This is a genomic window from Micromonospora aurantiaca ATCC 27029 (genome assembly GCF_000145235.1).
Lineage (GTDB): Bacteria > Actinomycetota > Actinomycetes > Mycobacteriales > Micromonosporaceae > Micromonospora > Micromonospora aurantiaca.
Window position 1 is genome coordinate 505556 of record NC_014391.1, and the last position, 109874, is coordinate 615429.

At 73.0% G+C, this 109874-nt stretch carries 119 protein-coding genes, 1 pseudogene and 1 riboswitch (2 of these 121 running past the window's edge); of the genes and pseudogenes, 73 read left to right on the forward strand and 47 right to left on the reverse strand.

Translation table 11 applies throughout. The features are described from left to right. Together MICAU_RS02485 and MICAU_RS02490 are read left to right on the forward strand one after the other, a co-directional pair. Nucleotides 1-692 carry the 3' portion of a L,D-transpeptidase family protein gene (locus tag MICAU_RS02485; RefSeq protein ID WP_013283701.1) on the forward strand. It extends 184 nt beyond the left edge of the window, so the window shows 692 of its 876 coding nt (coding positions 185-876); its start codon lies off the left edge, out of view; its stop codon occupies nucleotides 690-692. 121 nt (nucleotides 693-813) lie between these two features. After that, nucleotides 814-1050, forward strand: coding sequence for a hypothetical protein (locus tag MICAU_RS02490; protein WP_013283702.1), 237 nt, complete (start codon nucleotides 814-816; stop codon nucleotides 1048-1050). 1 nt (nucleotide 1051) lies between these two features. Here MICAU_RS02490 and MICAU_RS02495 read toward each other — a convergent pair whose 3' ends face one another. Continuing rightward, entirely contained in the window at nucleotides 1052-3514 is a 2463-nt protein-coding gene (locus MICAU_RS02495) for a helicase-associated domain-containing protein (protein WP_013283703.1), read from the reverse strand. 37 nt (nucleotides 3515-3551) lie between these two features. Here MICAU_RS02495 and MICAU_RS02500 point away from each other — a divergent pair, with 37 nt between their 5' ends. Both MICAU_RS02500 and MICAU_RS02505 read left to right on the forward strand, forming a co-directional pair. Continuing rightward, a complete protein-coding gene (locus tag MICAU_RS02500; RefSeq protein ID WP_013283704.1) occupies nucleotides 3552-4175 on the forward strand; it encodes an HAD family hydrolase in 624 nt (207 codons plus the stop codon). Nucleotides 4176-4203: 28 nt separating this feature from the next. Further along, nucleotides 4204-4590: a cold-shock protein gene (locus tag MICAU_RS02505; RefSeq protein ID WP_026267952.1), complete on the forward strand. Its 387-nt coding sequence runs from the start codon at nucleotides 4204-4206 to the stop codon at nucleotides 4588-4590. Here the strand turns inward: MICAU_RS02505 and MICAU_RS02510 are convergent. Together MICAU_RS02510 and MICAU_RS02515 are read right to left on the reverse strand one after the other, a co-directional pair. Next, nucleotides 4551-5381 carry a 1,4-dihydroxy-6-naphtoate synthase gene (locus tag MICAU_RS02510; protein WP_013283706.1) on the reverse strand — a complete coding sequence of 277 codons (831 nt, stop codon included), beginning with the start codon at nucleotides 5379-5381 and terminating at the stop codon, nucleotides 4551-4553. The genes MICAU_RS02505 and MICAU_RS02510 overlap by 40 nt on opposite strands. Before the next feature lie 34 nt (nucleotides 5382-5415). Next, the gene (locus MICAU_RS02515; RefSeq protein ID WP_013283707.1) at nucleotides 5416-6126 is read right to left on the reverse strand and encodes a TetR/AcrR family transcriptional regulator; all 711 of its coding nucleotides are present in this window, start codon (nucleotides 6124-6126) and stop codon (nucleotides 5416-5418) included. A gap of 117 nt (nucleotides 6127-6243) precedes the next feature. Here MICAU_RS02515 and MICAU_RS02520 point away from each other — a divergent pair, with 117 nt between their 5' ends. Next, nucleotides 6244-7227: an NAD(P)-dependent alcohol dehydrogenase gene (locus MICAU_RS02520; RefSeq protein ID WP_013283708.1), complete on the forward strand. Its 984-nt coding sequence runs from the start codon at nucleotides 6244-6246 to the stop codon at nucleotides 7225-7227. 55 nt (nucleotides 7228-7282) lie between these two features. On the opposite strand, the gene MICAU_RS02525 is transcribed toward MICAU_RS02520, so the two are convergent. Both MICAU_RS02525 and MICAU_RS02530 read right to left on the reverse strand, forming a co-directional pair. Further along, nucleotides 7283-7996 carry a futalosine hydrolase gene (locus MICAU_RS02525; RefSeq protein ID WP_013283709.1) on the reverse strand — a complete coding sequence of 238 codons (714 nt, stop codon included), beginning with the start codon at nucleotides 7994-7996 and terminating at the stop codon, nucleotides 7283-7285. Next, nucleotides 7993-9609 carry an MFS transporter gene (locus MICAU_RS02530; RefSeq protein WP_013283710.1) on the reverse strand — a complete coding sequence of 539 codons (1617 nt, stop codon included), beginning with the start codon at nucleotides 9607-9609 and terminating at the stop codon, nucleotides 7993-7995. Before MICAU_RS02530 ends, MICAU_RS02525 begins: the two co-directional genes overlap by 4 nt. Before the next feature lie 87 nt (nucleotides 9610-9696). Between MICAU_RS02530 and MICAU_RS02535 the strand changes: the two genes are divergently transcribed. Beyond that, the gene (locus tag MICAU_RS02535) at nucleotides 9697-10536 is read left to right on the forward strand and encodes a DUF3027 domain-containing protein (RefSeq protein ID WP_013283711.1); all 840 of its coding nucleotides are present in this window, start codon (nucleotides 9697-9699) and stop codon (nucleotides 10534-10536) included. A gap of 4 nt (nucleotides 10537-10540) precedes the next feature. On the opposite strand, the gene MICAU_RS02540 is transcribed toward MICAU_RS02535, so the two are convergent. Further along, nucleotides 10541-10804 carry a DUF2530 domain-containing protein gene (locus MICAU_RS02540; protein WP_013283712.1) on the reverse strand — a complete coding sequence of 88 codons (264 nt, stop codon included), beginning with the start codon at nucleotides 10802-10804 and terminating at the stop codon, nucleotides 10541-10543. Between the two features lie 92 nt (nucleotides 10805-10896). On the opposite strand from MICAU_RS02540, the gene MICAU_RS02545 reads away from it, so the two are divergent. From MICAU_RS02545 to thpR, 5 genes are all read left to right on the forward strand, one after another. Further along, nucleotides 10897-12378, forward strand: coding sequence for an NCS2 family permease (locus MICAU_RS02545; protein WP_013283713.1), 1482 nt, complete (start codon nucleotides 10897-10899; stop codon nucleotides 12376-12378). A gap of 61 nt (nucleotides 12379-12439) precedes the next feature. Beyond that, nucleotides 12440-12889 carry a MarR family winged helix-turn-helix transcriptional regulator gene (locus tag MICAU_RS02550; protein ID WP_030274920.1) on the forward strand — a complete coding sequence of 150 codons (450 nt, stop codon included), beginning with the start codon at nucleotides 12440-12442 and terminating at the stop codon, nucleotides 12887-12889. A gap of 68 nt (nucleotides 12890-12957) precedes the next feature. After that, nucleotides 12958-14244, forward strand: a complete 1287-nt coding sequence (locus MICAU_RS02555) for an MFS transporter (RefSeq protein ID WP_013283715.1) — start codon at nucleotides 12958-12960, stop codon at nucleotides 14242-14244. A 75-nt stretch (nucleotides 14245-14319) separates the two neighbouring features. Next, on the forward strand, nucleotides 14320-14829 hold the full coding sequence (locus tag MICAU_RS02560) for a hypothetical protein (protein ID WP_013283716.1): 510 nt from the start codon (nucleotides 14320-14322) through the stop codon (nucleotides 14827-14829). Nucleotides 14830-14833: 4 nt separating this feature from the next. Further along, complete coding sequence (gene thpR / locus MICAU_RS02565) at nucleotides 14834-15397, forward strand: RNA 2',3'-cyclic phosphodiesterase (RefSeq protein WP_013283717.1); 564 nt, start codon at nucleotides 14834-14836, stop codon at nucleotides 15395-15397. Between the two features lie 68 nt (nucleotides 15398-15465). On the opposite strand, the gene MICAU_RS02570 is transcribed toward thpR, so the two are convergent. The 4 genes from MICAU_RS02570 to MICAU_RS02585 all read right to left on the reverse strand — a co-directional run bounded on the left by MICAU_RS02570 (nucleotide 15466) and on the right by MICAU_RS02585 (nucleotide 20312). Then, entirely contained in the window at nucleotides 15466-16452 is a 987-nt protein-coding gene (locus MICAU_RS02570; RefSeq protein WP_013283718.1) for an aldo/keto reductase, read from the reverse strand. A gap of 63 nt (nucleotides 16453-16515) precedes the next feature. Beyond that, on the reverse strand, nucleotides 16516-17604 hold the full coding sequence (gene sepH, locus MICAU_RS02575; protein ID WP_013283719.1) for a septation protein SepH: 1089 nt from the start codon (nucleotides 17602-17604) through the stop codon (nucleotides 16516-16518). 191 nt (nucleotides 17605-17795) lie between these two features. Beyond that, nucleotides 17796-18923, reverse strand: a complete 1128-nt coding sequence (gene serC, locus MICAU_RS02580; protein ID WP_013283720.1) for a phosphoserine transaminase — start codon at nucleotides 18921-18923, stop codon at nucleotides 17796-17798. Between the two features lie 282 nt (nucleotides 18924-19205). Beyond that, complete coding sequence (locus MICAU_RS02585) at nucleotides 19206-20312, reverse strand: citrate synthase 2 (protein WP_013283721.1); 1107 nt, start codon at nucleotides 20310-20312, stop codon at nucleotides 19206-19208. 273 nt (nucleotides 20313-20585) lie between these two features. Between MICAU_RS02585 and pdxH the strand changes: the two genes are divergently transcribed. The 7 genes from pdxH (at nucleotide 20586) to MICAU_RS02620 (ending at nucleotide 26513) form a co-directional block, all read left to right on the forward strand. After that, nucleotides 20586-21215, forward strand: a complete 630-nt coding sequence (pdxH, locus tag MICAU_RS02590; RefSeq protein ID WP_049794801.1) for a pyridoxamine 5'-phosphate oxidase — start codon at nucleotides 20586-20588, stop codon at nucleotides 21213-21215. Further along, the gene (locus tag MICAU_RS02595; RefSeq protein WP_013283723.1) at nucleotides 21212-22504 is read left to right on the forward strand and encodes an MFS transporter; all 1293 of its coding nucleotides are present in this window, start codon (nucleotides 21212-21214) and stop codon (nucleotides 22502-22504) included. The genes pdxH and MICAU_RS02595 overlap by 4 nt, the downstream gene beginning before the upstream one ends. Before the next feature lie 16 nt (nucleotides 22505-22520). Then, nucleotides 22521-23447 (forward strand): aldose 1-epimerase family protein, encoded by a 927-nt coding sequence (locus tag MICAU_RS02600; RefSeq protein WP_013283724.1) that lies wholly within the window; start codon nucleotides 22521-22523, stop codon nucleotides 23445-23447. Between the two features lie 2 nt (nucleotides 23448-23449). Then, nucleotides 23450-24052, forward strand: coding sequence for a nitroreductase family protein (locus tag MICAU_RS02605; RefSeq protein ID WP_013283725.1), 603 nt, complete (start codon nucleotides 23450-23452; stop codon nucleotides 24050-24052). 53 nt (nucleotides 24053-24105) lie between these two features. After that, nucleotides 24106-24411 (forward strand): type II toxin-antitoxin system VapB family antitoxin, encoded by a 306-nt coding sequence (locus MICAU_RS02610; RefSeq protein ID WP_013283726.1) that lies wholly within the window; start codon nucleotides 24106-24108, stop codon nucleotides 24409-24411. A gap of 31 nt (nucleotides 24412-24442) precedes the next feature. Beyond that, a complete protein-coding gene (locus MICAU_RS02615; protein ID WP_013283727.1) occupies nucleotides 24443-25603 on the forward strand; it encodes an acyl-CoA dehydrogenase family protein in 1161 nt (386 codons plus the stop codon). A gap of 133 nt (nucleotides 25604-25736) precedes the next feature. Continuing rightward, nucleotides 25737-26513: a DUF4230 domain-containing protein gene (locus MICAU_RS02620; protein WP_013283728.1), complete on the forward strand. Its 777-nt coding sequence runs from the start codon at nucleotides 25737-25739 to the stop codon at nucleotides 26511-26513. A gap of 81 nt (nucleotides 26514-26594) precedes the next feature. Here MICAU_RS02620 and MICAU_RS02625 read toward each other — a convergent pair whose 3' ends face one another. Beyond that, nucleotides 26595-26798 (reverse strand): PspC domain-containing protein, encoded by a 204-nt coding sequence (locus tag MICAU_RS02625; RefSeq protein WP_013283729.1) that lies wholly within the window; start codon nucleotides 26796-26798, stop codon nucleotides 26595-26597. Nucleotides 26799-27628: 830 nt separating this feature from the next. Between MICAU_RS02625 and MICAU_RS02630 the strand changes: the two genes are divergently transcribed. The 6 genes from MICAU_RS02630 to MICAU_RS02655 all read left to right on the forward strand — a co-directional run bounded on the left by MICAU_RS02630 (nucleotide 27629) and on the right by MICAU_RS02655 (nucleotide 36206). Beyond that, complete coding sequence (locus tag MICAU_RS02630; protein ID WP_013283730.1) at nucleotides 27629-28999, forward strand: L-serine ammonia-lyase; 1371 nt, start codon at nucleotides 27629-27631, stop codon at nucleotides 28997-28999. A gap of 66 nt (nucleotides 29000-29065) precedes the next feature. After that, entirely contained in the window at nucleotides 29066-29893 is an 828-nt protein-coding gene (locus tag MICAU_RS02635) for an ABC transporter permease (RefSeq protein WP_013283731.1), read from the forward strand. Continuing rightward, nucleotides 29894-30637, forward strand: a complete 744-nt coding sequence (locus MICAU_RS02640; RefSeq protein WP_013283732.1) for an ABC transporter ATP-binding protein — start codon at nucleotides 29894-29896, stop codon at nucleotides 30635-30637. It begins immediately after the preceding gene. After that, complete coding sequence (locus MICAU_RS02645; RefSeq protein ID WP_013283733.1) at nucleotides 30634-32535, forward strand: DUF5941 domain-containing protein; 1902 nt, start codon at nucleotides 30634-30636, stop codon at nucleotides 32533-32535. The genes MICAU_RS02640 and MICAU_RS02645 overlap by 4 nt, the downstream gene beginning before the upstream one ends. 16 nt (nucleotides 32536-32551) lie before the next feature. Further along, on the forward strand, nucleotides 32552-34735 hold the full coding sequence (locus tag MICAU_RS02650; RefSeq protein ID WP_013283734.1) for a bifunctional glycosyltransferase/CDP-glycerol:glycerophosphate glycerophosphotransferase: 2184 nt from the start codon (nucleotides 32552-32554) through the stop codon (nucleotides 34733-34735). Nucleotides 34736-34892: 157 nt separating this feature from the next. Next, the gene (locus MICAU_RS02655) at nucleotides 34893-36206 is read left to right on the forward strand and encodes an ABC transporter ATP-binding protein (protein WP_013283735.1); all 1314 of its coding nucleotides are present in this window, start codon (nucleotides 34893-34895) and stop codon (nucleotides 36204-36206) included. A gap of 47 nt (nucleotides 36207-36253) precedes the next feature. Here MICAU_RS02655 and MICAU_RS02660 read toward each other — a convergent pair whose 3' ends face one another. Together MICAU_RS02660 and MICAU_RS02665 are read right to left on the reverse strand one after the other, a co-directional pair. Then, nucleotides 36254-36601, reverse strand: a complete 348-nt coding sequence (locus tag MICAU_RS02660) for a hypothetical protein (protein ID WP_013283736.1) — start codon at nucleotides 36599-36601, stop codon at nucleotides 36254-36256. Next, nucleotides 36598-36867: a hypothetical protein gene (locus tag MICAU_RS02665; protein WP_013283737.1), complete on the reverse strand. Its 270-nt coding sequence runs from the start codon at nucleotides 36865-36867 to the stop codon at nucleotides 36598-36600. Before MICAU_RS02665 ends, MICAU_RS02660 begins: the two co-directional genes overlap by 4 nt. A gap of 157 nt (nucleotides 36868-37024) precedes the next feature. Here MICAU_RS02665 and MICAU_RS02670 point away from each other — a divergent pair, with 157 nt between their 5' ends. The 3 genes from MICAU_RS02670 to MICAU_RS02680 are packed head-to-tail and all read left to right on the forward strand — an operon-like array spanning nucleotide 37025 to nucleotide 38912. Next, nucleotides 37025-37825, forward strand: coding sequence for a helix-turn-helix domain-containing protein (locus tag MICAU_RS02670; protein ID WP_013283738.1), 801 nt, complete (start codon nucleotides 37025-37027; stop codon nucleotides 37823-37825). Then, entirely contained in the window at nucleotides 37816-38004 is a 189-nt protein-coding gene (locus MICAU_RS02675) for a DUF397 domain-containing protein (protein WP_013283739.1), read from the forward strand. The genes MICAU_RS02670 and MICAU_RS02675 overlap by 10 nt, the downstream gene beginning before the upstream one ends. Further along, entirely contained in the window at nucleotides 38001-38912 is a 912-nt protein-coding gene (locus MICAU_RS02680) for an aminoglycoside phosphotransferase family protein (protein WP_041798769.1), read from the forward strand. Before MICAU_RS02675 ends, MICAU_RS02680 begins: the two co-directional genes overlap by 4 nt. A 12-nt stretch (nucleotides 38913-38924) precedes the next feature. On the opposite strand, the gene MICAU_RS32605 is transcribed toward MICAU_RS02680, so the two are convergent. Next, nucleotides 38925-39308 carry a YybH family protein gene (locus MICAU_RS32605; RefSeq protein WP_167545753.1) on the reverse strand — a complete coding sequence of 128 codons (384 nt, stop codon included), beginning with the start codon at nucleotides 39306-39308 and terminating at the stop codon, nucleotides 38925-38927. Nucleotides 39309-39335: 27 nt separating this feature from the next. Beyond that, a pseudogene (locus MICAU_RS32610) lies at nucleotides 39336-40040 on the reverse strand (nucleoside/nucleotide kinase family protein); the annotation flags it as partial. On the opposite strand from MICAU_RS32610, the gene MICAU_RS02690 reads away from it, so the two are divergent. After that, nucleotides 40039-40995 (forward strand): sulfotransferase family protein, encoded by a 957-nt coding sequence (locus MICAU_RS02690; protein WP_083791300.1) that lies wholly within the window; start codon nucleotides 40039-40041, stop codon nucleotides 40993-40995. The pseudogene MICAU_RS32610 and the gene MICAU_RS02690 overlap by 2 nt on opposite strands. An 84-nt stretch (nucleotides 40996-41079) precedes the next feature. Here the strand turns inward: MICAU_RS02690 and MICAU_RS02695 are convergent, their stop codons facing one another. Beyond that, nucleotides 41080-41604, reverse strand: coding sequence for a hypothetical protein (locus tag MICAU_RS02695; protein ID WP_013283743.1), 525 nt, complete (start codon nucleotides 41602-41604; stop codon nucleotides 41080-41082). Nucleotides 41605-41713: 109 nt separating this feature from the next. Between MICAU_RS02695 and MICAU_RS02700 the strand changes: the two genes are divergently transcribed. From MICAU_RS02700 to MICAU_RS02725, 6 genes are read left to right on the forward strand one after another with little or no spacing between them, the layout of a single operon-like run. Beyond that, nucleotides 41714-42127, forward strand: coding sequence for a GntR family transcriptional regulator (locus MICAU_RS02700; protein WP_013283744.1), 414 nt, complete (start codon nucleotides 41714-41716; stop codon nucleotides 42125-42127). Then, nucleotides 42124-43032: an ABC transporter ATP-binding protein gene (locus MICAU_RS02705; RefSeq protein ID WP_013283745.1), complete on the forward strand. Its 909-nt coding sequence runs from the start codon at nucleotides 42124-42126 to the stop codon at nucleotides 43030-43032. The genes MICAU_RS02700 and MICAU_RS02705 overlap by 4 nt, the downstream gene beginning before the upstream one ends. Beyond that, on the forward strand, nucleotides 43029-44093 hold the full coding sequence (locus MICAU_RS02710; protein WP_013283746.1) for an ABC-2 membrane transporter-related protein: 1065 nt from the start codon (nucleotides 43029-43031) through the stop codon (nucleotides 44091-44093). Before MICAU_RS02705 ends, MICAU_RS02710 begins: the two co-directional genes overlap by 4 nt. Before the next feature lie 48 nt (nucleotides 44094-44141). Beyond that, nucleotides 44142-44609, forward strand: coding sequence for a DUF4442 domain-containing protein (locus MICAU_RS02715; RefSeq protein WP_013283747.1), 468 nt, complete (start codon nucleotides 44142-44144; stop codon nucleotides 44607-44609). A gap of 47 nt (nucleotides 44610-44656) precedes the next feature. Beyond that, nucleotides 44657-45409: a beta-phosphoglucomutase family hydrolase gene (locus MICAU_RS02720; protein ID WP_013283748.1), complete on the forward strand. Its 753-nt coding sequence runs from the start codon at nucleotides 44657-44659 to the stop codon at nucleotides 45407-45409. Then, the gene (locus MICAU_RS02725; protein ID WP_013283749.1) at nucleotides 45406-47778 is read left to right on the forward strand and encodes a glycoside hydrolase family 65 protein; all 2373 of its coding nucleotides are present in this window, start codon (nucleotides 45406-45408) and stop codon (nucleotides 47776-47778) included. The genes MICAU_RS02720 and MICAU_RS02725 overlap by 4 nt, the downstream gene beginning before the upstream one ends. Nucleotides 47779-47820: 42 nt before the next feature. On the opposite strand, the gene MICAU_RS02730 is transcribed toward MICAU_RS02725, so the two are convergent. The 3 genes from MICAU_RS02730 to MICAU_RS02740 all read right to left on the reverse strand — a co-directional run bounded on the left by MICAU_RS02730 (nucleotide 47821) and on the right by MICAU_RS02740 (nucleotide 48811). Next, nucleotides 47821-48000: a hypothetical protein gene (locus MICAU_RS02730; RefSeq protein ID WP_013283750.1), complete on the reverse strand. Its 180-nt coding sequence runs from the start codon at nucleotides 47998-48000 to the stop codon at nucleotides 47821-47823. Between the two features lie 101 nt (nucleotides 48001-48101). Further along, nucleotides 48102-48449 carry a thioredoxin gene (gene trxA, locus MICAU_RS02735; protein ID WP_013283751.1) on the reverse strand — a complete coding sequence of 116 codons (348 nt, stop codon included), beginning with the start codon at nucleotides 48447-48449 and terminating at the stop codon, nucleotides 48102-48104. Beyond that, complete coding sequence (locus tag MICAU_RS02740) at nucleotides 48419-48811, reverse strand: MerR family transcriptional regulator (RefSeq protein WP_013283752.1); 393 nt, start codon at nucleotides 48809-48811, stop codon at nucleotides 48419-48421. Before MICAU_RS02740 ends, trxA begins: the two co-directional genes overlap by 31 nt. A 409-nt stretch (nucleotides 48812-49220) precedes the next feature. On the opposite strand from MICAU_RS02740, the gene MICAU_RS02745 reads away from it, so the two are divergent. After that, the gene (locus MICAU_RS02745) at nucleotides 49221-49874 is read left to right on the forward strand and encodes a dienelactone hydrolase family protein (protein WP_041798772.1); all 654 of its coding nucleotides are present in this window, start codon (nucleotides 49221-49223) and stop codon (nucleotides 49872-49874) included. Nucleotides 49875-49886: 12 nt separating this feature from the next. Here the strand turns inward: MICAU_RS02745 and MICAU_RS02750 are convergent, their stop codons facing one another. Then, nucleotides 49887-51038, reverse strand: a complete 1152-nt coding sequence (locus MICAU_RS02750) for an AI-2E family transporter (RefSeq protein ID WP_013283755.1) — start codon at nucleotides 51036-51038, stop codon at nucleotides 49887-49889. A gap of 130 nt (nucleotides 51039-51168) precedes the next feature. Here MICAU_RS02750 and MICAU_RS02755 point away from each other — a divergent pair, with 130 nt between their 5' ends. After that, a complete protein-coding gene (locus MICAU_RS02755; protein WP_013283756.1) occupies nucleotides 51169-51351 on the forward strand; it encodes an antitoxin in 183 nt (60 codons plus the stop codon). Between the two features lie 99 nt (nucleotides 51352-51450). Here the strand turns inward: MICAU_RS02755 and MICAU_RS02760 are convergent, their stop codons facing one another. From MICAU_RS02760 to eccB, 8 genes are all read right to left on the reverse strand, one after another. After that, nucleotides 51451-52062, reverse strand: coding sequence for a C39 family peptidase (locus MICAU_RS02760; RefSeq protein ID WP_013283757.1), 612 nt, complete (start codon nucleotides 52060-52062; stop codon nucleotides 51451-51453). A 146-nt stretch (nucleotides 52063-52208) separates the two neighbouring features. Then, nucleotides 52209-52622 (reverse strand): pyridoxamine 5'-phosphate oxidase family protein, encoded by a 414-nt coding sequence (locus tag MICAU_RS02765; protein ID WP_013283758.1) that lies wholly within the window; start codon nucleotides 52620-52622, stop codon nucleotides 52209-52211. 29 nt (nucleotides 52623-52651) lie between these two features. Then, complete coding sequence (locus MICAU_RS02770) at nucleotides 52652-52987, reverse strand: YkvA family protein (protein ID WP_013283759.1); 336 nt, start codon at nucleotides 52985-52987, stop codon at nucleotides 52652-52654. A 119-nt stretch (nucleotides 52988-53106) separates the two neighbouring features. Then, a complete protein-coding gene (locus tag MICAU_RS02775) occupies nucleotides 53107-53940 on the reverse strand; it encodes a hypothetical protein (RefSeq protein WP_013283760.1) in 834 nt (277 codons plus the stop codon). Between the two features lie 158 nt (nucleotides 53941-54098). Continuing rightward, a complete protein-coding gene (locus MICAU_RS02780) occupies nucleotides 54099-54506 on the reverse strand; it encodes a hypothetical protein (RefSeq protein WP_013283761.1) in 408 nt (135 codons plus the stop codon). 159 nt (nucleotides 54507-54665) lie between these two features. Beyond that, nucleotides 54666-55952 (reverse strand): WXG100 family type VII secretion target, encoded by a 1287-nt coding sequence (locus tag MICAU_RS02785; protein ID WP_013283762.1) that lies wholly within the window; start codon nucleotides 55950-55952, stop codon nucleotides 54666-54668. Beyond that, nucleotides 55945-56316 carry a DUF2563 family protein gene (locus MICAU_RS02790; protein WP_013283763.1) on the reverse strand — a complete coding sequence of 124 codons (372 nt, stop codon included), beginning with the start codon at nucleotides 56314-56316 and terminating at the stop codon, nucleotides 55945-55947. Before MICAU_RS02790 ends, MICAU_RS02785 begins: the two co-directional genes overlap by 8 nt. 116 nt (nucleotides 56317-56432) lie before the next feature. After that, a complete protein-coding gene (gene eccB, locus MICAU_RS02795; RefSeq protein WP_013283764.1) occupies nucleotides 56433-57902 on the reverse strand; it encodes a type VII secretion protein EccB in 1470 nt (489 codons plus the stop codon). A gap of 162 nt (nucleotides 57903-58064) precedes the next feature. Here eccB and MICAU_RS02800 point away from each other — a divergent pair, with 162 nt between their 5' ends. Continuing rightward, nucleotides 58065-59237: a type VII secretion protein EccE gene (locus tag MICAU_RS02800; RefSeq protein ID WP_013283765.1), complete on the forward strand. Its 1173-nt coding sequence runs from the start codon at nucleotides 58065-58067 to the stop codon at nucleotides 59235-59237. Here MICAU_RS02800 and eccD read toward each other — a convergent pair. Then, entirely contained in the window at nucleotides 59221-60618 is a 1398-nt protein-coding gene (gene eccD / locus MICAU_RS02805; RefSeq protein WP_013283766.1) for a type VII secretion integral membrane protein EccD, read from the reverse strand. The genes MICAU_RS02800 and eccD overlap by 17 nt on opposite strands. A gap of 169 nt (nucleotides 60619-60787) precedes the next feature. On the opposite strand from eccD, the gene MICAU_RS02810 reads away from it, so the two are divergent. The 7 genes from MICAU_RS02810 to MICAU_RS02840 all read left to right on the forward strand — a co-directional run bounded on the left by MICAU_RS02810 (nucleotide 60788) and on the right by MICAU_RS02840 (nucleotide 67425). Beyond that, nucleotides 60788-64753, forward strand: coding sequence for a type VII secretion protein EccC (locus MICAU_RS02810; RefSeq protein ID WP_013283767.1), 3966 nt, complete (start codon nucleotides 60788-60790; stop codon nucleotides 64751-64753). 74 nt (nucleotides 64754-64827) lie between these two features. Further along, complete coding sequence (locus MICAU_RS02815; protein WP_013283768.1) at nucleotides 64828-65238, forward strand: YbaB/EbfC family nucleoid-associated protein; 411 nt, start codon at nucleotides 64828-64830, stop codon at nucleotides 65236-65238. 18 nt (nucleotides 65239-65256) lie between these two features. Beyond that, nucleotides 65257-65550 carry a hypothetical protein gene (locus MICAU_RS02820; protein ID WP_013283769.1) on the forward strand — a complete coding sequence of 98 codons (294 nt, stop codon included), beginning with the start codon at nucleotides 65257-65259 and terminating at the stop codon, nucleotides 65548-65550. Nucleotides 65551-65581: 31 nt separating this feature from the next. Beyond that, a complete protein-coding gene (locus tag MICAU_RS02825) occupies nucleotides 65582-66310 on the forward strand; it encodes a hypothetical protein (RefSeq protein ID WP_013283770.1) in 729 nt (242 codons plus the stop codon). Between the two features lie 12 nt (nucleotides 66311-66322). After that, nucleotides 66323-66592 (forward strand): hypothetical protein, encoded by a 270-nt coding sequence (locus tag MICAU_RS02830; protein ID WP_013283771.1) that lies wholly within the window; start codon nucleotides 66323-66325, stop codon nucleotides 66590-66592. Between the two features lie 214 nt (nucleotides 66593-66806). Then, entirely contained in the window at nucleotides 66807-67115 is a 309-nt protein-coding gene (locus tag MICAU_RS02835; RefSeq protein WP_013283772.1) for a WXG100 family type VII secretion target, read from the forward strand. Nucleotides 67116-67143: 28 nt separating this feature from the next. Continuing rightward, complete coding sequence (locus MICAU_RS02840; protein ID WP_013283773.1) at nucleotides 67144-67425, forward strand: WXG100 family type VII secretion target; 282 nt, start codon at nucleotides 67144-67146, stop codon at nucleotides 67423-67425. Nucleotides 67426-67486: 61 nt separating this feature from the next. On the opposite strand, the gene mycP is transcribed toward MICAU_RS02840, so the two are convergent. Next, the gene (gene mycP / locus MICAU_RS02845) at nucleotides 67487-68725 is read right to left on the reverse strand and encodes a type VII secretion-associated serine protease mycosin (protein ID WP_235437571.1); all 1239 of its coding nucleotides are present in this window, start codon (nucleotides 68723-68725) and stop codon (nucleotides 67487-67489) included. 56 nt (nucleotides 68726-68781) lie between these two features. Continuing rightward, nucleotides 68782-69123, reverse strand: a complete 342-nt coding sequence (locus MICAU_RS02850; protein ID WP_013283775.1) for a helix-turn-helix transcriptional regulator — start codon at nucleotides 69121-69123, stop codon at nucleotides 68782-68784. Between the two features lie 167 nt (nucleotides 69124-69290). Between MICAU_RS02850 and MICAU_RS02855 the strand changes: the two genes are divergently transcribed. Continuing rightward, nucleotides 69291-69944 carry a carbonic anhydrase gene (locus MICAU_RS02855; RefSeq protein ID WP_013283776.1) on the forward strand — a complete coding sequence of 218 codons (654 nt, stop codon included), beginning with the start codon at nucleotides 69291-69293 and terminating at the stop codon, nucleotides 69942-69944. 59 nt (nucleotides 69945-70003) lie between these two features. On the opposite strand, the gene MICAU_RS02860 is transcribed toward MICAU_RS02855, so the two are convergent. The 4 genes from MICAU_RS02860 to MICAU_RS02875 all read right to left on the reverse strand — a co-directional run bounded on the left by MICAU_RS02860 (nucleotide 70004) and on the right by MICAU_RS02875 (nucleotide 73394). Then, a complete protein-coding gene (locus MICAU_RS02860) occupies nucleotides 70004-71032 on the reverse strand; it encodes a coiled-coil domain-containing protein (protein WP_013283777.1) in 1029 nt (342 codons plus the stop codon). Nucleotides 71033-71036: 4 nt separating this feature from the next. Continuing rightward, nucleotides 71037-71167, reverse strand: a riboswitch (cyclic di-AMP (ydaO/yuaA leader). 154 nt (nucleotides 71168-71321) lie between these two features. Beyond that, nucleotides 71322-72596 carry a YibE/F family protein gene (locus MICAU_RS02865; protein ID WP_013283778.1) on the reverse strand — a complete coding sequence of 425 codons (1275 nt, stop codon included), beginning with the start codon at nucleotides 72594-72596 and terminating at the stop codon, nucleotides 71322-71324. Nucleotides 72597-72758: 162 nt separating this feature from the next. After that, entirely contained in the window at nucleotides 72759-72968 is a 210-nt protein-coding gene (locus MICAU_RS02870) for an SHOCT domain-containing protein (protein WP_013283779.1), read from the reverse strand. Nucleotides 72969-73094: 126 nt separating this feature from the next. After that, entirely contained in the window at nucleotides 73095-73394 is a 300-nt protein-coding gene (locus tag MICAU_RS02875) for a metal-sensitive transcriptional regulator (RefSeq protein WP_013283780.1), read from the reverse strand. An 80-nt stretch (nucleotides 73395-73474) separates the two neighbouring features. On the opposite strand from MICAU_RS02875, the gene MICAU_RS02880 reads away from it, so the two are divergent. The 9 genes from MICAU_RS02880 to MICAU_RS02920 all read left to right on the forward strand — a co-directional run bounded on the left by MICAU_RS02880 (nucleotide 73475) and on the right by MICAU_RS02920 (nucleotide 79599). Next, nucleotides 73475-73681 carry a heavy-metal-associated domain-containing protein gene (locus tag MICAU_RS02880; protein WP_013283781.1) on the forward strand — a complete coding sequence of 69 codons (207 nt, stop codon included), beginning with the start codon at nucleotides 73475-73477 and terminating at the stop codon, nucleotides 73679-73681. Nucleotides 73682-73717: 36 nt separating this feature from the next. After that, nucleotides 73718-74698, forward strand: coding sequence for a DUF8832 domain-containing protein (locus tag MICAU_RS02885; protein ID WP_013283782.1), 981 nt, complete (start codon nucleotides 73718-73720; stop codon nucleotides 74696-74698). Nucleotides 74699-74715: 17 nt separating this feature from the next. Beyond that, complete coding sequence (locus MICAU_RS02890; RefSeq protein ID WP_013283783.1) at nucleotides 74716-76971, forward strand: heavy metal translocating P-type ATPase; 2256 nt, start codon at nucleotides 74716-74718, stop codon at nucleotides 76969-76971. Between the two features lie 67 nt (nucleotides 76972-77038). Then, a complete protein-coding gene (locus MICAU_RS02895) occupies nucleotides 77039-77212 on the forward strand; it encodes a CsbD family protein (protein WP_013283784.1) in 174 nt (57 codons plus the stop codon). A gap of 175 nt (nucleotides 77213-77387) precedes the next feature. Beyond that, the gene (locus MICAU_RS02900; RefSeq protein ID WP_013283785.1) at nucleotides 77388-77804 is read left to right on the forward strand and encodes a YbaB/EbfC family nucleoid-associated protein; all 417 of its coding nucleotides are present in this window, start codon (nucleotides 77388-77390) and stop codon (nucleotides 77802-77804) included. Next, nucleotides 77804-78127 (forward strand): hypothetical protein, encoded by a 324-nt coding sequence (locus MICAU_RS02905; protein WP_013283786.1) that lies wholly within the window; start codon nucleotides 77804-77806, stop codon nucleotides 78125-78127. The genes MICAU_RS02900 and MICAU_RS02905 overlap by 1 nt, the downstream gene beginning before the upstream one ends. Before the next feature lie 2 nt (nucleotides 78128-78129). Further along, entirely contained in the window at nucleotides 78130-78624 is a 495-nt protein-coding gene (locus tag MICAU_RS02910; RefSeq protein ID WP_013283787.1) for a WXG100-like domain-containing protein, read from the forward strand. Between the two features lie 36 nt (nucleotides 78625-78660). Continuing rightward, nucleotides 78661-79140, forward strand: coding sequence for an EndoU domain-containing protein (locus MICAU_RS02915; RefSeq protein ID WP_013283788.1), 480 nt, complete (start codon nucleotides 78661-78663; stop codon nucleotides 79138-79140). 15 nt (nucleotides 79141-79155) lie between these two features. Beyond that, nucleotides 79156-79599, forward strand: a complete 444-nt coding sequence (locus MICAU_RS02920; protein ID WP_013283789.1) for a hypothetical protein — start codon at nucleotides 79156-79158, stop codon at nucleotides 79597-79599. Nucleotides 79600-79609: 10 nt separating this feature from the next. On the opposite strand, the gene MICAU_RS02925 is transcribed toward MICAU_RS02920, so the two are convergent. The 3 genes from MICAU_RS02925 to MICAU_RS02935 form a co-directional block, all read right to left on the reverse strand. Then, entirely contained in the window at nucleotides 79610-80869 is a 1260-nt protein-coding gene (locus tag MICAU_RS02925) for an RNA polymerase sigma factor (RefSeq protein ID WP_013283790.1), read from the reverse strand. Next, nucleotides 80866-81228 carry a YciI family protein gene (locus tag MICAU_RS02930; RefSeq protein ID WP_221489463.1) on the reverse strand — a complete coding sequence of 121 codons (363 nt, stop codon included), beginning with the start codon at nucleotides 81226-81228 and terminating at the stop codon, nucleotides 80866-80868. The genes MICAU_RS02925 and MICAU_RS02930 overlap by 4 nt, the downstream gene beginning before the upstream one ends. A 101-nt stretch (nucleotides 81229-81329) precedes the next feature. Beyond that, on the reverse strand, nucleotides 81330-82520 hold the full coding sequence (locus MICAU_RS02935; protein ID WP_013283792.1) for a DUF2786 domain-containing protein: 1191 nt from the start codon (nucleotides 82518-82520) through the stop codon (nucleotides 81330-81332). Nucleotides 82521-82722: 202 nt separating this feature from the next. On the opposite strand from MICAU_RS02935, the gene MICAU_RS02940 reads away from it, so the two are divergent. Continuing rightward, nucleotides 82723-83493, forward strand: a complete 771-nt coding sequence (locus tag MICAU_RS02940; RefSeq protein WP_013283793.1) for a DUF3152 domain-containing protein — start codon at nucleotides 82723-82725, stop codon at nucleotides 83491-83493. 20 nt (nucleotides 83494-83513) lie between these two features. On the opposite strand, the gene MICAU_RS02945 is transcribed toward MICAU_RS02940, so the two are convergent. Next, nucleotides 83514-83939, reverse strand: a complete 426-nt coding sequence (locus MICAU_RS02945) for an ATP-binding protein (protein WP_013283794.1) — start codon at nucleotides 83937-83939, stop codon at nucleotides 83514-83516. A gap of 38 nt (nucleotides 83940-83977) precedes the next feature. Further along, complete coding sequence (locus MICAU_RS02950; RefSeq protein WP_013283795.1) at nucleotides 83978-84733, reverse strand: SAM-dependent methyltransferase; 756 nt, start codon at nucleotides 84731-84733, stop codon at nucleotides 83978-83980. 84 nt (nucleotides 84734-84817) lie between these two features. Here MICAU_RS02950 and MICAU_RS02955 point away from each other — a divergent pair, with 84 nt between their 5' ends. After that, the gene (locus tag MICAU_RS02955) at nucleotides 84818-85036 is read left to right on the forward strand and encodes a hypothetical protein (protein ID WP_013283796.1); all 219 of its coding nucleotides are present in this window, start codon (nucleotides 84818-84820) and stop codon (nucleotides 85034-85036) included. Nucleotides 85037-85044: 8 nt separating this feature from the next. Here the strand turns inward: MICAU_RS02955 and MICAU_RS02960 are convergent, their stop codons facing one another. Together MICAU_RS02960 and MICAU_RS02965 are read right to left on the reverse strand one after the other, a co-directional pair. Further along, nucleotides 85045-85755, reverse strand: a complete 711-nt coding sequence (locus tag MICAU_RS02960) for a GAF and ANTAR domain-containing protein (RefSeq protein ID WP_013283797.1) — start codon at nucleotides 85753-85755, stop codon at nucleotides 85045-85047. A gap of 179 nt (nucleotides 85756-85934) precedes the next feature. Next, the gene (locus tag MICAU_RS02965) at nucleotides 85935-86384 is read right to left on the reverse strand and encodes an STAS domain-containing protein (RefSeq protein WP_013283798.1); all 450 of its coding nucleotides are present in this window, start codon (nucleotides 86382-86384) and stop codon (nucleotides 85935-85937) included. A 197-nt stretch (nucleotides 86385-86581) separates the two neighbouring features. On the opposite strand from MICAU_RS02965, the gene MICAU_RS02970 reads away from it, so the two are divergent. From MICAU_RS02970 to MICAU_RS03020, 11 genes are all read left to right on the forward strand, one after another. Beyond that, nucleotides 86582-87286, forward strand: a complete 705-nt coding sequence (locus MICAU_RS02970; protein ID WP_013283799.1) for a GAF and ANTAR domain-containing protein — start codon at nucleotides 86582-86584, stop codon at nucleotides 87284-87286. Between the two features lie 22 nt (nucleotides 87287-87308). Beyond that, nucleotides 87309-87566 carry a hypothetical protein gene (locus tag MICAU_RS02975; RefSeq protein ID WP_013283800.1) on the forward strand — a complete coding sequence of 86 codons (258 nt, stop codon included), beginning with the start codon at nucleotides 87309-87311 and terminating at the stop codon, nucleotides 87564-87566. A gap of 184 nt (nucleotides 87567-87750) precedes the next feature. Beyond that, on the forward strand, nucleotides 87751-87840 hold the full coding sequence (gene kdpF / locus MICAU_RS02980) for a K(+)-transporting ATPase subunit F (protein WP_018785775.1): 90 nt from the start codon (nucleotides 87751-87753) through the stop codon (nucleotides 87838-87840). After that, the gene (gene kdpA, locus MICAU_RS02985; protein WP_013283801.1) at nucleotides 87840-89495 is read left to right on the forward strand and encodes a potassium-transporting ATPase subunit KdpA; all 1656 of its coding nucleotides are present in this window, start codon (nucleotides 87840-87842) and stop codon (nucleotides 89493-89495) included. Before kdpF ends, kdpA begins: the two co-directional genes overlap by 1 nt. Before the next feature lie 20 nt (nucleotides 89496-89515). After that, nucleotides 89516-91690 carry a potassium-transporting ATPase subunit KdpB gene (kdpB, locus tag MICAU_RS02990; protein ID WP_013283802.1) on the forward strand — a complete coding sequence of 725 codons (2175 nt, stop codon included), beginning with the start codon at nucleotides 89516-89518 and terminating at the stop codon, nucleotides 91688-91690. After that, nucleotides 91690-92571 carry a potassium-transporting ATPase subunit C gene (locus MICAU_RS02995; RefSeq protein ID WP_013283803.1) on the forward strand — a complete coding sequence of 294 codons (882 nt, stop codon included), beginning with the start codon at nucleotides 91690-91692 and terminating at the stop codon, nucleotides 92569-92571. The genes kdpB and MICAU_RS02995 overlap by 1 nt, the downstream gene beginning before the upstream one ends. Nucleotides 92572-92651: 80 nt before the next feature. Further along, on the forward strand, nucleotides 92652-95198 hold the full coding sequence (locus tag MICAU_RS03000; RefSeq protein ID WP_013283804.1) for a sensor histidine kinase: 2547 nt from the start codon (nucleotides 92652-92654) through the stop codon (nucleotides 95196-95198). Then, entirely contained in the window at nucleotides 95195-95875 is a 681-nt protein-coding gene (locus MICAU_RS03005) for a response regulator (protein ID WP_013283805.1), read from the forward strand. The genes MICAU_RS03000 and MICAU_RS03005 overlap by 4 nt, the downstream gene beginning before the upstream one ends. Before the next feature lie 58 nt (nucleotides 95876-95933). After that, complete coding sequence (locus MICAU_RS03010) at nucleotides 95934-97040, forward strand: magnesium and cobalt transport protein CorA (RefSeq protein WP_013283806.1); 1107 nt, start codon at nucleotides 95934-95936, stop codon at nucleotides 97038-97040. A 90-nt stretch (nucleotides 97041-97130) separates the two neighbouring features. Then, nucleotides 97131-98090, forward strand: a complete 960-nt coding sequence (locus MICAU_RS03015; protein WP_013283807.1) for an ion transporter — start codon at nucleotides 97131-97133, stop codon at nucleotides 98088-98090. A gap of 111 nt (nucleotides 98091-98201) precedes the next feature. Beyond that, entirely contained in the window at nucleotides 98202-98471 is a 270-nt protein-coding gene (locus MICAU_RS03020) for a GlsB/YeaQ/YmgE family stress response membrane protein (RefSeq protein WP_013283808.1), read from the forward strand. A 69-nt stretch (nucleotides 98472-98540) separates the two neighbouring features. Here MICAU_RS03020 and MICAU_RS03025 read toward each other — a convergent pair whose 3' ends face one another. Beyond that, nucleotides 98541-100124: a DUF4139 domain-containing protein gene (locus MICAU_RS03025; RefSeq protein ID WP_013283809.1), complete on the reverse strand. Its 1584-nt coding sequence runs from the start codon at nucleotides 100122-100124 to the stop codon at nucleotides 98541-98543. Between the two features lie 201 nt (nucleotides 100125-100325). Here MICAU_RS03025 and MICAU_RS03030 point away from each other — a divergent pair, with 201 nt between their 5' ends. Next, entirely contained in the window at nucleotides 100326-100667 is a 342-nt protein-coding gene (locus tag MICAU_RS03030) for an STAS domain-containing protein (RefSeq protein WP_230651205.1), read from the forward strand. On the opposite strand, the gene MICAU_RS03035 is transcribed toward MICAU_RS03030, so the two are convergent. Next, nucleotides 100647-101915, reverse strand: coding sequence for a PP2C family protein-serine/threonine phosphatase (locus MICAU_RS03035; RefSeq protein WP_013283811.1), 1269 nt, complete (start codon nucleotides 101913-101915; stop codon nucleotides 100647-100649). The two genes, MICAU_RS03030 and MICAU_RS03035, sit on opposite strands and share 21 nt — an antisense overlap. A gap of 200 nt (nucleotides 101916-102115) precedes the next feature. Here MICAU_RS03035 and MICAU_RS03040 point away from each other — a divergent pair, with 200 nt between their 5' ends. From MICAU_RS03040 to MICAU_RS03060, 5 genes are read left to right on the forward strand one after another with little or no spacing between them, the layout of a single operon-like run. After that, a complete protein-coding gene (locus MICAU_RS03040) occupies nucleotides 102116-103714 on the forward strand; it encodes an ABC transporter substrate-binding protein (protein WP_013283812.1) in 1599 nt (532 codons plus the stop codon). Continuing rightward, on the forward strand, nucleotides 103711-104715 hold the full coding sequence (locus MICAU_RS03045) for an ABC transporter permease (protein ID WP_013283813.1): 1005 nt from the start codon (nucleotides 103711-103713) through the stop codon (nucleotides 104713-104715). Before MICAU_RS03040 ends, MICAU_RS03045 begins: the two co-directional genes overlap by 4 nt. Further along, nucleotides 104708-105574, forward strand: coding sequence for an ABC transporter permease (locus MICAU_RS03050; RefSeq protein WP_013283814.1), 867 nt, complete (start codon nucleotides 104708-104710; stop codon nucleotides 105572-105574). The genes MICAU_RS03045 and MICAU_RS03050 overlap by 8 nt, the downstream gene beginning before the upstream one ends. Then, entirely contained in the window at nucleotides 105571-106539 is a 969-nt protein-coding gene (locus MICAU_RS03055; protein WP_013283815.1) for an ABC transporter ATP-binding protein, read from the forward strand. Before MICAU_RS03050 ends, MICAU_RS03055 begins: the two co-directional genes overlap by 4 nt. Further along, the gene (locus MICAU_RS03060; protein WP_013283816.1) at nucleotides 106536-107246 is read left to right on the forward strand and encodes an ABC transporter ATP-binding protein; all 711 of its coding nucleotides are present in this window, start codon (nucleotides 106536-106538) and stop codon (nucleotides 107244-107246) included. Before MICAU_RS03055 ends, MICAU_RS03060 begins: the two co-directional genes overlap by 4 nt. Nucleotides 107247-107253: 7 nt before the next feature. Here the strand turns inward: MICAU_RS03060 and MICAU_RS03065 are convergent, their stop codons facing one another. The 3 genes from MICAU_RS03065 to MICAU_RS03075 all read right to left on the reverse strand — a co-directional run. Beyond that, a complete protein-coding gene (locus MICAU_RS03065) occupies nucleotides 107254-107694 on the reverse strand; it encodes a hypothetical protein (protein WP_013283817.1) in 441 nt (146 codons plus the stop codon). A gap of 122 nt (nucleotides 107695-107816) precedes the next feature. Continuing rightward, nucleotides 107817-108614, reverse strand: coding sequence for a S1 family peptidase (locus tag MICAU_RS03070; RefSeq protein WP_013283818.1), 798 nt, complete (start codon nucleotides 108612-108614; stop codon nucleotides 107817-107819). Nucleotides 108615-108789: 175 nt separating this feature from the next. Further along, nucleotides 108790-109874, reverse strand: the 3' portion of a protein-coding gene (locus tag MICAU_RS03075) for a peptidoglycan DD-metalloendopeptidase family protein (protein WP_013283819.1). It continues 73 nt past the right edge of the window; only the last 1085 of its 1158 coding nucleotides appear in the window; its start codon lies beyond the right edge, outside the window — the gene reads right to left on this strand; it ends in the stop codon at nucleotides 108790-108792.

Sequence of the window (109874 nt, forward strand, 5' to 3'; positions counted from 1 at the left end):
CCCCGTCGGCGCAGCCGAGCCGGACGGCCTCGCCGAAACCCTCCCGGTCGCCCGGGGCGACGAAGACGACGAAGCCCGAGCCGAAGCCGAGCGCGTCCGCCGGGTGCCCGCAGGGGGAGCACCAGCGGGCCGTGGAGACCTACCTGACCCGGCTGGGCGGCTTCGGGACGCTGACCGTGGACGGCGAGCAGTCCGCCGCCGACTGCGCCGCGATCAAGAAGTTCCAGATCCGGTACGGGATCAGCCCGTCCTCCGGCCGCGCCGGCCCCACCACGTACGACGTGGCGAAGCGGCTCGCCGCCACCGACACCGCAAGGTGCAAGGCGGGTTCCCGGCTCACCTTCTGCGTCGACCTGACCCGGCAGACGGTCTGGGCGATGCGCGGCGGGAAGGTGGTGATGGGACCGACAGTCACCCGCACCGGCATGTCCGGCTACGCCACCCCCGCCGGCACGTACTCGGTGGGCCGGAAGAACCCGCGCGAGTGGTCCAACCCGTACGAGGTGTGGCTGCCGTACTGGCAGCAGTTCAACGGCGGGATCGGCTTCCACGAGACCACCACCTACCTGCACAACGGCGCGATCGGTTCGCACGGCTGCGTGAACCTGCTGCACCGTGACGCGGTACGCCTGTGGGAGCTGGGCTCGGTCGGCACCCGCGTGGTCGTGATCGGCCGCCGCCCCGGCACCTGAGCCCCGGAACCCGTTCCACCCGTGACCGGAGCGCCCGGATCAGGGTTTTAACCCCTGTCCGCGCGCTCCGGTTGGTGTAACCCTGGAAGCCGGGTCCATGCCGGGACGGGGAGGGACTGTCATGACCGTTGACCAGGACGTGCTTCCCGAGGACGAGCGGACGCGGCAGCAGGAGGTGCCCACGGCGGTCGTGCTCGCCTACGCGGCCGCCGCGGCGGGGGTGTTCGGCTGGTTCCTGTTCGGGCTGCTGGTGCAGCAGCAGGGCTTCGTCGACTCGGTGGGCGAGTCGGCCGGTGCGGCGTTCGCGTTGCTGCTGGCCGTGTCGGTGATCGGCACGCTGCGCCGCAACGGGGAGTAGCTCACTCCTCCAGCACCGCCGCAGTGATCCGGTGCAGCGCGAACGTGTGCAGCATCTCCGTCCGGTCGTCCTCGGCGCGCAGGTAGCCGGCGCCGATCGACACCGGCCGGACCAGCCGGGACGCGGTCGCCCCGTGCGCGTCGACGTAGCCGACCCAGACCAGCGCCTTGTCCCGTACCGCCTGCTGGAGCACCGCCAGCGCGTCGCCGTGCCCGGACACGGGCGCGGGACCGCCGGCCGCCGGGGCGCCGCGGACCACCGCCGGGGCCCGCCGCGCCGCCCGGGCCGCCGCCTCGCCCCGGCGGATCTGCTCCACCACGCCGAGCAGGCGGGGCATCGGCAGCTTCGGCGTGGCGAGCGGGTCGACCGCACGGCCGATCGCGGTACGCGCCGGCGCCCGCCGGGTCTTCGGCCGCGCCAGCACAGTCGCTCCGCTGGCGTCCTCCGGCACCGGGGCGTACCCGGCGTCGCGCAGCGCGGTGAGCATCCGGTTGACCTGGTACGGGGTGACCAGCACCGTGGGCGCGAGCCGGCGGAACGCCAGCGGCTCCAGTCGCCGGTCCGCCTGCACCTCGCTGAGCAGCGTCTCGTCGTCGCTGCGCACGTACGCGCCGGCCGACCCGACGCGCAGCCCGCCGTGCTTGCGGGCCGCGTCGTCGACCAGATAGGTCAGGCCCTGCGGCACCGGGGTACGCGAGCGGCGGCGGAACAGCGCGTGCAGGTCGTCGGCGGTGTAGCCGGCGTCGAGCGCCCGCCTGATGCTCGCCGTGGTGACCCGGTGCACGCTGGCTCCGCCCGCCGACTCGTGCTCGGCCACCACGTCCAGTTCGGCGGCGAGCGCCGGGTCGGGCGGGCCGGGCACCACCACTGTCAGGTCGGCCTGCACCAGCACGTGGTCGACCGGGGCGGGCAGCAGCCCGTCCAGCGCCCGTACTGTCGTCGACGCGTCGCCCGACTCGGCGTCGGAGCGCAGCCCGAGCGGGTCGTCACCGCGCTCGTCGGCCTCGGTCAGCTCGGCGAGCAGCAGCCGCCCGTACGAGGTGAGCGCATTGAGCCCGGTCACGCCCAGCGTGGCGGCCTCGGCGAGCACCTCCCGGTGCGCCGTCTCCCGCCCCCGGGCCCGCCGCGGCGCGCGCCAGTCCAGCAGTTCCAGCACCTCGTCGGTGGTCGGGGCGGTGCCGGGTGGCAGGTCGGCCAGCACGGCGAGCACCGCACGCCGGGCGGCCGGCGCCCCTGCTCGTTCCGCCTCGGCGGAGAGCACCGAGATGGGCCGGTCCCGGTCGTCGCGCTGCCCGATCAGGCCGGCCTGGCGGGGCATCGACATCCAGGCGCGGGCGAGCTGCTCCCAGCGCTGGGCCAGCGACACCGCGCGCCACACCTCGTATCCGCCGGTGGGCAGGATCTGCTGGTCGCCGCCGTACCGGGTGGTGGCCGCGCCGGTCAGCTCCATCTCGCCGGTCAGTCCGGCCGCGTACGCCACCTCGAACAGCAGCGCGGTGGTCGGCTCGTCCAGCCCGAGGCCACGGGCGAGCCGCCGCAGGTCCCGTACGCCGACGCCGCCGGAGCGCAGGACCGGTGCCGGTTCGGCGGTCAGCGCCTCCAGCATCGCCTCGGTGTGCCGGACCACCTCCATGGTCTGCCCGGCGCCGGCCGAGTCGACGGACTTCACCTCGCGCGGCGGGCCGGACACCACCGGCGGGCTGGTGCGCAGCGGGCCGAGCGGACCGGCGTCGCGGCGCAGCACCAGCCCCACCTCGCGGGGCAGCTCGACGGTGCCGTTGCGGCCGCCGGACATCCGGACCAGGAGCCGGTGCTCGACCAGCCAGCGGATCGGCGAGCCGGTCGGCGCGCCGCCGTTCACCAGGTCGGGCGGGAGCACGTCCTCGGCGCCGGTGGCGGGGGCCTCCAGCGCGCCGGGGGCCACGGTCCCGACCGGCGGCCCGGCGGCGAGCCGGTCCAGGACCGCGCGGGCCGAGGGCGGCGCGGACAGCAGCGTCCGCCGCAGTCTCGCCGGGTCCGCGCAGAGCGCCGCCGCGCGCGGGTCCAGCTCCGCCGCCGGCCGGCCCAGCCCCGCCGGGTACGGGGACACCTCGTCGATGCCGCCGGCCACGCACAGGTCGTGCTCGGGGCCGTACAGCAGGAACCGGGCCCGGAGCCGGTCGACGGCGGCGCGGACCGCTGTCGGGGCGGGCGGCTGCGGCCCGGCGGTGGCCATGGCGAGGATCTGGTCGGTGGAGGTGGCGCCCTCGGGACCGCGGGTGAGCCGGGCGGCGTCGAGGATCTGGAGGGTGAACTGGTCCAGCCCGTCGAGCGCCCGGGCCACGGAGACCCGGGACTGGGCGCGCAGGGCGAGGGCGGACACGTCGGCCGGCACCGGCACGACGAGGTCCGGCCGCAGCTGGAGCAGGGCGGCAAGCGACTCGTCGGGGAGGGCCCGCAGGTGGTCGGCGAGTGAGGTGGTCATCGTCGTACCACGCTAGCCCGCTGGGTAGGTTCTCGGCATGTCTCCGCTGATGGTCGGCTTCGACCTCGACATGACCCTGGTCGACTCCCGGCCCGGGATCGCCGCCGCGTTCCGGGCGCTTACCGCGCGCACGGGCGTGCACGTGGACGGGGAACTGGCCGTCTCCCGGCTGGGCCCGCCGCTGCGTACCGAGCTGGCGCACTGGTTCCCGCCGGAGCGCGTCGAGGAGGCGGTGACGCTCTACCGGGAGCTGTATCCGGCGTACGCGATCACGCCGACCGTGCCGATGCCGGGTGCGGAGGCCGCGCTGCGCGCGGTGCAGGCGCGCGGCGGGCGGACGATGGTGGTGACCGCGAAGATGGGCCGGCTGGCGAAGCTGCACCTGGACCACCTCGGGCTACCGGTGGACGAGCTGGCCGGGGACGTGTTCGCCGAGCAGAAGGCGGTCGCGTTGCGCGAGCACGGCGCGACGCTCTACGTGGGCGACCACGTGGCCGACATGGCCGCCGCGCGAGCCGCGGGAATCCCGGGCGTGGCAGTGGCGACCGGCCCGTGCTCGGCCGACGAACTGACCGAGGCCGGGGCGTACCTGGTGCTTGATGATCTCGTCGAATTCCCGAGGGCGCTGGACCGGATCATCGGGCTAGCCTTGGAGGGGTAGACGGTTCGAGTGGAGCGGGGTTCAACAGGTGCCGACGGGTCGAGTGAAGTGGTACGACGCCGCCAAGGGGTACGGGTTCGTCACCAGTGACGAGGGTGGCGACGTGTTCCTGCCGAAGGGCGCGCTACCGGCGGGTGTCGCCGACCTGAAGGGTGGCCAGCGGGTCGATTTCAGCGTGGTCGACAGCCGGCGGGGCGCCCAGGCGATGGGGGTCAAGCTGCTGGAGGCGCCGCCGTCCGTGGCGGAGCTGCGCCGCCGGCCGGCCGAGGAACTCCACGGCCTGGTCGAAGACATGATCAAGGTGCTGGAGGCGAAGGTCCAGCCGGACCTGCGCCGGGGTCGCTTCCCGGATCGGAAGACCGCGCAGAAGATCGCTCAGCTGGTCCACGCGGTGGCGCGCGAGCTGGAGGTCTGAGGGACGAGCCCGGCGTCGGCGGCCCGGCCCAGCAGCGCCTCCACGGCGGCGAAGCCGGCCTCTCCCAGGTCGGCGGTGAACTCGTTGACGTAGAGGCCGATGTGCCGGTCCACCACGTCGGGCTCCATCTCCTGAGCGTGCGTAAGGACGTACTCGCGGCTGGCCTCCGGGTCGGCCCACGCCTGGCGTACCGACTCGCGGATCCATGCGGCGGCGTCGACCGGGTCGACGGCGCCCCGGCGGGCCAGGATCGCGCCGAGCGGGATCGGCAGCCCGGTGTCGCCCTCCCACCACTCGCCCAGGTCGACCAGGGCGGTCAGCCCGTGCCGCGGGTAGGTGAAGCGCGCCTCGTGGATGACCAGGCCCGCGTCGTACCGGCCGGCGGCCACGCCCGGCATGATCTCGTGGAACGGCACCACCTCGATCCGCGCCGGTGCCTGGTCGGCCGCCCAGAGGCGGAACAGCAGGTACGCGGTGGTCCGCTCGCCGGGCACCGCCACCGTCGCGCCGGACAGGTCGGTCCGGTCGCCACGGGTCAGCACCAGCGGCCCGCAGCCCCGGCCCAGCGCGCCGCCGCAGGGCAGCAGGTGGTAGTCGTCGAGCAGCCAGGGCAGCGCCGCGTAGCTGACCTTCACCAGGTCGAACGCGCCCCGCTCGGCGGCGGTGTTCGTGACGTCGACGTCCGCGTAGGTCACCTCGACCGCCGGCGCGCCCGGCACCCGGCCGTGCACGAGGGCGTCGAAGACGAACGTGTCGTTGGGGCAGGGGGAGATCGCCAGGGAGAGCGCCACGGTCCCACCGTAACCCCGGCGGCCGGGCGGCCCGTCACCCCGTCCGGTGTGACGTCCAGCCGTTCCGGTGCAGCCGCTCGATGCCGTCGAGCAGCAGGTCCAGCGCGAATTCGAACTCGAACTGGTCGTCGCAGCCCGGGCCGACCACCGAGTCGTCGTCGTGGGACGCGGCGGTGGCGATGGCCGCGAGGTGCGGGAACCGGGCGGCCGCCTCCGGCGGCAGGTCCGCCGGCGGGTCGGCGCTCGTCGCGCCGGACCGGCCCGCCTGCCGGGAGGTGTCGAACAGCTCCTGGCTGAAGCCCAGCACGCGGCTGCCCAGCGCGTGCATGACGTGGTGGGCCAGGTCGGTGGAGAACCCGCCCGCCCGCAGCGCGCCCACTGTCGAGTCGAGGTACGCGAGGACGGCCGGCGTGGGCGTGGTCCGGGACTCGATCGCCAGCGACGCCCACGGGTGGCGGAGCAGCATCTGCCGCGCCGACAGGATGCGCCGGCGGATCGACTGCTTCCAGTCGCCGGCCGCCGGCGGGTCGATCTCCGCGACGACGATGTCGATCATGCCGTCGAGCAGTTCGTCCTTGTTCGCCACGTGCTTGTAGAGGGCCATCGGCACGACGCCCAGGTCCTGCGCGAGGTTGCGCATGCTCAGCGACTCGATGCCGGTCCGGTCGGCGAGCACGACTGCGGTACGCAGGACGCGATCCCTGGTCAGGGGTGTCCGGCGCACCGTCTCCGTCTGCTCCGCCATGTCGTCCCCAGTCCTCCCGAAGGCCGTTGACACAGTAACCGTCTTGACTGGTGTACGGCGTACACCTAGCCTTGTCCCATGATGGTGTACGCCGTACACCTGGGAGGGAGTGGCGACATGAAGGCGATCGTCCAGGAGCGGTACGGCCCCCCGGAGACACTCGTGCTCGCCGACGTCGAGACGCCCGCGCCCGGCCCCGGCGACGTCCTCGTCCGGGTCGAGGCCGCCGCGTTGAACGCGTACGACTGGCACGTCATGCGCGGCGACCCCCGGCTGTCGCGGCTGGCGCTCGGCCTCGCGCGGCCCCGCGCCCGCATCCGTGGCCGGGACTTCGCCGGCCGGGTCGAGGCCGTCGGCGCCCAGGTGCGGCAGGTACGCCCCGGCGACACCGTCTTCGGTGACCTCGGCGAGGCCGACGGCGCGTTCGCCGAGTACGTGTGCGTGCCCGAGCACCTGGTCGCGCCGCGGCCGGCGAACCTGACGGCGGCGCAGGCGGCAGCACTGCCGCTGGCGGGGGTCACCGCGCTCCAGGGCCTGCGCGACGCCGGGCAGGTCCGGCCCGGCCACCGCGTCCTGATCAACGGGGCCTCCGGCGGCGTCGGCACGCTCGCCGTCCAGTTGGCGAAGGCACTCGGCGCGACTGTGACAGGCGTGTGCCGCACCCGCAACGTCGCGCTGGTCCGTTCCCTGGGCGCCGACCACGTGGTCGACTACACCCGCGACGACTTCACCCGCGACGGGCGCCGCCACGACGTGGTGTTCGACCTGGTCGGCAACCGCCCCCTGACCGCGTTGCGGCGGGCGCTCACGCCGGACGGGACGCTCGTGCTCTCCGGTGGCGGCGTCTACCGGGGCGGCAGCCTGCTCGGCCCGATCGGGCTGCTGGCGCGCGGACGGCTGCTCGCGCCGGTCGTCAGGCAGCGCGTCGTCGTCCTCGCCACGTCACCCGGCCGGGCCCACCTCGACGTGCTGCGCGAGCACGCCGAGGCGGGCCGGCTCACGCCTGTGGTCGACCGGACGCATCCGCTGCGCGAGGTGCCCGAGGCCGTCCGCTACCTCGAAACCGAGCACGCGCGAGCCAAGGTCGTCATCACGATCTGAGCCCGCCGTCCCCAGCCCGGCGACTTATCCACAGGGTTGTCCACAGGTGGATGGATCACTGAAGGGCGGCCGCCGCGGCGGTGAGCGCGGCGAACGCCTCCCGCATCCGCCACGCGCTCCGGTCACGCGGTCCGATCGGGTTGGAGACGGTGCGCAGCTCGGCGAAGGGCACACCGGCCTGGGCGGCGGCGACCGCCACGCCGTACCCCTCCATCGCCTCGGCCACCGCGTCCGGGTGCCGTTCGGCGAGGGCCGCCGTGCTCGCGGCGGTGCCGGTCACCGTGCTGACGGTGAGCACGGTGCCGACGGTGGCTGCGGGCAGCGCGGCGCGCAGACGGGCCAGCAGGCCCGGATCGGCGAGCACGATCCGGCCGCCGCCGAGTAGTTCGGGAGGCATGCCCAGGTCCTCGACCGGGATGAACCCGGCCGGTGACTCGGCACCGAGGTCGGCGGCGACGCTGCGGTCGGCGAGCACAGTGCCGCCCACCGCGACCCGGCCGACGAACCCTCCGGCGATGCCGGCGCTGACCACCGCCCGGTACGGCCGCCCGGCCGCCTCGGCCAGCGCCAGCAGCCGTGCCGTGGCGGCCCCGGCGACGGCCGGGCCGACCCCGACCGGCAGCACCGTCACGTCCGGCGGTGCAGTCCCGTCCGGCGATGCAGTCCCGTCCGGCGGCGTCGTCCCGTTCGGCGCTGCCGGTGCGGTGAGGCCGGCACGGATCGCCTCGGCCTCGGCCGGTACGGCCGTGACCACGAGCAGACCGGTCACGCCACCGGCCCCCGGGGGTCGCGCCGCTCGGTGTCCTCGACGCCGCCCGGCCCGCCCACCGAGGAGGACGGCCGGTAGATGTGGAAGCCGGGCGGGGCCAGCCCGTCGTCGTCCGGCGGCGGGCCGGAACGCTGGGGCGCCGGTGACGTGGGCGCCGGGTCGTCGAACGAGGTCGTGGCCGGTTTCTCGGCGCGGGTCGCCTGCTCCGCCGCCAGTTCCTCGTCGCCGAGCGGCCGGCCGGCCAGGTGCTCACCGCGCAGCTTGCCGGCGACCAGCACGCCGCGTACGGCCACCAGCGCGGCCACCGCGGCGGCGACGGTCACCCCGATCAGGCCGGTGAACGGCACCAGCCCGAGCCCGCCCCCGGCCACGAACGCCAGCATCAGCGCGGTCTCCGAGTGCGCGAACGAGCTGGCGCGCAGCCGCTCCGGGATGCGTTCCTGGATCGAGGCGTCCACCGCCAGCTTGGCGATCCCGCTCATCATCGCCGCGACCAGGCACAGCAGCGCCACCATCGGCAGCGAGAACTTCAGCGCGGCGAGCACCGCCACACCGGCCACCACGATCGTGCCGCTGGACTGGAGCGCTGTCGGCCGGTGGATGCGCAGACGGGTGCCGAGCGCGGTGGCCAGGAACGTGCCGACCGCCAGTGCGCCGCCGACCAGACCCAGCGCGCCCTGGGCGCCGAGGTCGCGGCCGAAGAAGTCGGTGGTCAGGTCACCGGCCTTGATCGCGAAGGCCAGGAACAGCAGCAGGAAGCCGTAGAGCCCGCGTAGCGCCGCCGCGCCGATCAGCGTGGCGATCACCAGCCGGCCACTGGGACGACCCCGGCCCAGCGGGCGCTCGCCGTCGCGGCGGCGCAGCGCGCGCAGCGGGTGCGGCATCCGCTCCGGCGGCTCGGAGTCGGCCTTCGGCGGCAGCCGGAGCGAGATCACCATGCCGATCAGGAAGATCACCGAGGCGACCCGCAGCGGCCACTGCGGCCCGAACCAGAACGCGGCCAGGCCGATCGGTGCGACGAGTGCGCCGGCCACCGTGCCGTAGACGCTCGCGCGCGCCCCGACCTGGGACAGCCCCAGCCCTTCCGGGAGAAGCCGGGGGACCGCCGCCGAGCGGGCCACCCCGTACGCCCGGGAGAGCGCGAGCACGCCGAACGCCGCCGGGTAGAGCCCGAAGCCGCCGATGTAGTCGGAGATCAACCAGGCCAGGAACGCCCGGCCCAGCATGGTGGTGGCCAGCGCGTACCGCCGGCCGTGGCGGAAGTGGTCGAGCAGCGGGCCGACCACCGGGGCGAGCATGGCGAACGGGACCATCGTCACCAGCAGGTAGAGGGCCACCTTGTTGCGCGCCTCGCCCAGCGGCACGTCGAAGAAGATCGTCCCGGCCAGGCCGATCGCGATGAGCGTGTCACCGGCGCAGGAGAGCGCGTGCAGGTCGAACAGGCGGACCATGCCCACCTCGTTGCCGGCGCTGCGGGCCCGGGCCGTGCCGGCACGCCGGGTCATCCAGCGCCCGCCGTGCAGCGAGCCCCGCAGCAGCAGCCGGGTGGCGCGGATGCCGGTGCCGACGGTCCGCCCGAGAAAGGAGCGGCCGGAGCGGGAGGACAGCGCCATGCGTCCCATCCTCGCCCATTCTCTCCGCGTGTGCCGCATCACCCGGAGAGAATGACTCCGGGGAGTGCCTGTCGCCCGTGGACGGGCATGGGGAACAATGGTCAGGTGACCAGGCCCGCCTCCGCCCGCGCTCCCCGGCTCGACCAGGTCTGCGCCGCCGCCGTCGAGGTGGCCCGCGACGCGATCACCGAGGTGGAGCCCACCGACATCGGCGATCATCTCCAGGCGGTCGCCGAGGGCGACCGGGTCGTCACCCACTACTTCGAATGCCGGATGGCCGGTTACCGCGGCTGGCGCTGGGCCGTCACTGTGACCCGGGTGCCGCGCAGCCGGCACGTCACCATCTGCGAGACGGTGCTGCTGCCCGGCCCGGACGCGCTTCTCGCTCCGGGCTGGCTGCCCTGGCAGGAGCGGCTCAAGCCGGGCGACCTGGGTCCGGGCGACCTGCTGCCCACCCCGGCCGACGACGAGCGGCTCGCCCCCGGCTACCTGCTCTCCGACGACCCCGCAGTGGAGGAGACCGCCTGGGAGCTGGGCCTGGGCCGGGCCCGGGTGCTGTCCCGGGAGGGCCGCGCCGAGGCCGCCCAGCGGTGGTACGACGGGGACCACGGCCCGGACGCCGCGATCTCGGCCGCCGCGCCGGCCGCCGCACGCTGCGGCACCTGCGGTTTCTACCTGCCGCTCGCCGGTTCGCTGCGCCTGGCGTTCGGTGCCTGCGGCAATTTCTACGCCCCTGACGACGGCCGGGTGGTGAGCGCCGACCACGGTTGCGGCGCGCACTCGGAGACGATGATCGAAGCGGCCGAGACGTCCGTGGACGAGCTGCCCACCGTCTACGACGACAGCGCGGTCGAGGCCATGACCGTCAGCCGGGCCCCGGGCTCGGTGGAGGCGGCCGAACCGGCGGAGCCGTACGGCCACCCCTGACGGGTCAGCGCGCTCGCTGCGCTTCGGCAGCGCGTCGGCGACGCCGGTTGGCGTCGTGCCGCATCATCACCGCCAAGCCGGGAAAGCCCCACAGGAAACCGGCCAGACAGGTCCAGAGCCAGTTCTGACGCCCGGATTCGGTGAGCCAGTCCCGGAAGAAGATCAGCAGCACCAGGCCGGCCACCGCCCAGGCGATCAGCCCGGCGACGGCGAACGGCACCATCGGCGGGTCGAGCGGCTCCGGCCGCGGCTGTTGCTCCTGTGACACCGGCCCAGCCTACGTGATCGTTCTTCCCTGCCTGCCAGGTGATCTGGGACGATGCGCGCGACAAAACCCGGCCGATGACCAGATGAGGAACCATGTCCATTGCCCCGCCGCCGGATCACGGCACACCGCCCGATCCCGCGCATCCACGAAACGCCTTCGACCGCTTCTTCCTGATCTCGGCGCGCGGGTCGACGCTGAGCCGGGAGTTGCGAGGCGGCTTCGCCACGTTCTTCACGATGGCGTACATCGTGGTGTTGAACCCGCTGATCCTGGGCAGCGGTAAGGACGGCGACGGCCGTTCGCTGGCCATCCCGGCGCTCGCCGCGGCGACCGCGCTGGTCGCCGGCCTGATGACCATCCTGATGGGCGTGGTGGCCCGGTTCCCGATCGCGCTCGCGGCCGGTCTGGGCGTGAACGCGCTCGTCGCCTATGAGATCGCGCCCCAGATGACCTGGGCGGATGCGATGGGCCTGGTGGTCATCGAGGGTGTGCTGATCGGCATCCTGGTGCTCACCGGACTGCGTACCGCGGTGTTCCGCTCGGTGCCCACGCAGCTCAAGACCGCGATCGGCGTCGGCATCGGTCTGTTCCTGACCATCATCGGCCTGGTCGACGCCGGTTTCGTCAGGCGCGTGCCGGACGCCGCGAACTCCACGGTGCCGGTCGGGCTGGGCATCAACGGCAAGATCGTCAGCTGGCCGATGCTCGTCTTCGTGGTCGGCCTGCTGATCACGCTGGTCCTGGTGGTACGCCGGGTCCGCGGCGCGATCCTGATCGGCATCCTGGCCTCCACCGTGCTGGCCATCGTGGTCGAGGCGATCGCCAACGTCGGCCCGTCCTTCGTCGACGGCAAGCCGAACCCGAAGGGCTGGGCGCTGAACGTGCCCGAGCTGCCCAAACAGATCGTGGACCTGCCCGACCTGTCGCTGCTGGGCCAGTTCAACGTGCTGAACTCGTGGAGCCGGGTCGGCTGGCTGGTGCCGCTGATGTTCATCTTCACGCTGCTGATCACGGACTTCTTCGACACCATGGGCACGATGGTCGCGATCGGCCAGGAAGGGGACATGCTCGACGAGACGGGCACCCCGCCGAAGGCCAAGGAGATCCTGCTGGTCGACTCGATCGCCGCCGCCGCGGGTGGCGCGGCCTCGGTGTCCAGCAACACGTCGTACATCGAGAGCGCCGCAGGCGTTGCGGAGGGTGCGCGGACCGGCGTGGCCAACCTGGTCACCGGCGCGTTGTTCCTGCTCGCCATGTTCCTGGCACCGCTGTCGCTGATCGTGCCGTTCGAGGCCGCGTCGACGGCGCTGGTGGTGGTCGGCTTCCTGATGATGACGGCGGTCCGCACGATCGACTGGACCGACTACGAGATCGCCATCCCGGCGTTCCTCACCATCGCGCTGATGCCGTTCACCTATTCGATCTCGAACGGCATCGGGGCCGGCGTGATCAGCTTCGTACTGCTGAAGGTGGCGAAGGGTAAGGCCCGGGAGGTCCACCCGCTCCTGTACGGGGTCGCCGTGCTGTTCATCGTGTACTTCCTGCGCGGGCCGGTCGAGTCCGTGTTGCTCTGACGCTGGTGAGCCTGGTCATAACGCATGTCGTTAGCCAGGCTCATTAGTTAGGCTAACTAGTGTGACGGAGCGGACGGTGACGGCGAAACGCGTGCCACCGGCGCAGCTGGCTCCTCAGCTGCGAGATGCGATCACCCGGCTCAACCGGCGGGTACGACAAGCCCGGCCGGTCGGCGACCTCACGGTCACCCAGCTGTCGGCGCTCACCAGCCTCAATCTGGCGGGCGCCCTCACGCCACGGGAACTGGCTGATGTCGAACGGGTGCAGCCGCCCACGATGACGAAGATCGTCGCGAAGTTGGAGGAGCGCGGCCTCGTGCAGCGCACCCCCCATCCGACCGACGGACGGCAGGTCATCCTGGCGGCGACCGAAGGGGGAAGGGCCGTACTCGACCAGTTCGAGCGGGCCCGCAACGAGTGGCTGGCCACCCGGCTGGCCGCGCTGACCGAGGACGAACGCGAGACGCTACGGCGAGCAGCGGACATCCTCCAGGGCATCGCTCGCGCCTGACACCGCCGCCCGCGGTTCGCTTCGTCAGCTGTGGATGAAGCGTACCGACGCGAGGAGGCGCACCTAGAGTGCAGGCCAAGCTGAGCACGATGTTCCAGTCCCTACGAGTCCGCAACTATCGACTCTTCGCCACCGGGCAGCTGATCAAACTGATCGGCGTCTGGATGATGTTCATCGCCCAGGACTGGCTCGTCCTCGAGCTCAGCGACAACTCCGCGACCGCGCTCGGCGTGGTCACCGCGTTGCAGTTCACCCCCGTACTCCTGCTCACGCTGCTGTCCGGCCGGCTCGCCGACCGCTACGACAAGCGGATGCTGCTCTTCGTCGCCAACGCCTTCTGGACCGTGCTGTCGCTCGCCATGAGCATCCTGGTCCTCACCGGCCTGGTGCAGCTCTGGCACGTCTTCACGTTCGCCGCCCTGCTCGGCGTCGCCAACGCGGTCGAGACGCCGGTCCGCCAGGCGTTCGTCTCCGAGCTGGTCGGCATGCCGCTGCTGCCGAACGCGCTCTCGCTCAACGCGGCAGTGTTCAACTCCGCCCGGATCGTCGGCCCGGCCGTCGCCGGCCTGGCCATCGCCGTCGTCGACGTCGGCCCGGTCTTCCTGGTCACCGCGCTCAGCTCGATCGCCCCGCTGGTCAACGTGGTCCGGATGCGTACCGACGAGCTGCACCGCAAGGACCTGCCGCCGGTCGGCGAGCGGGACCAGGCCCGGGTGGTCGACGGCCTCCGGTACGTGGCACGCCGCCCGGACATCCTGCTGCCGATGGTCCTCATGTCGGTGATCGGGATGAGCCTGTTCAACTTCCAGCTCACCCTCGCCGCGCTCGCGAAGACCGTATTCAACACCGGTGCCGCCTCGTTCGGCCTGTTCAGCACCGCCCTCGCGGCCGGCGCGCTGGTCGGGGCGCTGGCCGGCACCGGACGGCGCAGCCGGCCCTCGGTCTGGCTCGTGCTCGGCGCCGCGATCGGCTGCGCGATCTTCGGCACGCTCGTCGGGCTCGCCCCGGCGTACTGGATGGTCGTGACGCTGCTGCTGCCCGCCGGGTTCTTCATGATCTACTTTGCCCAGGCCGCCAACCAGCGCGTACAGCTCGGTGTCGACGCGTCCTTCCGGGGACGGGTGATGGCGCTGTGGGTGCTGGTGTTCCTGGGCACCAACCCGGTCGGCGCGCCGCTGATCGGCTGGGTCGCCGAGACGTACGGCGCGGGCGCGAGCATCTGGGCCGGCGGTCTGATCTCGCTCACCGCCGCGCTGCTGGCGCTCACCTGGCAGCTGCGCCGCTCCGGCGCCCGGCTGCGGATGCGGGTGCTGCCGATGCCCCGCTTCTACGTGGTTTCGCCCGGCGCCAAGTAGCCCTGATAGCCGGTCGTACCGGCCCGATTACCCAAACGGGTGGCGGGCCGGTGCGGCAGGGCTTAGCGTCGATGTGTGGAAGTGGGGCAGGGACTGCTGCTGGCGCTGGCGATCCTCGCCGTCTGCTGCCTGCCTGCCCTGTTCGCGCTGCTGTTCTGCGCCGACGAGATCATCGATCGGGTCGCCTGCGGATGGGCCGAGTGGCGGGAGCAGCGCCGGGAACGCCGTACCATCGCGCGGCTCGACCGGGCCATCGAGGCCGAGGCGCTGACCCGCGACATCGACCTCACCGAGTTCGACAAGGACGGCCGCCGTCCGCTGGAACAACTCGCCACCGACCTGCGCCGGCTCGGCGGCCACCGGCTCGCCGCCGCCGACCGCAGCGTGGTGTGGCACGGCGCGGTCATCGAGGCGTACGACGAACGGCTGCGCGCCGCCTGCCACGCGCTCGGCATCGCCGAACACCTGGCCGAGCTGGACGGCGTCGACCGGGAGATCGAACGGGTACGCGTCGAAGGGCTGCTGCACGCCGCCGGGCTGACCCTGCCGGCCGCGCGCGCCGCGCACCACCAGCGGCACCGCTGACCGGGTGCGTCTCTTCGCGGCGATCTACCCACCTGCCGTGGTCGTCGCGGACCTGACCGCCCGGATGAAGGGCCTGCGGGTCGCGGCCGCCCGCCACGCCCGCCTCGCCGACCCGGCGAACCTGCACCTCACGCTCGCCTTCCTCGGCGAGGTGCCGGACGACCGGCTGCCCGATGTGAAGCACGCGCTCGCCTCGGCCGCCCGGACGGCTCGTTCCCCGCGGCTGTGCCTGGCGGGTGGCGGCTGCTTCGGTGAGGGCCGGTCCACAGTGCTCTGGGTCGACGTGCGCGGCGACGTCGAGGCGCTCGACGCGCTCGCCTTGTCGATCCGCGACGGGCTGCGCGAGGCCGGGCTGCCGTGTGACGACAAGCCGTTCCGGGCGCATCTGACCATCGCCCGCCCCGGCGACCGGGTGCCCGAGGCCGACGTCCGCTCGGACGTCCACACGCTGCACGACTACGCCGGGCCGCAGTGGACGGCCGGCGAGGTGCTCCTGATTCGCAGCCACCTGGGCCGTACGCCGCGCTACACCCCCGTCGCCGCGTGGGCGCTGGCGGCGGGCGCTTAATTCGGGTGGGGCGTTAAGAAGGGGCCCCTCCTCTACCGGAGGCGTTAAGAAGGGGCCCTTCCTTACACCTACCAGGCCCAGGCTTCGGGGCCGGGACCGCCGTTGCCGACCGGCGGGAACAGCTCGTCGAGGCGGGTCAGCGTCGACTCGTCCAGCCGGACGTCGAGGGCGCCCAGGTTACGGTCGAGCTGGTCCATGGTGCGCGGGCCGACGATCGGGGCGGTCACCCCCGGCCGGGACAGCAGCCACGCCAGCGCCACATCCGCCGGGTCGTGACCCAGGTCGGCACAGAGCTTCTCGTACGCCTCGATGGTGTTCCGGTGCTCGGCCAGCGCGTCGGCCGAGCGGCCGGTGGTGCCGCGCGCCGCGCTGCCCTCGGCCATCTTGCGGATGATGCCGGAGAGCAGCCCGCCGTGCAGCGGCGACCAGGGGATGATGCCCAGCCCGTAGTGCTGCGCGGCCGGGACGACCTCCAGTTCGACGTACCGGGTCAGCAGGTTGTAGATGCACTGCTCGGAGACGAGCCCGAGGAAGTTGCGCTTGCCGGCCGCGGCCTGCGCCTGCGCGATGTGCCAGCCGGCGAAGTTGGACGATCCGACGTAGAGCACCTTGCCCTGGGCGACGAGCGTCTCCATCGCCTGCCAGATCTCCTCCCACGGCGTGGTCCGGGAGATGTGGTGCATCTGGTAGAGGTCGATCGTGTCGGTCTGGAGCCGGCGCAGCGAGTCCTCGCAGGCCCGGATGATGTGCCGGGCGCTCAGGCCCTGCTCGTTGGGCCACTCGCCCATCTTGCCGTACACCTTGGTGGCGAGGACGACCTTGTCGCGGCGCCCGCCGCCCTGCGCGAACCAGCGGCCGACGATCTGCTCGGTGACGCCCTCACCGAGCTTCCAGCCGTAGACGTTCGCGGTGTCGAAGAAGTTGATCCCGTGTTCGAGCGCCCGGTCCATGATGGCGAAACTGTCCGGCTCGTCGGTCTGCGGACCGAAGTTCATCGTGCCGAGGCAGAGTCGGCTCACGGACAGACCGGTGCGTCCCAGGTTCGTGTACTCCATGACTCCACCCTGGCACGCCGGCACTTAGAGTGCCCTCTCAACGAGCCAGGGTGGAGCGATGGATCAGGATGATTCGCGGGCCGCCGGGCCGGTGCCGAACAGCACGTCGTCCCAGCTCGGCAACCGCTTGCGCGGCTTGCCGCCGGCATCGGTGGACTCGGCTGCCGCGCCGCCGGTCGCCGCCGCGGGGCCGGTGCGGCGGGGCCGCAGCACGGCCAGCGAGGGTACGGCCGGGATCTCCTTCGGCGCGTCCGAGTCGTCGTCGAAGGCCGAACCCTGCCCACCACCGAGCAGCGCGGCGGCACCACCGGCGACAGCCCGCTGACGGGGCGCCTCCTGCCCGGCCAGCGCAGCCGGGGAGCGGGTGTCGAGACCACGCCCGGACGTGCCGCCGAGCGGCCGGTCCAGCGAGGCGAGCAGCGCGTCCCGGCCGGCGCGGATCGGGTCACGCCCCGGACGGGCGTGCTCGGAGGCAGCCGGAAGGCCGTGCCCACCCCGGCTCGGCTCGCCGCGCGACGGGCCGGGCAGCGCGTGACCGCCCCGCTCGGGCGCCGGCTCCTGGCCGAGGATCGGCGTGGGCCGCTCGGCGCACAGGTATTGCGCCATGTCGTCGTGCGGCGCGACGTTCTGCCGGGTCTTGTCCAGGTCCCACACCGCCTGGGCGGTGGCCTTGCCGGACGGCCAGGTCGCGATGATCCGCCAGGTGCCGTCGTCGCGGCGGTAGGCGTCCCACGAGATCTTCTCGGTGTCGATGCCGTGCTGGGCCAGCCGGCCGTTGACGACCTCGGCCAGCGGGGTCGGCTTCTCCGCGCCCTTGAGCCGGGTGCGGCGGGCGTGCTGGGCGAGCATGGCCCGCTCCTGGAGCACCGGACCGGCGTAACGCAGCACCCGGTCGACTGGTACGCCGGCGATGCGGGCGACGTCCTCCGCGGACTCGCCGGACCGGATCCGGGCCTGGATGTCGCGTGGGGACAGCGACGGCGTCGGGTCGGTGGCGCTCGGCACCACAGCGAGCGGCGGGGCGCCCGGCTCGGCGTGCAGCGCCGACGCGATCCGCTCGTCGATGGGCAGCGCCAGCAGGCGCCCCACCTCGTCGGCGAGCACCAGGGCCTGGCCGTCCTCGGAGAGGGCGACGAAGCGTACTGGGCGCATGGGCTTGCCTCCGTCCCGCTTCGCTGGCCGTCACGCCACGGGAGCCGGCCACCCGGGCGTCTCGCACCACCGTACGCTCATCTACCCGCCGATGGGGACTGCGACACCCCGGCATGTCGTGACTGAGCTGCGGTAACGATCACGGTGGGTGGCCGCCGGAGCCCCGACGGCCACGCACCGTGACGACGTGATCAGAGTCGCTCTACCACGTAGTCGATGGACGCGGTGAGCGCCTCGACGTCGGCCGGCTCGACGGCCGGGAACAGCGCCACCCGCAGCTGGTTGCGGCCCAGCTTGCGGTACGGCTCGGTGTCGACGATGCCGTTGGCGCGCAGCGCCTTGGCGATCGCCGTGGCGTCCACCTCGTCGGCGAAGTCGATGGTGGCGACCACGTTGGACCGCAGCGCCGGGTCCGACACGAACGGCGTGGCGAACGACGAGCGCTCGGCCCAGCCGTACACGATGCCGGCGCTCTCGGCGGTGCGCTTGGCCGCCCAGGCCAGCCCGCCCTGGGAGTTCATCCAGTCGGTCTGCTCCGCGGCCAGGAAGATGGTCGCCAGCGCCGGGGTGTTGTACGTCTGCTCCAGCCGCGAGTTGTCGATCGCGGTGACCAGGTCGAGGAAGGCCGGGATGTACCGGCCGGACTCCTTGACCTCGGTGGCCCGGGCCAGCGCGGCCGGCGACATCAGGGCCAGCCAGAGCCCGCCGTCGGAGCCGAAGCACTTCTGCGGGGCGAAGTAGTAGACGTCGGTCTGGGCGACGTCCACGTCCAGCCCGCCCGCGCCGGAGGTGGCGTCGACCAGCAGCAGCGAGCCCTCGTCGGCGCCCGCGACCCGGCTGATCGGCACCGCGACGCCGGTGGAGGTCTCGTTGTGCGGGGTGGCGTAGACGTCCACGCCGGCCTCGGCCACGAGCGACGGGGCGCTGCCCGCGTCGGACTTGCGCACGGTCGGCTCACCGAGGAACGGTGCGTCCTTGACCGACTTGGCGAACTTGGCGCCGAACTCGCCGAAGCTGGCGAACTGGGCCCGGTCGCGGATCAGGCCGAACGTGGCGACCTCCCAGAACGCGGTGGTGCCGCCGTTGCCGAGCACCACCTCGTACCCCTCGGGCAGGGAGAAGAACTCGGCCAGGCCGCGGCGCAGCCGGGACACCTGGTCGCGGACCGTCTTCTGCCGGTGCGACGTGCCCAGGTAGCTGGTGGCGACGTCGGAGAGGGCGGAGACCGCGGCCGGACGGACCTTGGACGGGCCGCAGCCGAATCGTCCGTCGGCGGGCCTGATCTCGTCGGGAATCCGGATGGTCGGTGCGTCAGCCACGGTTGTCTTGATCCTTCCGCGTGGGCGGGACGGGCCCTTGGTGCGGGCGCGGACCGATGGCCGGGCGTGCGCCGGGCGCACGAGGCGGCCGGGGTCCGAACCCGGCCGGCAGCGCTGCCGGCCTTCATCCTCCCACCCGGGCGGCCCGGACCGGCGGCTGGTCCCACTGTCGGCGCTGAGTCGTGCGCCACAGCGGCGCAGCGCCTCGTGGGCACGGAGGCGGGCGTTAAGAAGGGGCCCCGCCTCTACCGGAGGCGTTAAGCGGGGCCCCTTCCTTACACGTCAGACGCCGTGCGGGATGGCGTCCCAGCCCTCGACCTGCTGCGGCTTGCGCGGGCCGTGGCCGACGTACGTGGCCGACGGCCGGACCAGCCGCTGGAGCTTCTTCTGCTCCAGGATGTGCGCCGACCAGCCGCCCATCCGGGCGCAGGTGAACATCGAGGTGAACATGTGCGCCGGCACCTCGGCGAAGTCCAGCACCACCGCGGACCAGAACTCGACGTTTGTGGCGAGGACGCGGTCCGGGCGGCGGGCCTGCAGCTCGGCCAGCGCGGCCTTCTCCAGCGCCTCGGCGACCTCGAAGCGGGGCGCGCCCAGCTCCTTGGCGGTACGCCGCAGCACGCGGGCGCGCGGGTCCTCGGCCCGGTAGACCCGGTGGCCGAAGCCCATCAGGCGCTCGCCCCGGTCCAGGACGCCCTTGACGTACCCGTCGGCGTCGCCACTGCGCTCGACCGCCTCCAGCATGCTGAGCACCCGGGACGGGGCGCCGCCGTGCAGCGGGCCGGAGAGCGCGCCGATGCCGGAGGAGATGCAGGCCGCGGCGTCCGCGCCGGTGGAGGCGACGATCCGGGCGGTGAAGGTGGAGGCGTTCAGGCCGTGCTCGGCGGCCGAGATGAAGTACGCGTCGACGGCCTTGACGTGCCGCGGGTCGGGCTCACCGCGCCAGCGCTTCATGAACCGCTCGACGATGGTCTCCGCCTTGTCGATCTCCTTCTGCGGCACGGCCGGCAGGCCCAGGCCGCGCGCCGACTGGGCGACGAATGACAGCGCGGTGACCGACACCCGGGCCAGGTCCTCGCGGGCCTGCTCGTCGGAGATGTCGAGAAGCTGGTTGAGCCCCCAGTACGGGGCCAGCATGGCGACCGCGGACTGCACGTCGACGCGGATGTCACCGGAGTGAACCGGCACCGGGAACGGCTCGGCCGGAGGCAGGCCCGGGCCGAACCGGCCGTCCACCAGCAGTGCCCAGACGTTGCCGAACGAGACCTGGCCGATCAGGTCCTCGATGTCCACGCCCCGGTAGCGCAGTGATCCCCCCGCGCGGTCGGGTTCGGCGATCTCGGTCTCGAAGGCTACGACGCCTTCCAGGCCCGGCTTGAAATCGGACATGTCGTCTCCTGGCTTCGGCTCGGCGCGCCCGGGCGGGCTGATCGAGCCCCGCAGCTCAGGCGACCCTTCAGGGATGTGGTTCGTGACATCTTGCCCGGTGGGTAACGCGCTGCGCGACCCACAGCCACTGTGCGCCACGCGACATCCCCGCCGGTGGACGCCCGTTCGGGGAGGAGAAGACTGGGTACCGGGGCCTGGCCAGCGTCGGGGGACGCCGGCACGCCCGGGAGAGGGACTACCACAGTGACAGGCGACACACCCGCCCCGGCCGGCATGCGTAACGAGTACGCGGCCGACCTGGGCCTGACCGAGACGGACCTGGCGCCGGACTGGCACACCCAGTTCGCCCGCTGGTTCGCCGACGCGGTGGCCCATCAGCTGCCCGAGCCGAACGCGATGGTGCTCGGCACGGCCGACGACCGGGGCCGGCCCAGCGGGCGCACCGTGCTGCTCAAGGGATACGGCCCGGAGGGCTTCGTCTTCTACACCAACCACGGCTCGCGTAAGGGCGCCGAGGTGATCGGGAACCCGTGGGCCAGCCTGGTGTTCCCCTGGTTCCCGATGCAGCGGCAGGTGATCGTGACCGGCCGGGTCGAGCAGGTGGACCGGGCCGAGACCGAGGCGTACTTCGCCACTCGGCCGCGCGGCTCGCAGCTCGGGGCGTGGGCCAGCGCCCAGTCGGCGGTGGTGCCGGACCGGACCGCGCTCGACGCGGCGTACCGGGCGGCGGCCGAGCGGTTCGCCGACGTGGACCCGATCCCCGCGCCGCCGTACTGGGGCGGGTTCCGGGTCCGTCCGGAGACTGTCGAGTTCTGGCAGGGCCGGGCCAGCCGGCTGCACGACCGGCTGCGCTTCCGGCGTACCGGGGACGGGTTCTTCGTCGTCGAGCGGCTCGCGCCGTGACCGACGTCACGCAGACCCGGCGGCGGGGCGCGCGCCGCTGGGCGATCGACCTGCGTCCGCTGCGCGTGCCCGCGTACCGGCGGGTCTGGACCGGCAACGCGATCGCCATGTTCGGGTTCCAGTTCACCGCCGTGGCGGTGCCGGTGGAGATGTTCGACCTGACCGGCGGCTCACTCTGGGTCGGTCTGCTCGGCATCGCGGGCTTCGTACCGCTGCTGATCTTCGGGCTGTGGGGCGGCGCGGTCGCCGACGCCCGGGACCGCCGCCGCGTGCTGCTCGTCGGCGGCTGCGTGCTCTGGGTCTCGACGCTCGGGCTTCTGGTGCAGTCGCTGGCCGGTGCGCGCAGCCCGCTGCTGCTCCTGCTGCTCGTCGGCCTCCAGTCGACGGCCTTCGCGATCACCTCGCCGGCCCGCAGCGCGATCCTGCCCCGGCTGGTGCCCGCGGAGCTGGTCCCGGCGGCCACCACGCTGAACTTCACCACGTTCACCGCCGCCGCCGTCTTCGGCCCGCTCGCCGCCGGCCTGATCTTCGCCGCCTGGCAGGTCGGGGTGGCGCTGCCCATCGCGTACGCGGCGGACGCGCTGCTGTTCACCGCGTCGCTCTGGGCCACGCTGCGGCTGCCCGCGATGCCGCCCGCGCCGGACCCGGACGGCGGTGTCCGCAAGGCCGGGTTCGCCAGCATCGTCGACGGCTTCCGCTACCTGGCGACCACGCGGGTGCTGCTGCTCTCCTTCGCCATCGACCTGATCGCGATGATCCTGGCCATGCCGCGGGCGCTGTTCCCGGAGCTGGCGCAGGAACGCTTCGGCGGTGCCTCGGCGGTGGGCTGGCTCTACAGCTCCATCGCCATCGGCGCGATGCTGGGCGGCCTGACCTCGGGGTGGATCGGCCGGGTACGACGGCAGGGCCTCGCGCTCACAGTGGCGGTGGTCGGCTGGGGCGTGGCCATCGCGCTCGCCGGGCTGGCCGGGCAGCTGTGGGTGGCGGTGGTGCTGCTGGGCGTCGCCGGCGCCGCCGACCTGGTCAGCGCCACGCTGCGCCAGTCGATGCTGCTGGTCTACGCGCCGGACCGGATGCGTGGCCGCCTCCAGGGCGTGAACACGGTCGTGGTGGCCGGTGGCCCGCGTCTGGGCGACCTGCGGGCCGGTGCGATGGCCGCCGGTTTCGGCACCGGCTTCGCCATGGTCGGTGGCGGCCTGGCCGCCGCCGTACTCGCGGTGCTGCTGGTGGTGGCGTTCCCGGCGCTGCTGCGCTATCGCTCGACCACTCCCGCCGAGGACCGGCACTGACGGTAGGGTCGCCGACATGGGGATCGACGTGCAGCCTCCGTCCGGTACACAGTGGACCATCGCGGCCGACGGCCACGAGGCCGTCGTGGTCGAGGTGGGCGGCGGCCTGCGGGCCTACCGCTACGACGGCGTGGATCACCTCGACGGGTACGCCGAGGACGAGGTCTGCCCCGGCTCGGCCGGGCAGGTGCTGGCGCCGTGGCCGAACCGCGTCCGGGACGGCGTCTACACGGTCGGGGAACGGTCGTTTCAGCTCGACCTCACCGAACCGGAGCGGCGCAACGCCCTGCACGGCCTGGTGAACTGGGTGCGGTGGCAGCCGATCGAGCAGTCGGCGGACAGCGTGACCGTCGGCTACGACCTGCCGCCGAGCCCCGGCTACCCGTGGGCACTGCGGCTGCGGGCCCGGTGGAGCGTCGGCCCGGACGGCCTGCGGGCCGAGCACGAGGCGACGAACGTCTCCGACGAGCCCGCGCCGTTCGGCTTCTCCGTGCACCCCTACCTGCAACTGCCGAAGGTCGGCGTGGACGAGTTGCGGTTGCACGTACCGGCCCGGCGGCGGGTGCTGGTGGACAGCCGCCTGCTGCCGGTCGCCGCCGCCGAGGTGGCCGGCTCCGAGTTCGACTTCACCAGCCCGCGCCCGATCGGCGACCTGGTGCTCGACACCGCGTTCGGTGACGTCGAGCGGGACGCCGACGGCGGCTCGGCGGTGGTGCTCAGCGCGCCGGACGGCTCGTCCGGGCTGCGGATCTGGGCGGACCGCGAGTTCGGCTGGTGGCAGGTGTTCACCGGCGACACGCTCGGCGGGGAACGGCACCGCCGGTCCGTGGCGGTGGAGCCGATGACCTGCCCGCCCGACGCGTTCCGCTCCGGCAAGGACCTGATCATGCTGGAGCCGGGGCAGACCTGGCGGGGCGCCTGGGGCGTCCGCCCGGAGGTCTGAGCGTGGAGTTCGCCGACGTCGTCCGGCGCCGCCGGATGGTGCGCAACTACGACCCCGACAGGCCGGTGCCGCCGGAGGTGGTGGACCGGCTGCTCGATCACGCCGTCCGGGCCCCGTCGGCCGGGTTCTCGCAGGGCTGGGGCTTCCTGGTGCTGGAGGAACCCGAGGACCGGGAACGGTTCTGGGCCGCGACCACGCCTGGTGGCGGCGGCCGGGAACGCTGGCTGGCCGGGATGCGCCGGGCTCCGCTGATCGTGGTGCCGCACGCCAACCGCGACGCCTACCTGGACCGCTACGCCGAGGCGGACAAGGGCTGGTCGGACCGCGCCGAGGACCGCTGGCCGGTGCCCTACTGGTACGTGGACACCGGCTTCGCGGCGCTGCTGATGCTGCTCACCGCCGTGGACGAAGGGCTGGGCGCCTGCTTCTTCGGCATCCCGCCGCAGCGCATCGGGGCGTACCGGGAGGCGTTCGGGGTACCGCCGGAACTGCACCCGATCGGTGCGATCACAGTAGGTTACCGAGCTGTCGACCACCGGTCACCGTCGCTGCGCCGAGGGCGGCGTCCGGTGCAGGATGTGGTGCGGCGGGGACGGTGGACCTGAGCGGTTAGGCTGACATCCACATTGTCAGCCTGGCCTGGGGAGGAGAGCACGCCGTGATCTTCAGGGCGGTCCGGGACGGGCGTCCCTACCCGGAGCACAACCTCACGCTGAAGCAGTGGGCCGAGATTCCGCCGCGCCCGCTGCGGCTTGACCAGCTCATCACCACCAAGCGCGAACTCGCGCTGGACAAGCTGCTCGCGGAGGACTCCACCTTCTACGGCGACCTCTTCCCGCACGTCGTCCAGTGGAACGGCGGCCTCTACCTGGAGGACGGCCTGCACCGGGCGCTGCGCGCGGCGCTCCAGCAGCGCAACCAGATCCACGCGCGGGTGCTCGTGCTCGGTGACCAGGGCGAGTGACGCCTCCCTGAGTCTTGGTTAAGGTGACGCCATGACTCCTCTCGACCTGCTCGACATCGATGCGTCGCTCAGCGACGAGGAGCGGCAGATCCGCACCGTCGTGCGCCGGCTCGTGACCGACCGGGTACGCCCGCACATCGCCGGATGGTACGAGGACGGCCAGGTTCCGGCCCGCGAACTGGCCCGCGAGTTCGGCAAACTCGGCCTGCTCGGCATGCACCTGACCGGCTACGGCTGCGCCGGCGCGTCAGCGGTCGCGTACGGGCTCGCCTGCCTGGAACTGGAGGCCGGCGACTCCGGCGTCCGCTCGCTGGTGTCGGTGCAGGGATCGCTCGCCATGTACGCCATCTGGCGCTACGGCAGCGAGGAGCAGAAGCAGCGCTGGCTGCCCGCCATGGCGGCCGGTGAGGCGATCGGCTGCTTCGGGCTCACCGAACCCGACCACGGCTCCGACCCCGCCTCGATGGCCACCCGCGCCCGCCGCGACGGCGACGACTGGATCCTCAACGGCAGCAAACTGTGGATCACCAACGCGCCGATCGCGGACGTGGGCGTGATCTGGGCGCGTACCGACGACGGGGTGCGCGGCTTCGCCGTACCCATGGACACGCCGGGGGTGACGGCGCGCGAGATCCGGCACAAGATGTCGCTGCGCGCGTCCCTGACCGGCGAGATCGCCCTCGACGACGTCCGGCTGCCGGCCGACGCGCGACTGCCCGAGGCGATCGGGCTCAAAGCGCCGCTGGGATGCTTGACCGAGGCCCGGCACGGCATCGTCTGGGGCGCGCTCGGCGCGGCCCGCGACTGCCTGGAGACCGCCCTGGAGTACGCGACCACGCGCACCCAGTTCGGCCGCCCGCTCGCCGGTTTCCAGCTCACCCAGGCCAAGCTCGCCGACATGGCGGTGGAGTGGAACAAGGGCATGCTGCTCGCGCTGCACCTGGGCCGCCTCGCCGACGCGGGCACGCTGCGGCCCGACCAGGTGAGCGTGGGCAAGCTGAACAACGTCCGCGAGGCGCTCGCCATCGCCCGGCAGTGCCGCACGATCCTCGGCGCCAACGGCGTCTCGGGGGAGTACCCGGTGATGCGGCACGCCAACAACCTGGAGAGCGTGCTCACCTACGAGGGCACCTCCGAGATCCACCAGCTCGTCATCGGCCAGCGGCTCACCGGCCTGTCCGCGTTCGCCTGACCTGCGGTTTCACCCGATCGGGGCGCTCGGCGAGCGACTGTCGCACGGTGGCCGTACCGTCATTGTCAGTCGATGTGTCGGCTGAGGATCGATGTGTCGGACGAGGAAGTGTCGGACGAGGACGGTGAGGGCGATGGCCCGCGACGGTGACATCAACGAGCCCACCCGGGAGTTCCCGGACTACCCCACCAGCGAGTCCCTTCGAGACCGGGCGGAGGGCTCGCCCGACCACGACCGCGAGTACGCCCCCGGTGCCCCGGCGTCGGGCGGCGGCCCGGCGCGCGGCCTGCTCTGGGTGCTCGGCGCGGCGGCGCTGGCGGTCGTGGTGCTGCTCGGCGTGCAGGCCACCGGTCTGCTGCCCGACTTCCGCAACCCGTTCGCCAAGGAGCAGACCGACCGCAGCCAGCCGCCGCTGCTCAAGTCGATCCGTGACCTGAGCCGCTACGTCGCCGCCGAGGGCAACTTCCAGGTCGTGGTGGACGTGCAGAACGACAGGCGCAACGTGCCCGACTTCCTGCTCAACGAGCGCACGCTGTTCGTCGGGGCGGGCCGGGTCGAGGCGTACGTCGACTTCGGGAAGATCGCCGACGGTGCCGTGGTGGTCTCCGAGGACGGCAAGTCCGCCGAGATCAAGCTGCCCGCGCCGCAGCTCGGCGAGACCGATCTGGACATGGACAAGAGCTACGTGTTCGCCGAGCAGCGCGGCCTGATCAACCGGCTCAACGACCTGGTCGCGGGCGACCCGAACCGGCAGCAGCAGGTCTACAAGCTCGCCGAGGACCGGATCACCGCTGCCGCCCGGGACAGCGGGCTCACCGCCCGGGCCCAGGAGAACACCCGCAAGATGCTCGAAGGGCTGCTGCGCTCCCTCGGGTACGAGAAGGTGACGGTCACGTACACCGCTCCCTGACCGCTCTGACGCCGCGCGCCCGCCCCGATGGTTCCGGGGCGGGCGCGTCGCGTGTGTGCCGGCGTCCCGGCTCGTGTCGCGTCAGCGGGTGGCGAGGTAGCGGTCCTCGTTCGGCATCAGGATCCACAGGATCAGGTAGACGATCACCTGCGTGCCGGGCAGCAGCAGCGACAGCAGGAACAGCAGCCGGACCATGCCGGCCGACATGCCGAACCGCTGCCCCAGGCCGGCGCAGACACCGGCGATCATGCGCCCCTGGCGGGGCCGGACCAGTTTGCGACTCATCGTCGTCTCCCACTTCTGCGGCGATCCGCCGCGCTGATTCCACGGTAGAAAGGGGTACGCGCCGCGCCCTCAGCCCCGAGGAGGATCGGCGACCCGGGCACCCGTAGGTGCTTACCCCGGCGCTTCCTCACCAACGCCCCCGCTCCTCGCCTCACCCTCGCGCCGCCCTCGCGCTGCCCCGTGCCGCCGTCGCGCCGCCCCGCGCAGCCCTCGCGATCTTGCAGTTGCGGCCCCCGTTGTGCCCGATTCGCGCAGTTGTTCAGGGCCGCAACTGCAAGATCGCGGGAGTGGTGGGGGTGGCGTCGGGCGGGAGCCCTGCTCGGCGAGGGGTGCTGCGTCGAGCGCTTTCCGCCTCGCGGGACTGGCGTTCCGCTGACTGGGGCAGTGGAGATCTTGGTAGGAAAGTGCCCCTATGGGGGCCATTCGGTACCAAGATCTCCCCGGGGGCAGGCCACGGCGCGTCGATCTTGGAGTTGTGGCACCTCGCGAATGGCGTTAATCGGGCATCCTGGGCGCCATAACTCCAAGATCGACGGGGAGGGGCGGGGCGGGAGTCGGCGGCAGTAGCGCGAGGGCGGGCGGGGCGGGCGCGGGCCTGAGCGGGCGGGATGGAGCGGGTGGGCGACGGCGGGAGTGGAACGGGCAGGGGGCGGACGCGTGCGCCGGGGCGGGTATGTGGCGGAGTGGGGGCGGGTATTCACGGGGGCGAGGTAGGCTCGCCGGTCGGGCGCCCCCACCCCGGGCGCCGGCCGTCTACCCGCCCGGCGGGCGCGGCACCCACGCACCGGCTCGGATCCGCACAACGGGGACGACGGCGAGGAAAGCAGCAAATGATCAGTGTTTTCGATCTTTTCAGCGTCGGTATCGGGCCGTCCAGCTCGCACACCGTCGGGCCGATGCGGGCCGCCCGTACGTTCGTGGCGGGTCTGAAGGCCGACGGGATGCTCGCCGATGTGGCGCGGGTACGGGCGGAGCTGTTCGGCTCGCTCGGCGCGACCGGCCACGGGCACGGCAGTGACCGGGCGGTGCTGCTGGGGCTGGAGGGTGAGGTCCCGGAGACCGTCGACACGGACTCGGTCGGGCCGCGGGTGGAGCGGATCCGTACGCAGCGGCGGCTCGACCTGTTCGGCAGTCAGGGGGTCGACTTCGATCCGGACACGGATCTGGTGCTGCATCGTCGGCGCTCGTTGCCGTATCACCCGAACGGGATGACGTTCGCGGCGTACGACGCGGCCGGGGGCGAGGTGCGGACGCGCACGTACTACTCGGTCGGTGGCGGGTTCGTGGTGGACGAGGCGGCGGCCGGGGCGGACCGGATCAAGGCGGACAGCACCCGGGTACGGCACCCGTTCCTGACCGGCGCGGAGCTGCTGACCGTCACCTCGGAGACCGGGCTGTCGATCAGTGAGGTGATGCTCGCCAACGAGGTGTCCTGGCGCAGCGAGGCGGACGTGCGCGCCGGGCTGCTGGAGATCTGGCGGGTGATGCGCGAGTGCGTGGAGAACGGCTGCACCCGTGACGGCGTACTCCCGGGTGGGTTGAAGGTCCGGCGGCGCGCGGCGGAGATGCGGCGCAGCCTGGAGGCGGAGACCGGCAGCCAGGATCCGCTGCGCGCGATGGACTGGGTGACGTTGTTCGCGCTGGCGGTCAACGAGGAGAACGCGGCCGGCGGGCGGGTGGTCACCGCGCCGACGAATGGTGCCGCCGGGATCATCCCGGCTGTACTGCACTACTACACCCGGTTCGTGCCGGGTGCCTCCGAGGAGGGCGTGGTCCGGTTTCTGCTGGCGGCGGGCGCGATCGGTGTGTTGTTCAAGGAGAACGCGTCGATCTCCGGGGCCGAGGTGGGCTGTCAGGGTGAGGTGGGTTCGGCGTGCTCGATGGCGGCGGCCGGGCTGGCCGAGGCGCTGGGCGGTACGCCGGAGCAGGTGGAGAACGCCGCCGAGATCGGCATGGAGCACAACCTGGGGCTGACCTGCGATCCGGTGGGTGGCCTGGTGCAGATTCCGTGCATCGAGCGCAACGCGGTGGCGAGCATCAAGGCGATCACCGCGGCCCGGCTGGCGTTGCGCGGCGACGGGGTGCACCACGTGTCGCTGGACAAGGTCATCAAGACCATGCGGGAGACCGGCGCGGACATGAAGGTCAAGTACAAGGAGACCGCGCGGGGCGGGCTCGCCGTCAACGTGATCGAGTGCTGACCTCGTTGGGGTGACCCCGGCCCGCACCCGGCCCGGGAGCGCGACTGACAAAGCGACCATGATGCGGTGACGTCAGGCGTCGCGGCGCTCTGGTCCGCCCGCACCTCGCTGCGCATCCTGGTCCGCCGGGATCTCGCGGTGAAGTACCAGCAGTCGGTGCTGGGCTACTTCTGGTCGCTGATCGAGCCGCTCGGCATGGGCCTGATCTACTGGTTCGTCTTCGGCGTGCTCTATTCCGGCGCGACCCGGCGGCACCTCGGCGAGGCGGCCGGGTCGTACCCGCTGTTCCTGATCACCGGGATCTTCGCCTGGATGTGGGCGAGTTCGGCGCTGACCGAGGCCGCGAACGCGCTCACCGGGCAGTCCCGGCTGATCACCACGATGAACCTGCCCCGGCCGATCTTCCCGATCGGGCGGGTCGCCGGACGGTTCGCCGAGTACCTGGCCGGGTTGCCGATCCTGGCCGCCGTCGCGGCGATCTACGCGAGCCAGGGGAAGATCCGCCCCGGCTGGAGCCTGCTCGCCCTGCCGCTGGCGGTGGCGGTGCAGTTCGTGCTGCTGGTGGGCCTGGCGCTGCTGCTGTCGGCGGGCAACGTGCTGATGCGCGACATCGAACGCACGATGCGGCTGGTCATCCGGCTGCTGTTCTACGCGACGCCGATCATCTACCCGCTCGACCTGGTGCGGGAATCGGGCATGCCCGCCTGGCTCAAGATCGGGTACGAGCTGAACCCGCTGGTCGGGATCTTCCAGCTGCACCACGCGGTCTGGTATCCGGACGAGTTCCCTGATGCCCGGCTGCTCACCATCACGGTGACCGGCAGTGTGCTGGTGCTGGCGCTCGGCTGGTGGGCGTTCCACCGCCTCGAACCGGCAGTGCTGAAGGAACTCTGAATGGCCCCGATCATCGAGGCGGACGGGCTCGGCATCCGGTTCGTCCGCAACCGGCGCCGTCAGCTACGGCTGCGGGAGCTGATCGTGCACCGGGGCGCCCGCGACCCGGACGCGGGCCGGTTCTGGCCGCTGCGTGACCTGTCGTTCCGGGTCGAGCCGGGCGAGACGGTGGGCGTGGTGGGCCGCAACGGCACCGGCAAGAGCACACTGCTGCGGCTGATCGCCGGCGTGCTCATCCCGGACGAGGGCTCGATCCGCGTGCACGGCCGGGTGGCGCCGCTGCTCGAACTGTCCGCCGGGTTCTCCGGCGACCTGACCGGCCGGGAGAACCTCTACCTGGTGGGCGGGCTGCACGGGCTGTCGTCGGCGTACCTGCGGGAGCACTTCGACGAGATCGTCTCGTTCGCCGGTGAGCAGGTGGAACGCGCCATCGACACGTCGGTGCGGCACTACTCGTCGGGGATGAAGGTGCGGCTGGGGTTCGCGGTGATCGCGCACCTGCCGCACCCGGTGCTGCTTGTGGACGAGGTGACAGCGGTCGGGGACGCGGAGTTCCGCGCGAAGTGCTATGCGACCATCGAGCGACTTCTCGCGGAAGGGCGCACGCTGGTGCTGGTGTCACACAACGACAAGGACCTCACCCGGTTCTGCCGTCGGGGGCTCTACCTCGACGCCGGACGGCTGATCGTCGACGGGACGATTGACGAGGCGCTGGCCGCCTACGCCGACGCGGCGAAGCGGTGACGCTCGCGATCGTGCTCGCCGCCGACCCGGCGGCGGGCCACCTCACCGAACGCCTGGCCGCGCAGTGGCGGCGGGCCGGGGCGGACGACGTTCGCATCGCCGCCGACCTGACCGAGCTGGCCGATCTGGTGGCCGCCGCGTCCGGCCCGGTGCTGGTCAGCGGCGCTGACCTGGTGGCGCACACCGCCGTACTCAAGCATCTCGCGACCAGCCCGGTGGGGCCGACGGTGGCGCTGGTGCTCACCGATCCGCCCGCTCCTGGGCAGGCCACCGTGCGTGAGGAGCGTGGGCAGGTGGTCGAGGTCGGCGCCGCCGAGGCGAGCGGCGTGTTCGGCGGCGCGCTGCGGGTGGGCGCGGCGGACCTGCCGGCGCTCGCCGAGGCCGCCCGCCGCGCCGCGGGCGGCGGGCCGCTGGGCGCGGTGGACCGGCTCGTGGCCGACCTCGCCGCCGGGGGCACACTGATCTTCGCCCATCGGGTACGTCTGCTCGTGGCGCACCGGGTCGGCGACGAGGCGCAGCGGGTGGCGGCCGAGTCGGCGGTGGCCGCCGTCGACGAGGACCGCGCCGAGTTGAAGCTGTCGGTGAAGGAGCGGGACGACTTCTTCACCACGTTCTTCGTCAGCACCTGGTCCCCGTACGTCACGAAGGCGGCGGCCCGGATCGGGATCGGCCCGACCGGGGTCACCATGGTCTCGGTGGCGTTCGCGGTGGCCGCGGCGGTGCTGTTCGGCGCCGGTGGACGGCCCGCGCTGGTGGCCGGCGCGGTCCTGCTCTACCTGGGTTTCGTGCTCGACTGCGTGGACGGGCAGCTCGCCCGCTACACCCGGCACTTCAGCGCCTGGGGCGGCTGGCTGGACACGATGGCCGACCGGTTCAAGGAGTACGTGGTCTACGCCGGTCTCGGCTTCGGCGCCACGCACGCCGGGTTCCGGTACGGCTGGGCGCTGGCGCTCGCCGCGATGACGTTGCAGACAGTGCGGCACATGACGGACACGTGGTACGGCGCGCTGCACGACGAGGCGGCCCGGCGGCCGAAGGTGGTGAGCGCCGACGCGGGCGGCATCGGCGGGAAGCTGAACGCCGCGTCGACGCGGGTGCAGGCGGACACGGGCTCGGTGTCGTACTGGCTGAAGCGCACAGTGGTGTTCCCGATCGGTGAGCGGTGGGCGCTGATCGCGATCGCCGCCGCGCTGTTCGGGCCGCTGGTGGCGCTGGTCGCGGTGCTGGTCTGGGGGACGCTGGCGTTCGCGTACACCGGGGGGTTGCGGACCTTGCGGGCGCGGTGGATGCGGGTGCCGGTGCTGACCACTGTGGACGCGGGTCTGCACCGTGACGACGGCCTGCTGGTGCGGACGCTGCCGACCGCGCGACGGCCGCTGCTGCTGGCGGTGCTCGGCGCGCTCGGCGCGGCGGGGACGCTGGTGTGGGCGCTGCTGGCGGTGCACGGCGGCGGGGACCTGCCGGTCTTCGTGCCGGTGCTCGCGCTGGTGCTGCTGCTGGGGGCCGCGCAGGCGTCGCGGGCGCCGCACGACGGGTCGCTGGACTGGCTGGTGCCGGCCGCGTTGCGGGCCGCCGAGTACCTGTTCGCCATCGCGGTCGGGGTGGCGGGCCGGGCCCCGGCCTGGCTGATCTTCGGGTACGTCCTGGTGCTCACGCTGCTGCACTACGACCTGACCGCGCGGCTGGAGAAGCGGCAGTCGGCGCCGCCGCTGCACGCGGCCACGCTGGGCTGGCCGGGGCGTTCGCTGCTGCTGGCAATCGGGCTGATCGCCGGATATGCGAGTATCGCTCTAGCTACAATCGGTGCGTACCTTCTCGTGGTTTTTGTCGCGAGCGTGGTCCTCGCCTGGGTGGTCCTGCCGGCCCGCGCCCGTGGGGGTGTGCGCTCGCCGGGCTGACGGAGGGCGGGCCGGGGTGACCTTGATCAGCTTCGTCGTGCCGGCCTTCAAGGTGCAGGGCTACCTGCGGGAATGTCTCGACTCGATCCTCGGCCAGCCGTTCGGCGACATCGAGGTGATCGGTGTCGACGACGCCTCGCCGGACGACAGCGGCGAGATCCTGGCCGAGTACGCGCTGCGCGACCCCCGGGTCCGCCCGGTACGCCTCGCCGAGAACGTCGGGCTCGGTCCGGCCCGCAACATCGGGCTGGACCGGGCCGTCGGCGAGTACGTGTGGTTCGTCGACGGGGACGACTGGCTGGTGCCCGGCTGCCTGCCGCACGTCGCGGACCGGCTCCGCGACACCGCGCCGGACGTGCTGATCGTCGATCACGTCCGGGCGCACTGGAACAACATCGGCACCCGCAGCGCGATGCGTGACGTGTTCCCCGACCCGCCCGGCGCGACGACGTTCACGCTGCGGGACCGGCCGGAGACGCTGAAGCTGCTGCACACCGCGTGGAACCGGGTGGTGCGCCGGGAGTTCCTGCTCGAACGCGGGCTGCGTTTCGAGCCGGGCTGGTACGAGGACGTCTCGTTCAGCTATCCGGCGCTGATGGCGGCCGGGCGGATCGGCGTACTCGACCGGATCTGCCTGAACTACCGGCAGCGCCGCACCGGCGCGATCACGAAGACCCGGGGGGACCGGCACTTCGAGGTCTTCGCCCAGTGGCACCGCGTGTTCGGGCTGATGGACCGCTGGCACGTGACCGGGCTGCGACCGGCCGTCTTCGAGCGGATGATCTGGCACTACCTCACGGTGCTCGGCAACGGCGCCCGGATCGCGCCCGAGCTGCGGGCACCGTTCTTCGCCCAGATGCACGCCGACTACGTGCGGTTCCTGCCGCCCGAGGGCTACCCGGTCCCGCCCGGCCCGGAAGGGCTCAAGCACCGGCTGGTGGCGGCCGGGCGCTGGCGGACGTTCAGCGCGTTGCGCGAGGCGCACCAGGCGGGGGAGACGGCCCGGCGTACCGCGCGGCGGGCGCGGCGGCGAGTGACGCCGGTGGTGCGGCGTACCGCCCGGCGGGCCCGTGACCTGGCACTGGGCGAGTACTACCGGGCCGAGCTGCACCGGCCGATCGACCCGACGCTCGCGGTGTACGCGGCCTACTGGTACCGGGGCTACTCGTGCAACCCGGCGGCGATCTACGAGGCGGCCCGACGGCTCGCGCCGCAGGTGCGCGGCGTGTGGATCGTCCGCCGCGACCGGGTGGCCACGTTGCCGCCGGGCGTCGAGTACGTGGTGGCCGGCAGCCGCGAGTACCACCGCGTGCTGGCCCGCGCCCGCTGGCTCGTCAACAACGTCAACTTCCCGGACTTCGTCCGCAAGCGCCCCGGCTCGGTGCACGTGCAGACCCACCACGGCACGCCCGTGAAGGTGATGGGCCTGGACCAGCAGCGCTACCCGGTGGGCGCGATGGGGATGAACTTCGCCGGCCTGCTGCGCCGCGTCGACCGCTGGGACTACAGCATCACCTCGAACAGCTTCTCCACCCAGATGTGGGAGCGGGCGTACCCGGCGGACTACACCACGCTGGAGGTCGGCTACCCACGAAACGACCGGCTGGCGCTGGCCACCGCCGAGGACCGCGGCCAGGTCCGCGCCGCGCTGGGCATCGCACCCGACGAGTACGTGGTGCTCTACGCGCCGACGCACCGGGAGCACCTGCCCGGGTGGCGGCCGCCGTTCGACCCGGACCGGATGCTCGACGTGCTCGGGCCCCGGGGCCGGCTGCTGATGCGCAGCCACTACTTCCACGACCGGGAGCGGCACCCCCGGGGACCGGCCGCGGACGGCGTGCTGGACGTGAGCGCGTACGACCGGGTGGAGGACCTCTACCTGGCGGCGGACGTGCTGGTCACCGACTATTCCTCGGCGATGTTCGACTACGCGGTGCTGGACCGGCCGATAGTGGTCTACGCGCCGGACTGGGACGCCTACCGGGTCGCCCGGGGCGTCTACTTCGACCTCCTGGCCGAGCCGCCGGGGCCCGTCGCGCTGGACTTCCCCGGCCTGCTCGACGTGTTCCGTTCCGGCGCGGTCGACGACGAGGCGGCCGAGCGGGCCCGGACGGCGTTCCGGTCGCGGTTCTGCGCGCTCGACGACGGGCACGCCGCCGAGCGCGTGGTGCGCCGCGTGTTCCTCGGCGAAACGCCGTAAAAGTGGTTACCGGCAGGTCACTTAACTGCGGAGCCCGGCGAATACCGGTTAATAGGACTGTCACGAGCTGAACATGGCACGTTTACCCGATGTGCGAATCAGATGATCCTGGTCACAGTCATTCCCGGGTTTGGGGCGAGTAGCTGGGGAGGTGGCGGTGGCGACCGTCGCGCTCAAGGATGTCACCAAGGTGTTCCCGGACGGAACAGTCGCGGTCGACACCATCAATCTGGACGTCAACGACGGCGAGTTCATGGTGCTGCTCGGCCCGTCGGGCTGCGGGAAATCGACAGTGCTGCGCATGGTGGCCGGACTGGAGGATCCGTCCTCCGGCGCCATCATGCTCGGTGGTGAGCTGGCGAACGACCTGCCACCGCGGGACCGGAAGATCGCCATGGTCTTCCAGGACTTCGCGCTCTATCCGCACATGACGGTCGGCGACAACATCGGCTTCCCGCTGCGCCTGAGCGGCGTCGAGCCCGGCCCGCGCGGTGAGCGGATCCAGGACGTGGCGAGCGCGCTCGGCATCGGCGACGTGCTCGGGCGCAAGCCCAGCCAGCTCTCCGGTGGCCAGCGGCAGCGGGTCGCCATGGGGCGGGCGATAGTGCGCCGGCCCGGCCTGTTCCTCATGGACGAGCCACTTTCCAACCTGGACAGCGGGTTGCGCGCCGAGCTGCGGGCGGAGATCTCCGGCCTCACCCGCGAGCTGGGCGTCACCACCATCTACGTCACCCACGACCAGGCCGAGGCGCTCACCATGGCCGACCGCGTCGCCATCATGCGCAAGGGCGTGCTCCAGGACGTGGGCACCCCCACCCAGGTGTACGGCCGTCCCGCGACGCTCTACGTCGCCGCGTTCCTGGGCAGCCCCCGGATGAACCTGCTGGAGGCGTCGGTCTACGTCCACCTCGACCGGTACGTCGCGCTGAACCTCGGCGAGCAGTCGCTCTACCTGCCCTGGGACGACATCCGCAGCCGTGCGGTGGCGCACTACCACGGTGAGCGGATCGTGGTCGGCATGCGCGCCGAGGCGCTCACCCCGGTCGCCCCGGACACCGCCGGTGACGTGCTGCACGGGCGTATCCGCTACCTGGAGCACCACGGTCACGAGTCGCTCGCGTTCCTCGACATCGGCGCCACCGCGATCGTCGTCGACGAGATGGGCACGCCGGTCGAGCAGGCCGCACCGGGCCAGCGCGGCCTGCGCCGGTTCAACCAGGTGATGCAGCGGCTCACCGGCCGCGCGGCGGAGTCGTCGGCCCCGGCCCCGGAGGCCGGCGGGGGCGCCGGCAACCGCACGAGCGTGCTGCCCGACCCGGGCCGCCACCACCGTCGTCCGGCGGAACTGGCGGTACGGCTCGCGCCGTACCCGCAGGTGTCGCCCGGGCACCCGCTCGCCGTGCAGGTACGGATGGACGCGCTGCACTTCTTCGACGAGCGAGGCGACCGCATCGACGTCGGCTGGCGGTGAAAGGAGGGGCACCCTATTAACGCCTCCGGTAGAGGAAGGGCCCCTTATTAACAGTCGCCGCCCGGAGGGACGGGCCGGTGACGGCGGTACGGGCCCCAGCCGACGAAGCGGGCGAACATGTCGGCCGGGGCCGGCGCGTCGTTCGGGTTCAGCCGGTAGAGGTCGCGCGTGGCCTCGTACAGCAGCCCGCACAGGTAGATGGACAACCCGATCCGGTTGTCCTCGTACTCGCTGCGCAGCAGCAGGCGGGCCATCGGGCACGGCCACGGCTGGCCGCAGGCCCGGCAACACCACATCGGACGCAGCGGCGTGTGCGGGGTGGCGTGCAACGGGTACGGCCGGGGGCGATCCGGCCTGGGCCCGTCCGGCGGCTGCCCGAGCTGGTGGCTGATCACCGGCGCTCCTCGTGGTGGCCGTCTCCCGGGCGCCTCTCCGGAGCGGACCGATGGCCGCCGCCGTTCCCGCGCTGCTCCGGTACGGACCAGCGACCGCCGTTCGCCCGCCACTGCTGGGCCGGGGTGAGGTTGCCGACCCGGCCGGGGCCCATCGTCGGCAGTGGACGCGTCGGCTGCCGCATCCACTCCGGCAGGTTGTCGCCCCGTACCCGGTGGGGCAGTGTCGGTGCCGACGCACCCCGGCAGCGGAACCAGCGCAGTCGCACGGCGCAACTCCTCTCGGTAGCGGGAACCGGACGAATTCGGCTCCACTGCGTGACAGTCTCGTCACCGCGCCGCTAGGGTCGGAAGGCGTTCCACCCCCACCTTCCTGGCCGTCCGACCGGCCGATTTCCGTGTGCAGCCGTGTGCAGAGGTGTGCAGATGATCCGTGTGCCGTTGTGGGAACTGTTCGCCGGCGAGCTGCGCCGGTTACGCACCGATGCCGGGCTGACCCAGGAGGCGCTGGGTGAGCGGGTGAGCTATTCGGCGTCGCTGGTGGCGGCCGTCGAGCAGTGCCGCCGGGCGCCGCGCGCCGAGTTCACCGAGCGCTGCGACGAGGTGCTGAACGGCGGCGGCCTGCTGGTGCGGATCCGGGACGCGCTGATGCAGGAGGCGCTGATGCCGTGGTTCCGCGAGTGGGTGAGCATCGAGCAGGAGGCGACGGCGTTACGCAGTTACGAGCCACTCGTGGTGCCCGGATTGCTGCAGACCGAGGGGTACGCCCGAGCGCTCTACGAAGGGGCCGCGCAGTTCGTCGGCGAGGCGGTCGAACAGCAGGTGGCGGCCCGGCTGGCCCGGCAGGCGGTGCTGGACGGCCCCACGCCGCCGCAGTTCGTGGTGGTGCTCGACCACGCGGCGCTGGCTCGCCCGGTCGGCGGGCCGAAGGTGATGCGGGAGCAGTTGGAGCACCTGATCGAGATGGCACGGCGGCCCCGGGTGCACCTGCACCTGGTGCCGGAGACGGTCGGTGCCTATCCGGGGCTCAACGGTGCTTTCGTGCTCGCCACCCCGGCCGACGGCGACGATCTGGGCTATCTGGATAACCCGTTGCACGGCACAATCGTGGAGCGCACGGTGGACGTGAACTCACTGCGGCAGACGTGGGAGTCCATTCGCGCGGAGGCGATGCCGCACGGGGCGACTCTGGCGGCGATCACGGAGGCGGCGAAGCGATGGAGTTGACCGGCGCGACCTGGCGCAAGAGCACCCGCAGCAGCGGTAACGGCGGCAACTGCGTCGAGGTGGCGGACAACCTGCCCGGTGTGGTGGGGGTGCGGGACAGCAAGGACCGGCAGGGGCCGGCGCTGACGTTCACGCCGTCGAGCTGGGCGGCGTTCGTCGCGTACGCCAAACGGGCGTGAGTGACGTACCGGATCTCGGTCCCCCGCCACGACGCACCGCCGTCGGCGTGGAGCAGGTGCGTCGCCTGGTAGCCGACCAGTTCCCACACCTGGCCGCCCTCCGGATCGAACCGGTCGCCAAGGGCGGCTGGGACAACTGGACCTTCCACCTCGGCCCCGAGCTGCTGGTGCGCCTGCCCAGCGCTGCCGAGTACGCCCTGGCCGTCGACAAGGAACACCTGTGGCTCCCGGCCCTCGCCGATCGGCTGCCACTGCCCATCCCCGCACCGCTGGCGAAGGGCGAGCCGGGTGCGGGCTACCCGTATCCGTGGTCGATCTACCGCTGGCTCGACGGCGAGACCGCGGCCGTGGACCGGATCGCCGACCCGGTGCGGTTCGCCCTCGACCTGGCCGGATTCCTCTCGGCCCTGCAGGACGTCGACGCCGCCGGTGGTCCGCAGCCGGGCGTCCACAACTGGTTCCGGGGCGGCACGCTGCGCACGTACGACAAGAAGGTCGAGCATGCGCTCGTGGCGCTGGACGGCCGCGTCGATGCCGCGCTGGTACGCGAGATCTGGGCGCGGGCGGTCGGCGCCCGCTGGGACGGGGTGGATCGCTGGTTCCACGGCGACATCGCCTCGGGAAACCTGCTGCTCGCGCACGGCCGGCTGGCGGCCGTCATCGACTTCGGGACATGCGGCGTCGGTGACCCGGCCTGCGACCTGGCGATCGCCTGGACGTTGCTGAGCGTCGAGGGCCGGGCGGCATTCCGCGAGCGGCTGTCGGTGGACGACGCGACCTGGGCGCGCGGACGTGGCTGGGCGCTCTGGAAGACGCTGTCCACCTACTCCCGCACCGTCGACGACCCCGAGGACGCGGAGGAATCGGCCGAGGCGCAACGCGTTCTCGGGGAGATATCCGCCGACTAGACGGCCCGTCTCTCACCCGGCGGCGGCGGCCCGCTTCTCCGGCGCGAACGGCCACTCCTCGAACGACAAGCATTTGCCGTCCTCGGCGAACCGCATGATCCAGAGATCGCGCCACTCCTGGTGGACGGGGTCGCCGTACCGGACCTGCACCCGTGCCACAGCGGTGTCGCCGTCGACCGCAACGATCTCCGATGTCATCTCGAAGACCTCGTCGGGTCCGTCGCGCTCGCTGTCCCACATGCGGGTGATGGCGGGCAGGCCGACGACCGGATCCCGGTACGGCCCCTGCCGGTAGCTCGCGTCGGCCGTGAACATCGTGCCGAGCGCCGCCGTTCCCGGTGTGCGCCACGCCTGCTCGTACGCCGCGATCCAGGCGGCCACCCGATTCCTGTCCATGGTCGCCAGCCTGCCATCCGGGTGTGTCCGGGTCTCCCAGATCGGCTGCCGGGGATCGTCGTTGTGCACGACGACGTGGGCGTGCTCGGCCGGGCGGGCCGTGGCGAAGTAGAGCCGCTGGGCGGGCAGGTAACGCTCCCGCCAGCGCCGTTCGACGTCGGCCCGGGACGACACCGGGCTCTCCCGGACCACCGCACGCTCCACGGTACGGTCCAGCGCGGCCGACACGAGCACCCGCAGCTCCCACCGGTCGAGCAGTTCCGGGCGCAGGAGGAAGACGCCGTCGAACACCAGCACGGCGTTGGCGGGAGCGGTGGTGAGCGGCGGGGACAGCACCGCGTCGGTGGCGTGGTCGTAGGCCGTGCGCCGGAAGCGTCGATCGCCGCCCGGGCCGAGCGGATCGAGCAGCACCCGCTTCAGCGTCCCGTGGTCGTGGGTGTCGACGTAGCAGCCCTGCGCCGAGAACTCACCCCGTCGATAGCGCCGCTCCCGGGGGAAGAGGAAGTCGTCGACTGTCGCCCGGATGACGTACCGGCCGCGGGCGCGCAGGACGGCGGCCAGCTCGTCGGCGAGCGTGGTCTTTCCGGCGGCGGGCGGCCCGTCGACGGCGACCCGCGTCGGGTGCGCCACTGTGACGGACCCGACCGCGTCGGCCAGGAGGGCGATCAGCTGATCGCGGCGGGGATAATTGGATTGCCCCTGCGCCGGGCCGGGAGTTTGACTGCCGTCCATGCCGTCCCCCTCACCGGTCTTCGTCGCGGGCACGGGCCGTTCGGGCACGTCGCGGATCGCCGACGTCATCGGCCAGCATCCGCTGATCCACCGGATCCCCATGGAGACCAAGTTCCTCGTCGAACCGGGCGGCCTGCGGGATCTGGCCGACGCGCTCACCGACCGGTACGACCCCATCGTCGGTGAGGACGCCCTGCACCGGCTGAGCGACTTCCTCACCGTACGCGCGCCCGGCCGGCGTGACGACCGTGGCAAGACCGTGCCCGAGCTGGTCGGCGAGCGGCGCTATCGGGACGCCGTACACCGGCTCTGGCCGCAGGTGATCGCGCACGCCTTCGAGGAGCCCGCGCCCGCGGAGGGCTTCGGCGACGGCGACCGGCCCGCCGGGCCGTTCGGGCCGGCCAGCCGACGGCGGGTCGTCCCGAGGTACTTCCGTGACCGGAGCGAACTGATCGGCGTCCTGCGGGGCCTGGTCGACACCCTGTTCGGCGGGGCGGCGGCCGACGCGGGCAAGCCGACCTGGTGCGAGAAGACGCCGTTCAACCTCTTCTACCTGGACTTCCTCTGGGAACTGGTGCCCGAGGCGACGATCGTGCACATCAAGCGTCACCCGATCTCGGTGCTCGCCTCCCACCTGGCCCAGCCGTGGGCTCCGTCCACGGTCGACGGTGCGCTGGCCTACCTGCTGCCGGTCTACGACAGGTGGCTGGCCTGGAGGAACGCGGCCGACCTGACGAGCCGGCGATACGTCGAGGTGAAGGCGGAGGACCTGGCGGCCGACTGGCCCGGGCAGCGGCGGGCCCTGTTCGAACGGCTCGGCGTCGAGGACGCCGTCACCGCGTCGACGTTCCAGGCGGACAAGCTCGCGCACCGCGACGACCAGTTCGACGCCGACACCCGCGCGTACGTCGAGCGGGAACTGGGCGAGATCATCCCCGCGATGGGATACGAGTGACGGCCGAGCGACCTCAGCAGGAGCCGGGACAGTAGGGCCCGAAGATCTCGGAGGTGACACGACCGGGCAACCGCAGATCAGGTGTCACGCCCTGTGGCGCAGTTCGCGGAGCACGCCGTGCCGGCGGAGCGCCCACCCCAGGCGCCGTGCGCTCGGGTGCCTGACGAACAGCACCGCCGCCCGGCGGATCAGCCCGAACCGGTTGTCGCCAACCTGATCGTCGACCGCCCGCCAGATCAGCTCGCGTACGCCGGCGCTGTCCAGCATCGCCCGTACCTCGTGGCGTACCCCGGGGTCCTCGGTCGCGGACGTGACGGCGGTGACCAGGCCGGGCCGGTTGGCGAGCGGCTCCACCGCCGCGGCGACGAGCGGCCGGCGTACGGTGTCCCGCTCCAGCAGCAGCAACACCGCCTCCCGGACCTCGGTGCTGTCGAGCCCGGACCGCAGCAGGCCCAGGGCGCTGCGCTCGACCTCGCGGTCGCGGTCCGGAAGGGACAGCGCGGCCAGCAGCACCGTCACCTCGTCGAGGTCGACGAGGTGACGCAGCCCGTCGCGGAACTCCGGCAGCGCCCACGCCACCGTCAGCCCGCGCGCGAGATCGCGGTTCATGGCCACTCGCTACCCGGAGTCGGCAGCCTCCGAAACGCCGTCCGGTCGTTGCCATGTCGCTTAACTGGTGTTCTACTTAACCATAACAATCTGACGGAGGGTCACCAGGGTGATCAACTTTCATGTCGACCGGTCCAGCAGCGTCCCCGCGTACGCCCAGCTGGTGCGGCAGGTCCGTGAGGCGCTGCGGATCGGGACGCTGCGGCCCGGGGACCAGCTCCCCACCGTGCGCAGCGTGGTGACCGCGTGCACCGTCAACCCGACCACTGTGCTCAAGGCCTACCGGGAGCTGGAGCTGTCCGGCCTGGTGGAGGCGAGGCAGGGCGCGGGCACGTTCGTCAGCGGGACGCTCGGGCACGCCGATCCCCACGTCATGGCCCGCCTGCGCGGCAGCCTGGCCCGGTGGCTCGGCCAGGCCCGGGAGGCCGGTCTGGAGGACGAGGACGTCCAGGCGCTGCTCGCCTCCGTGATCGCGGCGAACGCGGCACCCGCGAGGAGAGACAACGCGGAGGGCGCGGCGTGAGCGGCGAGCCGGTCGCCGTCGAGGCGCGTGACCTGAGCCGGCGCTACGGCGCCGTGTGGGCGCTGCGGGAGTGCTCGTTCGCGCTGCCCGCCAACCGGGTCGTCGCGCTGGTCGGCGCGAACGGCGCGGGCAAGTCGACGCTGCTGAGCATCATCGCCGGCACCCTGGCGGCCACCGGCGGCACGGTGTCGGTGCACGGCCGGCAGGTGGTGCGGGGCGGGTCCGCCGACGGTGGCAGCCGGGTGGCGATCCTGGCCCAGGACAAGCCGCTCTACCGCGACTTCACCGTGTCGGACATGCTCCGCTTCGGCCGCTCGACGAACCGGGTGTGGGACCAGCGGCGGGCGCTGTCATGGCTCGACCGCTTCGCCGTCCCGCTGGACCGCCGCTGCGGCAAGCTGTCCGGCGGGCAGCGGGCGCAGGTCGCGCTGGCGGTCGCGCTCGGCTCCCGCCCGGCGGTGCTGCTGCTGGACGAACCCCTCGCGAACCTGGATCCGCTGGCCCGCGTCGAGGTGACAGGCGAGCTGCTGGCGGAGGTCGCCGACGACGACATGACTGTCATGCTGTCGACCCACATCGTCGCCGAGCTGAGCGGCGTCGGTGACCACCTGCTGCTGCTCGACGCCGGCCGGCCCGTCCTCGCCGGCGACGTCGAGGAACTCCTCGACAGCCACGTCCGGCTGACCGGGCCCCGCGCCGACCAGCCACCCGGGCCGGGCACGGTCGTCCAGGCGCAGCACACCGGCCGCCAGTCCACCTTCGTCCTCCGGCGGCCGGCGACACCGGCGGCCCACGCCGTCGTGGCACCCGGCTGGACCGCCCAGCCCATCACCCTGGACGAGCTGATCCTGACCCATCTCAGAGCGTCGGCCGCCGCGCCGCACGAGCGGGAGGCAGCCGCATGAGCCCGGTCGGCCAGCTGTCCGCACCCCCGAACCGCCGGAGCGACCCCGGGTACGCCGGGGGCGTACGCGGTCTGCTCTGGCTGACCTGGCGTCAGCACCGCTGGACGGTGATCGGCACGCTGGTCCTGGCCGCGGTCCTGGTGGGCTGGATGACCTACCTGTCGGTGGAGCTGACGAGCCTGTGGCACCAGTGTCACGAGACGTTCTGCGCGGAGGAGTCGCCGCAGGGCCGGCGGCTCGGTGGCTCATCCGGCCTGGTCCTGACGCTGGCCGTGCTGTCGCAGGTGGTGCAGTGGATGCCGCTGCTGATCGGTGTGTTCGTCGGCGTCCCGGTGCTGACCAGGGAACACGAGCAGCGCACCCTGCTGCTGGCCTGGAGCCAGGACGTCTCCCCGCAGCGGTGGCTCTGGACCCGGCTGGCCCTGCTCGGCCTGTTCGTGGCGGCGGTGACCTCGGCCGTCGCCGGTGTCAGCGACCACCTGGAGCGACTCCAGGCCCGGGTCGCACCGGTGAGCCTGTTCGAGTACGGGCCGTTCCTCAACACCGCGATGCTTCCGGCGGTGATCAGCCTCTGCTGGTTCGCGGTCGGTGTCGCGCTCGGCGCCGCGATCAAGCGCACGCTCCCGGCCGTGTTCGGCGTGATCGTCGGCTTCGTCGGCCTGACCTATCTCGTCCGGTGGCGCTACCCCACGCTGATGGAGCCGCTGACCGCGCACCGCGTCATCGGCGGGCCGGGCGTGGGTGTGCTGCGCGACAACGCCCTGGTCGTCAAGGGCGGCATGATCGACTACGGGATCGACGGGCCGTCCGGCGCGTTCGACGCCTCCGGGCGTGAGCTCACCGGGGTCGAGCTGCAACGCCTCTGCCCGCCCGACAACGGCACCGGCCGGACGCTCGCCTGCTTCGTCGAGCACAACCTTCAGCAGCACCTCCAGTACCAGCCGGGCAGCCGGATCCCCGAGTTCCACCTGATCGTCGCCGGCGGCTATCTGGGCCTGACCGCGCTGGCGCTCCTCGTCGTCTGGTGGATCGTCCGCCGTACCGACCTGAGCGCGGGCTGAACAGGGATCGGCCTTGCCGGTGTTGTTACTGGCGAGTAGCGTTCGGGCATGAGCATCGACTCTCGCCAGGTGGCGGCCGGTCTCCTCGACGCCGTGCCGTTCGCCCGCACGCTCGGAATCGAGTTCGTCGAGGTGGCGCCCGAGGCCGAGGGCGGAGTCCGGGCCGTGGTCCGGCTCCCCGACGACCCGGCGCACCACAACCACGTGGGCGGCCCGCACGCCGGAGCCATGTTCACGCTGGGGGAGACCGCCTCGGGCGCGGTTGTCCTGGCCGCGTTCGGGCAGGCGCTCGACCGGGCCGTACCCCTGGCCGTGACCGCGACCATCCGCTACCGCAAGGTGGCGGTGGGGCCGGTGCTGGCGACCGCGCGGCTCGGCGGCGTACCCGCCGAGGTGCTTGCGGAGCTGGACGCCGGGCGGCGGCCGGAGTTCCCGGTCGAGGTGGAGGTCCACACCGAGGACGGCACGCTCACCTCCTCGCTCACAGTGATCTGGACGCTCCGCCCGAACCGCTGAGCCCCGAACGGGGTTTGCCCGGGGCGAGGGCTGGATAGATTCAAGCGATGCTGGGCCTCCCCGCGCACGTGAACGCTTGTCTCTTCGATCTGGACGGTGTGCTGACGCAGACCGCCAAGGTGCACAACGCCGCCTGGGCGGAGACGTTCGACGCGTACCTGCGACGCCGGTCGGCCGAAACCGGCGAGCCGTTCCACCCGTTCGACAGCGGACCGGACTACAACCGGTACGTGGACGGCAGACCGCGCGCCGACGGGGTGCGCACATTCCTGGCCTCGCGCGGCATCACGCTGCCCGAGGGATCGCCGGACGACCCGCCCGAGGCGGACACCGTCAACGGCCTCGGCAACCGCAAGAACGTCGTCCTGCTCCAGCGGATCGAGCACGACGGCGTCGAGGTGTACGAGGGCTCGGTGCGCTACCTGGAGGCGGCCACCACGGCCGGACTGCGCCGCGCTGTCGTCTCGGCCAGCGCCAACTGCGCCGCCGTGGTGCACGCCGCCGGACTGGACCGCTGGCTGGAGGCACGGGTGGACGGCGTGGTCGCCCGCGCGCACGGGCTACGCGGCAAACCGCACCCGGACACGTTCCTGGAAGGCGCCCGGCTGCTCGGCGTCGGACCGTCGCAGGCCGCCGTCTTCGAGGACGCCCTCGCCGGCGTCGCCGCCGGGCGGGCCGGCGGATTCGGGTACGTGGTGGGCGTCGACCGGGTCGGCCAGGCCGACGAGCTGCTGGCGCACGGCGCCGACGTGGTGGTCACCGACCTCGCCGACCTGCTCGCCCCGGAGCCGGCCGCGTGATCCGGGAACGGGCGTACCCGGTCGAGCCCTGGCACGTCCGGGAGATGCAGCTCGACATGGACGTGCTGGCCCAGTCCGAGTCGGTGTTCGCGCTGTCCAACGGGCACATCGGGCTGCGCGGCAACCTCGACGAGGGCGAGCCGCACGGGCTGCCCGGCACCTACCTGAACTCGTTCTACGAGCTGCGCCCGCTGCCCTACGCGGAAGCCGGCTTCGGATTCCCCGAATCCGGGCAGACCATCGTCAACGTCACGAACGGCAAGCTGATCCGGCTGCTCGTCGACGACGAGCCGCTCGACGTGCGCTACGGCGAACTGCTCGCCCACGAGCGGGTCCTCGACATGCGCGCCGGCACGCTCCAGCGGGAACTGCACTGGCGCTCCCCGGCCGGCCGCGAGGTCAAGGTCCGCACCACCCGGCTCGTGTCGTTCACCCAGCGCTCGGTGGCGGCCATCCACTACGAGGTCGAGCCGGTCGACGGGCCGCTGCGGCTGATCCTCCAGTCCGAGCTGGTCGCCAACGAGTCGCTGCCGCCGCAGAGCCGCGACCCGCGGGTCGCCGCCGTCCTGGAGTCGCCGTTGCAGGCCGAGGAGGAGCTGACCACCGACGACGGCGGCCAGCTCATCCACCGCACCAAGGTCAGCGGCCTGCGGGTCGCCGCCGCGATGGGCCACGACGTGGACGGGCCCGAACGCACCACGATCGAGAGCGAGGGGTACGAGGACTGGGTCCGCACCACCATCGGCTGCGTGCTCAAGCCCGGCCAGACGCTGCGGGTGGTCAAGTACCTCACGTACGGCTGGTCCAGCCGCCGCTCCCTCCCGGCGCTGCGCGACCAGGTCGGCGCGGCGCTCGCAGCGGCCCGGCTCGACGGCTGGGACGGGCTGCGCCGGGCCCAGCGCGAATACCTGGACGCGTTCTGGGACGCCGCCGACGTGCGCGTCGAAGGCGACCCCGAGGTGCAGCAGGCCGTCCGGTTCGGCCTCTTCCACGTCCTCCAGGCCGGCGCCCGCGCGGAACGGCGGCCGATCTCGGCCAAGGGCCTCACCGGCCCGGGGTACGACGGCCACGCGTTCTGGGACACCGAGATGTTCGTGCTGCCGGTGCTCACGTACACGCAGCCCGGCGCGGTGCGGGACGCGTTGCAGTGGCGGTACGACACGCTGGCGCAGGCCCAGGAACGCGCCCGAACGCTGAACCTCGAAGGTGCCGCCTTCCCGTGGCGCACCATCGAAGGGCCGGAGTCGTCGGCGTACTGGCCCGCCGGCACCGCCGCGTTCCACATCGCCGCCGACGTCGCCGACGCGCTGCGCCGCTACGTGCTGGTCACCGGCGACGATGCGCTGGAACGGGAGATCGGGCTGGAACTGCTGATCGAGACCGCCCGGCTGTGGCGTTCGCTCGGCCACCACGACCGCGCCGGACGGTTCCACATCGACGGCGTGACCGGCCCGGACGAGTACACGGCGGTGAAGAACGACAACGTCTACACCAACCTGATGGCGCAGCGGAACCTGCGTACCGCCGCGGACTGCGCGATGCGCTACCGGGACCAGGCGCTCGACCTCGGCGTCACCGAGGAGGAGGCCGCCGCCTGGCGGGACGCCGCGAACGACATGCACGTCCCGTACGACGCGGAGACCGAGGTGCACGAGCAGGTGGAGGGATTCACCCGCTTCCAGGAGTGGGACTTCGAGCACACGCCGCCGGAGAAGTACCCGCTGCTGCTGCACTACCCGTACTTCGACCTCTATCGCAAGCAGGTCGTCAAGCAGGCCGACCTGGTGCTCGCCATGCACTGGCGGGGCGACGCGTTCAGCGCCGCAGAGAAACTGCGCAACTTCGTCTACTACGAGCGGCGCACCGTACGCGACTCGTCGCTGAGCGCCTGCACCCAGGCGGTGCTGGCGGCCGAGGTCGGCTACCTCGAACTGGCCCACCGTTACCTGCGCGAGGCCGCGCTGATGGACCTGCACGACCTCAACGAGAACACCCGCGACGGCGTGCACATGGCATCACTCGCAGGTGCCTGGATCGCGCTCGTCGCCGGGTTCGGCGGGCTGCGGGACCACGACGGGATGCTCTCCTTCGCGCCCCGGCTCTCCAGCCGCCTCAGCCGCCTGGAGTTCTCGCTCCAGTGGCACGGGATGCGGCTGCGGGTCGACGTCCGGCCGCACCAGACGACGTACTCGCTGCGCAACGGCGGCCCGGACACCGTCGTGGAGCTGCGGCATCACGGCGAGCCGCTGCAGGTCACCTCCGCGCAGCCGGTCACCGTGGCGGTGCCGCCGACACACCCGAGAGGGCCGCAACCGGAGCAGCCGCAGGGTCGCGCGCCGCTGATGCACCTGCCCGAACGCATGGAGTGAGCGGCCCCGCCACGAGGGGCGGGACCGCTCGGTACGCGTACCTCAGAACTGGCGGCCGTTGGACGGACGCCCACCGGCGTCGCGCGGCGCCGTGGCCCGCGGATCGTCGGACGTGCGCGCCGTCGAGGCGCGGTCGGCCCAGTCCGGCGAGCGCTTCAGCTCCTGCTTGCGGCGTTCCTGGTCGGTGAGTTCCTGTTCCCGGGACCTGTCCTGTTTCGCCATGACGATCCTCGCGATCGGTCGGGGTCCGTGGTCACCCGGCGCGTTCCCGCCCGGCGGCGGCTCAACCGTCCAGGCGAGGGCTCAGCCGTCCAGGCGAGGGCTCAGCCGTCCACGTGCTGCGCGAAGCTGCGCCGCAGGTGGTCCTTGGGGCGGGAGCCGACGATCGAGCCGACCACCTCGCCGCCCCGGAACACCAGCATGGTCGGCGCGGACATGATCCGGTGGGCGCGCGCGGTGGCCGGGTTCTCGTCGGTGTTGAGGGTGACGAAGCGCAGCGCGTCACCGAACTCCTCGGCCAGCTCGGCCAGGTGCTTCGACACCACCCGGCACGGCGGGCACCACTCGGCCCAGAAGTCCACCACCACCGGCCGGTCGGCGGCCAGCACTGTGGCCGCGAAGGTGTCGTCGGTGACCGGGTTCAGCCGGCCGGTCCCCGTGTCCTGAGGCATGTTTCCTCCCGTTGGGCGATCGCGTGGGCGAGCTGGTCGTGCAGCCGGCGGCGGACGTCACCCAGCCGGTCGAGGTAGTCGTCCACCTCGGCGAGCTTGCGCCGCAGCACCGCCACCGAATCGGGGCAGACGTCACCGGAGTCGTTTCCGGCGCGCAGGCAGGCGACGAACGGGCGGATGTCGTCCAGGCCGAAGCCGATCGCCAGCAGGGAGCGGATCTCACGGACGACACGTAGTTCCGCCTCGTCGTAGACCCGGTACCCGTTGGCGGACCGGTTCGGCCGGACCAGCCCGTGGGCCTCGTAGTAGCGCAGGGTGCGGGTGCTCGTACCGGCCCGCTGCGCCAGCTCCCCGATCCGCATCCGCCGCCCCCGTCCCTCACTGCCAGGTTGACGCTAAACCTTGCCGCCGACGTCAACGCAACCCCGCACGCGTGCGCTTTCCCCCCCGCTGTCCCCCGGGCTTCCCCGCTGTCCCTGTCGATCATGAAGTTAGCGGCGTTTTCGATCTCGGAATCCGCCGCCAACTTCATGATCAACCCCGGTCCGGGGCGGGGTGCGGGGTTGGGGTGCCGTCCTTGTGGATCTTGGTACGGAATGGCCCCTCCAGGGGCCGTTTCGTACCAAGATCTGCCCCGGGGCCTTCCCCGGTGGGATTGATCATGAAGTTGGCGGGGTGGGGGAGCGCTTTCTGGGCCGTCAACTTCATGATCGTCGGGGTGGGGGGTATGCGTGAGGGGAGGGGGAGAGAGCGGGAGGGGCGGTGAGGGGAATGCGTGAGGTTTCGGTGCCTGTGGTGGACGGCGGGCTCGTCGGGGACGTGGTGGTGCCGGCGGGAGCCGGTGGGGTGGTGCTGTTCGCGCACGGGAGCGGCAGCTCGCGGCACAGCCCGCGCAACATGGCCGTCGGGCGTGCACTCAACGAGCGCGGGCTCGGCACGATGCTCGTCGACCTGCTGACCGCCGACGAGGAGGCCCGGGACGAGATCACCGCCGAGCTGCGCTTCGACATCGGCATGCTGGCCGAGCGCCTCGCCGGGATCGTCGACTGGATGGGCTCCGACCCGGAGCTGGGGAGGCTCTCGATCGGGCTGTTCGGCGCCAGCACCGGCGCCGCCGCCGCGCTGGTCGCCGCCGCGGCCCGGCCGGACCGGGCGGGCGCTGTGGTCTCCCGCGGCGGCCGGCCCGATCTGGCCGGCAGCTCACTGACTGCGGTACGCGCACCGACGCTCCTGCTCGTCGGCGGCCTGGACGAGCAGGTGATCGCACTCAACGAGCAGGCCCGGGACGCGCTGGGCGAGGTCGCCGAGCTGCGGATCGTGCCCGGCGCCACGCACCTGTTCGAGGAGCCCGGCACGCTGGAGCAGGTGGCCGACCAGGCAGGTACGTGGTTCACCACGCACCTGCGCCAGCCGCACCCCGCCTGACCGGCGGCGGAATCAGCCGGCTGCCTCGGCGGCGCGGCCCGGGTCGGCGGTCGGTGCGGGAACGTCGGAGCCGCTCCGCTCGGCGGCGCGGTGCCGCTGCACGGTGTCCAGCACCCGCCACAGCACCGCCGCGATCGGCACCGACACGAACGCCCCGGCGACCCCGGCCACCAGCGTGCCGGCGGTGACCACGACCAGGATGACCGCCGGGTGCAGCTGCACCTGCCGCCGCATGACCAGTGGTTCCAGCAGGTTGCCCTCGATCTGCTGCACGGCGATCACCGCGGCCAGCGTCAGCAGCGCGGTGGTGGGACCGTTCGCGGCGAGCGCGACGAGCACCGCCACCGCACCGGCCACCGTGGCGCCGATGATCGGTACGAACCCGCCGAGGAACGTGATCAGGGCGAGCGGCAGGGCCAGCGGGACACGCAGCACGACCAGGGCCAGCCCGATGCCGATGGCGTCGATGGCCGCGATGATCATCGTGCCCCGGCTGTACGCGCCGAGCGTCCGCCAGCCGGCCCGTCCCGCCTCGGCGGTCAGCGCCCGGCGCGGGCCGGTCAGCCGGCGCAGCACCCAGCGCCACATCGAGCGGCCGTCCTTGAGCAGGAAGAACAGCAGCACCAGGGCGAGCAGCACCGCGCCCGCGACCTCGGCGACCTTGCGTGCCCCGGCGACCGGGTCGGGCGCACCGCTGCTCAGGCCCTGCCGGATCTGCTCCACGAGCCGGTCGAGCTGCTGGTCGGTGACCGGCAGGCTGGACGTGACGAAGTCGCGGGTGCGCTGCAACCCCTCGTCGAGCTGCTGGCTCAGCTCGCCGAACTGGCTCGCCGTGAGGTTCCAGACCAGGACGCCGGCACCGCCCAGGATGCCGAGCAGCAGCAGGATGCTCAGCAGCGCGGCGAGCCCGGCCGGCACCCGCAGCCGGCGCAGGCGTACCAGGACCGGATCGAGCAGCGCGGCGAGGAAGAGTGTGCCGGCCAGCGCCACCGCAAGCGGCGCGAGCAGCACGGCGATCTGCCCCAGCAGCCACAGCCCGGCCGTCACCACCAGCAGGCAGGCGCTCCAGGTGACCGCCGTCCGTACCGGCCAGGGCAGTCCGGCCCAGGTCTGCCGCGGTCCGGCGGTCGGTGCCCGCCCGGGTATACCAGCGTCGTCGTCCACGTCGCCCTCCTCGATCGAGGCCGTTGGTACCCGACGCGAGCCGATCCGACACCAGGGCCGCAACCGCCCACCCGGCGTTTGTACCCCCGGCCTTAGGGAAGGCATTCAACGTATCGAAGGGAGATCCGACATGAGCGACTTCATGGACAAGGCCAAGGACTTCGCGGACAAGCACGACAAGCAGGTCGACCAGGGCATCGAGAAGGCGGGTGACGCTGCGGACAAGCGCACCGGCGGCAAGTACGACAACCAGATCGACAAGGGCGTCGACATGGCGCAGCAGCGCACCGGCGAAGGCGACACCGGTCGCTGACGTACACCCGCTTCGGACACGACGGCGGCCACGCCCCCGGTGGGGAGCGTGGCCGCCGTCGTGTCGGGCCGGCCTCCACAGGGGAGACCGGCCCGTCCGTCAGGAGCTGTAACCGCGGCCGGCGATCCAGTTGGCCAGCTCGGTCACGTCCATCCAGTACGTCGGCACGTCCGGCCGGGCCGGGTCCGCGATCAGCACCCGGTCGCCGTCGCCCTCGTACCGCACGACTGTCACGTAGTGGCCGGGGTAGCTGTGCTCCACCCCGTCGACGTCCCGGGCGCCGCCCAGGATGTTCGCCACCACGGGCCGGTCGTCGTCCACAGCGGTACGGATGTCCGTGCGCAGGCGGTCGACCTGCTCCCGGGTGGCCACGTCGTCGCGGATCTCGGTGGTCCGGTACTTGCCACCTGTGTACTCGTTCAGGACCCGGGTGATGTCGATGGCCGAGTCGGTGCCGTTCTCGGTGGTACCGAGCTTGGCGGCCAGCTCGTCCTGGCTCACGTCCTTGCCCTCGGCCGACAGCGCGATCCGGGTCGAGGCGGGACCGCAGTAGAAGAAGTTCGGCTGCGCCTGGTACTCGTAGTCGGCGGCGCGGTCACCCTTGCCCTTGACCGGGGCGGCGTGGGCGGCGGCGGCCGGACCGGCGACTGCACCGCCGGCCGCGGCCAGACCGGCGACGGACAGCACACACTTACGGATGATCGGGTTCATGGTCGAGGCTCCATTCGGGGGTCGACGGCTCCGTGCGGGAGACGCGGCACCAGGAGTGGCGCTCGGCGTACGGAGAGTTCAACCGCTCTGCCTCGGCAGCCCATTTCCGGGCGTGACCGGGGCCACCGCGGAACCGGACAGACGCCTCAGTCGGGCAGGCTTCCCAGCAGCCCCGTCACCGCGATCTCGATGACCACCCGCTCCGGATTCGGACGCGGCGTGCGATAGCGCTCGGCGTACCGGCGCTCGGCCTCGGCCACCGACTCCGGGTCGCGGCGCAGCACCGCCCGGCCCTCCACGGTCAGCCACCAGCGGCCGTCGACCTGGCACACCGCGACCGGGACGCCGTCCGGCCCGCCCGCCGCGACGTGCCGGGCCTTGGCCGACCCGGCTGAGGTGATCACCCGGGCCAGCCCGGCCGCGGGGTCGAAGGTCACCCCCACGGGTACGACGTGCGGGGTGCCGTCGGCACGCGGTGTGGTGAGCGTGGCGAGGTGCCGATCCGCGAAGAAGCGGGCCACCCGTTCGTCGCTCGGATCCAACCGATGCCGTGCCGCCATGTCGTCTCCTCGTTCCGTGCGGTGACGTCTCAGCGGCGGGGCGCCGCGCCGGGCGGCAACGTCGCCACCGGGGACTCCCCGGCGGCCCGCTGCTCGGCGCGGTGCTTGGCGACCAGCCGGCCCAGGTAGAACAGTGCGCCGGCCAGCACGCCCATGTCGTCCAGGTAGATCGGGTCGGGAAGCAGGTCCACCGGCAGGATCGTGTAGATCAGCGCGCCGTAGAACGCGACCTTGCCGCCGGCGCCGAGCGCGCCGAGCATGCGGCGGGTGCGGACCACCCGGATGGCGAGCAGCACCGCCCCGGCCAGCATGGCCGCCGCGAGGACGGCGGCGAGGACGACCAGCACCCAGGCTTCACGGGACACGCCACCACGCTAGCCGAGCCGAGCCCGCCACGCGCGGCGGTCGTCCCCGCCGCGGGGGTGCTCGCCTTCGGCGCCCGCACCGGGCGACGGCCTGTCGGGCCGCTGCCGGTGACGGGTTTTCAGGCCGCGACGGCCGCCCGGCCGCGAGCCACGGGCGGCAGCTCGCGGGTGACCTCGGGGCTCGCCGTTCCGGTCGGCAGTTCCCGGGTGGCCTCGGGCCCGGCGAACCCGACGATGGAGAGTTCCGTCTGCGGCTCGGCGACCGGGTGCAGCGCCGCGAACGCCTCGTCGCGCAGGCTCTGCGCCGCCGCCGCGGCCAGCTCGGCGGTCTGCCAGGCGGCCTGCTCCCGCTGCGCGGCGGCCCGGTGCCGTGCCGCCATGTTGTCCCGGACGAGCCGGCGCAGCAGCAGTTCCTGCTCCACCGGGTGCCGGCTCGGATCCCAGCCGTTGCCGCCGAGGATGTCGCTGAGCTGCCGCACCGTGATCTCGTCGCGCCACTGGGCGTCCATCGCGGCCCGGTGCAGCCAGCGCTCCCGGTCCGCGTACTCGGCCGGGGTCCGGGCGGTCCGGGGCAGCGGCAGCGCCGCGGCGGCGGTCAGGCGCCGGACGTCCTCCTCGGCCGCCTGGTACGCCTGCCAGGCAGCCTCGGCCTCCTCCTGGGCGGTCAGCCACTCGGCGCGGCTCCGCTCGGCGGTCGCCGTCGCACGGGAGGCGGCCACTGCCACCTCGTCGGCGTAGCGGATCCGCTCCTGGTCCCGTACGCGGGCGCGCTCGGCGCGTTCGATGCTGCTCGGGCGGGCGGCGTCACTGATCCGGTCGACCAGTTCCGAACGGAACCGGGACGGGCGGACGATCAGCGCGGCGACCACTGTCGCGGCCACGGCGAGCAGGACCAGCCAGATCACGGCGGCCGCGGGCATGTCGGGCAGGACGGAGGAGAAGACGGTCTGCATTACCAGCACCTCGTGGGTGGAACGTAGGACGATCGACGGTTGTGGCCCGGACATCCGGGCGGGTGCGCGTCGTGACTCGGACGCGACGGGACGCGCGGCAGGGCGCGAGGCGTGCGGCCCGTGGGACCGCGCCGGGGCGTACCGGAAGGGTTGCCCGGTCAGGCGCGCGGCGGACCGCGACGGGCGATGTGCGCCCGGCCTGGGTCGGCGGCGGCGACGACCTCGACGCCGGGAACGCGCCCGGCGGAGTCGGCGGAAAGGCCTTCGGTGCCGGCCGGGCGGGTGCCGGGGCCGGTGGTCCGCAGGGCGGCGGTCGTGGCGTCGGCCGCCGTGAGTTCCGCGGCGCCGGCCGTGACCGCCTGCCGCGTCGCGACGTGCTCGATCGCCGCGACGTGCGAGGCGACGGCGTGCGAGGCGACTGTGGCGTGCGAGGCCGCGGCGGCGTGGGCGGGTGCGGCGGTGATGCCCTGGAGGCCGGCGATCAGCACCAGGCCGGCCACAGCCGTGCGGGCGATCCGGCGCAGCGTCGCTGTCCAGGTGGACGGGGCGAACGCTACGGGCAGCACCTATTCAACCTATCGGTCGACGGACGATCCCGCAGCTCAAGGATCTTGCGGTTTACGTGAGCCACCCCACGGGTCGGTGTGGACGGAGACCCACGCGGGCCGGACGTGCGACGGCGCGGCGCCCCTGCCGAGGTGCCGCGCCGTCCAGTGGATGCCGGGTCAGTTGCCGCCGAGCACCGGCGGCGGAGCGGCGTCTCCGTCGCCCCAGACCATCTCGTCCTCGGTGAGCCAGGTCAGCCGGCCGTCGGACTCGTCGTCGCCGTGGCCGCCGCGCCCACCCAGCACGCCGCTGCGGCCGGCCATCGCGGGCCGCCCGGTGGCGCCGCCGGTGCGCTCGGCGGACTTGCTCCCGGCGTCGACCACGAGGCCACGGCCGGAGGTGAGCCGGCCCGTGCCGGCCGCCGAGCGGTTCTCCGCGCCGGACATGCCGCCGAAGCGGGCCGAGGACGCCGAGTTGGCGCCGGTGCCCGCGAGCGAGCCGGTGCTCAGCACACCGGGGGCGCCGTAGAGCCCGCCACCCGGTCCGCCGGCGCTCATCGTCGTCGGTCCGGCGCCGCCGGGACCGAAGCCCGGGCCGCCGCCGATCGTCGGACCGCCCGCGGTGCTGGTCAGCGGCGCGGCGCCGGCCAGCGAGGTGCCAGTCGGGTCGACGGTGCCGCCGGTCGGCACCGAACCCGGAGCGCCCGCGCCCGGCTGGCCGCCCGGAGTGCCCGCACCCGGTGTGCCCTCGCCCGGCGTGCCGCCGGTCGGGGCCGTGTGGTGCACGCCCGACGTGGTGGCGGTGGCGTTGGCGCCCGGGCCGAAGCTGCCCAGGCTCGGGCCGGACGACGGCGTCTTCACCGACGGCCCGTTCTGCAGGGTCGGGTCACCGTTGCCGGTGTGGCCGGGCAGCTCGGTCTCCGGCGGGTCCGGTACGACGATCCGGCCGTACGCCGAGAAGTCGTAGCCCTCGGCGAGCTTGGCCACGACCTGCACCATCCGCTGGTGCGCCTTCTCCTGCTCGGCCTTGTCCTGCTGGTGGCCGACGATCCCGCCGATCACCGCGCCGGGTGCGCCGCCGATCAGGAAGCCCTTGCCGGCGCCGGAGAGCAGCTTGTCGTTGTCGTCGGTCTTCTCCGGGCTCTCCGCCTTGGACTGCGCGGCCCGCAGCTCGCTGGACATCATGTCGAGGCCCTGTCGGATACCCGTCATGCCCTCGGCGAGGTTGCCGGAGTAGCGGACGACCATGTCCAGCCGGCGGTGGAACTCCCGCGCGGCGTCGCCGGTCCAGGTCTTCGCCAGCGCCTCCAGGTCGGCGGTCAGGTCGCGGCCGAGATCGTCGAGCGTGCCCTTGAGGGAGGTCCACTGGGCGCTGAGCGCCTCGATCTGCTTCGGGTCGCCGGCATTGACGCCCTGGTAGAGCTCCTCGTGACTGACGTGCTCGTAGCGCCGGGTGTACTCAGACACGCGGGTCCTCCTTCGGCTGCTTCATCGCCTCGTTCAGCCCGGAGAGGGCGGCGGCGATGTCGGCCGCGGCGGCGGCGTTGCGGGCCTCGGCGGTCTTGTAGTTCGTCATGATCTTGTGGGTCGCCTCGCGGGCGGCCAGGATCGCCCGGCGCAGCCGGTCGACGTGGTTGACGTAGCTCTGGTGGGTCTCGGAGTAGCGACGTGCGTTGTCGGTCGCGTCGGTGAACGTGCCGAGGGCCGGCGGGCGGCACTGCATCTGGGTGTTGAGCTTGCGCAACACCGACTCCGCCTCGTGCAGACGCCGCTCGAGCCGCTGGTGAAAGTCCTCCAAGGACAGTACGTCTACTGTCGTGCGCCCCGTCATGGCTGCATCCCCGTAGTCATCGTCGATAACCGTTCGCCGTACTCAGGTTAGTCGAAGCGAGCCAACCCGGGCGACCCGTGACGGAGATCCTCCACTTCGGATCGCCGCAGGGCCTGTCAACCGCCCTGGACCTGCGCCTCCGCGCCACCGGCCGACGGTGTCGCGGTGGCCCCCGGAGGCGTCGACGCATCGAAGTAGGTCATCGCATCCTCGCGGGACAGCGTCGGTCCGGTCGGCACCAGCGCCAGCAGCGAGGCGGGTACGGCGAGCGGCGTCACGTCGCCGTACCCGAGCGCGCTCTTCGCGTCGCCCCCGGCGGTGCCGAGCGGATAGCGGATGCCCTGCGCGGTGATCAGGTAGACAGTCGAACCGGCCGCCGCCTTGCCGCTCTCCCCGGCCGTGGCCTGCACCAGCACGCCCTTGCCGCCGGGCAGCAGCACGCTCTCGGCGGTGCGTACCGCGTCCCGGGCGCCCTGCCGCGCGGGCATCGCGGTCGCCGAGGTCAGCTCGGCCGGCGGGGAGTCGAAGACCTCCAGCGTGGTGGTCGGCGGCTGACCGGCCGGGCCGGGCCGGTAGGTGGCGCAGAGCACCGTCCGTCCCGGACGGACCTCGTGCAGCGTCGGCAGCCGGGCCGGCAGGCCGTCCGCGTCCAGCCGCTGGTCGGTGAGGAGCCGGCCCGCCTCATCCGGAGTGATCTGCGTCACCTCGCCACCCCCGCCGAGCAGCAGCAGCGCGGTGACCTCGCGGACTGTCGCCAGGCCCTGCCGGGTGAGCACGTAGTACTGGCCGGCGGCCTGGTAGACCTGGCCGATCCGGGCCGGCCGGTCGGCCACTGTGAGCCCGCTCGCGCCGCCGTCCCCGGCGATCGCCGGCTTGCGCAGCACCGGCCCGGCCGGCACCGCGTTCAGCAGTTGCTGCCCGACGGTCAGGTTCGTCGCGCCGGCCATCTTCAACGCCACCAGCGCCTGCTCGTCACCGGCCACCCGCAGCCGGGAACCACCGGTGAGCAGGTAACGCGCGTCGCCGGTCCGCACCACCACGGCCCGGTCGGTGAGCGCCGTGCCGCCGGGCAGCGCGCGGTCGATCACCAGGTGGGTGGTGGAGCGCTGCGGGTCGTTCGGGTCCGGCACGTCGCACACCGACCAGGGGAGCCCGACCAGCGATTTGCGATCCGGCAGGTCGTCCGGGGCGCCGACGATGCCGACCAGCCGCCCGCGTGGACGGTCCTTGATCGACGCCTGGGACATGGTGCGCGGCTGCGCCGCGGCGTCGTTGACGATCAGCCGCGCCGAGGCGTAGTTGAGCGTCGGGCGCAGCACCTTGTCCTCGCCGAAGTAGTACGTCGCGCCGGTCTCCCGCTCGATCACCAGCGTGTTCGGCTCCAGCGGCGCGGAGTTGCTGGTGAGCTGGCCGTACGCGCCCACGCCGCCGAGCACCACTGCGGCCGCGATGACGCTGCCGAACACCGCCATGCCGAGGCGGCGCATCGGCAGGTCGTTTGTCTCCGGATCACCGGAGAGCAGCGCCGAGACGATGCGGCGGGTGACGAAGCGGTACGCCTGCACCTGATCGCGGCGGGTCCGCATGACTAACCTCCGGCGGGGGTGGGTCCGCGGCGACAGGTCCGAACAGCGCCGCGGGCTTCCCTACGATAAGGGGCCGTCGGGGGTGCGCCGGACCCCGTCCGCCGACCGAACGACCGCACCCGCCCGGCGGATGCCCAGGATGTCCAGAAGGGACGCACACCGATGACGCAGCTCCAGGCGCCACCCGGTCGTACCGCCACCACTCCCGCCGTACCGCCGGACCGGCCGGTCACCCCGGCCGACAAGCGCCGCCGGGGACGCCTCGGCCCGGTCGTGGTCGGGCAGCTCGTGGTGGTGGAGTGCGCGGCGCTCGCGGTCTGGTTCGCCACCGCCGGCCCGGCGTGGCTGCTCGCGGTGGTCGCCGTCCTGGCGCTGCTGGCGGTGGCCGCGGCGTTCGCGCGCCGGGGCGGCCGCTGGTGGTACGAGGACCTGATGCTCCGCCGCCGGCTGCGCCGGCGCCGCGACCGCGCCCGGGGCGCGGCGCCCGGTGGTGACCCGAGACTGGCCGCGCTCGCCCCGGAGCTGACAGTGGTGGAGCTGACCGAGCGCGGCACCCGGCTCGGCATCGGGCAGGACGACCGGGGCTGGTTCGCCGCGCTGGCGCTGACCGGCCGGCCCGGCGCGCCCGCCGGCTCGATCGAGGCGGCGGTGGTGGACCGCGTGCTCGCGGTGCTCGCCGACTTCTCCGGCCCGGTCACCCAGACCCAGGTCGTCTCGCACACCCTGGTCTGGTACCCGGCGCCCGGCGCGCCGCCGTCCGCGTACCGGACCGTGTGGGTGGCGCTGCGCCTGTCGGTGTCCGACGCGCGGGCCGAGGCGGTGAGCCGGGGCGGCGGCCTGCGCGGCGTGCACCGCACGGTGGCGGCCGGGGTGGGCCGGCTCGGCAAGGCGCTCAACGCCGCCGGCCTCGGTCACCGGGTGCTCGACCGGAACGAGCTGCACGCGGCGGTGGTGTCCGGGGCCGGGCTCGACCTGGCACCGGAGTCCCCGGTGGAGACGTGGACCAGCCTGCGCGGGGGCGGCTGGACGCAGCGCTGCCTGGCCCTGCGGGTACGCCCCAACGGCTCACTCGGCGCGCTGGTCGACGCGGTCACCGCCACCTCCGCGCCCTCGCACACGGTCGCCGCCGTGGTGCTCCCGGGCGGCCGGCGGGTGCCGCCGCTGCTGCGGGTGGCAGCCATGGACGGGCACGCCGAGGCGCTGGTGAAGGCGGTCCGCGAGATGGCGCGGCGCGCGGGCGTGCCGGCCCGCCCGCTGGACGGCCAGCACGGCCCCGGCGTCTACGCCACCGCGCCGGTCGGCACCGCGATGGGGACCGTCACGGTCGAAGGTTGACGATCCAGCCGTACGCGCCGCAGACCCAGACGGCCAGCGGCACCAGCGCGATGATGAGCAGGATCTCGACGATGTCCAGGGTCCGGCCCCAGACCGGGGAGATCCGCTTGCCGGCCACGGTCAGGCCGTAGACCAGGCTGATCACGGCCAGCACGGCCAGGCCGCCCAGGATCAGCCCGAGGCGTACCGCCAGCGAGCCGGCGGCGAACGTGGCGGCGGCGACCAGCCCCAGGCCGACGGTGCCGGACAGCAGCACCGGCGTGCGTTGGGCGCGGCTGAGGAACGGGCGCGCCCGCAGCAGCGACAGCAGCGCCAGCACCAGGCAGAGCAGGACCGCCGGGAGCCGGCCGTTCTCGGCCAGCACCACCTCGCCGCCGAGCACCAGCAGCGAGACGGTCCAGAGCAGACCGGTGAGGAACGCGTCGGCGCGCTCGCTGTTGCGCAGCACCGACGGCCCGTCCACCGACTCGGTGTCGGTCTTGAGGTCGTCCGGGCCGGTGGGGATGGACGGCACCGGCAGCCGGGCCAGGCGGTAGGCGAGCATCGGCAGGGCGGGCAGCGCGCCGAACGCGACTGTCGACACCACCGCCGCAGCCGCCGCCGCGCCGATGTCGAAGGCCAGGCTGAGCACCGCGCCGAGGCCGACCGCCGCGCCCACGCCCACCGCGCCGAGGAAGAGCGGCAGGCGGTCGCCGACGGCGAGCGCGGCGATCGCGCCGAAGACCACCACAGCGGTGCCGGCGAGCAGGACGTGCGGACCGGCCAGCTCGCCGAGCGTCCGCTCACCGGCGAGCACCAGCAGGCCGCCGGCGCCCGCGTACCCGATCCCGACCAGGGCCAGCACCGCGCCGGTGCGGCTGTCGCCGGCGGCGCGGGACAGCACCGCGGCGCCGACCAGCAGCGCCACCGCGACCACGAACGCGGCGGCCGCGCCGGGTAGCTGCGGTGGGCCGGTGAGCAGCGTCGCCACCGCGCCCGCGGCGAGCGCCGAGGCGGCCAGCAGGACCGCGAACACCCGTGTGGTGCCGACCTGCCAGGCGCCCGCCCGCTGGGTGGTGGAGGTGGCGACCGCGTCCACCACGTCGTCGAAGACGATCTCGGGGGCGGTCGCGGCACGCGGGTTGAAGTAGAGCACCTCGCCGTCGCGGACGCCGAGCTGCGCGGCGGTCCGGCCGCCGTCGAACGGCTGACCGCCGAGCCGGGACAGGGCCCAGCCGCCGTGCCGCACGCCCTCGTCGGCCAGGTCCTCGCCCGCGTACCGCAGCAGCGTGGGCAGCAGGTCGGCGAGCGGCACGTCGGACGGCAGCGCCAGATCCATCCTGGTACGCGGCGCCACGATGGTGATCCGGCTCAGCCCACCGGTCGCCGTCTTCGTCGCCACAGTGGCCTCCTCGTGCTCGCATACGATCCGCTGGGCCGTCGGCGCCGCCCCCACGGGTCCACGACGCCACCGGGAGATTACCTACGATGGCGGTCGCACAGGTTGCCCACCCGACGCTCACCGGCGGTGGCAGACCACGATCAGGGCCGCTTCTGGGGAGGGGAGAGCCGTGAGTACGGTGGTGTTCCGCCGACTTCCGCGTCAACCGGGGCCCGCGCTGCCGCGCGGCGAGGTGCTGCTGGAGTCCCCGCCCGAGCTGCCGGAGCCGCAGGCCAAGGGCATGGGTCAGGTGCTGATGATCCTGCCGATGCTCTGCGGCGTCGGCGCGATGGCGTTCCTCTACGCCGGCCGGGGCGGCGGCATGATGACGTACGTCGCCGGTGGCCTGTTCGGTGTGTCCATGTTGGGCATGGCGATCGGCACGCTCGGCAACGGCGGCAACGACAAGGCCGAGCTGAACGCCCAGCGGCGCGACTACATGCGCTACCTCGCGCAGATGCGCAAGCGCACCCGGCGGGCGGCCGAGCAGCAGCGCGCCGCGATGACCTGGCGGCACCCGGAGCCGGACGCGCTCTGGTCGATCGCCGCCTCGCGCCGGCTCTGGGAGCGGCGGATCACCGAGGACGACTTCGGCGAGGTACGGATCGCGCTCGGCCCGCAGCGGCTGGCGGTGGAGATCGTGCCGCCGGAGACCAAGCCGGTGGAGGACCTGGAACCGATGAGCGCGATCGCGCTGCGCCGGTTCGTCCGGGCCCACTCCAGCGTGCCGGACCTGCCGACCGCGCTGTCGCTGCGCGCGTTCAGCCGGATCGCGCTGCGCGGCGACCGGGAGCCGGTGCTCGACCTGACCCGGGCCGCGCTGGGCCAGCTCGTCACGTTCCACGCCCCGGAGGACCTCCTGGTGGTCGTGGTCGCCGCGCCGGACCGGCAGGCGGCCTGGGACTGGGTGAAGTGGCTGCCGCACGCCCAGCACCCGGGGCGTACGGACGCGGCCGGCGCGCGCCGGATGGTGTTCGCCGCGCTGGACGAGGCGGAGACCGCGCTGGCCCAGGACCTGGGCGGGCGGCCCCGGTTCTCGCCCGAGGCGAAGCCGCTGACCACCGCGCCGCACGTGGTGGTGGTGCTCGACGGCGGCGAGGTCTCGGCGACCTGCGCGCTGACCGGGCCGGGCCTGCTCGGCACGACCGTGTTCGACCTGTCCGGCGCGGTCCCGCGTGACGCCGGGCGCTGGCTGCTCTGCCTGGACGCCGGGGACGGCACCGGCCTCGACCTGGTCCGCGGCACCGCCACGTCGCGGCTCGGCCGCCCGGACCGGCTCTCCCTGAGCGCGGCCGAGGGGCTGGCCCGGCAGATCGCCCCGTTCCGGCTCTCCCAGCAGCAGGGCGCGAGCACCGAGGAGCCGCTGGCCCGCAGCATGGAGCTGCCCGACCTGCTCGGTGTCGGCGACGCGGCCACGGTGGACACCCGGCAGACCTGGCGTCCGCGCAGCCACCGCGACCGGCTGCGCATCCCGCTCGGCCTGGGACCGGACGGCAACGTGGTGGAGCTGGACTTCAAGGAGTCCGCGCACGAGGGCATGGGCCCGCACGGCCTGGTCATCGGCGCGACCGGTTCCGGCAAGAGCGAGCTGCTGCGGACGGTGGTCGCGGCGCTCGCGGTGACGCACTCGTCGGAGGAACTGAACTTCGTTCTCGTCGACTTCAAGGGCGGCGCCACCTTCGCGTCGCTGGACGCGTTGCCGCACACCAGCGCGGTGATCACCAACCTCTCCGACGAGCTGCCGCTGGTCGACCGCATGCGGGACGCGCTGGCCGGTGAGATGAACCGCCGGCAGGAGGTGCTGCGGGCGGCGGGCAACTACGTCTCGCGGTACGACTACGAGAAGGCGCGGGCCGCCGGTGAGCCGCTGGAGCCGATGCCCAGCCTGCTGATCATCTGTGACGAGTTCTCCGAGCTGCTCGCCGCCAAGCCGGACTTCATCGACCTGTTCGTGATGATCGGCCGCCTCGGCCGGTCGCTCGGCGTGCACCTGCTGCTCGCCTCGCAGCGGCTGGAGGAGGGCAAGCTGCGCGGCCTGGACACGCACCTGTCGTACCGGATCGGTCTGCGCACGTTCTCGGCTGTGGAGAGCCGGATCGTGCTCGGCGTGCCGGACGCGTACGAGCTGCCCAGCGCGCCCGGTCACGGCTACCTGAAGACCGACACCGCGACCATGCTGCGGTTCCGCGCCGCGTACGTGTCCGGCCCGTACCGGGCGCCGGGGCAGGTGCAGCGCTCCACCCGGGCGCAGGTGCAACGCCGGATCGTCCCGTACGGCATCGACTACGTGCCGGTGCCGGCGGCGCCGAGCCCGGCGGAGGCCGCCCCGGAGCCGGAGCAGAGCGGCGACGGCAAGGCCGTGGCGATGCTGGACGTGCTGATCGACCAGCTCAAGGGCCGCGGCAAGCCGGCGCACCAGGTGTGGCTGCCGCCGCTGGCCGAGCCGTCCGGGCTGGCCGAGCTGCTGCCCAAGCTGAGCGTGCACCCGACGTACGGCCTGACCACCGCCGACTGGCCGGGCCGCGGCCGGCTCGCCGTGCCGGTCGGCATCGTGGACCGCCCGTACGAGCAGCGCCGCGACCCGATGATGGTCGACCTGGCCGGGGCCGGCGGCAACGTGGTGATCGTCGGGGCGTCGCTGAGCGGCAAGAGCACCATGCTGCGCTCGATGCTGGCCTCGCTGGCGCTCACCCACACGCCGCGCGAGGTGCAGTTCTTCTGCCTCGACTTCGGCGGTGGCGCGTTGCGCAGCCTGGACGGGCTGCCACACACCTCGGGTGTGGCGGGCCGGCGGGACGTCGAGGCGGTCCGGCGGACGGTGGCCGAGGTGGTCGCCGTGATCGACGAGCGGGAGAACCGGTTCACCCAGCACGGCATCGACTCGGTGGCGAGCTACCGGCGCCGCCGGGCGGCCGGTGAGTTCGCCGACGACCCGTTCGGTGACGTCTTCCTCGTCGTGGACGGCTGGAACACGCTGCGCCAGGAGTACGAGGAGCTGGAGCAGACGATCACCAACCTGGCGAACCGGGGCCTCGGCTTCGGCGTCCACGTGGTGATCACGGCGGTGCGCTGGGCGGAGATCCGGATCAACATGCGGGACCTGCTCGGCACCAAGCTGGAGCTGCGGCTCGGTGACCCGTCGGAGTCGGAGATCGACAGGCGGGCCGCGCAGAACGTGCCGGTGGGCGCGCCCGGTCGCGGTCTGACCCGGGACAAGCTGCACTTCCTGACCGCGATCTCCCGGATCGACGGCAAGCGCGACATCGAGGACCTGACCGAGGCGTCGGTGGCGCTCGCCGGTCACGTCGCGGCGAACTGGCCGGGACAGCCGGCGCCGAAGGTCCGGCTGCTGCCGCGCAAGCTGGCGGTCACCGAGCTGGCGAAGGTGGTCGACCGGTCCGCCCCGGGCATTCCGATCGGCGTCAACGAGTCGGCGCTCGCCCCGGTCTACCTGGACCTGGCGGGCGAGCCGCACCTGACCGTGTTCGGCGACGCCGAGTGCGGCAAGACGAACCTGCTGCGGCTGATCGCCCGGGGGATCGCCGAGCGGTACACCCCGGCCCAGGCGCGGCTGGTCATCGCCGACTACCGGCGTGGTCTGCTGGGCGCGGTCGAGGGTGACCACCTGCTCGACTACGCGCCGTCGAACCAGGTGTTCAGCCAGGGACTCGGCTCGATCCGCAGCGCGTTGCAGAACCGGCTGCCCGGCCCGGACGTTACCACCGCCCAGCTGCGTGACCGGAGCTGGTGGAAGGGTCCGGACCTGTACATCCTGGTGGACGACTACGACCTGGTCGCCTCCGGTGGCAGCAACCCGCTGAGCGCGCTGCACGAGCTGCTGCCGCAGGCGCGGGACATCGGCCTGCACCTGATCATCACGCGCCGGGTCGGCGGTGTGGCCCGTGCGCTGTACGAGCCGGTGCTGCAACGGCTGCGCGAGCTGGACTCGCCCGGCCTGCTGATGTCCGGCAGCCGGGAGGAGGGTGCGGTCTTCGGCAACCTGCGGCCGACGCCGCAGCCGCCGGGCCGGGGCACGCTCGTCCGTCGCCGCGACGGCCAGCAGCTGATCCAGACCGCGTGGACGGAGCCGGCCTGACGGGACGGACGCCGGGCGGCCCGGTCCGGTAGCGTCGGCCCGATCGATCGTCGCGAGTGGAGAGGGGCGCGCACGTGAGCAGCCCGTCGGGTTTCGGTGCGGCCATGGAGGGCCTGCTGCGGCAGGCGCAGGAACAGCAGCGCCGGCTGGCCGATCTCCAGCGGCAGCGCGCCGAGCTGCGGGTGACCGGGGAGAGCCCGGACGGGCTGGTGCGGGTGACTGTCGACGGCGGCATGAAGGTCGGCGACATCGAGCTGAACGCGCGGGCGATGCGGCTGGACAGCTTCTCCCTGTCCGAGGCGATGCAGGCGGCGATCGACGCGGCCTACGCGGCCTTCGAGGAGCGGCAGCGCGAGATGCTGAGCGAGATGCTCGGCGACTCCGAGATGGTCCGCCGTGCGCAGGACGGCACGCTGACCCCGGAGGACTGGTTCCGTCAGTTCGGGGTGGACGTGTCCGACCCGACCCGCAACCTGCGGCGCTGAGCGAGAGGAAGGCCGACGATGCCGAACACGGTCGACGTCGACGCGATCCGGAAGGCGGGCCGGATGCTCGACGCCCCGGACGGCCCGATCCAATACCTCCGCAACGTCGAGACGTTGCTGGGCGAGGTGAAGCTGCCCAGCGGCGCGCTGAGCTGGTTCGGCACCGGCGCGGTCGAGCGGCACAACGCGGCTGTGGACGGGCACCTGGACAACGTCCGCACCGGCGTGGAGCATCTGCGCAAGGCCGCCGCGCAGCTCGAACAGAGCGCGAAGAACTGGGAGAGGTCGGATCAGCCCTGGGTGGTCAAGTGACCGGCCGGGCCCGCCACGGGAAGGACGCCTGATGCCGCCGGAGATCCTCATCGCCAACGCCTCGGGGACGGTGACCGGCACCGTGACGGTCGCCGAGACCACGGCTCCGGTCCGGTCGGCGGCGGCCGTCGCCAAGGGCAACCTGGTCTGGATCGTCGCCTCGGCGGCGTTGATCGGCGCGATCCTCTACCTGGAGTCGTTCGACAACCAGCAGGTCAACGAGTCGATCAAGAAGTGGGACGAGGCGGCCCGCCTGCTCGGCGCGGACCAGTTCGGCGCGGCCATGGCGGCGGTTCCGCCGGACGCGGCGGAGTGGGACTTCGACGACCGGGACGCGTTCGACCTGTTCCTCCGCAAGCTCGGGGCGGAGATCAACTCGTTGGCCGAGGCGTTCGCCGCCAACCGGGACACGCTCACCGCGGCCCGGGACGCGTACAACGACGCGATCTCCGGCCTGGCCCAGGCGCTCATGCCGATCCTGGTCGCGGTGATCGCCTCGATCGCGCTCCAGTTCTTCCCCGCCACCACCGCGCTGGCGCAGGCCATCGGCATCGTCGGTCTGACCGCCACCGCCGCCGTCCTGGTCCTGGTCTTCGGTGAGATCAGCGCGCTGCTGCACGCGCTGCTGGCCGCCTTCCACACCGACAACCGGTTCACCTTCACCGCGGACTCCCGCCCCGGCTGGGCGCCGACCGGCTCGGACCCGGACATCAAGGACATCAAGATCGACTGGGTGCGGGACGCCAAGTTCTACGGGTGACGGGAGCGACGCATGGAAACCCTGCTCTTCTCGTTGTTGCTGTACGTCCTGCTGACCATTCCGGTCTTCGTGGTCCTGATGCTGTTCGCCGCGCTGACCCGCTCGGCGCGGCTGCGGCGGGCCGCCGAGGTGGTGTCGCTGAGCACCTGCGCGGCACTGCTGGTGCTGTCGTTCCAGCGCGCTTTCGAGAAGCCGATGCTGTGGGCCGTGGTGGTGCTGCTGGTCGCGGTGCTGGTCTTCGGCGTGTCGACGATCGTCAAATCCTCGCGCGAGCGGTCGTGACCTCGGCCTCGACCGTCCACCTCGTACTGAGGGCCGCGGATCGCGTCTGTCGACAGTGGGATGTCGGAATACGACCATGGGACGGCAGGGCTGCGCGGGTTGGACATCGTCCGCTACGGTTCGGATGAAGTGTCCGTCGGTGGGGTGTGTACGCCTTGCCGCGGGGGAGGGCGCGGCGGAACCGCCGCCACAAGATGACGGAAGGGTGTGAAGCATGGCGTTCGAGGTCAGTGCAGCGACTCTGCACACCGCCGCGAGTGACGTGCGGTCCACGCGCAGCGACGTCGACGGCGAGCTCAAGAAGCTGTGGAACGTGGTCGACGACCTGGCGATGGCCTGGAAGGGCCAGGCGTCCACGGGCTTCCAGAGCCTGATGACTCGCTGGAACGAGGACACTACGAAGCTGCTGACCGCGATGGACAACATCGCGGACCTGCTCGACAAGTCCGGCACCACGCACCAGGTCAACGACGAAGAGCAGCAGCAGATGCTGGACAAGTTCCACGCTGCTCTCAACCCGTGATCCGCGAAGACAGGCAGAGGAGGAATCGATGAGCATCAAGGTTGATTACGCTGTTCTGGAGAGCAGCAACCAGCAGATGCAGGCCATCTCGCGGACCATCGACGAGAAGCTCGACACGCTGCGGGCGATGCTGACCAAGCTCGAGTGGGAGGGCCAGGACCGGGCCGCCTACCAGCAGCACCAGGCCCAGTGGGACGCCGCCGTGCGGGACATCAACAAGGTCCTGAACGAGATCGGCGGTGCCGTGGGCATCGCGCGCGAGAACTACATGACCACGGAGATGAGCAACTCCAAGGTCTGGGGCAACTGACCCCCGACCGGTCCACAGCGGCTCCGCTCCGGCTCGTGCCGGGCGGAGCCGTCGTGTGTTGTCAGGCGTCCTGCGGGACGTCGCGGCGGCCGGGACGCCACCCGCGCCGCCGTCCGCGTACCAGGATGGGGCGCAACGTCAGCAGGACGCCGGCCAGCAGCGCGCCGACGACAGCGACCCAGATCGCGACGGTGCGCTGCCAGGCCAGCGGGTCGGCGGGCGGCGCCGGTGGCGGCATCGCGCCCAGCGGCGGGTCCTCCCGGGTGCCCAGCAGGCTGGTGACCGCCCGGTACGGGTTGACCATCCCGAAGCCGACCTCGGCGTTGTGCCCGTCGGGCGGGTTGTCGGCGGTACGGGTCAGCCGGTAGGCGACCTCGTCGGCGCTGATGTCCGGGTGTGCGGCCCGCACCAGCGCGGCCACCCCGGAGACGTACGCGGTGGCGAAGCTCGTCCCGCCCTGCGGCTCGGCCCGGTAGCCCGATCCCTGCGGAGCGGGCCCGACGATGTTCAGGCCGGGGCCGGCGATGTCCACATAGTCCCCGCTGACCGAGCTGCCGACGTGCCCGCCCTGCTCGTCGATGCCGGCGACGGCGACGACACCGTCGTACGCCGCCGGATAGGCCGGCCGGTCCTCCCGGTTCTCCTGCCGGTTGCCGGCGGAGGCGACGACTACCACGTCCTTACTGAGCGCGTACTGCACCGCGGACTTCAGCGCCGGGTCGTCGAGCGTGACCAGGGACAGGTTGATCACGTCGGCGTCGTGGTCGACAGCCCAGCGGATCGCCTTGCCGATCTCGGCCGGCACGTCCGGGTCGAAGTTCTCCTTGTTCTCGGCCAGCACCCGCAGCGGCAGGATCTTCGCCTCCGGCGCGATGCCGGTGTAGGGCGAGCCGGTGCCCTCCCGGCCGGCGATGATGCCCGCGACCATGGTGCCGTGGCCGACCAGGTCGCACTGCCCCTTGAGGCGGACGAGCTGGTTGAAGTCCTCACCCGGCAGCACCCGCCCGCGTAGCAGGGGATGGGCGGGCGAGACCCCGGAGTCGATCACCGCGACGGTGACCCCCGCGCCCTTGCCGATCCGCCACGCGGCGGCCGGGTCGAGGCGGCTCAGCGCCCACGGAACCTCGGTGGGCGCGGGGCCGCCGGCCGGGCCGCACTTCGGGGCGGCCTGCGCGGGCGCGGGCACCGCCAGCGCGCCGCCGAGCAGGGCGGTCACCGCCGCTCCGGAGAGGACGGACCTGATCCGGTGTCCGGCCCGGACGCGTCCCGTGGTCGCGCCCGGCCGCAAGCTGTCGCGCACGCGGTGAGATTACCCGCCTCGCCGGCCCGCGCGGGCACACGTGGTGCCGGCCCGGGTCACCCGTCGGCGGCAGCGTCCCCGGCCGACTCGGCGGCGAACAGGGCCAGTAGCGCGCCGACCTGCTGGTCGGCCTCGGCCGGGTGCCGGAAGCGGCCCTTCGGGTTGATCGTGTACTCGTTGCGCCGTCCCACCCGCGTACGACGCAGGTAGCCCCCGGCCTCCAGGTCGGCGACGATGGCCTGGGCCGCCCGTTCGGTCACGCCCACCTCGTCGGCCACGTCCCGCAGCCGGGCGGTGGGGTTGCGCGCGATCGCCAGCAGCACGTGGCCGTGGTTGGTGAGGAAGGTCCAGTTACGGCGGCTCCCGTCCTCAACTGGTGTGGTCGCCATGGTGGTCATGCTATGGCCACGTCCGCCACCTGCCGAATCGGCGCGGTCCGGGGCGGGGCGCCGACGGGAAAGTATGAAATGCGTATCACGAATCTTGACGTGCCCCCAGGTGCGTGTGACCGTGGGTCGCGAGGCCGTTCGGCCTGGTGGTTCCCCAGGTAGACGAGGTGAGGGACATGACGCCGAGCACCCCGGAGCAGGCACTGACCGAACTGCGTGCCGGTAATCACCGGTTCGTCACGGGCGTCCCGCAGCATCCGAATCAGGACGCCGGGCACCGGGCGGCTGTGGCCGACGGCCAGCACCCGTTCGCGGTGATCGTCGGCTGCTCCGACTCGCGGCTCGCCGCCGAGATCATCTTCGACCGCGGTCTCGGTGACCTCTTCGTGGTGCGTACCGCCGGGCACACCGCCGGGCCGGAGGTGCTCGGCAGCGTCGAGTACGCCGTCACCGTGCTGGGCACCCCGCTCGTGGTGGTGCTCGGGCACGACTCCTGCGGCGCGGTCCAGGCCGCCCGGGAGGGGGTCCGGACCGGCGCCGCCCCGGCCGGGCACCTGGGCGCTGTGGTGGACGCGGTCTCGCCGAGCCTGTTGCGCGCCGCCCGCCAGGGGGTCGAGGACCTCGACGGCATCGTCGACGTCCACATCGCGCAGACCGTGGAGACGCTGCTGGCCCGGTCCGCCGTGCTGGCCGAGCGGGTGGCCGCCGGGCGGTGCACGGTGGTGGGCATGTCGTACCGGCTCGCCGGTGGCGAGGTGCGGACCGTGGCGCAGGCCCCGGCCCCGCTGCCCGCCCCGGCCGCGCCCGCCGACCCGGCGCTGGCCGGCTGATACGCACGGACGACGAAGAAGGGGCCGCCCGAGGGCGGCCCCTTCTCGTGGTGTCCGGGTCAGAGCATCGACATGTGGACGTGGTCGGTGTGGTTCGAGGGTCCGCTGTACGAACTCCAGCCGGTGGCCGGGAACCAGATCTGCCGGTTCCAGATGACGTAGTAGATGCCCAGCCGGTCGGCGTTGCGGATGAGGAAGGCGGCCACCTCGTTGCCGTACCGGCGGGTGTCGTTGTTGTGCCAGGGCGCGAAGCCGCTGTTCTGGAGCGACCAGTCGCACGCCTTGCCCTTGGGGTGCTCCCACGGCCCGCCGGGCCGGTAGCAGCCCACGAAGCGCTTGAAGCCCGCGCGCCGGACCTCCTTGTACGCGTGCAGCGTGCGCGGCGTGACGCAGCCCGAGGTGGTCGGGTCGTCCTCGCTGCACGACTCCGCCTTCCACCCGCCGTCGGCGGTGCGGCCGGGGCCGATCTTGGCGACCGGTGAGGTGGCGGAGACCAGGCCGCCGGTGAAGCCGAGACCGCCGACGAGCTTCAGCGCGCGCTCGGCCTGCACCTTCTCGCGCTCCATCGCGTTCTTCTGCTTCTCCTGCTCGCGCACCTCGGCGTCGAGCGCGATCTTGGCCTGCTCGGCGCGGGTCTTGACCGCGTTGATGGCGGCCAGGCGCTGCGCGTTGAGGAGGTTCAGCTCGTCCAGGGCGTTGACCCGGCGGACGAACGAGTCGGGTGAGTTGCTCTCCAGCAGCATGGCCATCGCGCCCATCCGGCCGGTCCGGTAGGACTGGGCAGCGAGCTGGTTGACCTGCGGGCTGAGCGCTTCGAGCTCGGCCTGTGCCGTCTTCACCTCGGCCGCCAGCCGCCGCTGGCGGTCCTGGGACTTGGCGAGCTTCGCCTTGGCCTGGAGGAAGGCCCGGTTGGCGGCGTCGATCGCCTCGGTGATGAGCGGCGGTTCGCCGTCCTCCTCGTGTCCCGAGGGGTTGCCGGGGGCCGCCGCGGTGGGGGCCGCGGTCGCCGGGGTCGGCCCGGCCAGCACGGCCAGCGAGGCCAGCACGGCCACCACGGGTGTCAGCCAGCGGCGCAGGGGTGCCGTCACAGTGTTCCCTTCCGTCGGCCGCCGACCGGGTTAGCTGACGGGTTCGGGACGGAAGTGGCCCCTACCGCTGTCGCGGATTCACCCCATGTACCTGGTTCCCCGGTTCGCCCGCAGGCGATTGGGCGGCGGCACCGCTGGCGCCGGTGCGCGCCTTCGGCGGTGACCGGCAGCGAGGTTACCTGACAGCACTCCTGAGGATCTACGTCCGGAAGCCGACCAATAGCGAGATTTCGCCGTGGCGCACCGTGACCAGCGTCGCGTTTGAAATCGATGGTCACGCTGCGGAGTGTCACCATGCGGCCTCCGTACTCTTCCCGCCGCCCAGGGCCTCCAGCGCGTCGTCGCGTCCGGCCGGCGGCCGGGCCGCGGGTGGCGCCGGCTCCGCGCCGCGCGAGCGCCGCCCGGCGGTGGTCACGATCGCGGCCAGTCCGGTCGTCAGCGGTACGGCGGCGATCAGGCCGAGCGTCGCCACCGCGCTGCGGACGATCTCCTGGGCGAGGAACTCGCTGGTGAGGATCTCACTCACCGGGCGGGAGTCGGCAACCAGGAGGAGCAGCAGCGGCAGCGAGGCGCCCGCGTACGCCAGCACGATGGTGTTGACGGTGGATGCGATGTGGGCCCGGCCGACCCGGGTCGCCGCCCGGTAGAGCTGCCGCCGGGACAGTCCGGGGTTGGCGTGCGCCAGTTCGGTGACGGTGGCCGCCTGGGTGACTGTGACGTCGTCCAGCACGCCCAGCGAGCCGATGATGATGCCGGCCAGCAGCAGCCCGTGCAGGTCCACGTCGCCCTGGAACATGGACAGCGTGGTGGCGTCCTCGCTGCCGAAGCCGGTCAGGTGGGTGGCGGACGTGGCGAGCAGGCCGAGCACGCCGGTGACCACCAGGCTGCCGAGCGTGCCGAGCACCGCGACCGACGTCTGCGCGGTGATCCCGTGGGTCAGGTAGAGCACCACGAACATGATCAACGCGGCGCCCACGATCGCGACCAGCAGCGGCGGCTGGCCGGCGCCGATGCCCGGCAGCACGAAGCCGAGGAGGATGGCGAAGCTGGCCACCAGGCCGCCGAGCGCGGCGAGCCCGCGCCACCGGCCGAACGCCACGATCGCGGCGGCGAACAGCACCATCAGCCAGATCAGCGGCGTGCCGCGCTGGTGCTCGGCGATGTTGTAGGACTTCACCGCCGGGTCGGCCGGGTCGGTCAGCTCGACCAGGACGACCTCGTCTCCGACCGCGACCCGGGGTGCGCCCGGCCCGGCCGGGATCGGCGTCTCGACCTGCCGGCCCGCGTCCGGGCCCTGCTCGGCGGTGACCGTCACCGTGCCGCAGGGGCCACCCCCGCCCTCCGGGGCCTCCGGGGTCGGCGGGCAGGGCTCGGTGACCACCCGGGTCACGGTGCCGTGGTAGCGGGGGACGTCAGCGCCGCCGACCGGCTCCCGGTCCTGCCCGGGCCAGAGCACCAGCGCCGCGATCACTGTGAGCGCGAACAGCGGCACCACCACGGCGACGAGCAGCCGTCGTACGCCCGGCGGCGCGGCGGGTGCGGGGCGGGTGTGGTCGGCACCCATGGCGTCTCTCCCAACGGTCGCGGCGACGCCTGGTCCGCCGGACCGGTCTGGTCACCCGGCCGGCGCGGACGTGTCGACCACGTCCGGGTCGTCGCCCGGCCATGGTAGACAGCCCGGCCGGCCGCTCCCGGGCGGCGCGACCGGTGACGCGCCCCGCTCGGGTCAGGCCAGGCCCGCCCGGCGCCGCCGGTACTCGTCCTCGTCGATCTCGCCGCGGGCGTACCGCTCGTCCAGGATGCGCCGGGCCGTCGTCGGGCCCAGATACTGCGGGCCGGTCCACCGCACGGCCGCCCAGACGAGCCCCGCCAGCACCCCGAGCACCAGCAGGGACCAGATCCACATCCAGCCCATCATCGGGCTCTGCCACATCATCGGGCCGCCCTCCGTCCGTCGCCGCGGGTCCGCCGGTCCGGCCTGCCCGCCACTTCGACGGTACGTCCGCCCGGGCGCGTCGGCACGGGTCGATGTGCCCTGGTCCTGAGGGCCGGAGGTCCCCGCTCAGCCGCGCTTCATCAGGCGCCCGACGGCGGCCATCATCTCGGTCGCCATCTCGTCGGCCCGGCCCTCGGCGGCGCCCTCGTGCATGCAGTGCCGGGCGTGGCCGTCGAGCAGGCCCAGGCCGACCTTGTCCAGCGCCGCCTGGATGGCCGAGATCTGGGTCAGCACGTCGATGCAGTAACGGTCGTCCTCGACCATCTTCTCGATGCCACGGACCTGGCCCTCGATCCGGCGGAGCCGGGCGAGGAGTTGGTCCTTGCTGGCGGTGTAGCCCCGGGTCGGGCTGGACGGCGCGGTCATGAAACCGAGGATAGCGTACCCCTCGGGGGTATGCTAACGTTCGGGACGTACCCCTGGGGGGTATCAGATCGGAGGGCGAGATGGAGACCACCTACCAGGTGAACGGCATGACCTGCGGGCACTGCGTCAACTCGGTGAGCACCGAGCTGAGCGCACTTCCGGGCGTCACCGACGTCCAGGTCGACCTGGCCGGCGGCCGGGTCACCGTCACCAGTCAGAACCCGCTGGACGTGGACACGGTCCGCGCGGCGGTCGACGAGGCCGGTTACGACCTCGTCGGTGTGTGACGGGTCCGGCGGACCCGCGACAACCGAGGAGACACCATGAACACGGCGACGAAGCTCAGCGGCTTCGCGCTCGGCCTCGTGGCGGTGTTCGGCGCGGCGTACGGGATCGGCAACCTGACCGATCCCGTCGCCCCGGCCGCCGAGACCCGACACGACGACACCGACAGCGACCACGGGGCCGGCGACACCGGCCACGGTGACGAGAGCCAGGCGGGCGGCGCCTCCGCGCACCTGCCCGGCGGGCTGCTCGTCTCCGAGCGCGGCTACACGTTCCAGCCCGCCGGCGCCCCGGCCGGGCAGTTCGCCTTCCGGATCACCGGCCCGGACGGCGCGCCGGTCACCCGCTTCGAGGTGGCCCACGACAAGCGCATGCACCTGATCGTCGCCCGCCGGGACCTCTCCGGGTTCCGGCACGTCCATCCGGAGATGACCGGCGACGGCACCTGGCGGGTCGCCTCACCGCTCGGCGGCCCCGGCGTCTGGCGGGCGTTCGCCGACTTCACCCCCGAAGGCGGCGAGCCGCTGACCCTCGGCCTGGACGTCACGGTCCCCGGCGAGCTGACCGCCCGGCCGCTGCCGGCACCGGCGACCAGCACCACCGTCGACGGCTACACGGTCACCCTGACCGGCACGCCGGAGCCGGGCCGCACCAGCCGGCTCACGCTCTCCGTCAGCCGTGACGGGCGGCCGGTCACCGACCTCGCGCCCTACCTCGGCGCGTACGGGCACCTGGTGGCGCTGCGGCAGGGCGACCTGGCGTACCTGCACGTGCACCCGGAGGGCACGCCCGGCGACGGGCGCACACCGGCCGGGCCGGCGATCACGTTCGCCGCCGAGGTGCCCTCGGCCGGGGCGTACCGTCTCTACCTGGACTTCCGGCACGGCGACGCGGTGCACACCGCCGAGTTCACCGTCCTGGCCGGCGACCAGACCGCGCCGGTGCCCACCGCGCCGGCACCCACCACCGCACCGACCCCGGACGCCGGACACGGCACCCCGGGTCACGGGCACAGTTGAGCGCCGGAGGTGCCGCGATGACTGCCACGGGAAAGGCGCTGCCCACCGCGCCGAACCTGATCGAACTGGCGATCGGCGGGATGACCTGCGCGTCCTGCGCCGCCCGGATCGAGAAGAAGCTCAACCGGATGGACGGCGTCGAGGCGACGGTGAACTACGCCACCGAGAAGGCCACCGTCCGGTACGCCGACGACATCGCGCCGGCCGACCTGATCGCCACCGTCGAGAAGACCGGCTACACCGCTGTGGTGCCGCCGCCGCCCGAGCAGGCGGAGGCGGCAGCGGCCGGGGAGCCGGTGGACGAGCTGCGCACCGCGCGTACCCGGCTCTGGGTCTCCGCCGTGCTCACCTTGCCGGTGATCGTGCTCGCCATGGTTCCGGCCTGGCAGTTCGACTACTGGCAGTGGGCCTCGCTCACCCTGGCCGCCCCGGTGGTGGTCTGGGGCGGGCTGCCGTTCCACCGCGCCGCGCTGATCAACCTGCGGCACGGCGCGGCGACCATGGACACGCTCGTCTCGCTCGGCACGCTGGCCGCGTTCGGCTGGTCGCTCTGGGCGCTGTTCCTCGGCGACGCCGGCATGCCCGGGATGAAGCACCCGTTCAGCCTCGACATCACCCGCGGCGACGGTGCCGGCAACATCTACCTGGAGGCCGCCGCCGGGGTGACCGTGTTCATCCTGGCCGGGCGGTACTTCGAGGCGCGCTCCAAGCGCACCGCCGGGTCGGCGCTGCGCGCCCTGCTCGAACTCGGCGCCAAGGACGTGGCGGTGCTGCGCGACGGGCAGGAGACCCGGATCCCGGTCGGCCGGCTCGCGGTCGGGGACCGGTTCGTGGTCCGGCCCGGCGAGAAGATCGCCACGGACGGTGTGGTCGAGGAGGGCACGTCCGCAGTCGACGCCAGCATGCTCACCGGCGAGTCGGTGCCGGTCGAGGTGGGCCAGGGCGACGCCGTGGTCGGCGCCACGGTGAACGCGGGCGGCCGCCTGGTGGTCCGCGCCACCCGGGTCGGCGGGGACACCCAGCTCGCCCAGATGGCGCGACTCGTGGAGCAGGCACAGACCGGCAAGGCGGCGGTGCAGCGGCTCGCCGACCGGATCTCCGGCGTCTTCGTGCCGATCGTGATCGCGCTGGCCGCCGGCACGCTCGGCTGGTGGCTCGGCACCGGCTCCGGGCCGACCGCCGCGTTCACCGCCGCGGTGGCCGTCCTGATCATCGCCTGCCCGTGCGCGCTCGGCCTGGCCACCCCGACCGCGCTGCTCGTCGGCACCGGGCGGGGCGCGCAGCTCGGCGTGCTGATCAAGGGGCCGGAGGTGCTGGAGTCCACCCGCCGGGTCGACACAGTGGTGCTGGACAAGACCGGTACCGTCACCACCGGCCGGATGGCGCTGGCCGAGGTGCTGCCCGCCGACGGCGAGGACGCCGACGAACTGCTCCGGGTGGCCGGTGCGCTGGAGGCCGCCTCCGAGCACCCGATCGCGCGGGCCGTCGCCGAAGCCGCGGCCGAGGCCGGACCGCTGCCTCCGGTCGGCGAGTTCGCCAACGCCGAAGGGCTGGGCGTGACCGGCACCGTCGACGGCCGGACCGTGGTGGTCGGCCGGGCCCGGCTGCTGCGGGAGCGGGGTCTCGACGTACCCGAGGAGGTCGAGCGGGCCGCGACCGGCGCGGAGGCCGCCGGGCGGACGGCGATCCTGGCCGGCTGGGACGGGCGGGCCCGGGGCGTGCTCGCGGTGGCCGACGCGGTGAAGCCGACCAGCCGGGCTGCTGTCGCGCGGCTGCGTGAGCTGGGCCTGAAGCCGGTGCTGCTCACCGGCGACAACACCACTGTGGCGAAGGCGGTGGCGGCCGAGGTCGGCATCGACGAGGTGATCGCGGAGGTGCTGCCCGCCGACAAGGTCGACGTGGTCGAGCGGCTCCAGCGGGAGGGCCGCGTGGTCGCCATGGTCGGCGACGGGGTGAACGACGCCGCCGCGCTGGCCCGGGCCGATCTCGGGCTGGCCATGGGCACCGGCACGGACGCGGCCATCGAGGCGGCCGACCTGACGCTGGTCCGGGGCGACCTGATGGCCGCCGCGGACGCCATCCGGCTCTCCCGGCGGACGCTGGCGATCATCAAGGGCAACCTGTTCTGGGCGTTCGCCTACAACGTCGCGGCGCTGCCGCTGGCGGCGGCCGGACTGCTCAACCCGATGCTCGCCGGGGCGGCCATGGCGTTCTCGTCGGTGTTCGTGGTGGGCAACAGCCTGCGGCTGCGGAGCTTCCGCCCGATCGGGTGAGGGGATTGAGCCGACGGCCGACGGGGTAACCAGTTGTCGTCAGGCAACCGCATCAGTGGAGGTCATCATGGGTCTGGACGACAAGATCGACAACGCTTCCCAGGACACCGCGGGCAAGGTCAAGGAGGGCGTCGGCCGGGCGACCGACAACGAGCGCCTCGAGGCCGAGGGCCGCAACGACCAGGCGGGCGCCAAGCTCAAGCAGGCCGGCGAGAAGATCAAGGACGCCTTCAAGAGCTGAGTACGCGACGCACACACGCCACCGGGTCGGCCCACGGGCCGGCCCGGAGTGCTGTGTACGGACGGTGACGATCCCGAGTGGCGGATGCCACCGTCCACATCGATCCGGCGGGACCACCGGGATCGGCTCCGGTGCATAGGATGCGAGGCGACCTCGAATGCGGAGGAGCTCCTCGATGGCCGATCCCGCCGACCCGTCCGGCTTCGGCCGGGTGCTGTCCGAAACCATGGCCGCGCTCCAGCGGCAGACCGATGCGGGCGAGCAGGTGGCACCGCCGGAAGGCGTCGGTGAGGCCGCAGACGGCCTGATCCGGGTCACCGCCGGCCCACCCGGACAGGTCACCGGGCTGACGCTCGACCCCCGTGTGATGCGGATGGCCAGCGAGGCCCTCGCCGAGGAGATCGAAGCTGCGGTCAACGCCGCGCTCGCCGACCTGCGGGAGCAGGCCGCCACCGCCCCCGGCGAGGTCGACCTGGGCTCGCTCGGTGAGCAACTGCGCCGCATCCAGGCCGACGCGGGGCGCCAGTTCAGCATGTTCACCGACGCTCTGATGCAGGCCCAGGACCGGCTCGCCCGCCAGGACGGGCGCTGATGCCGGTCGAGGTCGATCCGGAGCGGCTGGGTGCCTCCGGGGCGGCGCTGGACGGCGTCGCCACCCGGTTCGGTGCGGCGTTGACCGCCTTCCGGGCCGAGCTGGCCGGCTTCGGCCGTCCCTGGGGGGCCGACGACATCGGCTCACTGATCGGCGCCGCCCACGACGAGGTCTCCGCGTTCGCGTTCGAGTGCTTCGACAGCGCGCTCGACGAGATCGCCGCCGCCGGCGCCGACCTCGGCAGGATGGCCGTCCGCTACGCCGAGACCGAGGCGGCCATCACCCGCAACCTCGACGGCCTGCGGCGGAAGCTGGGAGGCTGAGCATGGGCATGGAGCTACCCGGCGAGCTGCGGTCGCTGCTCGGCGTCCTCGGCTACACCTGGCCCGAGGCGGACGAGACCAAACTCTTCGAGATGGGCAACGCCTGGATCGGGTTCTCCGGCACCCTCTCCGGCGTGGTCACCGAGGCGAACACCGGCGCCGCGACGGTCTGGACCCAGCACACCGGTCAGGACATCACCGCGTTCCAGAGCTGGTGGAACAAGGAGGACAGCCCGGCCGACAGCCTGCGCGACGGTGTCACCGCCGCCGTCCTGACCGGGACCGGCCTGATCATCTGCGGCGCGATCGTGCTCGCCCTCAAGGTCGCCGTCATCGTGCAACTGGTCGTCCTGGCCATCCAGATCGCCCAGGCGATCGCCACCGCGGCTGTCACCTTCGGTGCCTCGCTGCTGGAGATCCCGATCTTCCATGCGCTGGCCCGGACCATCGTCGGCAACCTCGTCCAGGAAGCCCTCTGGAAACTCGTCGACGGGTGAGGTGACATGGGCGGGGGTAGAGCAGGCGGCCGGTTGATGCGCGCCGCCTTGCGCTTTCTCAAGCGGACGAAGACGCGTAACCGGCCCGACCGGATGAACCCGCACTTCACCGAGCACGTGATGGGCGGCCACGTGAAGCCGGGCATGCCCAAGGGGTCGGGCTACCACTACCGGCCCGGCGGTGAGGACTTCCCCGGTCGCCGGCTTCAGCCCGGCAGTGTCGTCAAGGATCCCAAGACCGGGGCCTACACCGCCAAACCGGAGTTCTTCGATCCGACGCTGAACCCGCCGCACGGGGCCTGGAAGCCGAAGAAGGGCAACGGCGGGGAAAGCTCGTTCTTCCCCGACGACTGGACGCCGGCCCAGGTCGACAACGCCATCACCGGCGCCTTCCAGAATGCGAAGCCGGTGCCCGGCACCAGCATGTGGCGTGGCACTCACAAGGGCCTGGTGATCGAGGGTTTCTACAATGGCTCGGGCGGCTTCACCCACGGATGGCCGGTCGTCATCCCATGATCCAGAGGACTTCCGTTGGCGTTCATCAGTTTCTCCGTCGATGAGTACCGGCTCCCGCTGTTCAACGTGACCGATCAGCGCTATCGGGCTCTCGGCGCGTGGCTGATCACCGACGTCTCCGTCTCCTACTCGGCATGCCTGGACGCCCTGCAGATGATCGACGACGTGGCGAACGGCCGTCCGCTCGACGAGGGGTGGGACAGCGACAAGTACGAGGTCAGTTTCGCCCCCACCGGCGTCGAGTTCGTCAACGAGTGGGTCGCGGACGAGCGGGGCCGCTACTCGCTGGACGAGACCCGCGAGGCGGTCGAGTCCTACTGGCGGTTCCTGGCCGGCCGCCCGGAGAACCGTGAACTGATCCGCGAATACCGGCCCGACCTGCCGCGATGGCAGGCGGAACTGCTCCAGTGGGAGGAGCGGTGGGGCCGGCCGCATCCGTACCGGGGACGGTTGTTCTGATCCTCGCCGGTCAGCCCGGCCGGTCTCCGCTGTCGCCGGCCAGGCGCGCGGCGCGTACCTCCAGATAACGCCGCTCCGGCAGGCTCGTGGTGGCCCGCGCGGCGGCCAGGTACGCGGCCCGGGCCTCCGTACGGTCACCGGCCATGTCGAGCAGATGCGCGCGGACGGCGGCGAGCCGGTGGTGGCCCGCGGTCCGGTCGTCGGCGTCGAGCGTGGCCAGCAGCGACAGCCCGGCACGCGGGCCGTCCACCATGGCCACGGCGACGGCCTGGTTGAGCGTGACCATCGGGTTCGGCGCGACCCGCGCGAGCACCCGGTAGAGCGCGACGATCTGCCGCCAGTCGGTGTCCTCGGCGGCGGGCGCCTCCGCGTGGACCGCGGCGATGGCCGCCTGCACCTGGTACGGCCCCGGCGCCGACCAGGTGAGCGCCTCGGTCACCAACGCCACCCCCTCGGCGACGGCGTCCCGGTCCCATCGGCTGCGGTCCTGCTCCGCCAGCGGCACCAGCTCACCGTCCGGCCCGGTACGGGCGGCCCGGTGCGCGTCGGTGAGCAGCATCAGCGCCAGCAACCCGGCCACCTCGCCGTCGTCCGGGAGCAGCCGGCGCAGCTCCCGGGTCAGCCGGATCGCCTCTCCGGTCAGCTCGGCCCGGTGCAGCGCCTCGCCGCTGGACGCGGTGTAACCCTCGTTGAAGACCAGGTAGAGCACCCGCAGCACGGCAGCGAGCCGTTCGTCCCGGTCCGCCGGGGACGGCAGCGTGAAACGCGCGCCGGACGCCTCGATCCGCTGCTTCGCCCTGCGGATCCGCTGGCTCATCGTCGCCTCCGGCACCAGGTACGCGCGGGCGATCTCGGCGGTGCTCAACCCGCCCACGGCACGCAGCGTGAGCGCCACCTGCCCGCTGACCGGCAACGCCGGATGGCAGCAGAGGAGCAGCAGCCGCAGCGTGTCGTCCCCGCTGGGCGGATCCTCGTCGGCGGGCGGGGCGACAGTCGCGTACGCGGGCTGCCGGACCGCCACCGCCACCTCGCGTTCCCGGCGGGCGTGCTCGCTGCGCCACTCGTCGGTGAGCCGCCGGGTGGCGACTGTGACCAGCCAGGAGCGGGGACGGTCCGGCAAGCCCTGTTCCGGCCACTGCACGGCGGCGGCGAGCAGCGCCTCCTGCACGGCGTCCTCGCAGGCGTAGAACTGGCCGTGGCGGCGGACGAGCACGCCGAGGACCTGCGGCGCGAGCGTACGCAGCAGGTCCTCGACCACGGTTGCTGTCACATCTCCGTCCCGGCCTGTTCCATCACCGCGCGCACCTCCAGTACGCCGAAACCGTGCCGTACGTCAGGCCAGCGCGCGGCGATCTCGGCGGCCCGCTCCGGGGTCTCGCAGTCGACAGTCAGGTAGCCGGCGAACTGCTCCTTGCTCTCCATGAACGGCCCGTCGGTGACCTCGACGCCGCCACCGGCGGCCGGACGGGCCGTACGGGTCTGCGAGGGGTGAGCGAGCGCCTCGCCGCCGACCAGCTCGCCGGACTCGGTCAGCTCCTTCATGATCTCGTCGACCTCACCGAAGACGGCTGTGCGTTCCGCCTCGGAAAGCTCCTCCACGAAGCCGGGCCGGTTCCAGATCAGCAGCATGTACTTCACGGTGCACTCCTCGGGTGCGGGCCACCGGCGGTGGCGCCTCGCAGACGGGTCGGAGCCGGTCCGCCCGATCCGACATCATCCCCCGGGAAAGGTCAGCGGCCCCCGCGCAGCGGACGGCGTGCCGGGCGGCCCGGGTCGAGCGAGGCCCGGTCGGCGGCGCTGGTGCCGGAGACCCAGCCCTGCTCGTCACGCACCTGGAGGCGGTGCCGGGTGGTGCCCGGAAAGAGCTGGTCGACGCGTTCCCGGACGGCATCCGAGCGGGCCGCGAGCACCGGCAGCAGCCGGTCGTCGTCGAGTTCCTCGGCCGCCGCCGCGCTCGCCTCCCGCAGCCGGTCGCCGATCCGCAGCGCGAACGCGTTGAGGAACGACTCGTCGTAGCCCTTGGTGCGCCGCCCGCCGGCCCTGCCGCGTTCGCCCCGGCCGCGCAGCATCGCGGCGGTGGCCTGCACGAGCAGCGAGGTGTGCAGCAGCTCGACAGCCGCCAGGTCGGCCGGGAAACCGAGCACTGTGGCGAAGCCCAGGTCGTCGGACCAGACCGACTCGCACCGGTTCGCCGCCGCCACCTCCTGGATCAGCAGTGCCTTCGCGGCCGCGTACGGGGCGTCGACGCCGATCCGCACGCCGCCCGGGCCGCCGGACCGCTCGGCCCCGGCGTCGAGCAGCGCCGCGTCGATGCTGTGCCGGGCCATCAGCTCCTGCGCCTTCGCGGTGAACGCCTCCGCCTCGGCCGGGTAGCCGGTCGACTCGGCCTTCGCCAGCAGTGCGCGTACCCGGTCGAGCATCCGGGAACCGCTCGGTGTCGCGGCGGCCAGGGCGGTACCGGCCGAGCCGGGCGGCGGCCGGAGCGCCGCGACCGGCGGAAGCCCCGCCACCAGGACGGCCGCGTCGACCGCGTCCCGCAGCGCGGTGATCCGGTCCCCGTCGGCGCGCCGGTCCAGCCAGCCCGCGTCGTCGTCCCAGCGGGCGCCCGTGCCGGTGAGCTGGTCGTCGAACCAGGCCGGTACCGGCGCGGGCAGGGTGCGCCGCTGCGCGGCCATGACGTCGCGCAGCAGCCGGGCGCCGCGCGGCGTGAGCCGCCGGGTGGCGAGCCGGTCCAGGTCGGCGGGCTGCCAGCCCCGCGGCCAGAGCCGGCCCACGTCGCGCGTGAGCCGGGCGAGCAGCGCCGCGTCCACCGCCGCGCCGTCGGCCACGACGAGCCCGTCGAGGGCTCGCTCGGCTTCGCGTACGTCGGTGCCGCGCGTGGTCGCGACGGCGGCGTCGAGCAGTCGCTCGGCTGGTGACACGGGTGGCTCTCCCTGGACTCCGACAGGCGGCAGGTCGCCCACCCCGGCACCGACGGTACCCGGCCCGCCCGTTCAACCGTCCGGGCCCGGCGTCCGTACTCCTGCCCGGAGCGGGGCGGCGCGACGGACGGAGATCGACGTCGGCGGGCACGAGCGGGGGCTGCACCGGCGGCGGAGATCGCGATCAGGGCGGTTCCTGGCGGTGGTCCTGGTCGGGGCCGTGCTCGCCGCCGGCGGGTACGCCGCGCGGCACCCGGACCTGCTGGACCGCATCGAGGTGCGGCGGACCGTGCCGGCGGCGGCACCGAGCGCGCCCCCAGCGGGCGCCCGCGCCGCGCCGACGCCGGTCCCGGCGGCCGGCCGGGTGGCCCCCGGCATCGGCTACCCGGCCCGGGGCGACGGCACGTTCCGCACCGCCGACACGGTCGGCGCGGTCGCCGGCCGCTCCGGTGAGCTGCTGCGCTACCGGGTCGCGGTGGAGGACGGCATCCGCAACGTGGACGTGGAGCGGTTCGCCCGGGACGTCGCCGCCACCCTCGCCGACCGGCGCGGCTGGACCGGCGACGGCCGGTGGCGGCTGCAACGGGTGGGCCGCGACGACCCGGCCGACTTCACGGTGCTGCTCACCACGCCTGTCACCCGGGGGCGGCTCTGCGGCGACCCGAGTGACCGCTACACGTCCTGCCGCAACGGCGACCAGGTGGTGATCAACGTGGCCCGCTGGGTGTACGGGGTGCCGCACGTGACCGATCTCTCCCGCTACCGGCAGTACCTGCTCAACCACGAGGTCGGCCACCGGCTGGGCCGCGGGCACGAGCGCTGCCCCCGGGCCGGCGGCCCGGCGCCGGTCATGGTGCAGCAGACGCTCGGCCTGCACGGCTGCACCCCGAACCCGTGGCCGCTGGTGGGCGGCGAACCGCTGGCCGGGCCGTCCGGCCAGTACGACGACCCGATCCCGGCCGGGGACCGCTGAGCGACCGGTCGGCCGGGTCGTCACCGGGAGAACGAGGCCCAGATGTTCTTGGTCTTCTCGGTGCCGTACCAGCCGACGTCGAGCGAGACCGACTGGGCCAGGAACAGCCCTCGCCCGCCCGAGTCCATCGGGTGGATGTCGGTCAGCTCCGGCACCGAACTGACGTCGTGGTCGGCCACGTCGAGCAGGAACCGGTCGTCGGTGGCGAGCAGCGTGATGATGGTGGGCGGGCGACCGTGCCGCAGCGCGTTGCTGGCCAGCTCGGTGGCGACCAGCACGACCAGGTGCGGCACCTCGTCGAGGTCCGCACCCTGCACCAGGCCGTGCCGGTTCAGCGCGTCGCGTAGGGAGGCGCGCAGGCCGCGCAGATCCTCGGGACTGTCCAGCACCCACCGCTCCAGCTCTGAGGCCTGCGGCGGCGGCGGCGAGGTGCGCAACTGTCCCATGATCTGTCTTTACCCTGCGTAGCCGTTCGCTAAGCAGGTCAGCGCCGCAGCAGTGCGAACACGCCCCACCCCAGATACTCGCGCTGGAAACGGACGTACCGCACCGGGTCCTCGGTCAGCTCCCGCCGCAGCTCCGGGGCCAGTTCGTCGTCCGGATTGGCGTCCAGCCAGCGGCGCAGGTTCAGCCAGTGCGAGGCGGCGTACCGGTCCCAGCTGTCCTGGTCGGCGAGGACCATCTCGACCAGGTCCCAGCCGCACTCTCCGAACGACTCGACCAGGCCGGGCAGATCCTTGAACTCGTCGCGGGACCGGGCGTGCGAGCCGGTGACGGCCTCGTCGTCGGGCGGGTCACGCCGCCAGTAGGGCTCGCCGACGATCGCCATGCCGCCCGGCCGCAGCGCCCGGTCGAGCAGTTCCAGCGTCCCGGGCACCCCGCCGCCGATCCAGGTCGCGCCGACGCAGGCGGCCACGTCGACCGGCCGCTCCGGGGTGTACGCCGCGGCGTCGTCGTGCACGAAACGTACCCGGCCGGCCACGCCGAGTTCGGCGGCGCGCTGCCGGGCGGCGGCGGTGAAGGCGGTGCTGATGTCGACCCCGGTGCCGGTGATCCCGTGGTCACGGGCCCAGGTGCAGAGCAATTCGCCCTTTCCGCTGCACAGGTCGAGCAGCTCGTCGCCGGGCCGCAGCCGGATCGCCCGGCCCAGCGTGGCCAGCTTGACGTCGTCGAACGGGTTGAGGATGCGCAGCTCGCCTTCGCGAATGGTGAACTGGCGCGGCAGGTCCGGTGGGGTCATTCGTGGAGGGTGCGCCGCCCGGTCACGCGGAGCAACGGAATTCCGGTCTGGGCCGGTCCGGGTCTCCTGAGGTACGGTCACCGCATGGTGGTCGAGGAACACTGGTGGAACGGCGTCAGCAACCCTCGCGGTCGGCGCGACGTCTACATCCGTACCGACGGAAGCCAGTGGCAGGTCCAGGCGCAGATCGGCGGGGCGAGCGGCCGGTCCCGGATCCAGCAGTGCCCGAGCCGCGGCTCGGCGACGATCCTGGCCGGGGCATGGCGCGCGAGCGGTTCCGGCTGGCGCGAGATGCCGCGCTGACCTCACGCTCAGTCACGAGGCCCGTGCACCGCGCGATCGACGAGTGACTCGGCGACCTCACGCAGCTTGCGGTTGGAGTCCTGGGACACCCGGGCCAGGATGGCGAACGCCTCGTCGGCCGAGCAGCGCCGCTGCCCCATGATGATGCCCTTCGCCTGCTCGATCACGGCCCGGCTCTGCATCGCCTCCTGCATCTGCTGCGCCAGCGTCGCCGTGCTCTCGTAGAGGTGGACGTTGGCGAGCGCGATGGCGGCGTACCCGGCCAGCGTCTGCGCCAGCTCGACCTGGCGGTCCAGGACGCCGGGCGATGCGCCGTAGATGTTCAGCGCGCCGACCATCGCCTCCTGGATGGGCAGGCCGATCGACAGCGAACTGGCCGCGCCCGCCGCGTGCGCCCGGGCCGCCCACTCCGGCCAGCGGCTCTCCGCCGCCATGTCCGGCACCAGCATGGCGGTGCCGGTGGTGGCGGCGTCCAGGCACGGGCCGCGGCCCTGCGCGTACTGCCACTCGTCGAGCGTCAGCGCCAGCTCACCGGTGTACGCGGCGGTGTGCGCCTCCGTGCCCTGCACCAGGGTGACCGACACCTCGGCGGTACCGGGCAGGGTGTCCTTGGCGACCTGGGCGATGGTCGACAACACCACGTCGAGGTCGACTTCGTCGTACTTGATCCGGCCGAGTCTGATCAAGGCAGCGGCGAGGTCGGGGTGGGCCTGCGGCATGAGCTGTGACGTCCTTGTGCGAAGCGACGCCGTCGGCCCGGTAGGCCGGGACGGCTGGTGACGGGGATCGGCCCGTGGTGACGGACCAGCATCCCGATTCCGGCATGGATCGGGACCTGCGCCGCTTCTTGACGCTCGTTCGTGACGCCCCCGACGGGACGTCGACTACCGGGACAACTCTACGACCCGGAGCGGGTGGGTACGACGGGACGTGCCGACCCGTCGCCGGCGGCCGGCAACGCGGGCCGATCGACGACCTCGAACGCGGTGAGCGTGCCGGTGACGCCGAGGACGCGCCGGACCACCGGGGAGGGCCGGTGCAGGACCAGCCGCCGCCCGTGCCGGGTGAGCATCCGCTGCGCCAGCACCAGCGCGCTCGTGCCGTACGCGCCGAAGAAGCTGACCTCCGCGAGGTCGATCACCACGAGCGGGGCGGGCGCGGCGACAGCGGACTCCACGAGTTCGGTGAGCAGGTGCGCGTTGCTGAGGTCCACCTCGCCGGCCACCGAGATCCATGTCATGTCCACGCCTGCGTCGCAGCTCAGCCACATGATCGGCTCGTCCCGGCGGAACGCCCCGGACGCCGTGGGGACGTCATGACAGCCGAAGACCGGCCGTTCGTCCGACATGTCACCTCCGACCTCACCGATTGAGGAAGCCCGCGGCGAGGCACGCCGCGAGCAGGGAGGGCACATGTCTTGACCCGTACCCGACGATACGTCGACCGGGTGGACATCGCAGCGTGGGAGGCGTTCGGACCCGCCCGTGCCGGGTACCGTCAGCGGAACGACAGACGCCGATGACCCCGCCAGGACAGGACACGAGGATGGAATCCGCCAGCATGGAACCCGCCGACGCCCTCGCGGAGCTGAGCCGGATCCGGCTCGACGAGGTGGCGCTCGACGACGTCCTGGCACGTGTCGCCGAACTGGCGAACCGGGCGGTCCCGGGCAGCGCGCACGTGTCCGTCTCCCTGGTGCAGGCGGGCGCGAACCGGGCCATCGCCTACACCAGCGACCTGGCCCGCAGCCTCGACGAGTGGCAGTACGCGCACGACGACGGCCCCTGCCTGGACGCCTCGATGAGCGCGGTGAGCATTTGCCTGCCCGATCTGGCCGACGAGCCGCGCTGGCCGGGCTGGGCCGCACGGGCCCGGGCGGCGGGCGTGCAGAGCTCGCTGTCGATCGGGTTGCCGATCCAGGAGGCGGTCACCGGGGCACTGAACATCCACGGCGGCGCGCCGCGCGCGTTCGACAAGTCGTCGATCGAGCTGGCGGAGGAGTTCGCGGCGTACGCGGCGGTGGCGCTCGCCAACGCGCACCTCTACGAGAGCACCGCGACGCTGGCCCGGCAGATGCAGGAGGCGATGCGCAGCCGGGCGGTGATCGAGCAGGCCAAGGGCATCATCATGGGCCAGCGGCGCTGCTCCGCCGAGGAGGCGTTCACGCTGCTCGCCAAGCTCTCCCAGGACTCCAACCGCAAGCTGCGCGAGGTGGCCGAGGCGCTCGTCTCCCGCGCCGCCGCCCGCTGAGGTCCGCGCCTCGCCGCTCGCGGTGGCCGACCTGCGCGCGGTCGCGGCGGTGGCCGCGCTGGGTGCGGCGGTCTTCGTCGGGTTCCTCGCGCACCGCTACGGCGAGCTGACCGGCCCGGGTGACGCCTGGTCCCGGGCCGTGCCGATCGGGTTCGCCGCGGTGCTCGGCGCCGGGTACCGGCACCTCCGGTCGATCGGCGTCGAGGCCCGTCCGGTGACCCGGATCACCGGCCGCGGAGGCGGCGTGAAAAGCGCGTCAAGAAACCGCGGCCGCGCGTGATGGTCGCGTCAAGACCCCTGTCCGTCCGGCGGATACGGCGCTGTGATTGCCCGGCGCGGCCGGGAGGCGGTCGCGAGGACATCTTCCGCTAGGAGAGATCAGCCGTGTCTGACGTGCTGTTCGTGTTGCTGACGGTGGGGCTGTTCGCGGCTCTCGCCCTCGTGGTGAGGGGCGTGGAGAAGCTGTGAGCGCCGTCAACGCCGTCGGCCTGGTGCTGGCGATCGGCCTGGGCGTGTTCCTGGTCGCCGCCCTGCTGTTCCCGGAGCGCTTCTGATGAGCATGACGACAGCCGGCGTGCTCTTCGTCCTGTCGCTGGTGGCGGCGCTCGTCGCCGTGCACCGGCTGTTCGGCGACTACATGCACCGCGTGGTCGCCGGAACCCGGTCGTCCCGGGTCGAGCGGGGGATCTACCGCCTGGTCGGGGTCAATCCGGTCGCCGAGCAGACCTGGGGCGTGTACGCGCGCTCGGTGCTGGCCTTCTCGGCCGTCTCCCTGCTGTTCCTGTACGCGTTCCAGCGCCTGCAGAACCACCTGTGGCTCTCGCTCGGACTCGACCCGGTGGTGCCGCACGGTGCTTGGAACACCGCTGTGTCGTTCGTGACCAACACGAACTGGCAGTGGTACTCGGGTGAGTCGACGATGGGCCACCTGGTGCAGATGGCCGGCCTGGCGGTGCAGAACTTCGTCTCGGCCGCCGTCGGCATCGCCGTGGCGGTGGCGCTGGTCCGGGGCTTCGCCCGCAGCCGCACCGGCGAGCTGGGCAACTTCTGGGTCGACCTGACCCGGGTCACGCTGCGGATCCTGCTGCCGATCGCGGTGCTCGGCGCGCTCGCCCTGATGCTCGGCGGCGTGGTGCAGAACCTGTCCGGCGGCACCGAGGTGACCACGCTGACCGGCGGCACCCAGACCGTCACCGGCGGGCCGGTGGCGAGCCAGGAGGTCATCAAGGAGCTGGGCACCAACGGCGGCGGCTTCTACAACGTCAACAGCGCCCACCCGTTCGAGAACCCGACCGCGTGGACGAACTGGCTGGAGATCTTCCTGATCCTGGTGATCCCGTTCAGCCTGCCCCGGGTCTTCGGCCGGATGGTGGGGCAGAAGCGGCAGGGCTACGCGATCGTCGCCGTCATGGCGATCCTGGCGCTCGCCGGCATCACCCTCACCAACGTCTTCGAGCTGACCGGCGACGGCACGGTGCCGCAGGCGGTCGGTGCGGCGCTGGAGGGCAAGGAGGTGCGCTTCGACGTGTCGAACTCGGCCACGTTCGCGGCGGCCACCACGCTCACCTCGACCGGCGCCGTCAACTCGTTCCACGACTCGTACACGGCGCTGGGCGGGATGATGACGCTCGGCAACATGATGCTCGGCGAGGTCGCCCCCGGTGGGGTCGGCGCCGGTCTGTACGGGCTGCTGATCCTCGCGGTGATCACGGTGTTCGTTGCCGGGCTGATGGTCGGGCGCACCCCGGAGTACCTGGGCAAGAAGATCGGCTCGCGCGAGATCAAGTTCGCCTCGATGTACTTCCTGATCACCCCGGCGCTGGTGCTCACCGGCACCGCCGCCGCGTTCGCCACCGGCAACGCCTCGACGGCGCTGAACGTCGGGCCGCACGGACTGTCCGAAGTGCTCTACGCGTTCACCTCGGCCAGCAACAACAACGGCTCCGCGTTCGCCGGCATCACCGTGAACACACAGTGGTGGAACACCGCGCTCGGGCTCTGCATGCTGCTCGGCCGGTTCCTGCCGATCATCTTCGTGCTCGCGCTGGCCGGCTCGCTGGCCCGCCAGCAACCCACACCCGCCTCCGAGGGCACCCTGCCGACCCACCGGCCGCTGTTCGTCGGCATGGTCGTCGGCGTCACGGTGGTCCTCGTCGCGCTCACCTTCCTTCCCGCACTCGCGCTCGGCCCGCTGGCCGAAGGGCTGTGACAACCATGAGAGACAAGGACATGACCGCACCTGTGCAGACCGCCGACGCGCCGGCTCCGGGCACGCCGGGCCGCCGGGAGGACCGGGTCGGCGGCGGACTGCTCGACCCTCGCCAGTTGCTCCGGTCGTTGCCGGAGGCGCTGCGCAAGCTCGACCCGCGCACCCTGTGGCGCAACCCGGTGATGCTGATCGTGGAGATCGGCGCGCTGTTTACCACTGTGCTCGCGGTCGCCGACCCGTCGGTCTTCGCGGTCGCGATCACCGTCTGGCTCTGGCTGACCGTGATCTTCGCGAACCTGGCCGAGGCGGTCGCCGAGGGACGCGGCAAGGCCCAGGCCGACACGCTGCGCCGGGCCAAGCAGGACACCATCGCCACCCGCCTGGTCGGCTGGACGCCCGGTGCCGCCGCGAACGCGTACCGGGACGAGGCGGTGCCCGCGCCGCAACTGCGGCAGGGTGACGTCGTCCTGGTCGAGGCCGGGCAGGTCATCCCCGGTGACGGCGACGTGGTGGAGGGCATCGCCAGCGTCGACGAGTCGGCGATCACCGGCGAGTCCGCCCCGGTGATCCGGGAGTCCGGCGGCGACCGCAGCGCGGTCACCGGCGGCACCCGGGTCCTCTCCGACCGGATCGTCGTCCGGATCACCCAGAAGCCGGGCGAGAGCTTCATCGACCGGATGATCGCGCTGGTCGAGGGCGCCAACCGGCAGAAGACGCCGAACGAGATCGCGCTGAACATCCTGCTGGCCGCGCTGACGATCATCTTCCTGCTCGCCGTCGTCACGCTCCAGCCCATGGCGATCTTCGCCAAGGGTTACCAGGCCGCCGCGCCCGACACCGCGGCGATCACCGACTCCGGCGTCACCGGCGTCGTCCTCGTGTCCCTGCTGGTCTGTCTCATCCCGACCACCATCGGCGCGCTGCTGTCCGCGATCGGCATCGCCGGCATGGACCGGCTCGTGCAGCGCAACGTGCTGGCGATGAGCGGCCGGGCGGTCGAGGCGGCGGGCGACGTCAACACGCTGCTGCTGGACAAGACCGGCACGATCACGCTCGGCAACCGGCAGGCCGCCGAGTTCCTGCCGGTGACCGGCGTGGACGCGGCCACGCTCGCCGACGCGGCGCAGCTGTCCAGCCTGGCCGACGAGACCCCCGAGGGCCGCTCGGTGGTGGTGCTCGCGAAGAACGAGTACGGGCTGCGCGAGCGCGAGCCCGGTCTCATCCCGCACGCCACGTTCGTGCCGTTCACCGCGCAGACCCGGATGAGCGGCGTCGACCTCGACGCCGACGGGGGCGTCCGGCACGTCCGCAAGGGCGCGGCCGCCGCGGTGATGAAGTGGGTACGCGACAACGGCGGCCACCCGACCGAACAGGTCGGTGAACTGGTCGACGGGATCAGCGGCACCGGCGGCACGCCGCTCGTGGTGGCCGAGCACGTGGCCGGGGAACCGGCCCGGGCGCTCGGCGTCATCCACCTCAAGGACGTGGTGAAGGCCGGGATGCGGGAGCGCTTCGACGAGATGCGCCGGATGGGCATCCGCACCGTGATGATCACCGGTGACAACCCGCGTACCGCGAAGGCGATCGCCGACGAGGCGGGCGTGGACGACTTCCTCGCCGAGGCCACGCCGGAGGACAAGCTCGCGCTGATCAAGAAGGAGCAGGAGGGCGGCCGGCTCGTCGCCATGACCGGCGACGGCACCAACGACGCGCCCGCGCTGGCCCAGGCGGACGTCGGCGTCGCCATGAACACCGGCACGTCGGCCGCGAAGGAGGCCGGCAACATGGTCGACCTCGACTCCGACCCGACCAAGCTGATCGAGATCGTGGAGATCGGCAAGCAGTTGCTGATCACCCGGGGTGCGCTGACGACGTTCAGCATCGCCAACGACATCGCGAAGTACTTCGCGATCATCCCGGCCATGTTCGCCGGCATCTACCCGTCGCTGGACCGGCTCAACATCATGCGCCTGGCCAGCCCAGAGTCGGCGATCCTCTCCGCCGTCGTCTTCAACGCGATGGTCATCGTGGCGTTGATCCCGCTGGCCCTGCGCGGCGTGCGTTACCGCCCGGCCAGCGCCTCGACGCTGCTGCGCCGCAACCTGTGGCTCTACGGCCTCGGCGGCATCGTGGTGCCGTTCGTCGGCATCAAGCTCATCGACCTGCTCGTCCAGTTCGTCCCGGGGATCTCGTGATGCGCCTTCCCAGTTGGCTCTCCCAGCACCTGGCCGCCCTGCGCGCGGTGCTCGTCTTCACCGTGCTGCTCGGCCTGGTCTACCCGCTCGCTCTGGTCGCCGTCGGCCGGCTCCCCGGCCTCGACGGCAGGGCGGACGGTTCACTGCTCACCGTCGGCGGCCGGACCGTCGGCAGCTTGCTGATCGGCCAGTCGTTCACCGACGCGGACGGCAACCCGGTCCCGCGCTACTTCCAGTCCCGCCCGTCGGCCGCCGGGGACGGCTACGACCCGACCGCCACCGCGGCGGGCAACCTCGGCCCGGAGAGCGTGGTGGACACGCTCACCGGCGACGAGGAGACGTCGGCGCACAGCCTGCTCACCCAGGTCTGCGCCCGCAGCAAGGCGGTCGGCGACCTCGACGGCGTGGACGGGCGGCGCCCGTACTGCACGCCGGACGGGGTGGGCGCGGTGCTCGCCGTGTTCCGCGCCGACGGCCTCACCGGCCCGATCACCCGCGTGGTCAGCGTCAACCAGGCCGCGCCCGCGACGCCGTTCGTCACCATCTGGCAGGGCGTGCCGGTGGAGGCGGCGCAGCCCGGCCACGACTACGTGGCCGAGGGCGGCATCGTCACCCCGGTACGCGGGGACGCCCCGGCGCGCCCGGCCGTACCGGCCGACGCGGTCACCGCCAGCGGCAGCGGCCTCGACCCGCACATCTCCCCGGCGTACGCCCGGATCCAGGTGGCCCGGGTGGCGCGGGAGCGCGGCGCGGACCCGGCGGCGGTACGGCGGCTGGTCGCCGAGCACACCACCGGCCGGGCGCTGGGCTTCATGGGCGAGCCCGGTGTGAACGTGCTGGAACTCAACCTGGCGCTGGACGAGGCGTTCCCGGCGCGCTGACGGAAGTGTTAAGAAGGGCCCCCTTCACCTCGCGAGGCGTTAACAGGGGGCCCTTCCTTCCACTCGGGGAGGATGGGGGCGTGGGCAGGGGTGAACTGCGGATCTATCTCGGTGCCGCTCCGGGCGTCGGGAAGACGTACGCCGTGCTCGAGGAGGCCCAGCGCCGGGCCGAGCGCGGCACCGACGTGGTGATCGGCCTGGTCGAGACGCACGGCCGCCGGCACACCGCCGAGATGGTCGGCGACCTGGAGGTGGTGCCGCGCCGGTCGATGACGTACCGGGGCGTCGAGTTCACCGAGATGGACCTGGACGCGGTGCTGGCCCGGCGGCCCGAGGTCGTCGTGGTGGACGAGCTGGCTCACACGAACGTGCCCGGCTCCCGCCACGAGAAGCGCTGGCAGGACGTGCAGGAGCTGCTCGACGCCGGGATCAGCGTGCTCTCCACTGTCAACGTGCAGCACCTGGAGTCACTGAACGACGTGGTCGCGCAGATCACCGGCACCACCCAGCGGGAGACGGTGCCGGACCAGGTGGTCCGGGCCGCCGAGCAGGTCGAGCTGGTGGACATGACGCCGGAGGCGCTGCGCCGCCGGATGGCGCACGGCAACATCTACCGGCCCGACAAGATCGACGCCGCGCTCGGCAACTACTTCCGGGTCGGCAACCTCACCGCGCTGCGCGAACTGGCGCTGCTCTGGCTGGCCGACAAGGTCGACGAGCAGCTCGACGCGTACCGGGCCCAGCAGGGCATCTCCGACACCTGGGAGGCGCGGGAACGGGTGGTGGTCGCGCTGACCGGCGGCCCCGAGGGCGAGACGCTGATCCGCCGGGCGGCCCGGATCGCCGCCCGCAGCAAGGGCGCCGACCTGCTCGCCGTGCACGTGGCCCGCAGCGACGGGCTCGCCGGCGCCGACCCGGCCCAGCTCGCCCGGCAGCGGGTGCTGGTGGAGAGCCTCGGCGGTACGTACCACCAGGTGCTCGGCACCGACATCCCGGCGGCGCTGCTGGACTTCGCCCGGGGCGTCAACGCCACCCAGCTCGTGCTCGGCGCGAGCCGCCGGGGCCGGTTCGCGCAGGTGTTCTCCCGGGGCGTCGGGGTGACCACCACCGCGCTGTCCGGCCCGATCGACGTGCACCTGGTCACCCACCCCGAGGCGGGGCGCGGGCGCCGGGGTACGTCGGTGCCCGCCGCGCTGTCCCGGCGGCGACGGCTGATCGGGTACGCGCTCGCGGTGCTCGGCATGCCGCTGCTCACGCTCGTGCTGCGGACGCTGCCCGATCTCACCCTGACGAACGACATCCTGCTGTTCCTCGCCGGTGTGGTGGGCGTGGCGCTCGTCGGCGGGCTGTGGCCCGCGCTGGTCGCCGCGCTCGGCGGTTCGCTGCTGCTCAACTGGTTCTTCACGCCGCCGTACCGGACGCTCACCATCGCCGAGGCGGACAACCTGCTCGCCCTGGGCGTGTTCGTCGGCGTCGCCATCGCGGTGAGCTGGGTGGTCGACGTGGCGGCCCGGCGTACCCGGGAGGCGGCCCGGGCCTCCGCCGACGCGCAGACCCTGGCCACCGTGGCGGGCAGCGTGCTGCGCGGCGAGCGGCCGCTGCCCGCGCTGCTGGACCGGCTGCGGGAGACGTTCGGGCTGCGCGCGGTGAGCGTGCTGGAGCTGACCGACGAGGCCGGCGGACGCCCGGCGCGCGCCCGGGGGGCGGACGCCTGGCGGGTGGTGGCGAGCGTCGGCGAGCGGCCGCCCGGTAGCCCGGGCGCGGGCGAGACGGTGGTGCCGGTCGACGACCGGCTCAGCGTGGTGCTCGCCGGCCGGCGGCTGGAGGCGGCCGACCGGCGGGTGGTCGAGGCGTTCGCCGCGCAGGCCGCCGTCGCGCTGCGCCAGGAACGGCTGGCCGAGGAGGCCGCCACCGCCCGTCCGCTCGCCGCCGCCGACCGGATGCGGACCGCGCTGCTCGCGGCGGTCAGCCACGATCTGCGTACGCCGCTGGCGTCGGCCAAGGCGGCGGTGAGCAGCCTGCGCAGCCACGACGTCGAGTTCGACGCGGACGACCGGGAGGAACTGCTCGCCACCGCCGACGAGTCGCTGGACCGGCTGGGCCGGCTGGTGGCGAACCTGCTCGACATGAGCCGGTTGCAGGCCGGCGCGCTGGGCGTGAGCGCCACAGCGATCGGGCTGGAGGACGCCGTACCCCTCGCGCTTGACGAGCTGGGCCCGGCGGCGGCCGAGGTGACCACCGACATCCCGGCCGACCTGCCGGCGGCGCTGGCCGACCCGGGCCTGCTGGAGCGGGTGCTGGTCAACATCGTGGCGAACGCGCTGCGGCACAGCCCGCCCGGCCGGCCGCCGGCGATCACCGGCAGCGCGCACGCCGGGCAGGTCGAGCTGCGGGTGATCGACACCGGCCCGGGCATCCCGGAGGACCAGTGGGAGCACGTCTTCCTGCCGTTCCAGCGCCTCGGCGACCGGGACAACCAGACCGGGGTGGGCCTGGGGCTGGCGCTGTCCCGGGGACTGGCCGAGGCGATGGGTGGCAGCATCACCCCGGAGACCACGCCCGGTGGCGGTCTCACCATGGTGCTGCGGCTGCCGGCCGCCACCCAGCCGGAGGGGCCGCAGGAATGACCCGGATCCTGGTCGTCGACGACGAGCCGCAGATCCTGCGCGCGCTGCGGATCAACCTGCGCGCCCGGGGCTACGACGTCGAGGTCGCAGGCAGCGGCGCCGCCGCGCTCAAGGCCGCCGCCGGGCACCCGCCGGACCTGGTGGTGCTCGACCTCGGCCTGCCCGACCTGGACGGCACCGACGTCATCCGGGGTCTGCGCGGCTGGACCGCCGTGCCGATCATCGTGCTGTCCGGACGGGCCGGCAGCGAGGACAAGGTGGCCGCGCTCGACGCGGGCGCCGACGACTACGTGACCAAGCCGTTCGGGGTGGACGAGCTGCTGGCCCGCATCCGCGCGGTGACCCGGCGGCTCGCCCCGGCCACGCCCGCCGTGCCCGCGCTGCGGATCGGCCACAACACCGTCGACCTGGCCGACCGGACGGTCACCCGGGACGACGGCGTCGAGGTCAAGCTCACCCCCACCCAGTGGGCCATGCTGGAGAAGCTGCTGCGCAACCCGGGCAAGCTGGTCAGCCAGCGCCAGTTGCTGCACGACGTGTGGGGGCCGGAGTACCACCACGAGACGAACTACCTGCGGCAGTACATGGCCCAGTTGCGGCGCAAGCTGGAGGACGACCCGGCCCGGCCCCGCCACCTGATCACCGAACCGGGCATGGGCTACCGCTACCGCCCCTGACGTTTGCGCGAGCGCGGGCGGGGGACTCGGCGACCCGGCCGAGCAGCGGGGGAGGGGCATGGCGGACAACCGGTCCTCGGAGGGGTTCGGCCGCCGCCTGGACGAGCACGCCATCGACGCGGGTGCGGCCGAGCCGGAGCGACCCGACGGGCTGGTCGACAGCGGCGTCTACGTCGGCGGCGTACGCCGGGCGTCGCCTGTCACCCTCGCCGACACGTTCCGCTGCCTGCAACACCTCGACGACGCGATGGCCTGGATCGGGCTGCGCCGGCCGGGCCGGGAGGAGGTCGCCTCGCTCGCCGCCGAGTTCCAGCTCCCCGACCTGGCCGTCGAGGACGCGATCAACGCCCACCAGCGCCCCAAGCTGGAACGCTACGGCGACACCTTGTTCGTGGTGCTGCGCGCCGCCCGCTACCTGGACGCCCGGGAGGCGGTCGAGTTCGCCGAGCTGCACCTGTTCCTCGGCCCCGGTTTCGTGATCACCGTGCGGCACGGCGGCACGCCGGACCTGGCCGGGGTACGGCGGCGGCTGGAGGCCGAACCCGAGGTGCTCGCGCTCGGCCCGGAGGCGGTGCTCTACGCCGTGCTCGACCGGGTGGTGGACGGCTACGCGCCGGTGGTGGCCGGGCTGGAGAACGACATCGACGAGATCGAGACCGAGGTGTTCGGCGGCGACCCGAACGCCAGCCGCCGCATCTACGAGCTGAGCCGCGAGGTGATCCAGTTCCAGCGGGCCGCCCGGCCGCTGCTGAAGGTGGTCGACGCGCTCACGCACGGCTTCGACAGGTACGGCACGGACGAGGAACTGCGCCGCCGGCTGCGCGACGTGGCCGACCACCTGACCCAGGTGGTGGAGCGGGTGGACGGGTTCCGGCACCTGCTCCAGAACATCCTCACAGTCAACGCCACACTGGTGTCGCAGGCGCAGAACGAGGAGATGCGCAGCCTGACCGCTGCCAGCTTCGAGCAGAACGAGGAGATCAAACGGGTCTCCGCGTGGGCGGCGATCCTGTTCGCACCCACCCTGATCGGCACCGTCTACGGGATGAACTTCACCCACATGCCGGAGCTGGACTGGCGGTACGGCTACCTGTTCGCGGTCACCCTGATGCTCGCCGTCTGCGGCGCGCTCTACCTGCTGTTCAAACGCCGCGGCTGGCTGTGAGCCGGCCGGGCGCCGGAGCAGTTCGCCGTCGGTGATCCACTAAAGTGTCCGGGTGGCTACCCCCTGTCGTCCGTGCGTCGTCCGGCTCTCGTGTGCCGGAGGGGAACGCTGATCGGGGACACGGTTCCGGCACCGCGCGGCGGGCGCCGGACCAGTGACGGAAAGCGCGGGCTGGCCGGCCACTGTGCCCGGATCGTCGCGTCCCGGCCGTTCGAGGTGGCCATCGTGGTGCTCATCATGGCCAACGGCGTGGTGCTGGGCATCGAGACGTACCCGAACCTCGGGGCCGCCGGGCCGGTGCTGCGGTGGACGGAGTGGATGTTCCGGGCGGTCTTCGTCGTGGAGATCACCATCCGGGTGCTCGCGTACGGCCGCCGCCCGCAGGACTTCTTCCGGCACGGCTGGAACGTCTTCGACCTGCTGGTGACAGCAGCCATATTCGTCCCGGGCCTGCACGGCGACTCGGCTGTGCTGCGGTTCATCCGGGTCGCCCGGGTGCTGCGCCTCGTGCGCTTCTCACCCGGCCTGCGGACCATCGTCGCGGCGCTGTGGCGCAGCCTCCCAGGCGTCGCGGGTTTCCTCGCGCTCGCCGCCGTCACGCTCTACGTGTACGGCATGGCGGGCTGGCTGATCTTCGGCGACCGCTACCCCGAGCAGTACGGCGACATCGGCCGCTCGCTCGTCACGCTGTTCGTGCTGCTGTCCCTGGAGACGCTGCCGGACCTGCTGGAACAGGGTCTGGAGGTGTCGCCGTGGACGCTGCTCTACTACGTCAGCTTCGTGATGATCGCGGTCAACCTCCTGCTGAACATCCTCATCGCCGTCATCGTCAACTCGATGGAGGAGGCGCGCCGGCTGGAGATGACCGAGGGGCTGGCCTCCGACTACGACTCCGACGGGGACGGGATACCGGACGAGGTGGACCGGATCGCGATCAGCCAGCGACTGGACGACCTGCGGATGGTGATCGCCGAGTTGGAGCGGGAACTGCGCATCGACCGGGAGGAGCCGCCCGGCGCGCCGCGCCGCCGCCAGCCCTCGGACCACTGATCAGGGACGGTCATGACAGTTCCGTGACGAACGCGGCTCCCGGGTTTGGCCGGCTGGTTGATCGGGGCAACCAGCCAGACGCCAACACATCTGAGGGAAGGGACGCCTCTCGTGGAGATCACGGGCTTCTTCACCGCGCTCATCATCGGTCTCGTCATCGGTGCGCTCGGGCGCCTGGTGGTGCCGGGCAAGCAGAACATCCCGATCTGGCTGACCCTGCTCATCGGTGTGGTCGCCGCGTTCGTCGGCACGCTGGTGGCCGGCGCGTTCGGCGTCGACGACACCCCCGGCATCGACTGGATCGAGCTGTTGCTCCAGGTCGGCTTCGCCGCCATCGGCGTCGCCGTCTTCGCCGGCCTCTACGGCCGCCGCCGCATCTGAGGACCGAAGGAAGGGCCCCTTCTTAACGCATCGCGCATAAGAAGGGGCCCTTCTTAACGTGTGCGCCGGCTACTCCCGCCAGCCGGTCAGCTCGACGCCCTTGGCCAGCTCCACCCGGAAGCCGAGGGCGATCTCGCCGCTCTCACCAGGTGCCAGTGACAGCCGCCAGGTCAGCTCACCCAGCTCCGTACGCTCGGCCGGCGGCGGCGTCAGCGCGGTCTCGCGTACCACCACCGCCTCGTCCCGGGACACCGGCAGCTGGTCCTGGACCTCCACAGTGGCCGGCCGGGGCGTGTGGTTCGCCACAGTGATCCGGTACTCCACCTCCCGCCGCCGCGTCGACCCGAGCGTGGCCTTGCTCTCGGTGCGCCGGGACAGCTTCCGCTCCACCCGCAGCCGGTCGTCGATCCCGAGCGCCAGCTCGGTCTCCTCGCCCGGCGCCCACGTCTTCAGCCGCGTCGCCGCCACGAAATCGGCGCCGTGGAAGACCGACGCCGGGCCGGGCAGCAGCGTGTGGTCCGACGAGTTGCGGACCGTGGCCCGCAGGTGCGCCTCGGCGGCACGCACCGGCACGCTCACGTGGTCCAGCCGGGCCGGCAGCTCCAGCACCGCGATCGTCACCCGGTGCGCGCTGCCGTCCGCGGGCACCGCCACCGGCCGCGCGGGACGGTAGGTAGCCGCCGTCACGCCCTGCTCCACCTCGGCGACGCTCTCCCGCACCGCCGGCGCCGCGGCCCGTGCCGCGCGGGGACGGCCCGCCGGTGCCGCGCCGGGCGCCGGGGGCGGCACCACGCCGCCGAACGACGCGGCCGACACGGCCATCGGCGGCTCCGGCCGGAGCCGGTCGAGATACCAGGGCGACAATTCGGGTACGCCGCTCGCCGCCGCCGGACGGGCCGTGGAGAGCTGGAGTTCGCACTCCGGCCAGTCCTCCCCGGTGCCCTGGCTGACCAGCCCGAACCAGGTGACAGTCATGGTGTCCTCGACCAGCCGCAGGTCGTAGGAGGGCGTCCAGCGGGCGCCGTCCACCAGATATGTCAGCTCCAGCTCCACCTCGGTGTCGTCGGCGTCCACCGAGACGGACACCTCGGCGGCCAGCCGGTCCGGCTCCCGCTTGCCGCGCGCCGCGTCCAGTTCCCGGTCGACGGCGGCCAGCTCCTCGGCCAGCTCGGTGCGCCGCCGGGCCAGCCCGCGCCGCCGGGCCCGCGACTCGGTGAGCTGACCGGACACCGAGTCGGTGAAGGCCGCGACGTCGGCCGGGGCCGCGTCGCCCGCGGCCAGCGCCCGGGCGTACGTGCCACCGGCCCGCTCGGCGAGCCGGGTGAGGAACTCGCCGCGCTGTTCCTCGACCGCGTCGGTGTCACCGACCTCGGCCAGCTCGTCCGCCAGTTCCCACCGCCGCCGTTCCAGCTCGACCACCTGGGCGTCGGTGCTGCGGGGTTGCCGCCACGCGGTCACGTCCACCCCGAGTACGGTCACCGCGCCCCGGCCACCCACCCGGATCGAGTCCCGGCGCAGGCCCAGCGGGAGCGGGGCGACGCGTACCCGGTGGTCGCCCGCGGCCAGCCGGACGCCGCCGCGGCGGGTGACCCGGGCGCGGTCCGGGTAGACGGTCACGCCGACGACGGGCGCATCGATCTCCACAGTGTCCACGGCGGCGAGGGTAGTTCAGGCGCGCCCGCGGCGGGGCTGCCGTAGAGCGGATACGCGGTAGCGCGCACTGAGGTGTCCTCCACCACTTCGCGGGTAGGCCGCTGAACCGCCGCGCACCTACGGGAGGCGATCAGGGCGGATTTCTGGCACGGTGTCGGGTAGCGACGGGTGTGCGGTGGAGGGGGAGTGGTGGAGTTCTCGGTGACGACCAGACAGGGGCGTGTCGGCCCGGTGATCGAGGTCGCCGGCGACCTGGACATGGCCAGCGCACCGACGTTGCGTGACCGGTTGCTCGAGGTGGTGGAGACCGGCGCCCGGACGGTGGTCGTCGACCTGACCCAGGTCGGATTCGTGGACTCCAGCGGCCTTGGCGCGCTCGTGCTCGTCTACAAGAACCTGCGGGAGCGCGACGGCTGGCTCGGTCTGGCCGTCGTCCGCCAGTCGATCCGCAACGTCTTCTCGATCACCTCGGTGGACCGCGTCATCCCGCTCTTCGGCACGGTGCGTGACGCCGAGGACGGTTCACCGGCGGCGGTGCGCTGAGCGCTCCTCGTCCGGGCTGACGCGGGCGGTGTCGGCACCGGCGGTGCTGCGCCGCGGCCCGTGGTCGCCGTACCAGTCGACGACGAGCAGCGTGGCGTCGTCGGTCAGAGCCGGCCCGGCGATCTCCAGCACCGCGTCGGACAGCGCCCGGACCGCCTCACGGGGATGCAGGTGGGAGAGGCGGAGCAGGGCGGCGGGCAGGTCGAGGTCGGCGGCGTTGCGGTCGCGCATGCCGTCGGTGACCACCACCAGCCGGTCGCCGGGTAGCAGTGGCAGCTCCCCGCTGCGGTAGCTCTCGCCGGGGAACATCCCGAACGGGAAGTTGCCCGGCAGGTCCACCGGTACGACCCGGCCGTCCCGGACCAGCATCGGTGGGACGTGCCCGGCGTTCACCAGTTCGCAGCGTCCCGTGGTCAGGTCGATGCGGCCCAGCACGGCGGTGACGTACGCGCCGCGTACGTTCGCGTTCTCCGCGACGGCCCGGTTGGCCTCCTCGGCCTGGGCGACCAGGCCGGCGCCACGGCGGCGGCTGTTGCGCAGGCTGCCCACGCCGAGGGTGGCGGTGAGCGCGCTCGCCACGCCGTGGCCCATCGCGTCGGTGACGCTGAGGTGCAGCAGGTCCCGGGCCAGGCTGTAGTCGAAGGTGTCGCCGCCGACGCTCGCGGCGGGTTCCAGCCAGCCGGAGAGGGCGAAGGCGCCGGCCTCGCAGGTGAACGAGGCGGGCAGCAGGCGGCGCTGGATCTCGGCGGAGAGGCTGAACGGGGTGGTGCGCTGTCCCCACTCGAACAGGTCGGTGTGCCTGCGGTTGGCGATGACCACGAACGCCAGCGCGTGCGCGGTACGGGCGACCCAGTTCACCACGTCGCCGTCCGGCTCGTCGGGCAGCTCGATCTCCAGCAGGCCGATCGCCTCACCGCGGTCGGTGACCGGCGCCAGCACGGTCCACGTGCCGTCGCGGCGGATGACCTCGGGCGCCTGCTGGCGGAGTGCGCGTTCGTAGGGCCCGCCGTCGAACGGGAGCACCTCGGCGTCCTCCTCGCCGTGACGCCGGCCGGTACCGCCGCCGACCGGCTGGTGCGTCAGCCGGACCAGCGCACGGCCGCTGAGGTCGGCGATCAGCAGCGAGACGCCGCGCGCGTTCAGCGCCGTGGCGATGACGCCGGTGACGGCCTCGACCGCCTGCACCGGGGCGGCGTCCTCGGCCGACTGCAACATCCCGGCCAGCACCGCCTGCTCACTGTCCTTCACTCCCCGAGCATATTCAGCGCGCCGGACGTCCGCCTGGCGAGCGACACCGGGGGGCGGGTCGCCGTCATCGACCAGAGGTTATTGCATATAGTTGGCAACTACCGAATAGTGGCGGTAGTGGGCGCTCCGGCACGCGATGATCGATCCTCGCCGGAGCGCCCGCCCGCTGCCACCCGCAGACGAGTGTTCGAGGGGTTGCCGTGGCGATCAGACCCAAGCCCGTACGCGTGGCCGCGGTGCTCGCCGCCGCCCTGCTCGCCGCCGCCGGTTGCTCGTCGCCCACGGCGTCGACAGGCGGCCCGAAGGGCGCGGACACGCTCGTGGTCGCCACCGCGGGCGAGCCGGACACGCTCAACCCGGTGCTCAACTACGGCGTCGACGGCGCATCGCTGATCTTCGACGGGCTGGTCGCCCGGGACGCCCGCAACGAGCTGGTGCCCGCACTGGCCCGTGAACTGCCTGCTGTCTCGGCGGACGGGAAGACAGTCACCGCGAAGCTGCGCGAGGGTGTGCTGTTCCACGACGGCAGCCCGCTGACCGCCCAGGACGTGGTGTTCACCTACCAGGCGGTGCTCGACCCGGGAGTCGACTCCACGCTGCGGTCCGATCTGGACATGCTCGCCTCCGTCACCGCGCCCGACCCGGCGACGGTCGTGTTCACCCTGAAGTACGCGTACGCGCCGTTCCTGCAACGGCTGGCGCTGGGGATCGTCCCGGCGAAGGCGTTCGCCGGGCAGGACGTCAACAAGGCCGCGTTCAACCGTAAGCCGGTCGGCACCGGCCCGTACCGGTTCACCTCCTGGACACCCGGTGACCGGCTCGTGCTCGCGGCCAACGAGACGTACTGGGGTGGCGAGCCGGCGAACTCCGGCGTGGTGGTGGCGTTCGTCGCCGACGACAACGTCCGGGCCCAGCGGATGCGGGCCGGCGAGTTCGACGCGGCGGAGCTGGCACCGAAGCTCGCGTCCGGGTTCGAGGGCCGGGACGGCTACCGGGTGCAGAAGGTGCCGACCGCCGACTACCGGGGCGTCATGCTGCCGATGGGCAACCCGGTCACCGGCGACCTCGCGATCCGGAAGGCGCTGAACGTCGCGGTGGACCGGCAGGCCATGGTGACAGGCGTGCTCGGCGGCGCGGGCGAACCCGCGTTCGGCCCGGTGCCGCCCACGTCGGAATACGCCGAGCCGTCGATCGCCGGCAGGCCCGCCGCCGACACCGCCGCGGCGACCGCCGCGCTGGACGCCGCCGGGTGGAAGCCCGGCCCGGACGGCATCCGGGTGAAGGACGGGCGGCCGGCCGCGTTCGCGCTCATGTACCCGGCCACCGACAGCCTGCGCAAGGAACTGGCCCTGGCCGTCACCGCCGATGCGAAGAAGGTCGGCATCACTGTCACGCCGGAGGGCCTGACCTGGGACGCGATCACCCCGCGGATGGGTGACGACGCGCTGATGATGGGCTACGGCACGCCGTACGACCCGGACTTCGTCTCGTACAAGCTGTTCAGCTCGGCCTTCGCCGGGCAGGGCTTCTTCAACCCCGGTTCGTACCGCTCGGCTGTCACCGACGCCGCGTTGCAGGAGGGCCGGGACAACGCCGACCCGGCCGCCCGTAAGGCCGCGTACGCCACGTTCCAGAAGCAGCTCGCCGCCGACGTGCCGTGGGTGTTCCTCACCTATCTCCGGCACACCTACGTGCTGAAGGACGCCGTGACCGGGGTGACGCCGCGGGTCGAGCCGCACGAGCACGACGTCGCCAACAGCATCTGGTGGAACGTGCACACCTGGACGAAGAAGCCGTGACGGCGCCCGTGACCGGCCGGCGGCGACTGGCCGGGGCGGGCGTCGTGGTCCGGCGGCGGCTGCTGGTGGCGGTACCGGTGCTGGCCGCCACCAGCATGGGCATGTTCGCCCTCGGCGCCGCCTCCCCGATCGACCCGGCACAGCAGTACGCGGGCGCGGCGGCGTTCACCACGAGTGAGGAGAACCTGGCGCAGATCCGCGCCAACTGGGGCGTCGACGACCCGCTGCCGGTGCAGTACGCCCGCTGGATCGGCAACCTGCTGCGCGGCGACCTGGGCTGGTCGACGAGCCGGCACGAGCCGGTCACCTCGGTGCTCGCGTCCCGGGCCGGCTGGACGTTGCTGCTCGTCGGCACCGCGCTGGCCCTGGTGCTGGTGGCGAGCGTGCTGCTGGGCACGCTGGCCGCGTACCGGCGCGGTGGCTGGTTCGACAGGGTGCTGCGCGCCGTCGCGTACGCCGTGCAGTCGATGCCGGTGTTCTGGATCGGCCTCGCGGCGATCGCCGTGTTCGCCCTCAGCCTCGGGTGGCTGCCCGCCGGCGGGCTCACCGACATCACCGCCACCGGCACCGACCCGGCCGACGTGGCCCGGCACCTGGTGCTCCCGGTGACGGTGCTGGCGATCTCCCAGGCGCCGTGGTTCGTGCTGTTCGTCCGCGACGCGGTCGCCGAGAGCCTGCGCGACGACCACGTCCTGGCCGCCCGCGCCCGAGGGCTCCCCGGCCGGGTCGTCCTGTTCGGACACGCGCTGCGGACCGCGCTGCTGCCGTTCCTCACCCTGGTCGGCACGCACCTGCCCGAACTCGTCGGCGGCGCGGTCCTGGTGGAGACCGTGTTCTCCCTGCCCGGCCTCGGCGCGGTCACCGTCGAGGCCGCGCTGGGCGCCGACTTCCCGCTGCTCGCGGCCACGACGCTGGCCACCACCGTCGTGGTGCTGACCGCGAACCTGGTCACCGACCTCGCCTACGCCGCCGCCGACCCCCGGGTACGCCTCGATGACTGACCTCGCCCTCCCTGCGCGCGTCCGGCGCCTGCGCCTCCCCGGCGGCGTCGGCACGACTGTCGCCGTCGTCGTGCTCGCCGGTGTCGTCGCCGCCGCGCTTCTCGCCCCGGTCCTGTGGCCGCTCGACCAGAGCGCCGTCGACCTCTCCCGTACCCGGCTCGCGCCCTCGCCGGAGAACCTGGCCGGCACCGACGACCTCGGCCGCGACGTGGCTCTGCGCAGCCTCTACGGCCTGCGCGTCTCGCTGCTCGTCGGCGCGGTCGCCGCGCTCGTCGCGGCGGTCATCGGCGGCCTGGTCGGCGCCGTCGCCGGCAGCGTCGGCGGCTGGGTCGACCGGGCGCTCATGCGCGTCGTGGACACCGTCGCCGCGCTGCCGCACCTGCTGCTGGGCATCTTCATCGTGGCGATGCTGCGTCCCAGCCTCGGCGCGGTGATCGCGTCCATCGCGTTGACGCACTGGCTGTCCACCGCCCGGATCGTCCGCTCCGAGCTGCTCAGCCTGCGCAACCGGCCGTTCGTGGACGCCGCGATCTCCGGCGGCGCGGGGCGTGTCCGGGTGCTCACCCGGCACCTGCTGCCGCACGTGCTGCCGCGCCTGGCGCTGGCGACCACGCTCATGGTGCCGCACGCCGTCTGGCACGAGACCGCGCTGTCGTTCCTCGGCCTCGGCCTGCCGCCGCACCTGGCCTCGATCGGCAACATGATCAACGACGGGCAGCGGTCACTGCTCACCGGCGCCTGGTGGGCCAGCATCGTCCCCGGCCTCCTGCTGGTGGCGGCCACGCTGGCGCTCGCCGTGCTCACCGGCCGCTGGCGTGACCGCCTCGACCCGCGCGTACGAGCGGAGCTGCACCTGTGACCGCCCCGGCGCTGCTGACCGTCGACGGGCTGACCGTCCGTTTCCGGCTGCGCGACGCGGTCGTGCACGCCGTCACCGACCTGAGCCTCACGCTGCGGCCCGGCGAGCTGCTCGCAGTGGTCGGTGAGTCCGGGTGCGGCAAGTCCGTCCTCGCGCACGCCCTGCTCGGCCTGCTGCCGCGCAACGCCACCGTCACCGGGCAGGCCCGCCTGCACGCGCCGGGACGCGAGGAGGCCGACCTGATCGGCGCGGGGGAGCGGCACCTCGCCCGGCACGTACGCGGCCGGGGCCTGGGCCTCGTCCCGCAGAGCCCCGCCACCGCGCTCACCCCGGTGCGTACCGGGCGGAAGCTGCTGGAGGAGACGCTGCGCGCCCACGGACACAGCCGCCGCGACGCGCCGGCCGCCGCCGCCCGGATCGCCGCCGACGTGGGTCTCGACCCGGCCGACCTGAACCGGTACCCGCACGAGCTGTCCGGCGGCATGGCCCAGCGGCTCGCCACCGCGCTCGCCCTCGCGCCCGACCCGCCGATGCTGCTCGCCGACGAACCCACCACCGGCCTCGACCGGCCGCTCGTCGACCACACGCTGGACCTGCTGCGCCGCCGCTGCGACACCGGCGCCGCCGTCCTGCTCATCACGCACGACCTGACCGCCGCGCGCCGCGTCGCGGACACCGTCGCCGTGATGTACGCCAGCCGCATCGTCGAACACCGCCCGGCCGGGGCGCTGTTCGACGACCCGGCCCACCCGTACACCGCCGGTCTGCTCGACGCGCTGCCCGACCGCGCCTTCGTTCCGGTACCCGGCCACCCGCCTGCGCTCACCGACCTGCCCGGCGGCTGCGCCTTCGCCCCGCGCTGCGCCCGCGCCACCGACACCTGCGACGCCCTGCCCCGCCTCGCCGCCGACGGCGAGGGCCGGGTCGCCTGCCACCACCCGCTGCGCGAGGAGGTACCGGCATGACGCTCACGGTTCCCGGCGCCACCGACGCCGCCGCCCCGGGCGCCGCGCCGGCCGCCGGGCTCGCCGCGCACCAGGTCTGCGTCGCGTACGGCGGGCAGCGCGTCCTCGACCGGGTCGACCTGCACGTCGCCCCGGGCGAGACGGTCGGACTGCGCGGCCCCTCGGGCAGCGGCAAGTCCACTCTGGCCCGCGTCCTCGCCCTGCTGCACGCCCCGGACGGCGGTCACGTCACGATCGACGGTCAACCGCTCGGCGGCGTCCGCCACCGCCTGCCGGCGCACCTGCGCACCCGCGTCGCGATCCTGTTCCAGAGCCCGCGCGCCGCCACCGACCCGCGGCTCAGCCTCGCCGACATCATCGCCGAGCCGCTACGCGCCACCGGCACATCACGCGAGCAGGCGGCCGCCCGTACGGCGGAACTGGCCGACCTGGTCGGCCTCACCGCCGACCTGCTGACCCGCCGGCCGCACGCGGTGAGCGACGGGCAACTGCAACGCGCCTGCCTGGCCCGCGCCCTGGTGCATCGGCCGGACTACCTGCTCTGCGACGAGGCCACCGCGATGCTCGACGCCTCCACCCAGGCGCACGTCGCCGCCGTCGTCACCGACTACCAGCGCGGGCAGGGAGCCGGGGTCCTGGTCATCACCCACGACCCGGCGCTGATGGCCCGCTGGGCCACCCGGGTGGTGGACCTGCCGGCGGCGTGACGTCGCGTCACTCCTGCACCGGGCGGCGTACGACGCCCAGCGCCCCGGCGACGACGGCCCCGAATCCGACGGCCATGAGCGGCATTCCCATCCCGAAGGGCAGCTCACCGACCCAGTTGATGCTGTCGCGCTCCGGCAGCGCGCCCAGGCTCACCGCGACCACCGCACCGGCGAGGAACATCCCGGCCACCGCTGCGCCGACCGCGAGCTTGGCGCACGCCACGCTCCGCCCGGCCCAGAGACCGGCGAGGAGGGCGACCACCAGGGACACCACGACCAGCCAGGTCCAACCGCCCTCGGCCTCCAGGTAGGCCCAGCCCGAGTACGACCACTGATGGAGGCGGCTGGCGCGGAACCACGGGATCAGGTAGCCGAACAGCGCGGCGGCGCTGCCGGCTAGGAGCAGCGCGTCGGGGGCGGGGCGGTACCAGCGAGGGGAGTCGTCCATGCGTCCGGAAGGTAGCAGTCACCCTCATCCACGTGCACAGGCGACGGTGCCGCGGACCGGCCGTACGGACGTGGCGGTGACCCGGCCGCTGCGCCGCGACCGGGCCACCGCGCCCCGCGCTGTCAGCCGCCCAGACTCGCGGCGGCGGACTGGATCGCCGAGGCGAACGTGCTGACCTGGGTGTAGACGCCGGGGTAGTTGGGGCGGGCGCAGCCGTTGCCCCAGCTCACGATGCCCACCTGAATCCAGGCGTTGGCGGCGTCCCGGCGGAACATCGGGCCACCCGAGTCACCCTGGCAGGTGTCGACACCGCCGCTGGCGTACCCGGCGCAGATCTCCTCGCCCGGAATGACGTCACCGCCGTAGTAGCGGTTGCAGGTGGTGTCGTCGACGAACGGCACGCTGGCCTTGAGCAGGTAGCGCTGCTGTGCGCCGCCCTCCCGCGCGGCGCCCCAGCCGGCCACCGTGAAGGTGCCGTTGTCGTACGCCGTGCTGGTCGCGATCTTGAGCGTGGCGAGCGAGGTGACCGGGGAGGCGAGCCGGATCAGCGCCCAGTCGTCGCCGTTGCCGTTGTAACCGGGGGCGCGGTAGACGTAGTTGGAGCGGACCTGGATCCGGCTGGAGGACTGGAGGTCCACCACGCCCAGGGTGGCGGTGATGCTGGTGTTGGCGCCGGTGCGGCCGACGCAGTGCGCGGCGGTGAGGACCAGTCGCGGGCTGTAGAGCGCACCGCCGCAGCCCATCGAGAGCCGGACCATGAACGGGAACTCGCCCTGCGCGGCCCGGGTGCCGCCGACGACGTACGGCGTCATGTCCCCGGCCGGGGCCGCCGTGGCCGGCGCGGTCACGGCGACCGCTCCCGCGGTGACCACTGCCAACACGGCCGCCATCCGGCCGAGGAATCTACGCCAACGGACCATGGTCCCTCCCGACATCGACTGTGTGCCGCCCGGCCAGGCCGCACTCGAGGTGGCAGGAGCTTATGGACGTTCATCGATGAACTGCAATGGATGTGGGCATCCCGTCTGTGTCATACGCCGCGCGCGCCGGCGCCGTGCTCGGCACCGGCGCGCGCCGGACGACGGGAGTCCGGGGTCAGCACCAGCCGTTGATCGGCCCGTTGACACCGGTGGACAGGTAGGCGTCGGACACCCAGCTGCCGTCGCTGAGCCGGTCCCACAACGCGGTGGTGCCGTACCGGCCGGTGTGCGAGGTGCCGTTGGCGGAGCAGGAGACGGTGACCGTGGCGCCGTCCGCGAGCGATCCGAGGACGCCGTACCCCGTTCCGGGACCGGAGCGCCGGGTCAGCGTGCCGCCGCCGTTCGCGTCGACGACTCCCTGGTTGAAGCCGAGCGCGCCGTAGTTGTAGACGGCGCCGCCCACGCCCGCGAAGGCGGATCCGTGCCGGGCGCCACCCTGGTACTCGCCGGCGCCGTTGACGAAGTCCCACTTGCCGATGCCGTGCCCGGCGATCGGGACGTAGACCGAGTTCTGCCGCAGCCCGAAGTGCACGTGCCGGCCGGTGGCGGAGCCGCCGCAGGTGACGTCGGTGCCGGTGTAGCCGAGGTACGCGCCCTGCCCGACGGCGGCGCCGTTCACCGAGATGCTGCTCCACAGGTGGTAGTAGTCGGTCGAGTAGCCCCGGTCGTGGATGACCCGGATCCACCCGGTGCACATCGTGTACGCGGTTCCGGCCCGCGCGGCCCGGACCACCTGGTCGCCGCCGGCGAGGTCGACGGAACTCCACGGCGCGCCGCCGCCCCAGCCGTGCGGCCCGCCGGTGAGCGTCCACGTCTGCCCGACCGCGAAGGGCAGCGCCATGCCGGTCCGGAAGTCGCTCCCCGCGTACATCGGTGCGACGGGCGTGGTGAACACCGCCTTCTCGTCCGTGTTCACCAGCGGTGACGTGGCGGCCAGGTCACCGAACGACGCCTCGCCGTCGAAGGCGACGGTCCAGCCCTTGCCCTCGGCCCGCGCGAGGAAGACCGACCCGGTGGGGTGCGCGTCCCGGGACCGGTCCGCCAGCAGCACCGCGGTGCCGAAGGCCCATCCGCCGCTCGCCCGGGTGACGGTGACCCGGGTCCGCTGCGGCCCGGCGGTCCGGGTCGCGGCGTCGGCCTGGCCGAGGAGTTTCGCGGTCACCGCGTCGGTGACGGGCGCGGGTGCCGGGCGGGGCGCGG

Coding starts and splice junctions, on each gene's coding strand:
- MICAU_RS02490 (WP_013283702.1), top strand. CDS start 814: ATGACCGTTGACCAGGACGTGCTTCCCGAGGACGAGCGGACGCGGCAG.
- MICAU_RS02495 (WP_013283703.1), bottom strand. CDS start 3,514: ATGACCACCTCACTCGCCGACCACCTGCGGGCCCTCCCCGACGAGTCG.
- MICAU_RS02500 (WP_013283704.1), top strand. CDS start 3,552: ATGTCTCCGCTGATGGTCGGCTTCGACCTCGACATGACCCTGGTCGAC.
- MICAU_RS02515 (WP_013283707.1), bottom strand. CDS start 6,126: ATGGCGGAGCAGACGGAGACGGTGCGCCGGACACCCCTGACCAGGGAT.
- MICAU_RS02520 (WP_013283708.1), top strand. CDS start 6,244: ATGAAGGCGATCGTCCAGGAGCGGTACGGCCCCCCGGAGACACTCGTG.
- MICAU_RS02530 (WP_013283710.1), bottom strand. CDS start 9,609: ATGGCGCTGTCCTCCCGCTCCGGCCGCTCCTTTCTCGGGCGGACCGTC.
- MICAU_RS02535 (WP_013283711.1), top strand. CDS start 9,697: ATGGGGAACAATGGTCAGGTGACCAGGCCCGCCTCCGCCCGCGCTCCC.
- MICAU_RS02545 (WP_013283713.1), top strand. CDS start 10,897: ATGTCCATTGCCCCGCCGCCGGATCACGGCACACCGCCCGATCCCGCG.
- MICAU_RS02570 (WP_013283718.1), bottom strand. CDS start 16,452: ATGGAGTACACGAACCTGGGACGCACCGGTCTGTCCGTGAGCCGACTC.
- sepH (WP_013283719.1), bottom strand. CDS start 17,604: ATGCGCCCAGTACGCTTCGTCGCCCTCTCCGAGGACGGCCAGGCCCTG.
- MICAU_RS02585 (WP_013283721.1), bottom strand. CDS start 20,312: ATGTCCGATTTCAAGCCGGGCCTGGAAGGCGTCGTAGCCTTCGAGACC.
- pdxH (WP_049794801.1), top strand. CDS start 20,586: ATGCGTAACGAGTACGCGGCCGACCTGGGCCTGACCGAGACGGACCTG.
- MICAU_RS02600 (WP_013283724.1), top strand. CDS start 22,521: ATGGGGATCGACGTGCAGCCTCCGTCCGGTACACAGTGGACCATCGCG.
- MICAU_RS02615 (WP_013283727.1), top strand. CDS start 24,443: ATGACTCCTCTCGACCTGCTCGACATCGATGCGTCGCTCAGCGACGAG.
- MICAU_RS02620 (WP_013283728.1), top strand. CDS start 25,737: ATGGCCCGCGACGGTGACATCAACGAGCCCACCCGGGAGTTCCCGGAC.
- MICAU_RS02625 (WP_013283729.1), bottom strand. CDS start 26,798: ATGAGTCGCAAACTGGTCCGGCCCCGCCAGGGGCGCATGATCGCCGGT.
- MICAU_RS02630 (WP_013283730.1), top strand. CDS start 27,629: ATGATCAGTGTTTTCGATCTTTTCAGCGTCGGTATCGGGCCGTCCAGC.
- MICAU_RS02640 (WP_013283732.1), top strand. CDS start 29,894: ATGGCCCCGATCATCGAGGCGGACGGGCTCGGCATCCGGTTCGTCCGC.
- MICAU_RS02670 (WP_013283738.1), top strand. CDS start 37,025: ATGATCCGTGTGCCGTTGTGGGAACTGTTCGCCGGCGAGCTGCGCCGG.
- MICAU_RS02675 (WP_013283739.1), top strand. CDS start 37,816: ATGGAGTTGACCGGCGCGACCTGGCGCAAGAGCACCCGCAGCAGCGGT.
- MICAU_RS32605 (WP_167545753.1), bottom strand. CDS start 39,308: ATGGACAGGAATCGGGTGGCCGCCTGGATCGCGGCGTACGAGCAGGCG.
- MICAU_RS02690 (WP_083791300.1), top strand. CDS start 40,039: ATGCCGTCCCCCTCACCGGTCTTCGTCGCGGGCACGGGCCGTTCGGGC.
- MICAU_RS02695 (WP_013283743.1), bottom strand. CDS start 41,604: ATGAACCGCGATCTCGCGCGCGGGCTGACGGTGGCGTGGGCGCTGCCG.
- MICAU_RS02710 (WP_013283746.1), top strand. CDS start 43,029: ATGAGCCCGGTCGGCCAGCTGTCCGCACCCCCGAACCGCCGGAGCGAC.
- MICAU_RS02715 (WP_013283747.1), top strand. CDS start 44,142: ATGAGCATCGACTCTCGCCAGGTGGCGGCCGGTCTCCTCGACGCCGTG.
- MICAU_RS02720 (WP_013283748.1), top strand. CDS start 44,657: ATGCTGGGCCTCCCCGCGCACGTGAACGCTTGTCTCTTCGATCTGGAC.
- MICAU_RS02730 (WP_013283750.1), bottom strand. CDS start 48,000: ATGGCGAAACAGGACAGGTCCCGGGAACAGGAACTCACCGACCAGGAA.
- trxA (WP_013283751.1), bottom strand. CDS start 48,449: ATGCCTCAGGACACGGGGACCGGCCGGCTGAACCCGGTCACCGACGAC.
- MICAU_RS02740 (WP_013283752.1), bottom strand. CDS start 48,811: ATGCGGATCGGGGAGCTGGCGCAGCGGGCCGGTACGAGCACCCGCACC.
- MICAU_RS02745 (WP_041798772.1), top strand. CDS start 49,221: ATGCGTGAGGTTTCGGTGCCTGTGGTGGACGGCGGGCTCGTCGGGGAC.
- MICAU_RS02755 (WP_013283756.1), top strand. CDS start 51,169: ATGAGCGACTTCATGGACAAGGCCAAGGACTTCGCGGACAAGCACGAC.
- MICAU_RS02760 (WP_013283757.1), bottom strand. CDS start 52,062: ATGAACCCGATCATCCGTAAGTGTGTGCTGTCCGTCGCCGGTCTGGCC.
- MICAU_RS02765 (WP_013283758.1), bottom strand. CDS start 52,622: ATGGCGGCACGGCATCGGTTGGATCCGAGCGACGAACGGGTGGCCCGC.
- MICAU_RS02775 (WP_013283760.1), bottom strand. CDS start 53,940: ATGCAGACCGTCTTCTCCTCCGTCCTGCCCGACATGCCCGCGGCCGCC.
- MICAU_RS02790 (WP_013283763.1), bottom strand. CDS start 56,316: ATGACGGGGCGCACGACAGTAGACGTACTGTCCTTGGAGGACTTTCAC.
- eccB (WP_013283764.1), bottom strand. CDS start 57,902: ATGCGGACCCGCCGCGATCAGGTGCAGGCGTACCGCTTCGTCACCCGC.
- MICAU_RS02800 (WP_013283765.1), top strand. CDS start 58,065: ATGACGCAGCTCCAGGCGCCACCCGGTCGTACCGCCACCACTCCCGCC.
- MICAU_RS02820 (WP_013283769.1), top strand. CDS start 65,257: ATGCCGAACACGGTCGACGTCGACGCGATCCGGAAGGCGGGCCGGATG.
- MICAU_RS02825 (WP_013283770.1), top strand. CDS start 65,582: ATGCCGCCGGAGATCCTCATCGCCAACGCCTCGGGGACGGTGACCGGC.
- MICAU_RS02830 (WP_013283771.1), top strand. CDS start 66,323: ATGGAAACCCTGCTCTTCTCGTTGTTGCTGTACGTCCTGCTGACCATT.
- MICAU_RS02835 (WP_013283772.1), top strand. CDS start 66,807: ATGGCGTTCGAGGTCAGTGCAGCGACTCTGCACACCGCCGCGAGTGAC.
- MICAU_RS02840 (WP_013283773.1), top strand. CDS start 67,144: ATGAGCATCAAGGTTGATTACGCTGTTCTGGAGAGCAGCAACCAGCAG.
- MICAU_RS02850 (WP_013283775.1), bottom strand. CDS start 69,123: ATGACCACCATGGCGACCACACCAGTTGAGGACGGGAGCCGCCGTAAC.
- MICAU_RS02855 (WP_013283776.1), top strand. CDS start 69,291: ATGACGCCGAGCACCCCGGAGCAGGCACTGACCGAACTGCGTGCCGGT.
- MICAU_RS02865 (WP_013283778.1), bottom strand. CDS start 72,596: ATGGGTGCCGACCACACCCGCCCCGCACCCGCCGCGCCGCCGGGCGTA.
- MICAU_RS02870 (WP_013283779.1), bottom strand. CDS start 72,968: ATGATGTGGCAGAGCCCGATGATGGGCTGGATGTGGATCTGGTCCCTG.
- MICAU_RS02875 (WP_013283780.1), bottom strand. CDS start 73,394: ATGACCGCGCCGTCCAGCCCGACCCGGGGCTACACCGCCAGCAAGGAC.
- MICAU_RS02880 (WP_013283781.1), top strand. CDS start 73,475: ATGGAGACCACCTACCAGGTGAACGGCATGACCTGCGGGCACTGCGTC.
- MICAU_RS02885 (WP_013283782.1), top strand. CDS start 73,718: ATGAACACGGCGACGAAGCTCAGCGGCTTCGCGCTCGGCCTCGTGGCG.
- MICAU_RS02890 (WP_013283783.1), top strand. CDS start 74,716: ATGACTGCCACGGGAAAGGCGCTGCCCACCGCGCCGAACCTGATCGAA.
- MICAU_RS02895 (WP_013283784.1), top strand. CDS start 77,039: ATGGGTCTGGACGACAAGATCGACAACGCTTCCCAGGACACCGCGGGC.
- MICAU_RS02900 (WP_013283785.1), top strand. CDS start 77,388: ATGGCCGATCCCGCCGACCCGTCCGGCTTCGGCCGGGTGCTGTCCGAA.
- MICAU_RS02905 (WP_013283786.1), top strand. CDS start 77,804: ATGCCGGTCGAGGTCGATCCGGAGCGGCTGGGTGCCTCCGGGGCGGCG.
- MICAU_RS02910 (WP_013283787.1), top strand. CDS start 78,130: ATGGGCATGGAGCTACCCGGCGAGCTGCGGTCGCTGCTCGGCGTCCTC.
- MICAU_RS02915 (WP_013283788.1), top strand. CDS start 78,661: ATGCGCGCCGCCTTGCGCTTTCTCAAGCGGACGAAGACGCGTAACCGG.
- MICAU_RS02930 (WP_221489463.1), bottom strand. CDS start 81,228: ATGCTGCTGATCTGGAACCGGCCCGGCTTCGTGGAGGAGCTTTCCGAG.
- MICAU_RS02945 (WP_013283794.1), bottom strand. CDS start 83,939: ATGGGACAGTTGCGCACCTCGCCGCCGCCGCCGCAGGCCTCAGAGCTG.
- MICAU_RS02950 (WP_013283795.1), bottom strand. CDS start 84,733: ATGACCCCACCGGACCTGCCGCGCCAGTTCACCATTCGCGAAGGCGAG.
- MICAU_RS02955 (WP_013283796.1), top strand. CDS start 84,818: ATGGTGGTCGAGGAACACTGGTGGAACGGCGTCAGCAACCCTCGCGGT.
- MICAU_RS02960 (WP_013283797.1), bottom strand. CDS start 85,755: ATGCCGCAGGCCCACCCCGACCTCGCCGCTGCCTTGATCAGACTCGGC.
- MICAU_RS02965 (WP_013283798.1), bottom strand. CDS start 86,384: ATGTCGGACGAACGGCCGGTCTTCGGCTGTCATGACGTCCCCACGGCG.
- MICAU_RS02970 (WP_013283799.1), top strand. CDS start 86,582: ATGGAATCCGCCAGCATGGAACCCGCCGACGCCCTCGCGGAGCTGAGC.
- kdpA (WP_013283801.1), top strand. CDS start 87,840: ATGAGCATGACGACAGCCGGCGTGCTCTTCGTCCTGTCGCTGGTGGCG.
- kdpB (WP_013283802.1), top strand. CDS start 89,516: ATGACCGCACCTGTGCAGACCGCCGACGCGCCGGCTCCGGGCACGCCG.
- MICAU_RS02995 (WP_013283803.1), top strand. CDS start 91,690: ATGCGCCTTCCCAGTTGGCTCTCCCAGCACCTGGCCGCCCTGCGCGCG.
- MICAU_RS03005 (WP_013283805.1), top strand. CDS start 95,195: ATGACCCGGATCCTGGTCGTCGACGACGAGCCGCAGATCCTGCGCGCG.
- MICAU_RS03010 (WP_013283806.1), top strand. CDS start 95,934: ATGGCGGACAACCGGTCCTCGGAGGGGTTCGGCCGCCGCCTGGACGAG.
- MICAU_RS03050 (WP_013283814.1), top strand. CDS start 104,708: ATGACTGACCTCGCCCTCCCTGCGCGCGTCCGGCGCCTGCGCCTCCCC.
- MICAU_RS03060 (WP_013283816.1), top strand. CDS start 106,536: ATGACGCTCACGGTTCCCGGCGCCACCGACGCCGCCGCCCCGGGCGCC.
- MICAU_RS03065 (WP_013283817.1), bottom strand. CDS start 107,694: ATGGACGACTCCCCTCGCTGGTACCGCCCCGCCCCCGACGCGCTGCTC.
- MICAU_RS03070 (WP_013283818.1), bottom strand. CDS start 108,614: ATGGTCCGTTGGCGTAGATTCCTCGGCCGGATGGCGGCCGTGTTGGCA.